Source organism: Methylobacterium indicum, from assembly GCF_017347565.1.
Classification (GTDB): domain Bacteria; phylum Pseudomonadota; class Alphaproteobacteria; order Rhizobiales; family Beijerinckiaceae; genus Methylobacterium; species Methylobacterium indicum.
Genome location: NZ_AP024145.1, coordinates 5065001 through 5179374, shown reverse-complemented (window position 1 = coordinate 5179374; position 114374 = coordinate 5065001). Strand labels below are relative to the sequence as shown.

Annotated in this window: 97 protein-coding genes, 1 tRNA gene and 1 pseudogene (2 of these 99 running past the window's edge); 53 read left to right on the top strand and 46 right to left on the bottom strand. The window is 69.8% G+C overall.

Features of this window, described 5'->3' with window-relative positions; genetic code table 11:
• Positions 1 to 256 carry the beginning of a hypothetical protein gene (locus miv_RS24040; RefSeq protein ID WP_207179333.1) on the bottom strand. Its footprint begins 530 nt before the window's first position, so 256 of the gene's 786 nt are visible here — the first part of the coding sequence; its start codon is at positions 254 to 256; its stop codon lies beyond the left edge, outside the window.
• Positions 256 to 714 carry a hypothetical protein gene (locus miv_RS24035; RefSeq protein ID WP_207179332.1) on the bottom strand — a complete coding sequence of 153 codons (459 nt, stop codon included), beginning with the start codon at positions 712 to 714 and terminating at the stop codon, positions 256 to 258. Before miv_RS24035 ends, miv_RS24040 begins: the two co-directional genes overlap by 1 nt.
• A gap of 141 nt (positions 715 to 855) precedes the next feature.
• Between miv_RS24035 and miv_RS24030 the strand changes: the two genes are divergently transcribed.
• The gene (locus miv_RS24030) at positions 856 to 1644 is read left to right on the top strand and encodes a restriction endonuclease (protein ID WP_207179331.1); all 789 of its coding nucleotides are present in this window, start codon (positions 856 to 858) and stop codon (positions 1642 to 1644) included.
• A 1175-nt stretch (positions 1645 to 2819) separates the two neighbouring features.
• On the opposite strand, the gene miv_RS33450 is transcribed toward miv_RS24030, so the two are convergent.
• Complete coding sequence (locus miv_RS33450; RefSeq protein ID WP_244748681.1) at positions 2820 to 3254, bottom strand: hypothetical protein; 435 nt, start codon at positions 3252 to 3254, stop codon at positions 2820 to 2822.
• Complete coding sequence (locus tag miv_RS24025) at positions 3230 to 3988, bottom strand: PGN_0703 family putative restriction endonuclease (protein WP_244748680.1); 759 nt, start codon at positions 3986 to 3988, stop codon at positions 3230 to 3232. The genes miv_RS33450 and miv_RS24025 overlap by 25 nt, the downstream gene beginning before the upstream one ends.
• A gap of 440 nt (positions 3989 to 4428) precedes the next feature.
• Here miv_RS24025 and miv_RS33445 point away from each other — a divergent pair.
• The 10 genes and pseudogenes from miv_RS33445 to drmC all read left to right on the top strand — a co-directional run.
• A pseudogene (locus miv_RS33445) lies at positions 4429 to 4697 on the top strand (ATP-binding protein); the annotation flags it as partial.
• A gap of 145 nt (positions 4698 to 4842) precedes the next feature.
• The gene (locus miv_RS24020; protein WP_207179329.1) at positions 4843 to 5079 is read left to right on the top strand and encodes a helix-turn-helix domain-containing protein; all 237 of its coding nucleotides are present in this window, start codon (positions 4843 to 4845) and stop codon (positions 5077 to 5079) included.
• Entirely contained in the window at positions 5076 to 6179 is a 1104-nt protein-coding gene (locus miv_RS24015; protein WP_207179328.1) for a DNA cytosine methyltransferase, read from the top strand. The genes miv_RS24020 and miv_RS24015 overlap by 4 nt, the downstream gene beginning before the upstream one ends.
• Positions 6151 to 6585, top strand: a complete 435-nt coding sequence (locus tag miv_RS24010; protein ID WP_207179326.1) for a very short patch repair endonuclease — start codon at positions 6151 to 6153, stop codon at positions 6583 to 6585. Before miv_RS24015 ends, miv_RS24010 begins: the two co-directional genes overlap by 29 nt.
• Entirely contained in the window at positions 6582 to 9677 is a 3096-nt protein-coding gene (drmD, locus tag miv_RS24005) for a DISARM system SNF2-like helicase DrmD (protein ID WP_244748679.1), read from the top strand. Before miv_RS24010 ends, drmD begins: the two co-directional genes overlap by 4 nt.
• Positions 9674 to 11656 (top strand): DUF2075 domain-containing protein, encoded by a 1983-nt coding sequence (locus miv_RS24000; protein WP_207179323.1) that lies wholly within the window; start codon positions 9674 to 9676, stop codon positions 11654 to 11656. The genes drmD and miv_RS24000 overlap by 4 nt, the downstream gene beginning before the upstream one ends.
• A complete protein-coding gene (locus miv_RS23995) occupies positions 11653 to 15948 on the top strand; it encodes an Eco57I restriction-modification methylase domain-containing protein (RefSeq protein WP_207179321.1) in 4296 nt (1431 codons plus the stop codon). The genes miv_RS24000 and miv_RS23995 overlap by 4 nt, the downstream gene beginning before the upstream one ends.
• A complete protein-coding gene (gene drmA, locus miv_RS23990) occupies positions 15945 to 19931 on the top strand; it encodes a DISARM system helicase DrmA (RefSeq protein ID WP_207179320.1) in 3987 nt (1328 codons plus the stop codon). The genes miv_RS23995 and drmA overlap by 4 nt, the downstream gene beginning before the upstream one ends.
• Positions 19928 to 21769, top strand: a complete 1842-nt coding sequence (gene drmB / locus miv_RS23985; RefSeq protein ID WP_207183691.1) for a DUF1998 domain-containing protein — start codon at positions 19928 to 19930, stop codon at positions 21767 to 21769. The genes drmA and drmB overlap by 4 nt, the downstream gene beginning before the upstream one ends.
• Positions 21766 to 22527 carry a DISARM system phospholipase D-like protein DrmC gene (gene drmC / locus miv_RS23980; protein WP_207179317.1) on the top strand — a complete coding sequence of 254 codons (762 nt, stop codon included), beginning with the start codon at positions 21766 to 21768 and terminating at the stop codon, positions 22525 to 22527. The genes drmB and drmC overlap by 4 nt, the downstream gene beginning before the upstream one ends.
• A gap of 27 nt (positions 22528 to 22554) precedes the next feature.
• Here the strand turns inward: drmC and miv_RS23975 are convergent, their stop codons facing one another.
• From miv_RS23975 to miv_RS23940, 8 genes are all read right to left on the bottom strand, one after another.
• Positions 22555 to 23361, bottom strand: coding sequence for a GIY-YIG nuclease family protein (locus tag miv_RS23975; RefSeq protein ID WP_207179316.1), 807 nt, complete (start codon positions 23359 to 23361; stop codon positions 22555 to 22557).
• Positions 23358 to 24149 (bottom strand): hypothetical protein, encoded by a 792-nt coding sequence (locus miv_RS23970; RefSeq protein WP_207179315.1) that lies wholly within the window; start codon positions 24147 to 24149, stop codon positions 23358 to 23360. Before miv_RS23970 ends, miv_RS23975 begins: the two co-directional genes overlap by 4 nt.
• An 884-nt stretch (positions 24150 to 25033) precedes the next feature.
• On the bottom strand, positions 25034 to 25735 hold the full coding sequence (locus tag miv_RS23965) for a hypothetical protein (RefSeq protein WP_207179314.1): 702 nt from the start codon (positions 25733 to 25735) through the stop codon (positions 25034 to 25036).
• Positions 25732 to 26199 carry a hypothetical protein gene (locus miv_RS23960; RefSeq protein WP_244748678.1) on the bottom strand — a complete coding sequence of 156 codons (468 nt, stop codon included), beginning with the start codon at positions 26197 to 26199 and terminating at the stop codon, positions 25732 to 25734. Before miv_RS23960 ends, miv_RS23965 begins: the two co-directional genes overlap by 4 nt.
• Positions 26200 to 26211: 12 nt before the next feature.
• Positions 26212 to 26691, bottom strand: coding sequence for a hypothetical protein (locus miv_RS23955; RefSeq protein ID WP_207179312.1), 480 nt, complete (start codon positions 26689 to 26691; stop codon positions 26212 to 26214).
• A gap of 79 nt (positions 26692 to 26770) precedes the next feature.
• On the bottom strand, positions 26771 to 27232 hold the full coding sequence (locus miv_RS23950; RefSeq protein ID WP_207179310.1) for a hypothetical protein: 462 nt from the start codon (positions 27230 to 27232) through the stop codon (positions 26771 to 26773).
• Between the two features lie 129 nt (positions 27233 to 27361).
• A complete protein-coding gene (locus miv_RS23945; protein WP_207179308.1) occupies positions 27362 to 28402 on the bottom strand; it encodes a hypothetical protein in 1041 nt (346 codons plus the stop codon).
• Complete coding sequence (locus miv_RS23940) at positions 28399 to 29649, bottom strand: MBL fold metallo-hydrolase (protein WP_207179307.1); 1251 nt, start codon at positions 29647 to 29649, stop codon at positions 28399 to 28401. Before miv_RS23940 ends, miv_RS23945 begins: the two co-directional genes overlap by 4 nt.
• A gap of 110 nt (positions 29650 to 29759) precedes the next feature.
• On the opposite strand from miv_RS23940, the gene miv_RS23935 reads away from it, so the two are divergent.
• Entirely contained in the window at positions 29760 to 30017 is a 258-nt protein-coding gene (locus tag miv_RS23935) for a helix-turn-helix domain-containing protein (protein WP_048463683.1), read from the top strand.
• A gap of 74 nt (positions 30018 to 30091) precedes the next feature.
• On the opposite strand, the gene miv_RS23930 is transcribed toward miv_RS23935, so the two are convergent.
• On the bottom strand, positions 30092 to 31876 hold the full coding sequence (locus miv_RS23930; protein WP_207179305.1) for a DUF6538 domain-containing protein: 1785 nt from the start codon (positions 31874 to 31876) through the stop codon (positions 30092 to 30094).
• A 116-nt stretch (positions 31877 to 31992) separates the two neighbouring features.
• Positions 31993 to 32066 (bottom strand) — tRNA-Gln (locus tag miv_RS23925).
• Positions 32067 to 32523: 457 nt separating this feature from the next.
• Here miv_RS23925 and miv_RS23920 point away from each other — a divergent pair.
• The 4 genes from miv_RS23920 to miv_RS23905 are packed head-to-tail and all read left to right on the top strand — an operon-like array spanning position 32524 to position 33956.
• On the top strand, positions 32524 to 33063 hold the full coding sequence (locus miv_RS23920; RefSeq protein WP_244748676.1) for a Ros/MucR family transcriptional regulator: 540 nt from the start codon (positions 32524 to 32526) through the stop codon (positions 33061 to 33063).
• A 1-nt stretch (position 33064) separates the two neighbouring features.
• Positions 33065 to 33211 (top strand): hypothetical protein, encoded by a 147-nt coding sequence (locus miv_RS23915; RefSeq protein ID WP_158004075.1) that lies wholly within the window; start codon positions 33065 to 33067, stop codon positions 33209 to 33211.
• On the top strand, positions 33208 to 33732 hold the full coding sequence (locus miv_RS23910) for a lysozyme inhibitor LprI family protein (RefSeq protein ID WP_244748674.1): 525 nt from the start codon (positions 33208 to 33210) through the stop codon (positions 33730 to 33732). Before miv_RS23915 ends, miv_RS23910 begins: the two co-directional genes overlap by 4 nt.
• Positions 33729 to 33956, top strand: coding sequence for a hypothetical protein (locus tag miv_RS23905; protein WP_048430412.1), 228 nt, complete (start codon positions 33729 to 33731; stop codon positions 33954 to 33956). Before miv_RS23910 ends, miv_RS23905 begins: the two co-directional genes overlap by 4 nt.
• Before the next feature lie 231 nt (positions 33957 to 34187).
• On the opposite strand, the gene miv_RS23900 is transcribed toward miv_RS23905, so the two are convergent.
• Complete coding sequence (locus tag miv_RS23900) at positions 34188 to 34760, bottom strand: hypothetical protein (protein WP_048461245.1); 573 nt, start codon at positions 34758 to 34760, stop codon at positions 34188 to 34190.
• Positions 34761 to 35106: 346 nt separating this feature from the next.
• On the opposite strand from miv_RS23900, the gene miv_RS23895 reads away from it, so the two are divergent.
• Both miv_RS23895 and miv_RS23890 read left to right on the top strand, forming a co-directional pair.
• Complete coding sequence (locus tag miv_RS23895; protein WP_048461246.1) at positions 35107 to 35379, top strand: hypothetical protein; 273 nt, start codon at positions 35107 to 35109, stop codon at positions 35377 to 35379.
• 16 nt (positions 35380 to 35395) lie between these two features.
• Positions 35396 to 35935 carry a hypothetical protein gene (locus miv_RS23890; protein ID WP_048461247.1) on the top strand — a complete coding sequence of 180 codons (540 nt, stop codon included), beginning with the start codon at positions 35396 to 35398 and terminating at the stop codon, positions 35933 to 35935.
• Between the two features lie 110 nt (positions 35936 to 36045).
• Here miv_RS23890 and miv_RS23885 read toward each other — a convergent pair whose 3' ends face one another.
• The 4 genes from miv_RS23885 to miv_RS23870 form a co-directional block, all read right to left on the bottom strand.
• Positions 36046 to 37461, bottom strand: coding sequence for an amidase (locus miv_RS23885; RefSeq protein ID WP_207179301.1), 1416 nt, complete (start codon positions 37459 to 37461; stop codon positions 36046 to 36048).
• A gap of 125 nt (positions 37462 to 37586) precedes the next feature.
• Positions 37587 to 38696, bottom strand: coding sequence for a glycosyltransferase family 2 protein (locus miv_RS23880; RefSeq protein ID WP_048427563.1), 1110 nt, complete (start codon positions 38694 to 38696; stop codon positions 37587 to 37589).
• Entirely contained in the window at positions 38693 to 39439 is a 747-nt protein-coding gene (locus miv_RS23875) for a lysophospholipid acyltransferase family protein (RefSeq protein ID WP_207183612.1), read from the bottom strand. The genes miv_RS23880 and miv_RS23875 overlap by 4 nt, the downstream gene beginning before the upstream one ends.
• A gap of 59 nt (positions 39440 to 39498) precedes the next feature.
• Complete coding sequence (locus tag miv_RS23870; RefSeq protein ID WP_058618795.1) at positions 39499 to 41034, bottom strand: phytoene desaturase family protein; 1536 nt, start codon at positions 41032 to 41034, stop codon at positions 39499 to 39501.
• Positions 41035 to 41220: 186 nt separating this feature from the next.
• On the opposite strand from miv_RS23870, the gene miv_RS23865 reads away from it, so the two are divergent.
• The 5 genes from miv_RS23865 (at position 41221) to miv_RS23845 (ending at position 44263) form a co-directional block, all read left to right on the top strand.
• Positions 41221 to 41529, top strand: a complete 309-nt coding sequence (locus tag miv_RS23865; protein ID WP_048427565.1) for a hypothetical protein — start codon at positions 41221 to 41223, stop codon at positions 41527 to 41529.
• Between the two features lie 234 nt (positions 41530 to 41763).
• Positions 41764 to 41889 (top strand): type B 50S ribosomal protein L36, encoded by a 126-nt coding sequence (gene ykgO, locus miv_RS23860; protein WP_012334921.1) that lies wholly within the window; start codon positions 41764 to 41766, stop codon positions 41887 to 41889.
• An 81-nt stretch (positions 41890 to 41970) separates the two neighbouring features.
• Positions 41971 to 42612, top strand: coding sequence for a tetratricopeptide repeat protein (locus tag miv_RS23855; protein ID WP_048427566.1), 642 nt, complete (start codon positions 41971 to 41973; stop codon positions 42610 to 42612).
• A 41-nt stretch (positions 42613 to 42653) separates the two neighbouring features.
• Positions 42654 to 43646: an alpha/beta fold hydrolase gene (locus tag miv_RS23850; RefSeq protein ID WP_244748672.1), complete on the top strand. Its 993-nt coding sequence runs from the start codon at positions 42654 to 42656 to the stop codon at positions 43644 to 43646.
• Between the two features lie 38 nt (positions 43647 to 43684).
• On the top strand, positions 43685 to 44263 hold the full coding sequence (locus tag miv_RS23845) for a hypothetical protein (RefSeq protein ID WP_207179299.1): 579 nt from the start codon (positions 43685 to 43687) through the stop codon (positions 44261 to 44263).
• 34 nt (positions 44264 to 44297) lie between these two features.
• On the opposite strand, the gene pyk is transcribed toward miv_RS23845, so the two are convergent.
• On the bottom strand, positions 44298 to 45734 hold the full coding sequence (pyk, locus tag miv_RS23840; protein WP_058618799.1) for a pyruvate kinase: 1437 nt from the start codon (positions 45732 to 45734) through the stop codon (positions 44298 to 44300).
• Positions 45735 to 45909: 175 nt separating this feature from the next.
• On the opposite strand from pyk, the gene miv_RS23835 reads away from it, so the two are divergent.
• The 3 genes from miv_RS23835 (at position 45910) to miv_RS23825 (ending at position 46793) form a co-directional block, all read left to right on the top strand.
• The gene (locus miv_RS23835; protein ID WP_207179297.1) at positions 45910 to 46194 is read left to right on the top strand and encodes a BrnT family toxin; all 285 of its coding nucleotides are present in this window, start codon (positions 45910 to 45912) and stop codon (positions 46192 to 46194) included.
• Entirely contained in the window at positions 46172 to 46483 is a 312-nt protein-coding gene (locus miv_RS23830) for a BrnA antitoxin family protein (protein WP_207179295.1), read from the top strand. Before miv_RS23835 ends, miv_RS23830 begins: the two co-directional genes overlap by 23 nt.
• Before the next feature lie 73 nt (positions 46484 to 46556).
• On the top strand, positions 46557 to 46793 hold the full coding sequence (locus tag miv_RS23825) for a hypothetical protein (protein WP_207179293.1): 237 nt from the start codon (positions 46557 to 46559) through the stop codon (positions 46791 to 46793).
• Positions 46794 to 47043: 250 nt separating this feature from the next.
• On the opposite strand, the gene miv_RS23820 is transcribed toward miv_RS23825, so the two are convergent.
• The 3 genes from miv_RS23820 to miv_RS23810 form a co-directional block, all read right to left on the bottom strand.
• Positions 47044 to 47502, bottom strand: coding sequence for a DUF1036 domain-containing protein (locus miv_RS23820; protein ID WP_082173743.1), 459 nt, complete (start codon positions 47500 to 47502; stop codon positions 47044 to 47046).
• Positions 47474 to 48769, bottom strand: a complete 1296-nt coding sequence (locus miv_RS23815; RefSeq protein ID WP_207179291.1) for a glycerate kinase type-2 family protein — start codon at positions 48767 to 48769, stop codon at positions 47474 to 47476. The genes miv_RS23820 and miv_RS23815 overlap by 29 nt, the downstream gene beginning before the upstream one ends.
• A 67-nt stretch (positions 48770 to 48836) precedes the next feature.
• Positions 48837 to 49805 (bottom strand): DMT family transporter, encoded by a 969-nt coding sequence (locus miv_RS23810; RefSeq protein WP_207179289.1) that lies wholly within the window; start codon positions 49803 to 49805, stop codon positions 48837 to 48839.
• 204 nt (positions 49806 to 50009) lie between these two features.
• On the opposite strand from miv_RS23810, the gene miv_RS23805 reads away from it, so the two are divergent.
• The 5 genes from miv_RS23805 to miv_RS23785 all read left to right on the top strand — a co-directional run bounded on the left by miv_RS23805 (position 50010) and on the right by miv_RS23785 (position 54549).
• The gene (locus miv_RS23805; RefSeq protein ID WP_207179288.1) at positions 50010 to 50774 is read left to right on the top strand and encodes an N-formylglutamate amidohydrolase; all 765 of its coding nucleotides are present in this window, start codon (positions 50010 to 50012) and stop codon (positions 50772 to 50774) included.
• Positions 50775 to 50829: 55 nt separating this feature from the next.
• Positions 50830 to 51135, top strand: coding sequence for a DUF1244 domain-containing protein (locus tag miv_RS23800; protein ID WP_058619527.1), 306 nt, complete (start codon positions 50830 to 50832; stop codon positions 51133 to 51135).
• A 236-nt stretch (positions 51136 to 51371) separates the two neighbouring features.
• Complete coding sequence (locus miv_RS23795) at positions 51372 to 51629, top strand: DUF2312 domain-containing protein (RefSeq protein ID WP_236012505.1); 258 nt, start codon at positions 51372 to 51374, stop codon at positions 51627 to 51629.
• A gap of 236 nt (positions 51630 to 51865) precedes the next feature.
• On the top strand, positions 51866 to 53275 hold the full coding sequence (locus miv_RS23790; protein WP_207179286.1) for a DUF3095 domain-containing protein: 1410 nt from the start codon (positions 51866 to 51868) through the stop codon (positions 53273 to 53275).
• 137 nt (positions 53276 to 53412) lie between these two features.
• Positions 53413 to 54549 carry a hypothetical protein gene (locus miv_RS23785; protein WP_207179285.1) on the top strand — a complete coding sequence of 379 codons (1137 nt, stop codon included), beginning with the start codon at positions 53413 to 53415 and terminating at the stop codon, positions 54547 to 54549.
• 37 nt (positions 54550 to 54586) lie between these two features.
• Here the strand turns inward: miv_RS23785 and miv_RS23780 are convergent, their stop codons facing one another.
• Entirely contained in the window at positions 54587 to 55642 is a 1056-nt protein-coding gene (locus tag miv_RS23780) for a YncE family protein (protein ID WP_207179283.1), read from the bottom strand.
• Between the two features lie 191 nt (positions 55643 to 55833).
• Between miv_RS23780 and miv_RS23775 the strand changes: the two genes are divergently transcribed.
• Complete coding sequence (locus tag miv_RS23775) at positions 55834 to 57120, top strand: OprO/OprP family phosphate-selective porin (RefSeq protein WP_244748670.1); 1287 nt, start codon at positions 55834 to 55836, stop codon at positions 57118 to 57120.
• A 224-nt stretch (positions 57121 to 57344) separates the two neighbouring features.
• Here the strand turns inward: miv_RS23775 and miv_RS23770 are convergent, their stop codons facing one another.
• The gene (locus miv_RS23770) at positions 57345 to 57575 is read right to left on the bottom strand and encodes a hypothetical protein (protein ID WP_207179282.1); all 231 of its coding nucleotides are present in this window, start codon (positions 57573 to 57575) and stop codon (positions 57345 to 57347) included.
• 856 nt (positions 57576 to 58431) lie between these two features.
• Entirely contained in the window at positions 58432 to 59709 is a 1278-nt protein-coding gene (locus tag miv_RS23765) for a L,D-transpeptidase family protein (RefSeq protein ID WP_207179280.1), read from the bottom strand.
• A 226-nt stretch (positions 59710 to 59935) separates the two neighbouring features.
• On the opposite strand from miv_RS23765, the gene miv_RS23760 reads away from it, so the two are divergent.
• The 3 genes from miv_RS23760 (at position 59936) to miv_RS23750 (ending at position 61199) form a co-directional block, all read left to right on the top strand.
• A complete protein-coding gene (locus miv_RS23760; protein ID WP_207179277.1) occupies positions 59936 to 60247 on the top strand; it encodes a hypothetical protein in 312 nt (103 codons plus the stop codon).
• A gap of 36 nt (positions 60248 to 60283) precedes the next feature.
• Positions 60284 to 60838: a spermidine N1-acetyltransferase gene (gene speG, locus miv_RS23755; RefSeq protein ID WP_048435413.1), complete on the top strand. Its 555-nt coding sequence runs from the start codon at positions 60284 to 60286 to the stop codon at positions 60836 to 60838.
• A gap of 121 nt (positions 60839 to 60959) precedes the next feature.
• Positions 60960 to 61199 carry a hypothetical protein gene (locus tag miv_RS23750; RefSeq protein ID WP_207183609.1) on the top strand — a complete coding sequence of 80 codons (240 nt, stop codon included), beginning with the start codon at positions 60960 to 60962 and terminating at the stop codon, positions 61197 to 61199.
• Between the two features lie 104 nt (positions 61200 to 61303).
• Here the strand turns inward: miv_RS23750 and miv_RS23745 are convergent, their stop codons facing one another.
• The 3 genes from miv_RS23745 to zwf form a co-directional block, all read right to left on the bottom strand.
• The gene (locus miv_RS23745) at positions 61304 to 64009 is read right to left on the bottom strand and encodes an MGH1-like glycoside hydrolase domain-containing protein (RefSeq protein ID WP_207179275.1); all 2706 of its coding nucleotides are present in this window, start codon (positions 64007 to 64009) and stop codon (positions 61304 to 61306) included.
• 283 nt (positions 64010 to 64292) lie between these two features.
• Positions 64293 to 66197 (bottom strand): amylo-alpha-1,6-glucosidase, encoded by a 1905-nt coding sequence (locus tag miv_RS23740; protein WP_207179270.1) that lies wholly within the window; start codon positions 66195 to 66197, stop codon positions 64293 to 64295.
• Between the two features lie 2 nt (positions 66198 to 66199).
• Positions 66200 to 67720, bottom strand: coding sequence for a glucose-6-phosphate dehydrogenase (gene zwf / locus miv_RS23735; RefSeq protein WP_207179268.1), 1521 nt, complete (start codon positions 67718 to 67720; stop codon positions 66200 to 66202).
• Between the two features lie 198 nt (positions 67721 to 67918).
• Between zwf and miv_RS23730 the strand changes: the two genes are divergently transcribed.
• The gene (locus miv_RS23730) at positions 67919 to 68836 is read left to right on the top strand and encodes a 2-dehydropantoate 2-reductase (protein ID WP_207179266.1); all 918 of its coding nucleotides are present in this window, start codon (positions 67919 to 67921) and stop codon (positions 68834 to 68836) included.
• Positions 68837 to 68906: 70 nt separating this feature from the next.
• Here the strand turns inward: miv_RS23730 and miv_RS23725 are convergent, their stop codons facing one another.
• The 3 genes from miv_RS23725 to hmgA are packed head-to-tail and all read right to left on the bottom strand — an operon-like array spanning position 68907 to position 71874.
• Positions 68907 to 69212, bottom strand: coding sequence for a Rieske (2Fe-2S) protein (locus tag miv_RS23725; RefSeq protein ID WP_053221081.1), 306 nt, complete (start codon positions 69210 to 69212; stop codon positions 68907 to 68909).
• Positions 69213 to 69256: 44 nt separating this feature from the next.
• Entirely contained in the window at positions 69257 to 70579 is a 1323-nt protein-coding gene (gene fahA / locus miv_RS23720) for a fumarylacetoacetase (RefSeq protein WP_207179264.1), read from the bottom strand.
• Positions 70579 to 71874, bottom strand: a complete 1296-nt coding sequence (gene hmgA, locus miv_RS23715; protein ID WP_244749076.1) for a homogentisate 1,2-dioxygenase — start codon at positions 71872 to 71874, stop codon at positions 70579 to 70581. Before hmgA ends, fahA begins: the two co-directional genes overlap by 1 nt.
• 233 nt (positions 71875 to 72107) lie before the next feature.
• Here hmgA and miv_RS23710 point away from each other — a divergent pair, with 233 nt between their 5' ends.
• The 3 genes from miv_RS23710 (at position 72108) to miv_RS23700 (ending at position 74922) form a co-directional block, all read left to right on the top strand.
• A complete protein-coding gene (locus miv_RS23710; RefSeq protein ID WP_207179261.1) occupies positions 72108 to 73088 on the top strand; it encodes a 2-dehydro-3-deoxygalactonokinase in 981 nt (326 codons plus the stop codon).
• Positions 73085 to 73717: a 2-dehydro-3-deoxy-6-phosphogalactonate aldolase gene (locus miv_RS23705; RefSeq protein ID WP_207179259.1), complete on the top strand. Its 633-nt coding sequence runs from the start codon at positions 73085 to 73087 to the stop codon at positions 73715 to 73717. The genes miv_RS23710 and miv_RS23705 overlap by 4 nt, the downstream gene beginning before the upstream one ends.
• Before the next feature lie 320 nt (positions 73718 to 74037).
• Positions 74038 to 74922, top strand: coding sequence for a Dps family protein (locus tag miv_RS23700; protein ID WP_048430392.1), 885 nt, complete (start codon positions 74038 to 74040; stop codon positions 74920 to 74922).
• Between the two features lie 37 nt (positions 74923 to 74959).
• On the opposite strand, the gene miv_RS23695 is transcribed toward miv_RS23700, so the two are convergent.
• Complete coding sequence (locus tag miv_RS23695; RefSeq protein ID WP_207179257.1) at positions 74960 to 77716, bottom strand: PAS domain-containing protein; 2757 nt, start codon at positions 77714 to 77716, stop codon at positions 74960 to 74962.
• A 115-nt stretch (positions 77717 to 77831) separates the two neighbouring features.
• Positions 77832 to 78005: a hypothetical protein gene (locus miv_RS23690; protein ID WP_207179252.1), complete on the bottom strand. Its 174-nt coding sequence runs from the start codon at positions 78003 to 78005 to the stop codon at positions 77832 to 77834.
• 58 nt (positions 78006 to 78063) lie between these two features.
• On the opposite strand from miv_RS23690, the gene miv_RS23685 reads away from it, so the two are divergent.
• Together miv_RS23685 and miv_RS23680 are read left to right on the top strand one after the other, a co-directional pair.
• Positions 78064 to 79002: a CgeB family protein gene (locus tag miv_RS23685; protein WP_244748669.1), complete on the top strand. Its 939-nt coding sequence runs from the start codon at positions 78064 to 78066 to the stop codon at positions 79000 to 79002.
• Between the two features lie 11 nt (positions 79003 to 79013).
• Positions 79014 to 82676: a glycosyltransferase family protein gene (locus miv_RS23680; protein WP_207179250.1), complete on the top strand. Its 3663-nt coding sequence runs from the start codon at positions 79014 to 79016 to the stop codon at positions 82674 to 82676.
• Between the two features lie 31 nt (positions 82677 to 82707).
• On the opposite strand, the gene miv_RS23675 is transcribed toward miv_RS23680, so the two are convergent.
• The gene (locus miv_RS23675; RefSeq protein ID WP_207179248.1) at positions 82708 to 84951 is read right to left on the bottom strand and encodes a TonB-dependent siderophore receptor; all 2244 of its coding nucleotides are present in this window, start codon (positions 84949 to 84951) and stop codon (positions 82708 to 82710) included.
• Positions 84952 to 85709: 758 nt separating this feature from the next.
• Between miv_RS23675 and miv_RS23670 the strand changes: the two genes are divergently transcribed.
• Positions 85710 to 88838, top strand: coding sequence for a glycosyltransferase (locus miv_RS23670; RefSeq protein WP_207179246.1), 3129 nt, complete (start codon positions 85710 to 85712; stop codon positions 88836 to 88838).
• 86 nt (positions 88839 to 88924) lie between these two features.
• Here the strand turns inward: miv_RS23670 and miv_RS33770 are convergent, their stop codons facing one another.
• The 3 genes from miv_RS33770 to miv_RS23655 all read right to left on the bottom strand — a co-directional run bounded on the left by miv_RS33770 (position 88925) and on the right by miv_RS23655 (position 93758).
• A complete protein-coding gene (locus miv_RS33770) occupies positions 88925 to 89875 on the bottom strand; it encodes a class I SAM-dependent methyltransferase (RefSeq protein WP_048429268.1) in 951 nt (316 codons plus the stop codon).
• A 173-nt stretch (positions 89876 to 90048) separates the two neighbouring features.
• Positions 90049 to 91551, bottom strand: a complete 1503-nt coding sequence (locus tag miv_RS23660) for an HlyD family type I secretion periplasmic adaptor subunit (protein WP_207179244.1) — start codon at positions 91549 to 91551, stop codon at positions 90049 to 90051.
• Complete coding sequence (locus miv_RS23655; RefSeq protein ID WP_207179242.1) at positions 91548 to 93758, bottom strand: type I secretion system permease/ATPase; 2211 nt, start codon at positions 93756 to 93758, stop codon at positions 91548 to 91550. The genes miv_RS23660 and miv_RS23655 overlap by 4 nt, the downstream gene beginning before the upstream one ends.
• Positions 93759 to 94131: 373 nt before the next feature.
• Here miv_RS23655 and miv_RS23650 point away from each other — a divergent pair, with 373 nt between their 5' ends.
• The 8 genes from miv_RS23650 to miv_RS23615 all read left to right on the top strand — a co-directional run bounded on the left by miv_RS23650 (position 94132) and on the right by miv_RS23615 (position 103764).
• Positions 94132 to 95112 carry an NAD-dependent epimerase/dehydratase family protein gene (locus miv_RS23650; protein WP_207179240.1) on the top strand — a complete coding sequence of 327 codons (981 nt, stop codon included), beginning with the start codon at positions 94132 to 94134 and terminating at the stop codon, positions 95110 to 95112.
• Positions 95113 to 95125: 13 nt separating this feature from the next.
• The gene (locus tag miv_RS23645; RefSeq protein ID WP_207179238.1) at positions 95126 to 95872 is read left to right on the top strand and encodes an SDR family oxidoreductase; all 747 of its coding nucleotides are present in this window, start codon (positions 95126 to 95128) and stop codon (positions 95870 to 95872) included.
• A gap of 9 nt (positions 95873 to 95881) precedes the next feature.
• Complete coding sequence (locus miv_RS23640) at positions 95882 to 97270, top strand: NAD(P)-binding domain-containing protein (RefSeq protein ID WP_207179237.1); 1389 nt, start codon at positions 95882 to 95884, stop codon at positions 97268 to 97270.
• Between the two features lie 126 nt (positions 97271 to 97396).
• Positions 97397 to 98995, top strand: a complete 1599-nt coding sequence (locus tag miv_RS23635) for an ABC transporter substrate-binding protein (RefSeq protein WP_207183608.1) — start codon at positions 97397 to 97399, stop codon at positions 98993 to 98995.
• Positions 98996 to 98999: 4 nt separating this feature from the next.
• Positions 99000 to 100031: an ABC transporter permease gene (locus miv_RS23630; protein ID WP_207179231.1), complete on the top strand. Its 1032-nt coding sequence runs from the start codon at positions 99000 to 99002 to the stop codon at positions 100029 to 100031.
• Between the two features lie 5 nt (positions 100032 to 100036).
• On the top strand, positions 100037 to 100912 hold the full coding sequence (locus miv_RS23625; protein WP_058620780.1) for an ABC transporter permease: 876 nt from the start codon (positions 100037 to 100039) through the stop codon (positions 100910 to 100912).
• Positions 100912 to 102570 carry a nickel ABC transporter ATP-binding protein NikE gene (gene nikE / locus miv_RS23620; RefSeq protein ID WP_207179228.1) on the top strand — a complete coding sequence of 553 codons (1659 nt, stop codon included), beginning with the start codon at positions 100912 to 100914 and terminating at the stop codon, positions 102568 to 102570. Before miv_RS23625 ends, nikE begins: the two co-directional genes overlap by 1 nt.
• A 267-nt stretch (positions 102571 to 102837) precedes the next feature.
• The gene (locus miv_RS23615; protein WP_207179226.1) at positions 102838 to 103764 is read left to right on the top strand and encodes an N-carbamoyl-D-amino-acid hydrolase; all 927 of its coding nucleotides are present in this window, start codon (positions 102838 to 102840) and stop codon (positions 103762 to 103764) included.
• Between the two features lie 17 nt (positions 103765 to 103781).
• Here the strand turns inward: miv_RS23615 and miv_RS23610 are convergent, their stop codons facing one another.
• Positions 103782 to 104435, bottom strand: coding sequence for an aspartate/glutamate racemase family protein (locus miv_RS23610; protein WP_207179224.1), 654 nt, complete (start codon positions 104433 to 104435; stop codon positions 103782 to 103784).
• Between the two features lie 59 nt (positions 104436 to 104494).
• On the opposite strand from miv_RS23610, the gene hydA reads away from it, so the two are divergent.
• Positions 104495 to 105883, top strand: coding sequence for a dihydropyrimidinase (gene hydA, locus miv_RS23605; RefSeq protein ID WP_207179222.1), 1389 nt, complete (start codon positions 104495 to 104497; stop codon positions 105881 to 105883).
• A 268-nt stretch (positions 105884 to 106151) separates the two neighbouring features.
• Complete coding sequence (locus tag miv_RS23600; RefSeq protein WP_048426014.1) at positions 106152 to 107138, top strand: sensor histidine kinase; 987 nt, start codon at positions 106152 to 106154, stop codon at positions 107136 to 107138.
• Positions 107139 to 107166: 28 nt separating this feature from the next.
• Here miv_RS23600 and miv_RS23595 read toward each other — a convergent pair whose 3' ends face one another.
• Entirely contained in the window at positions 107167 to 107565 is a 399-nt protein-coding gene (locus miv_RS23595) for an MAPEG family protein (protein WP_048426008.1), read from the bottom strand.
• A 13-nt stretch (positions 107566 to 107578) separates the two neighbouring features.
• Positions 107579 to 108652, bottom strand: coding sequence for a catalase family protein (locus miv_RS23590; protein ID WP_207179220.1), 1074 nt, complete (start codon positions 108650 to 108652; stop codon positions 107579 to 107581).
• A gap of 364 nt (positions 108653 to 109016) precedes the next feature.
• Here miv_RS23590 and miv_RS33765 point away from each other — a divergent pair, with 364 nt between their 5' ends.
• Positions 109017 to 109145 carry a hypothetical protein gene (locus miv_RS33765; protein WP_274534400.1) on the top strand — a complete coding sequence of 43 codons (129 nt, stop codon included), beginning with the start codon at positions 109017 to 109019 and terminating at the stop codon, positions 109143 to 109145.
• A 10-nt stretch (positions 109146 to 109155) separates the two neighbouring features.
• Here miv_RS33765 and miv_RS23585 read toward each other — a convergent pair whose 3' ends face one another.
• From miv_RS23585 to miv_RS23565, 5 genes are all read right to left on the bottom strand, one after another.
• The gene (locus tag miv_RS23585; protein ID WP_207179218.1) at positions 109156 to 109608 is read right to left on the bottom strand and encodes a MarR family winged helix-turn-helix transcriptional regulator; all 453 of its coding nucleotides are present in this window, start codon (positions 109606 to 109608) and stop codon (positions 109156 to 109158) included.
• An 87-nt stretch (positions 109609 to 109695) separates the two neighbouring features.
• On the bottom strand, positions 109696 to 110940 hold the full coding sequence (gene repC / locus miv_RS23580; RefSeq protein WP_244496609.1) for a plasmid replication protein RepC: 1245 nt from the start codon (positions 110938 to 110940) through the stop codon (positions 109696 to 109698).
• Between the two features lie 300 nt (positions 110941 to 111240).
• Positions 111241 to 112449 carry a plasmid partitioning protein RepA gene (gene repA, locus miv_RS23575; RefSeq protein ID WP_048426012.1) on the bottom strand — a complete coding sequence of 403 codons (1209 nt, stop codon included), beginning with the start codon at positions 112447 to 112449 and terminating at the stop codon, positions 111241 to 111243.
• 216 nt (positions 112450 to 112665) lie between these two features.
• Complete coding sequence (locus miv_RS23570) at positions 112666 to 113868, bottom strand: lytic murein transglycosylase (RefSeq protein ID WP_425312990.1); 1203 nt, start codon at positions 113866 to 113868, stop codon at positions 112666 to 112668.
• A 60-nt stretch (positions 113869 to 113928) separates the two neighbouring features.
• On the bottom strand, positions 113929 to 114374 hold the end of the coding sequence (locus miv_RS23565) for a methanol/ethanol family PQQ-dependent dehydrogenase (protein ID WP_207179214.1). It continues 1324 nt past the right edge of the window; 446 of the gene's 1770 nt are visible here — the last part of the coding sequence; the start codon falls outside the window, past its right edge; its stop codon occupies positions 113929 to 113931.

Sequence of the window (114374 nt, the reverse complement as noted above, 5' to 3'; positions counted from 1 at the left end):
TGATGTGCCCGGGCCCGCCGCGCACCCGGAAGGTGGTGGTCGACTTGCCCGCGCTATTGCGGGCCTTGACCTTGTGGCTGATCGCGAGCCGTGCGGCGATTTCGAACATGACCCAGGTCTCGTAGGTCTTACCCTTCGTTGAGGCGAGGCTCGGCGCGGCGACCGCTAGGTCGGCCGCGGCCTTGCTGATCTTAGCTTCCATCGCCGCCTTCTCGGCCGCAGTTTTCGCTAGGGTGGCGGCACTGGGCTTGGCCATTAGAGCTCATGCTCCAGCCGCTGGCGCGTCTCGCGGACGGCGTCGGCCCAAACCTCCAGGAAGGTCTTGATTGCCGTAGCGCGCGCAGGATTGAGGAGCTCATCGATCGGGCCCGGGCTGGAAACCGCTTCGGCCGTCACCTCGCCGGTGCCGGCCGGAAGGACACCGATTGAGCGAATCTTGAGCCGTTCGGCCAGACCCTGAAGGCGATCGGTAAGCGCGAGCTCGCGGGTTAGCGCGTTCTGGACGACGGCGTCGATTGCCTTGATCTGCCGCTCAGCGCGCATCCGGCGACGCTGGCGCTGCGCAGCCCGCCTGCCTGCGCGAGGGTCGAAGCCCTCGTCGCGGAATCCATCGTTCTCCTCAAGCCGCACCGTGGCCGCGCGGCCATAGTCCGCCATCGGGCTGTTCAGCAGCCCAGTCAGGAGCGGTTCAACAATAGGGTCGATCTCGGCCAAGCGCGGTCAATCTCGGGTTGCCGGGATGACCCTTGTAGCGTTCGGGTGTCGTACAGCCTAGATGTTCGGTGGACCGCAGGTGTCGGCCACACTATCCATTCAGCATCACCGTGGGCTTGCCCCGAGGAAGGCCATGACCCCGTGATCACCCAACGCGAACCGCCGACCTGGGAGGCCTTGGAAGAGGCGGTGCGCCAGATCCTCGCTGAGTGTGGGATGGACGCCGTGCGCCAGGCCGCCATCGCCCTGCCCCGGGGCGGCGAGGCCGCAGTTGACGTGCTGGCGACGGAGACGGTCAACGGGATCAAGACGGTCACGCTCTGCGAGTGCAAGAATTGGAAGAGCAATGTCCCACAGGACGTGGTCTTCAGCTTCCGGACTGTGATGGCCGAGGCGGGCGCGCATCGCGGTTACATCATCTCGAAAGTGGGCTTCCAGCCGGGCGCGCTCCTCGCCGCCCACAACACCAACATCGAACTCCTCACCTTCGCGCAGTTTCAGCAGCGGCATTTCGAGAAGTGGGTCGGCGCCCGGACGTGGTCACTCGCGCGCGCTATCGACAGCATTGAGACCTATTACGAGCCGTTCGGCATCCCGGGCATGAACCTGATCGAGGATGAGGCGGAGCGCGAGGCGTACTATCGCGTCTGGCGAAAGTACCTCTTCATCGGCGCGATCCTGCCGGCCTTTTCGCCGTACCTGCGCCAACTTGGCCAGGCAACGCCACTACCAGGGCTGCCGATTGATCTCCGGGGCGTGGTCCGAGACGAGTTCAAGGTCGAGGTGCCCGCGGACCTCGCGGCCGCGAGCGGTTACCAAGAATTCCTGGAGCTTCTCGAAGCCTATGCCCGCGAGGGCCTAGCGGCGCTGCGCGCGCTTAATCCGATCACGCGTGACAAGGTACCGGGCGCAGTCGAACGCGACGACTGAGCTTATGTGGCCAAGCGCGTCAGCGCCCTCCAGCTCTATGCCCGAATGTCCGGAATGTGGAGCAGATTCAACGTCTCCTCGTGGCGCATTGCGGCCAGCGCGCCCGTCTTCTGGTGGGCGAAAGACTTGCCGATGAAGGCCGCTTCTGGGTGGGTGTGAGCTACAGGTCGTTGGGTGCGCCCGAGGCGGCATGTCGGCAGAAGTCGTGTGGTCAGACGTGCCAAGTTTCAGACACTTGGCGGGGCGTGGATGGGCGCGATTTCGTCGATGTGCCGCCTCGGGTGTCGGTGCGCGAGTGCCACTCCCGGCTAACTCAAGCCGTCGATTGCGCGCGTTCCGCGATGCAACGATGCCAGGTATCGGCGAGGCTTGCGAGCGTGTCCGTTAGGTCGGCTGGCCACCAGGGTTCATGAACGAGGTGAAGGGACATGCCGATGCGGGTTGCGATGGATCGCTCTGGATGAAGCAGCGGCGTCAGAGCCACGGTCAGCGCAAAGGCGGGAATTCTAGTCTCTCCGTGAGTGCGCCCGTCACCCTCCGTTGCGACAGTTAGTTCCCAGTACGATCGGCGCTGCGCTCGAAGAGGCCGACGTTCGCTGGTGCCTGTTTCTTGGCAGCAGAAGGTGATCGCACCTCGACCTTGGGTGCCGACACTGAGGTCGATCGCTATTGGGTTTGGGCTCGCACCCTCCGGTGTGCGCGTGGACAGAAATGCGGCCTCGAGCGCGTGTGCGAGCGCGTGCGGCGTGACGTCGACTCGGCGGCTTGTGGTGAGAGAGCTGACGAAGGGGGTTAGATCGGGGTGGTGCGTGAACATTGTGTGGCGCCCGGTGGGTGGGACGCCGCACCAGTGCTGCGGGGCGAGGGCGTATGGGTGCCAGAGAAGCGGTGCCCGCCGTTGGTAGGCACGGAAGTGGAGAATAAAGAAGTGGTGCCTGCCGCCGACGCTGGTGCGGCGCTGTCGTTCGACAGTTTGTATTTTAGACTACGTCGGTTGGCTTGGATATAGGCTGCCTTCGCAGGATTGGCGTCTGGCTATCGAGGGTCTTCGTTTTGGTAGGCGGGCTGTGTTTGTCCTCGGCGTTGCAGGGAGCGCGTTGGGTCCGGGCCCAGCGGCCGGTTCGCCGTCGGGCCCGGATGGCATTAGGTTGATGAAGTGCTGGCCGTTGGCGCGATCAGGCGGCTTTGCTGCTGCGCGATGAAGCCGTCCGGTGCCGATGGGCGGCGTCGGTGTCGAGTATCGTCATGCTCTCGACTGGCTTCTGCGTCGCGGCCGCTGCGGCGAGGTCGAGTTCGCCGTCGACGAGCCACCAGTCGGTGTAGCGGCGGTGAAGCGCGCGGGCGTGGTCCGGGAGGCCGGCGGTCGCTAGGGCCGCGAATGCTTGCTCCAGCGTCGTGGGCACGAACGGTATTGGGCCCGTCTGCGGGTCCGTGAGTTGGTGCCGGTAGGTTGCTGCTGCCGTGTGCGCGGACTGGTTGTGGGTGGGGGCGATGAAGGCCAGGGTCACTGTGTCCGCGAGTCCGGCTGTGAGCATGGCGCTCGCGAGGCAGTGCTGGCGGTAGAATTGCTGGCAGGCGGCGCTCGTCAGTGTCGGGGCGTTGAGGTCCACGAACAGGCCTGGGGTGGCGTGCGCGATCTGTGTGTGTGCCGCGGGTGGGGTGGGGGCGCGGGCTCGTGGCCGGGCTCGCTGTACTTGACCTCGATGCAGATCAGGCCTCGTGCGCCGGTCGCGTCCCGGCCGCGCAAGACGACGTCGTAGGCGGTGCGGTCGGCGGTGAAGCGCGGGTCGCCGCGGCCCGGGCTGTGCTCGAACAGCACGTCCGTGACCTCCGTCAGCGTCCCCGGCAGGAACTCCGTGACGAAGCGGGTGGCGAATTGCAGGTCGTGGGCGAGCGGACCGAACAGGTTGAAGGCCAGCGGCTGGGAGGACAGTAGATTCGTCTTGAGGCGGTCGATGTCGTAGGCCGCGCCCGGCTCGCGGTAGGCGAGCGCGCGCGTGACGACCGGGACGATGTCTGGATGAAGGAAGTTGGCGCCGAGCGCGCCGGCCGCGGTCGAGATGCGCGAGCCGAGACGGCGGGGGCGGTGCAGCTCGCGACGGCTGACGTGGGTACCCATCGCGAGGCCGCGGTCTTCGCGCCAGAGCGCTTGGAGGAAGCGGGCTGCGGCCTTGAAGCGACGGTCGGCGGGGACGAAGACGTGGTGTCGGCGGCGAGCGGCCTCGGGGATGAGGGGCACGCGGTCGATCGGGCCGAGGCCGCTAGTGTCGAGGACGCCGCGGGCGGCCACTACGAGGGGTTCGGGGTTGGCGGCGGCGGGCGGTAGGGGGGCGCTGATGTCCATCGGGTTGGTCCTGAGTCACGGCCGCGGGGGTGCGGCTGGACCGGGGTTCCCGGAGGCGGCAGCAGGATGAACGACGAAGGGGACGGTGCGGCGTAGCCTCCTGCCAGGCGACCGGTGTGGTCGCCGGTCGAAGTGCTGGTCCGCCAGGAGACGGTCGCAGCCGTCCTCCACCTCGGCGGCGGTACGGCAAGGATGCCGGCAGTGTCCGCGTAGAGGTGGTAGGGCAGGTAGCGCACTGCCGCTGCCACCCAGCCGGCTGTGTGCGCATCGTTCCTGGTCTAGCTGATGTTTTCGCGAAGATAGCGGGTCCGAGAGCCGGGGTGCATTCGCTGCCGTGCGTCAAAGCGCCATTGCCCCTTCCGAGATGTGGCAGGAACGGGCATTCGATCCTCGCCCGAAAGTGGACCTTCGCCGGCTGAGCTAAGGTTGTGCGCCGCAATATGACCACCGCGCTGCTCGACCGTCTCACCCATCACTGTGAGATCGTCGAGTCGACAACGAGAGCTGGCGCTTCAAGAACCGCGTCCGACCCAACTCGAGTGCAGCAATGGTCGCCCTCCGGGCCCCACGGGCACCTCCCACGCATTGCCGCGTCGAACGCATGAAGGTCACGCCGCGGTGCGCGGGCCCCTCCTTGATATTGGACGCCGATCAGGGGTCAATGTTCCCCGAGCCGCTTTCCAGTCCGGTCGAGCGGAAAGGCCGGTAACGTCTGGGAATCGACAACGTCGATTGAAGGAGACGTGTCGCAGCCGATTTATCCCAAGTTTTGGGGTCGAACAGGCATCAATCGGCTTTACTCCGACTCGAATGGATGAGAATCTCCGGGCGCCGGCTGGTTCGGGGTGGATGGGATGAACGAACGGTGGCTCTCGGTCGAGGAGATCGCCGACCATCTCGGGGTCAGCCGCGACACCGTCTACGGCTGGATCGCCACGCGCGAGATGCCCGCCCATCGTGTAGGCAGACTGTGGAAGTTCCAGACATCCGAAGTGGACGATTGGGTGCGCAGAGGGCGAGCGGCGGACGAAGGGTCTGGAACGATCAAGGAAGAGCCTGGCCGGAGCAAGCCGGCGAGGATGTCCCGATGAAGCTGGTGAGCGACATCACCTGTATCGACCTGTTCTGCGGAGCGGGTGGTCTGACGCATGGTTTGCGTCGCGAGGGCATCGACGTGGTCGCCGGCTTTGACGTTGACGAGGCCTGCCGTCACCCCTATTCCGCCAACAACGACGCGAATTTCTTCAGGGAGGACGTCGCCCGCGTGACGTCCGGTCGAATCGACGGCTTGTTCGGTGATGCGCGCGTCCGGGTGCTTGCTGGATGTGCGCCTTGCCAACCCTTCTCGACCTACTCGCGGCGCTACGACACACTCACCAGTCCTCGCTGGGGCCTCCTCTATCAATTTGCGCGCCTCGTGAAGCAGTCGCGGCCGGATCTGGTAACGATGGAGAACGTCCCCCTCGTTACGCGGCACGAGGTCTTCGATGATTTCATCCGTGCGCTCGAACGCATCGGGTATCACGTCTGGTCCGACGTCGTGGATTGTTCGGAGCACGGCCTGCCGCAGAAGCGCAGGCGGATGGTCATCCTAGCTTCTCTCCATGGCCCCATCGAACTCGCCAGCCCATCCGCCAGACGTCCGAAGACCGTCCGTGATGCAATCGGCGATCTCAGGCCCATCACGCAAGGTGGCTCGTTTCGCGCCGATCCGATGCACACGGCAGCGAGCCTCTCCGAACTGAATCTGGAGCGGATTCGGGCATCCACCCCCGGCGGGACCTGGCGGGACTGGCCCGAACACCTCATCGCCGCCTGCCACCGCCGCAAGACGGGAAAGACCTATCCGAGCGTCTATGGACGCATGTCGTGGGACGAACCCTCGCCGGCACTCACCACGCAGTTCTTCGGCTTCGGCAATGGACGCTTCGGCCATCCTGAACAGGATCGTGCCCTGTCCCTTCGGGAAGGCGCTATCCTTCAGGGCTTTCCGAAGACTTACTCCTTCGTGCCCGACGACGCGCCGATCGAATTCCGCACCATGGGCCGCATGATCGGCAATGCCGTGCCCGTGACGCTCGGCCGTGTGATCGGCCGTAGCATCCTCGCGCATCTCGGCATGTCGGCTGGTGGCGCGGGCAAGAAGAAGCGAGGCGCGTCTCGTGGCGATCATCGATCCCTCGTCGCCTGAAGCCAGTCGCCGCATGGCGCGCGTGCGCCAGAAGGGCACGGGCGCCGAATTGGCCTTGCGCCGCGCCTTGCACGCGCGCGGGTTCCGCTACCGGCTCCACGTGCCGGTCCTGACCAAGCCACGCCGTGTCGCCGACATCGTCTTTCCGAGGAGCCGCACGATCGTCTTCGTCGACGGATGTTTCTGGCACGGCTGTCCGCTGCACGCCTCCTGGCCGAAGAGCAACGCGGAGTTCTGGCGAAACAAGATCGAGACCAACCGAGCGCGTGACCGTGACACGGATCGACGTCTCGAGGCCGAGGGATGGCACGTGGTGCGGGTCTGGGAACACGAGTCAGTCGACGAGGCCGTGGAACGCATCGCCGAGGTCGTCGTAGCCCGCGCGAAGGCGGAGCGGCGGAGGTGACGACCATTGCGCATCGAACGATTCCTGAGCCGGGGCAGTTGGTCGAGGTCCGGCGGCGCCAGTGGCTCGTCTCAGACATCGACGCCGCCGCCATCTCGCCCAACCTACCCAGGCGTCATTTCGTCCGGCTCGCCTCCATTGACGAGGATGCGCTCGGTGAGGACATCGAGGTTCTGTGGGAGCTCGAACCAGGCGCGCACGTCATTGAGCGCGGCGGGCTGCCGCGCATTACCGGCGTGGATCCGGACGCTACACTTCAGGCCTTCCTCGACGCCGTGCGCTGGGGCGCCGCCACCAATGCCGACCGTGGCTATCTTCAAGCGCCGTTCCGGAGCGGCGTCAGCATTGAGGACTATCAGCTCGATCCCCTGGTCCGTGCCATCGACATGGCGCGGACCAGTCTCCTGATCGCCGACGACGTCGGTCTAGGGAAGACCATCGAAGCCGGCCTCGTCCTGCAGGAGATGCTGCTCCGGCACCGAGCCCGTACCGCGCTCGTCCTCTGCCCCGCTTCCCTCCAAGAGAAGTGGCGAAGCGAGATGCAGGAGAAGTTCGGTCTCGAATTTCGCATCGTCGACACGAAGTACGTTCGCCTGCTTCGCCGCGAGCGTGGGCTGAACGCCAATCCGTGGAGTTCCTTCCCCCGTCTGATCGCCTCCATTGATTGGGCGAAACAGGGCGAAGGCCTTCGCCTGCTGCGGGACGCCTTGCCGGGCCGCATCGAACATCCGCGTAGGTTCGACCTCCTCATCGTCGACGAGGCACACAACGTCGCTCCGACGGTCGGCCGCTACGCGGTCGAGAGCCTGCGCACGCGCCTCGTGCGCCTGATCGCCCCGCATTTCCAACACAAGCTCTTCCTGACGGCGACGCCGCACGACGGCTACACGGAGTCCTTCACGGCGCTCCTCGAACTCCTGGACGATCAACGTTTCGCACGTGGTGTGATGCCCGGTGAGGCGCAGCTCGCGCGCGTCATGGTGCGGCGCCTCAAGAGCGAGATTTTGGATGCCGACGGGCGAGCCATCTACCCCAAGCGCCGTCTCGAGCCACTACCAGTCCATCATGACGAGGGGGAAGCCGGGATCCGCGAGGTGCTCGACGAGTACGTAACTTCGCGAGAAGGTGGCACCGAAGGCGCGCGTGCGGTCGATCGGTTCGTCCATCAACTACTGCGCAAGCGTCTGGCCTCATCGCCTGCGGCCTTCGCCTCGACGCTCGAACGACACGTCGCGACGATCGAGGGTCACGGTGCCGCGCGTGGCGGTCCCGATCGCATGGACGAACGCATCTTGCGACGCGCGATCGCCAGGACCGAAGAGGATTATGCGGACGACGCCACGAAGGAGGCAGCAGAGGCCGACGCACTCGAAGAGGCCGGACGCCAGGCACGCGCACCTTCGGATGGCGAGCGTCGAATGCTGAGCCGGTTGCGGGCCTGGGCCGGATCCGCAGCACGCAAGGAGGATGCTAAGGCGCGCGCCGTGATCGCGTGGCTACGTAGTAGCCTCCTGAAGGATGGGCGCTGGACCGACGAGCGCGTCATCCTCTTCACCGAATACCGCACGACCCAGGTCTGGATGCACGAGATCCTGGCGGCGCACGGCCTGGCCGGCGAGCGCCTGGCGCTGATCTATGGCGGTATGGATCCGGACGAGCGCGAGACCGTGAAGGCGGCGTTCCAGGCCGACCCCGCCCAATCGCCGGTCCGGATCCTCCTCGCGACCGATGCGGCGTCGGAGGGCATAGATCTCCAGAACCATTGCCACCGCCTGATCCACCTCGAGATCCCCTACAACCCCAACGTGATGGAACAGCGCAACGGCCGCATCGACCGTCACGGGCAGCGCGCGAGCGAAGTCGTCATCTGGCATCCGGTGGACGGGCGTGGCGGACGGGGCGAGGACATCCTCCGCGCCCTGCGCAAGCTGGACGCGATGCGTGCCGACATGGGAAGCGTGAACCCCGTGATTGCTCCGCAGTTGCCCGAACTGCTCGAAGGCCGGCGCCGGGAGCTCGATACCAGGAACGCGGAGGCGCGCATGGAGCGCGCTCGGCGCGTGTACAAAATAGAGCGCGACCTGCGTGAGCGCATCGGCCGCTTGCATGATCGCTTGTCGCAGACACGCCGGGAGCAGGGTCTGGCACCCAGCAACGTCGAACGTGCCGTCCGCACGGCGCTCCGCATCGCCGACAAGCCCGATCTCGAACCCGTCACGCTGGCAGGGTCACCAGACGGCACTGTCTTCCGAATGCCGGAACTCTCGGGATCCTGGGCCAGATGCCTAGAGGGGCTGGAGCATCCCTTCACCCGTGCGGTCCGCCCGATCACTTTCGATCACGAGGTCGCGCGCCTGCGGGACGACGTCGTCCTCGTCCATCTCAACCATCGGCTCGTGCAGATGAGTCTCCGGCTGCTGCGTGCCGAGATCTGGGAGCGCGACGACGCCAAGAAGCTGCACCGTGTGACCATCCGCGCCCTACCGGACGATCGCTTGGAAGGGCCGGCCGTCGTCGTGGCATCTCGCCTCGTCGTGACGGGTGGCAATCACCATCGTCTCCACGAAGAGCTGACCGTGGCGGGAGGTCACCTGCGCGATGGATCCTTCCGTCGCGAGGAGCGGGTAACCGAAGTACGAGATTGGCTTGACGCCTCGACCCCTGCCACCCTCGCACCGGGCACCTTCGACGCCCTGCGCACCCGCTTCGAGAAGCATCGCGGCGCTATCCTTAGCGCGGTAGAGGCGCGCTCGAAGGATCGGCTTCGGTCGCTCGGGAACACACTCGACACACGCCGGCGCGCCGAGATCGACGACGTCCGGCAGGTCCTCGACGATCTCGAACGCACCCTGAACGCGGAGCTGATCGCCCAGCGGCAGCCCGAGCAATTGTCGCTGTTCTCTGAGGACGAGCGCCTGCAGCTGCGGCGCGACCGCGTGGCGCTCGAAGCTCGATTGGCGCGGATCCCGCTCGAACGCGAGCAGGAGGCCCGTGCGATCGAGGATCGGCATGCGAACGTCGCCGAGCACACGTTCCCGGTGGCCGTGATCCTCCTGATGCCACGCTCCCTCTGCACGATGGAGGGACGTTGACGCACGGTTACGCTTCAACACTGCGGGAATTCATCACGGCCGACGAAGATGCCATCGTCGGGCGCCTCGTCGACGGGGTCGCCGCGACCGGGATCGACCGGCACCGCAACACGCAGATCGACGCGTGGCGCCGAGAGGTCCGTCTCCTGAAGGCGGCCTTGGGCGCGTCCGGATTCCGAGAGTGGTTCATCGTCCTCGAGTACGAGCTCCCACGGCGTGCTCGCCGGCCCGACTGTATCCTGCTGAGCCCGCACACCGTCTTCGTCGTCGAGTTCAAGGTCGGCGCCGATGCATTCGACGCCGCATCGTGCTGGCAGACGAGCGCCTATGCGCTCGACATCCATGATTTCCATGCCCAGTCCCACGGGCGCCGGATAGTGCCGATCCTATGCGCGACGGAGGCGCCGGATACGTCAACCTCGCGCATGTCCGATCCCATCCGCACGAACGGACGCGACCTCGCCGCGATCGTTAGGGTCGAGGACGAACGTGCGCTGTCCGTCGATGCGCTGCCGATCGATCCGATTGCATGGATGGGTTCCGCCTATCGCCCGACGCCCACCGTCGTCGAGGCCGCCGTCCGTCTCTACGAGGGTCACGGGGTACGAGAGCTCTCGCACCGTCACGCCCACAATCTCGATCGCACTGTCACGCTCATCGCGGAAGCGATCGACCAGGCCCGCACGAACGGCCTGCACCTCGTCTGTTTTGTGACGGGGATCCCCGGCGCAGGAAAGACCCTCACGGGGCTCGACGTGGTCCATGATCCGAGTGTGCGCGGGTCCGAAGGCCACACGGGTATCTTCCTCTCCGGTAACGGTCCGCTGGTGAAGATCGTACGCGAGGCCCTCGTGATAAACCGTGTCGCGAAGGGCGATCGGCGGCGAGACTGCGAGCGTGAGATCACGACGTTCATCCAGAACGTTCACCAGTTCCTGCGCTTCCACCGGGAGAACCCGGCCGAACGTCCGCACGAACACGTGGTCGTCTTCGACGAGGCCCAACGAGCCTGGGACCGCGCACAGATGAAGCGCAAGCAGGCTGTCGATGCCTCCGAAGCCGAACTGCTCCTCGGCGTGATGGAGCGTCTGCCGGATTGGGCGGTGATCGTCGCGCTGGTGGGCGGTGGCCAAGAGATCTATCTCGGTGAGGCCGGGCTCGCCGAGTGGGGCAACGCCCTCGCCTCGCGCGAACGACCCTGGCGCGTCATCGCATCGCCCGAAGTGCTGGCGGGTGGGTCCAGCGTCGCGGGTCATCGTCTTTTCGAGGGCGATCCGCCACCGAACGTATCGGTCCGTGCCGAGGCCGACGCGCATCTCGCAGTGGGCGTTCGGAGCCATCGAGCCGAACGTTGGGCCGAATGGGTGAACCGTCTACTGGATCTGGACGTCGAGGCTGCGCGCGTGGCTTTCCCACCGGGCGCCGCCTTCCCCTGCCATTTCACCCGTGATCTTGGGCAGGCGAAGGCGTGGCTGCGCGCCCAGAAGGCCCTTGATCCGGACCTACGCATCGGCCTCATCTCGACGTCGGAAGATCTGCGTCTCCGCGCCCATGGCATCGAAGCGTCGAGCGCATTCCGAATGGATTACGCCTTCGACAAGTGGTTCCTCGCTCTGGACGAGGACGTACGCGCCAGCGGGAGGCTCGAAGTCGCGGCCTCGGAGTTCGAATGCCAGGGGCTCGAACTCGACTGGGTCTGTCTGTGTTGGGGCGCCGATCTGACACCCACCCCCGCGCGGAACCTCTGGGAGCCCCGGAAATTCCGCGGATCGAAGTGGCAGCACGTGCGTGGCGACGCGGAGCGCCGCTACGTCACGAACCGGTATCGTGTCCTGCTGACGCGCGCGCGTCGCGGGATGATCATCTGGGTCCCTCCCGGCGATTCGACCGATCCCACACGCGATCCGGATCGTTTCGACCGGGTGGCATCAATGCTGTACGAGGCGGGCGTGCCTAAATTGTCCGAGGTAGTGGCATGACGAGATCGCGTCACGAATGGCTCGGCCTCGTCGAGGTCTCCGGCCCGTTCCTGGCCGAGCCGGTGCTCGACGACGTCTTCCCGCAAGGGCTGGACGCCCTCGAACAGGGAAAGCCACAGCGCCTCCGTGCGGCCTACGAGGAATGGCGCGATGCCGCCGACGTAGGCGATCCTGATCTGGAAGCTCTGCACGCTGCCTGGATCGACGAGGTCCTCGTCACGGCGCTCGAGTTGGACCCTCAGGTCGTGCGAATAGGAAGCGCGGTTCCGGCAGCCATTTCCGCCACGCTCCCCGAGCATGGCGTGACCTTCGGTCCCGACATCGCGGTCGTGGAACCAGGATCCGACGCGCTCCTACTGGCGATTCACGTCTTCGCACCCGTCGTCGACCTCGACGCCACGCGAGTGGTCGACGGCTGGGCGACCACACCGAAGGACCGCATGGTCGCACTGCTCCGCGCGATCGGCTGTCCATTGGGTCTCGTCACGAATGGCGAACACTGGCTCCTGGTCCACGTCCCGGCCGACGGGGTGACGGGGTTCGCCACTTGGTATGCGCGCCTCTGGGCACAGGAGCCGGACACGCTGCGCGCTTTCGCCAGCCTCCTGGGGATCCGCCGCTTCTTCGGGCACTCCGACGCCAAGCTCCCCAAGCTCTACGAGCGGTCACTCACGCATCAAGACAAGGTGACGGACGCCCTCGGCGACCAGGTGCGCCAGGCCGTCGAGGTGCTCGTCCAGGCACTCGACCGAGCGAACCAGGATCGCAACGGCGAACTTCTACGCGACGTCGAGCCTCGCACCCTCTACGAAGCGGGTCTCACCGTGATGATGCGGCTCGTCTTCCTGCTCGCGGCGGAAGAGCGCGGTCTGCTGCTCCTGGGGGAGGATCGCTACGATCGTTTCTATGCGCTCTCGACGTTGCGGATGCAGCTTCGCGCCGATACTGAGGAGATACTTGAGCGACGCCGTTCCGCCTGGTCGAGGCTGCTGGCCCTGTTCCGCGCCGTCTATGGCGGCATCGAACATCCGATCCTTCGCCTCCCTGCACTTGGTGGCTCGCTCTTCGATCCCGATCGCTACGTGTTCCTGGAAGGCCGCGCGACAGATACGAGTTGGCGGACCGATCCAGCGGAGCCGCTTCCGATCGACGATCGAACCGTCCTCCTCCTCTTAGAGGCCATCCAGACCTTCGAAGGTCGCACGCTCTCCTACCGCGCCCTGGACGTCGAGCAGATCGGCCACGTCTACGAAGGCCTGCTCGAACGCACCGTCGTCCGGGTCGACGACGTAACGTTGGAACTCGAAGCTTCCGCGGGCGCTCGCACGCCGCGCGTCGGGCTGGGGGAGCTGGAGTCCGCCCGGCTAGATTGCCAAGCCAAGGTAGTCGCCCTCATCAAGGAGCGCAGCGGCCGTTCCGAGCCCGCGATCCGAAACGGTATCGGCCGCGCGGTGCCGGACGGCCTGGCTGCACGTCTCCTCACGGTCTGCCGCGGCGACGTGAAACTCCGCGACAGGATACTTCCCTACGCCTCGCTCTTACGATCGGACCCCTGGGACTATCCCCTCGTCCGACACCCGGGCTCCTTTGTGGTCGCCGTGGGCTCCGACCGACGCGACAGCGGCACGCACTACACGCCGAAAAGCCTGACTGAGAAGATCGTCCGCGAGACGCTCACACCGCTCGCCTACGAAGGCCCCAGCGAGGGCAAGCCGGAAGCCGAGTGGCGCCTGAAGACGCCCGAGCAACTCTTAGATCTCAAGATTTGCGACCCGGCGATGGGATCGGGCGCGTTCCTCGTAGCCGTCTGTCGCTGGCTATCGGATCGGCTCATGGAGGCCTGGGCGATCCACGAGAGCAAAGGCGGACAGGTCGACGGCGAAGGGAATATCGTTTCGGATCACACCCGCGATCGTCTTTCGACTTCCGTCGAAGAGCGGGCTATCGTCGCCCGGCGATTGATCGCCGAGAACTGTCTCTATGGCGTGGATCAGAATCCTCTGGCTGTCGAGCTTGCGAAGCTCTCACTCTGGTTGACGACGATCGCGAAGGGAACTCCGTTCGGTTTCCTCGATCACAACCTTCGTTCTGGCAACAGTCTTTTGGGCATCACAAACCTGGATCAGTTGATACAGCTTTCCCTGGCGCCTGGACAAATTGACCAGCTTCCTCTATTCGGACGCGCCATTCGATCCGCGGTCGAGAGAGCCATCGAACTTCGAATGAACCTCAGACAGATCGCGATACGCGACATCAAGGACGTCGAAGCCATGGCTGCTTTGGATGCTCGTTCGCGAGCGGAGATCGAGTTGCCGAGCCGTATTGCGGACGCGCTCTGTGGGATCCTGTTCGCCGAGAGCAATGCCTCAAGGCGCAAAGCAAGGATCAAGGAGCTGGCGGCGTTGGCTGACGAGGCCGCTCAGGCTCAAAGATCGATCGAGATGCTCATTTCATTCTCCACTGCCGACTTGGCGATGGATGCCCGCGACGGCATCCCACGAAGGCCCTTCCATTGGCCCTTGGAATATCCCGAAGTGTTCGAGCGCGACCGCGCCGGCTTCGACGCCTTCGTCGGAAATCCTCCTTTCTTGGGTGGTCAACGCATCCGAGGAGGAATGGGGAGCGCATTCCGAAATTGGCTCGTGACGCACGTGGCTAGCGGTCGACGTGGGTCCGCCGATCTGGTCGCGTATTTCTTCATTCGAGCCGTTGCGTTGCTTAGAAGTGGCGGTGATCTTGGAATGTTGGCCGTGAATACCGTCGCCGAGGGCGATACACGGCAGGTTGGGCTCGAGGCAATCACAAAAGAAGGAGCGGTGATCTATTCGGCTTTTCCAAACGAAAGCTGGCCCGGCGAAGCGGCCGTGACCACCAGTCGTGTCCACATCCGAAAGGGCGAATGGGCCGGGCTCCGGACGCTATCGGGTCGGCAGGTCTCATCCATTTCTCCGTATCTGACCGATCGTGAGACGCTGACGCCCAAGAAGCTCGTGTCGAACCGTGATCAATCGTTTCAAGGCACCATCCCTTTCGGAATGGGCTTCATCCTCTCGGCGGAGGAAGCTCTGGCAATGATCGAAACCGATCCGCAGAATTCCGAGGTGTTGTTTCCCTTCCTCAATGGAGACGATCTCAATACGGATCCACAGCAACGACCGAGCCGATGGATAATAAATTTTTGGGATTGGCCCGAAGAAAAGGCGCGTCGGTTCGAAGAGCCCTGGCGACGTGTAGAAGAACGGGTCAAACCGGAGAGACAACGTCGCGACGAGGATGGCAAATTCGTTCTCAGGAAGCCTCTACCCGAAAGATGGTGGCAATTTGCAGAAAAGCGACCCGGCTTGTATCACGCAGTCGGTCGTGGCGATCGATTCGATCGGCATCCCGTAGGGCACGAACGTCGGGCGACGCCTCCAAATGTTATGGTCTGCAGCGAGGTGACGAAGCATCTGGCCTTCACGTTCGTTCCGAATGGTTACATCATGTCGACCAATCTGGACGTATTCCTCGGCGCGGAAGATCGCTTCGGCATCTGCCAGTCGTCGATTCACGAAGCCTGGGCCAGACAATATTCTTCCAGGCTGGAGACCCGACTCAAATATTCAATTGGCAATGCTTTTGAGACATTTCCATTTCCTGAACGAACGTCGAACCGTGTCACGACAATTGCGCTCGATCTGATCGCACATAGAAAGTATATATTTGATAATGAACAGATTGGGTTGACAAATTTGTACAATCGATTTCATGATCCCGACGATGTTTCTGCGCCGATTGAAAGACTTCGCGAGCATCATCGCGAACTAGATGCCGCCGTACTCGCCAATTTCGGCTGGGAAGACATCGAATTGGATCATGATTTCCGGGAAGCCCCCTACCTCCCGGAGAATGATCGCATGAGATATGCCATTGCTGAGCCTGCGCGAATCGAAATCCTCGAGCGGCTGGTGAATCTGAACGGTATGCGAGCGCTCGCTGAAGCCGTTGGATCGGCTGATACCGCTCAAGGCAATAGGCGACCATCAGTGGACGTGGCGACGCAACAGATCGCCCTGGATCTAAGGCTCGACCGCAGTGGTGAGATGGCAGATCGACGGTCGACCGCCGGCCAACGCATCATGACGTTTCTTCGAACCAACCATGGCTGGCGTGGCAAAGCGGAGATTCTCGAAGGGGCCGGGATTTCGGCTTCCCAGTGGAATGACGCCATCTCCGAGCTACTGGTGACTGGGGCGGCCGAACGACAGGGTGATCGCCGCGCGACGAGATACCGTTTCAAGGAGGACACATGACCGACGCGAATGGGGTTCGGAATGCCCGCTCGGCCAATGCGTGGCTCCTGACGAGCGTATCGTCATCCCGCACCATCCTCTCGGTCGATACGCTCAGTGATCTATCCGAGAGCGCCCTTTCGAATGGCGACTTCGTCATCGTACTAGACGCAGGTGGGAAGGTTTGTTCGCTGGCAAGGATCCTACGCCTCGCCCTCAAGCCAGGCGGACTACAGATTTGGACAGACAGAGTTCACATCACGAATGCAGGCCTGTCACCGACGGACTTCGGTTTGAGCGTACCCAAGGCATCAATCCAACGGCTTCCTTGGAACGACTTCCTCTCCGCACTATCCAAGGTCGGTATCTCGGCGCCGGATCAGATCCCGCTGATCAACGACGCCAACTACATCCGCACCCTCCTCGAACTGGCCGTACGTGACGACCTCTTAGGGCCGGCAGGCGGTCCCGAAGAGCTGATCAAGGATATGAGTGTCCGCGATCGCTACCTCGTGGGGAAAATCGCTCCGCGACAGCCCGTCGACGACATGGTCACATCGATCGAGCCTGCGACGGCGGCCGACGAAGCCGGCGATCTTGAGGACGAACGCCGGGCGCCGACTCACGAGCCGGGAGCAGAGTTTCCGAGCACGACGGGACGTGTCGTCCCGGAGGATGATGGGCTGGACGAGATAGACACTTCGAACAATCAATCCCTGATCCCGTCGAGCGTAGGCATGACTTTCTGCGTAGCGCCCGACGTAACTGCCCTTTCCGTCGACGTTCGGTGGGGGCGCTACGAGCGCGTGCCGGGGCGCGACCACGATTATGTCAAGCGTCGTAAGGACCGTAAGACCGGCGTTGAGGAAGAGACGAAGGTGAAGGTCTGGCGGCGCGTGCCGTCGGGCGGGCCGCTCTCCCTCCCGCTGATCGACGGCCCGATCCGGCCGCTCCATCCGGATCCCGAGCGCCCGGAAGTGATGCTGCAAGGGACGACGCGCACCAACGCTCAAGGCGAGCGGCTAGTCACACTATTCCTCGTCAACAGCCAGATCGAGCCGGACAATAACAAGGACGAGGCCTGGCTCTTCCAGCCCGAGATCGCCGTGCGCGCACCCAAGGGCCGCGGCGATGCGATCTTTCGGCGCCGGCCTGCGGCCGAACAGGTGGTCGACGACGACGAACGCGACCGGCTCTCACTCATCTACCGGGCCCGCGTGGAGTTCGCGGTAGGGCACGGCATCTCCGTCCATGCAACCGTGGACGACGAGGATCACACTAAGGCCCGCGCCATCCGCACGGAAGTAATGCCCTCCTACGAGGTCGCCGCGACGGAGACACCCGGGGAGCGGCCTCTGGATCGTGAGGCCATGCGCCGGATGGTCGCGCGCGGCTGGCTCGACATGTCCCGTCTGGCCAGCATGGCCGAAGACGAATTACGCGAGGCACTGTCGTGCCTGGTCGACGACTACGCGGCTTGGATCGCCGATCAGCGCGCGAGGCTGCCGGCCGACGTCGCCGGCTACGAGACCGCTGCGAAGGACGTGCTGGACCGGTGCGACGAGACGCTGAAGCGCCTTCGCGAGGGGATGTCCGTGCTCCTGGCCGGGCCGAAGGCGCTGGAGGCGTTCCGTTTCGCCAACAGCGCAATGGCCTCACAGCGTGTGCGCAGCATCTACGCCTTGAAGCGTCGTCGTGGTCAGCCGGCCGATCTCGCAAAAGAGGACGTGCCGCGCAATCGTTCCTGGCGGCCGTTCCAGCTCGCATTCCTGCTACTCTCGATCCCGTCCCTGACGGATCCCAGGCACCCGGACCGCACGTCGCCGACCGAAGCCTTCGCGGACCTACTCTGGTTCCCGACCGGCGGCGGTAAGACCGAAGCGTATCTCGGCGTTGCGGCTTACGCGATTGGTATGCGCCGGCTGGATCCCATGCTGGGAGACATGGACGGATCGCGCGGCCTGTCCGTGATCATGCGCTACACGCTGCGCCTACTGACGCTGCAGCAGTTCCAACGTGCCACGACGCTGCTCTGCGCGATGGAGGTCATCCGCCGTGCGGATGCGACGCGCTGGGGGGCCGAGCCCTTCTCGTTGGGTCTCTGGGTCGGCAACAAGGTGACGCCCGGCCGTACCGAGGACGCGCATGCCGCCGTGGAGGCCCTGCGCAGCAGGGACCGTAACCCGGGCGGCGTCGCCTCACCCGCGCAACTGACGAGCTGTCCCTGGTGTGGATCCGGGATCCTGCCTGGACGCGACATCCATGTCGACAAGACCGTCGGCCGGACGTCGATCTTCTGTGGTGATCCGCTGGGTCAGTGCGACTTCACGCGGGCCAAGTCTGCGTCTAACGCCCTCCCGGGCCTGCCGGTGAAGGTCGTCGACGAAGAGATCTACCATCGTCCGCCGACCATGATGATCGCGACCGTCGACAAGTTCGCGATGATGGCCTGGCGTCCGGAGGTCCGGAATCTGTTTGGCCGCGTCGATCAGGAATGCGAGCGGCACGGTCTGCTGTGGCCCGGGCACGAGTGCGGCACAGGTCATACGGCTCGGCAAGGCCATCCGCGAGCCCGCGTCCTCACGGCACGTGCGATCCGTCCACCGGATCTGGTCATCCAGGACGAATTCCATCTCATCAGCGGCCCCCTCGGCACGATGGTCGGCCTCTACGAGACCGCCGTGGACGCACTCAGCGCATGGCAGATCGGCGCGAAGACGGTGCGCCCGAAGGTGATCGCTTCGACGGCCACCGTGCGGCGCGCGGAGGATCAGGTCCGCAACGTCTTCATGCGGCGGATCTCGGTGTTCCCGCCATCCGGCCTCGACGTCGAGGACAATTTCTTCTCGGTACAGCGGTCGATCGCCGAGCGCCCCGGCCGTCGGTATCTGGGTATCTGCGCCCCGGGCAGCTCACGCCCGGCGGTACTGATCCGGACCTACACGGCGTTCCTCACAGCGTCGCAGGCGCTCTTCGATGTGTTCGGTCCGGTTGCCGATCCGTACATGACGCTGGTCGGCTACTTCAATTCGCTGCGTGAACTCGGCGGTATGAAGCGCCTGGCCGAGGACGACGTGCAGACGCGTTCCTTCCGTGTCGAGATGAGCCTCGTCGACCGTCCGGGGCTCGCGCAGCGCCGTATCGGGGACGTAGGCGAGCTCACTTCGCGCGTCTCGAGCCAGGAAATCCCGAAACGTCTCGATCAGCTCGAGATCCCCTTCGGCGGCACGTTCGACGCCGCCAAGGATCGCTGGGTCCAGGACCGGCAAAAAGGCGATCCGATCCCGGTCGACGTGGTGCTCGCAACCAACATGCTCTCGGTGGGCGTCGACGTGAATCGCCTCGGCGTGATGGTAGTGAATGGGCAGCCCAAGGGCACGGCGGAATACATCCAGGCGACGAGCCGTGTGGGCCGTGCTTTCCCGGGCCTCGTGGCGACGGTGCTGACCTGGGCGCGTCCGCGCGACCTCTCGCACTACGAGTCTTTCGAGCACTTCCACGCGACCTTCTATCAGCACGTGGAAGCGCAATCGGTGACGCCCTTCTCCCCGCGTGCGCTCGATCGGGGTCTCACGGGCACGATGCTGTCCATCATGCGCCATGCCTACCGGCCTTTCGCACCGAACGACGGCGCGGGCCAGATGAACAGCCCGACCCGAACCGAGATGTTGGAGACGGCGCACGCCATCGGCGAGCGGACCTGGGAGGTCACCGAAGACCCCGTCAAGAAGACTTTGGCGGAGGACGAGATGAAGAGCCGTGCGGACGACTGGGCCGACCAATCGGGCGTCATCGGCCGCACGCTGGTCTATCAACGGTACGGCGCCGGCCCGACGGCCTATCCCCTCCTGACGGCCCCAGGCGTGGCGGCATGGACCGATTGGACGGTGCCGATGTCGATGCGCGAGGTCGAGCCCGGGGTCCGCCTCGTGATGGAGGACAATCGCAGCACCTTCGATCCACCCTGGCGCCCGCGCGCCACGGCCGAGGAGGATCGGACGTGAGCAAGACACCCGTCGGAGAAGTCCGCCCCAGCCAGCTGCTCTGGACCTATGGTCCCGGAGCGCTCGTCGATCTCCCCAACCTCTCGGTCGTGACCATGGGCATCGACCGGTGGGAGAAGGATCGTTGTCAGCCGATCCAGGAGGCCCGCCTGCTGGCGAACGTCCGTAGCGTCATGGGCCCCCAAGTGGAGTCCTTGCGTATGCCGCCGATCGGCGCGCGCGACGTCGTCGATCCATTCTCTGCCGAGGCCTTCGTGGGCGTGCCCGTGAAGCCGTTCCCGCGGTGGCTGCGCTGCGTGAAATGCGGCCTCCTCTCGCCCTACGATGCAGGTCTGTTCTCGCTTAAGGCAGATGCTCGCCGTCCCGAGAGGACGCGTTTCGTGCACGTAGGCTGCCGGGGGTCCAACAACGATCTTCCGCCCAGGGACGCCGACGCGGTACCCGCCCGTTTCCTCATGGCCTGTCGCGCCGGCCATCTCGACGACTTCCCGTGGCACTGGTTCGTGCACTCGGGCCCGAGCGCCTGCACGGGTCATCTGCGCTTCTATGAGAGCGGCGCCTCGCTGCAGACCGAGAACCTCTGGGTCAAATGCGACAAGTGCGGCGTCTCGCGGAACATGGCGCAAGCCTTCGGCAAGGCCGGCCAGGAGAACCTTCCCGGCTGCCGCGGAAGGCATCCGCACGTCGATCGGTTTGCCGACGATTGCACGCAGGATCCGCGAGCCATCCTGTTGGGTGCGACCAATGGCTGGTTCCCCGTTACGCTCTCGGTGCTCGCTATCCCCCAGACCAGTAGCCCCGTGACGCAGCTGGTGGCGGATGGGTGGACGTTCTTCGAAGAAGTCGCATCGGAGCTCGAGGCCGGCATCGTCGCGAAGACGCTCAAGAAATCGGGGCAACTCCCCGGCGTTGATGGTGTTACCAGCCAGGAACTATGGAAAGCGATTGAGGATCATCGCAACGGGCGAGCGGAGGTCGCGCAGAGCGATCTCAAGGGTCCGGAGTGGGAAGTGCTAACGGCGGCCCATCCCCCGACCGACTATCCGCACTTCATGAGCAAGGAGGTGGCGGCACCGACCGGTTTTGCGGCTCTGACTCGCGTCCTGCTGCTGGAGCGGCTACGCGAGGTAAATGCGCTGTTGGGCTTCACACGTGTGGAATCGCCGGAAGAAGGCGGTGACGCGGGCCCCACCATCAAAGCACCCCTCGGACGCGAAGCACCGAGCTGGATCCCAGCGACCCAGGTACATGGCGAAGGGATCTTCCTACGCTTCGACACCGCTTCTCTGACGGCCTGGGCGAACCAGGACGCCGTCAAAGCGATCGACGCGCGTCTCCGTCAGGGTCATGCAGGCTGGCGCATCAAGCGAAAGCTGGATCCCGCGCAGGGCTATCCCGGAATCCGATACGTCATGCTCCATACTCTGGCGCACCTGCTGATACGCGAGCTTGCACTCGAATGCGGCTACAACGCCGCTAGCATCCGCGAGCGCATCTATGCCGACGTCGAGGACGATCGCGATCAGGCCGGTTTCTTGATCTACACGGCGGCGGCGGATTCAGACGGGACGTTGGGCGGTCTGGTCGAACTGGGTCGTCCCGAGAATCTGGGTCGCCTCCTCCGACAAGCGCTGCATCGCGCGCACGTCTGTGCGTCCGATCCTCTCTGTTCCGAGCACGACCCGAGCAAGGACCAGTCACTACACGGCGCTTCATGTCACGCCTGCTCGTTCGTGTCCGAGACCTCGTGCGAGCGCGGCAATCGCCATCTCGATCGCTCGCTCGTCGTACCGACACTCGAAAACGCACACGCAGCCTTCTTTGTGGATATCGAATGAAAGAGCTCTTGGATGCCGCTACCGCGCTCGCCGTCCTGCTACCCGCCAGGCGCATTGAGCTGATCGCGGAACGGATCGTCTCGTCCAAGGCGTATGGCAGTGATGTCGACCTCCGTTCATTGGTGGTGACCGCCCCGGCACGTGCCGTCCTCAATCACCTATTGGCCGAATGGGCGACGGCCGACGTATCGGGAGAGATGGTCGCAGGCATCCTGCGCGGCACTTGTCACGGTCACGCCAAGGCTAGGAACGAATCCTCGGTCGATCTGGTGTGGACGGGCCCGACGACGTCGTTCGTCGCGATGCGGCGGACCGAGCAGGTCTTGCTCGATCTCATTCGCCGCGCCGAGATGGATCTCTTCATAGTGAGTTTCGTGGCCTACGACGTCAAATCGGTCGTGGCAGAGCTGAACTCGGCGGTAGGTCGGGGGATCGACGTCAAGATCCTGGTAGAATCCTCATCGGCCCACGGTGGCAGCCTGAACGTCGATCCGGTGAAGACGATGCGCACCCACGTCCCTGGAGCTGTCCTGTATGCCTGGCTCGAACGGGGGCATCCGTTCCAAGATGGGCGCGTCCACGCCAAGGTCGCGGTCGCCGACGGGCGAGCGGCCTTCATCACCAGTGCCAATCTGACGGGGCACGCCCTCGAGAAGAACATGGAGGCGGGGGTTGTGATCGAAGGTGGCCGCATCCCATTGATCCTTCGTTCCCATCTTCACGCCTTGATCGACACGAAGATCCTACGCCGGGTTTGAGGGATCTCCGGAGTGCCGGAAGGGGCCTCAATTCCTGTTCAACCCGAACGCGCCGCGTGTCACCAGAACCGATTTCCAGTAATTCTCTCGATTGATGATGTAGTCGTCCAGCGCACGCGGCAGATGATATTCCAGAAGCGCGAAACGAAAATTGGCTCGGCAGTAATCCAGGTTCGCTTCTGGGACGATTAGACGCAGCTCTGCGTTGCCACCATGACCCGATTGGGCGTATTCCATCCAACGTGACCAGATGCCCTGCTCCCCATAAGCGGAACCGACGTAGCGTTTGTGCGTGAGCGTGTCGGTGATGAGATAGACGCCTTTCGCACTGATGAGAGCCTGCCGCCAATCGAGACGGTTCTTCAGGACGAGCGTCTCCAACTCATTGAAAGACAGGTCGATCGCATCGAAACCAGGGAAGGATCGCCCGCCGTACGGTTCTCTGAGGATCTCTGAGACCTGCATCTCACCATAATGGTTTTCGAACCGGACTCGGGTCGCACGATCATAATAGGGATAGTGGATCTTGAGGCGGCCGATCATGTTTTGACCGAGCGGTGATAGGCCCACGATGTACTGATCGGGCAGTCGCTCGACGACGTCGAAGACACCTCCGAACAGCCACACGCCCGGCTCCGGATGGAAATTCATCAATGAGAAGATGTACGGTCGATTGAAGTCGTCCCGGCCTGGCCGATACTCTTGCCATCCGACCCACTTCTCATGGTCCCGGGCCCACTCGTCGAGCGGTTCATGCTGGCCATTGTAGCGCCCGAAATGAAGTTTGAAGGCGTTCGGCTCGCCGATCGGAAGGACTTCCTGCAGTCGAATCATGTTCGGCGAGCCTTTACGTTTTCGATCACTCGGACATTTAGGCTGTTTCTCAGTGGGAAGAGTTTGGCCGGTAGGGCTCCACCGATCGCCAGTCGCACGTCGATGGCGGTACCCGTCTGCTCGAACCGAGCGAGCGCCGTCAGCACCGCACGATACTTCACGCATTGAAACAGCCCGCGGGCCAGATCAGCATAACCGGCATTGGACGGTTTCACCTCGACGGCATGGGATCGGCCCTTGGACGTGAACATCAGGTCCACGCTGTCGCCTGAAGGCAAAGGATACTCACTCCTTCCGGGGGCGCCAACGTTGGTCAATCCAACGACGTCAGGGTTCTTTCGAATGAATTCCTTCAACCTTGCATGTTCCGGGCCTTCACCAACTCCAAGCCCCGCGGCTCCGTCCAGGACATCTTCGAGGCCTCCCTGGGTCCGTTCGAGCTCGCATTCCTCGAGCACCTCGCCCCACCAGGGATACGCGAATATTTTGGACCAGTATTCTTTCAGGAATGGTCGCTTCTCTTCCAACGCGAGATCCACGTAACCCCTCGCAGCGAGGAAGCCATCGAATCCCTCTCCCGGAACGCGCGTGGTCGAGTTGATCACGAGAGATTGGATGTGAGGGACTTCTTCACGCCACTTCTTGCCGATCGCGAGAAGCGCCCCGCCGATGCGGCCGAGAGGGTGGTTCAGGTTACGAGGGTTCGGCATGCCGGCTTCCAGCGCCAGACGCCCATAGGATATCGGTTCGTTCGCTTCAGCCTGTCGAACGAGGATTGGCAGGATCATGCGCGCTCGTCGTTCGAACAAGCGCTCTCCACCGAGATACTTCATCGCGTGCGCCCTTCCATCTCGGCGTCCATCATTGATAATAAGCGCCTCCGCGGCGCATTCCTATGGGAAGATGAGTCCTTCACGCATTCGACGATCGAACGTTTTCAATGTGTTGCTGGCGGGTCCGGCTCGCACGTCGGCTTTATATCGGCCGTAAGTCGATGCCCTGATCACGGTCTCGTGCCGAGCCGGTCAGATAATTGCTTGGTTCAAGTGAAATCAAGTGCTAGCAAAGGAGACGCTTTCGACGTCGGCTAAGGGTCACGAGTTCGCGTCAGCTTCGCTTATCTCTGCGGGATCGTGACCCGCTTCTCTCGCAGGGGTGAGCTACAGGTCGCTGACTGCTGCCGAGGCCGCGTGTCGGCAGGACCGGCCCAGCAAGAGGCACCAAGTTTCAAACACTTGGCAGAATCGGGATCGGCGGCAAACTGGCGATAGTCTGGGTCGGGTGGTCGGTGTCGAAGTCGGTTTAGCGTGGTGCCCGGAGGCTGCAGGCCGTAGGGTCATTGTGGCAGACGTGCCGTGTCCAGGGGCACCCATCCGCCTGCCGATGGTACGCCGGCGCCCACCGGCGGGGGGCGTAAGCGGCGGGGTAGCCTGCCGCTCCAACTCGTTCGCCGCCCGCTAGAGCGCTTCACGATCGCGTTGCAATCGCGAAGCTCTCTAAGTCTTTGTTTTGCCGCATTTTCTTCGACGAACCGGCATCCACTTCGTCGGAAAATGCTCTAGGGTGATTTTCGCTGTGATGTAGTGGTCGCGAGAGCCACGAAGCAGCCGCGAACCCTGTCGGCCTTCTCAGCGAGGTTGGTGCTGCGGCTTGTTAGGCGAGCGCGCGCTCATTAGTCATTCTCTTTCGCTGCCTCCGCCTGTAGCCGACGCCAGAGTGGCACGTAGTGCGGGTCAAGCCGGGCGCGCCGCTCCGCCATGAACCGGCTGAACGAGGACGTCACCGACAGGACCGCGTCGCCGATTGCCAGCCGCAGTCGCCGCTGACCGCTTTCCTCCATGTCGTCCGTCGTGCGCAGCAGACTCCGCACGGAGTAGAGGTCGACCGTGCCGCCCACGATGAGTGCACTGGCGTTCATGGCATGGTCGGGACCCTCGTTGTGGCACCACAGCCAAAGCAGGTGCTCTGCGCTTGCCAGCCGTGCCTGGACGCCGAACCACGGGCAGGTGATCGCCTCAGCCAGCAGCTGTGTCTCGACTGAACAGGTGCTGGGCCTCATCGTCAGGACGATAGGATGCTCGCACTTCCGCGGGTCCATGTGTGCCGCGAATCGTGCCTGGGTTGCTCGTGCTAGGGCGGCGATGCGATCGCGTTCGTCTGCGTCGCCGCCCACAACGATCTCGATCTCGCGCACGAAGCGGGCCTGCTCGTGTAGCGCTAGGGCGATGCGGCCGATCACGGCGTAGGCGAGGCCAGCCGCGTCGAGGCGTCCGACGATGTCGCGGAAGATCGCCGGCAGCATGCCGGGCGTCGGGTTGTTGAGGTCGTTGCCGTCGAACAGTAGTGCCTCGATCTCGGCCGAGCTGCCGGTCATGTGAACTGCCCTCCGGCCCGAGTCCGGTAGTGTGCGTCTGAGCGCACCGTGTGTCGCTCGCCGGCGAGGCCGAAAAGCCGGAGGATGTTGGTGACCGTCTCCGGCCGTTGCAGGTGCCGGTCGGCGTAGAGGGTGAACAGCCCCGGTTCGCGCATGTAGACCACCCGCCCGCGCGGAAACGCCTCGTACTCGTGGCCCGCGATGGCCGGCGGCAGGCCGCGGCGGCGCAGCGCCGTGGCTCCGAGCTTGCGCCATGCTTCCCAGACCTCGTGGTGCCCGCGCGGGTGGGTAAGGCAGTCGCCGTAGATCTCCGCTTCGGTCATGGTCGTGCGATCGGTGACCAGCACGGTGCGTCCGCCGTCCGGCACGCCCCAGAAGATGCCAACGCTCGGCTCGAGCAGCTCACCGGGAGGGGCATCCGGACCGGGAACGTCTGCGTCCGTGTCCGCGGAAGTCGTTCTCATGGTGCTGCCCCGTCAGAACACGAACTTCCAGTCGATCCGCCGTAAGGGCGCGCCCGGTTCAGCCAGGGTGGCTGAGCACATCACCACGATGTCCTGCCGCACCGCCTTCGCGCCGGCGCGCACCGGGTTCGGCTTGACCATGAAGCACAGGCCGGTGGCCTTCCACATCCGCTGGCTGTCTGGTTTGTCGTAGGTCATCTGCGTCACGTTCGTCAGGCGCAGAGCGTAACCGTAGGCGTTCTCCATGTCGGGCGCCTGGGCGGTGAACAGCGCTAGCACGGTCTTCGGGATGCCCCGGCCATCACCGTAGCCCGTGACGAAGCTGATCTCGCCTCGGCCGTCATCGACGAAGCGGAAGTCGTCGTTGCAGGGGGCGAACCGGCCGTCGAGCTTGAGTTCGAGGCAGGCGCCGGACTTGGTCTCGTCGACTGGCGGGTTCGCCTGGGCCGGGTTGGCGGCCAGCAGGACGAGCGGCAGCATCGCGCGCATCATGAGGGGGATCCGTCGGAGGTGGAGAGGTGCGGGGAAGGGAACCGGGCGCGCAGAGGTGCCCGGCCGCAGCAGGACGAAATCAGCGGCGGGTCATCGCGCCGTCGAAGGCGCAGGACGTCCCGTGGAAGTCGCCGCAGTTCTTCTCCTCTATCCGCACGCGTTTACGGTCCGAGCTGAGGCGCAGCGTCAGAGTGCAGATCTTCTCCGAGTCACTATCCTTGCGGGTCAACAGCAGCACCCCGGCGCCACCGGACTTGGCGAGACCGCGCAGCTCTCCGGTGCATCCATTTGGGATCGCCGTTTCGGCAACGACGAAGTGGGTGCCGCTGCCGTCTCCAAGGTCGAACACCTGCAGATTGAGCCGGCCTTCACCGCGACCCTGGTAGCGTCCCTCGAATGGCGATTCGGCGTGAACGGGCGCGGCGATCAGGATGAGGGTGAGCAGCGCGCCGAGACGCAGGGCGATCGCGGTAGTGTGTGTCTGCTGGCGAAGCCTCGACGCGCTCCGGCTCGGGGCGAGGAATAGAAGCGGGCTGGACATGACGAAGGGGTCTCGCGGAGGCTCCGGCAGAGCCGAGGATATGTATTCCCGTTGACCCCCCTTGGATTTTACCGCCGGACGCAGATTCCTGCCGCGGCCGGCGGTCGCACCCTACCTGGGCGGGTGCCGTTAGGCCGCGTCGGTGGGGCGGAAGGCAGCCGTCGTGCGCCCGCTGGGCCGGCCGACCGCATAGACCTGTAGCCCGTGCTGGCCGCGCAGTTCGTCGATCACCGCCTTCAGTGCGCCGTCACGCTGGTCGGCATCGAAGCCGAACACCACGAGACGCGGCTCGGTGTCGACCCGGAGCCGGCGCGCGCCGCGGGCGACCTCGTCCACGAGTGGATCGAGGGTCGGCACGGCAGCGAGGCCGCGGGCGGCATGCACCGCCCGGCGCAGGGCATTGAGGCGGACGAGGTCGCGGCACAGGGCCGGGTAGCTCTCTGCCAGCCGGTCCGCCTGCTCAGTCAGTGTCGCGCGGTAGCGGGCGACCTGTGTGACGATCGCCGGGGTGGTCTTCGAACGAAGGCTCGGGTTCGCAGCGAGCTTGGCCTCGTGGAACACCAGCCACGCTTCGTCAGCCGCGCCCCGCTCCTCCAGGCTCGCGGCATCGAGCCGGTCCTGGCGGGTCTGAGCCGGAGTTGGAGTTGCCGAGGCTTCATTGTCCGGCGCCAGGAGCATGGCGTCTGCTTCCGCTCCCTCCCGCTCGGAGGACGCAGCCTCCAGCGGTGCGCCGGTGAGCGCGATCTCGACATCGACGACGTTCGGGCTAGCCTTCGCGAGCGCGTGCACGCCCGCCTTCTCCAGGCCGGAGAGTGCGGCAGCGGCCCGCTTCATCTCGGCCAGCGTGCCGGGCCCCTCGTAGCGCGTCCACACCGCCGTGCCTGGGTCGAGCGCGAAGCCCCCGTCCTGGCCGAGCCGGGTCAGCGCTTGACGCTGGCGCACGAGGTACTTCACGTGCGTCTCAGCCGAGACGCCCGCGCCCGCCGGGGTGATCCGGAACAGCGACGCGCCGCGATAGTAGACGTTGAGCGAGCGGTCGCGCACTGCCAGCAGCAGGTCCGAGTCGGCGAGGACGTCGGCCCACCAGCCGCCATGCGGCGCGGTCGCGAGGGCTTCGAGCGCCGCGAGGAAGGGCTCGCCCAGAGCCCGATAGAGTGCTGTCTCGCTCATGCCGTCGTGTCCCACCACTGTCCGTCCTCCTTGATGTCGACGCTGGCGCCGAACAGCGCTGGGAAGCGCTGCGGCTCGAAAGTGTGGATCGGCACGAGCCGCCGGGGCGCGATCGCCGCCACCAGACGCTTGAGGTCCGGGATGCTGGCATGGCCCGAGGTGTGGGCGTGGGTCAGCGGGATGTCGCGGGCAGCGAGGTCGGCGGCGAGCGCCTGTCCGCGGGGCTGTCGGAGGTAGCCGTCCCACTGTGACCAGATCGCCTCGGCGCCCGCGAGGCAGACGGCCCGGTCGAGGTCTGGCAGCAGGGAGTGCCGGAACAGCAGGGCCGCCTGGGGCGCGAGCGCCGCGAGGTGCTCCGCGTAGATGCGCTGGTGGCTGTGCCGCGCGAGTAGGTCGAAGCGGCCGGTGCGCTTGATGCGCACGCGCTGGTGGTGCGGGGCGAAGACCGCCACGCCCGGCCAGTCGGATTGCGGGATGCTGGGGTGGCCGGTCGCGGCCAGGATCTCGGCGGCGTAGAGGTCGAGGATCAGCGTACGGTCGGTGCGCTTGCAGGCGCGGTAGAGTGAGACGACGCGGTCGATGTTTTGGGCGGAGGCCGCGACGAGGGCCAAGCCCGTCATCTCGCGGAACCGCGCAACGAAGCGATCCTCTATCTCGCTCTCGGTCGGGAAAAGCCGCTCGGCGTTGAGGCGGCCGAGGCTCGATCCTTCCATGAGGAGGGCGTCGATGGCGCGCGGCGGGCTGCGGATCAGACGCTCGAAGAGGGCGCCCTTGCGTCCGTGCGCGCGGAGGTCGCCGGAATAGAGCAGCCGCTGCCCGCCGGCTTCGACGAGGAGCGCGTAGGCGTCGAAGGCGGAGTGGTCGACGAGGATCGGGGTGACGGTGAACGGGCCGAAGGTGAGGGACTGGCCGTGGCCGAAGGTCACCGTGTTGGGCGGCACCCAGGTATCGGGCACGAAGGCGGCTGCGGCCTGGAGGATGCGGAGTGTCGCCGCGCCGAGTGCTACCGGCAGGTTCGGTCCGGTGAGGTGGCTCAGCCCGACATGGTCGCGGTGGCCGTGGCTGAGAATGAGCGCGAGGAGATCGCCGCTGCCGTCGAGTCCTTCAACCGGTGGGTGACAGGTCGCGTCGTTTGCCGCGGCGTCGAGGGGCAGGCCGAGATCGAGGAGGAGCCGGGCACCATCGTGGGCGAGTTCGACGCAGGTGCCGCCGATCTCACGCGTGCCGCGGTGAATGCGCACCCGCATCGTGACCCTGCTTGCCCCGCGCGGTCATCCTCGCCGCGGAACAACCGTAGCCGTTCCCTGTGGCTATAGCCAGTGGTTTGATAGCCCTCGCTGGCCGCTGGTCCTCGTCTATGAAGGGACGAGCTTTGGTCGCGTGGAACCTGCGCCGCGTACGCGTGGCACAAGGGCTTAGCCAGGAGCGACTGGCTGCCGATGCGGGCGTGGACCGCGCGTATCTTGGCGGCTTGGAGCGGCAGGTCGAGAACCCGACGGTCGACCTGCTCGACAAGATTGCCGAGGCACTCTCTGTACCCTTGAGCGAGTTGTTCGTCACCCCCGCTGATGATGAGGCGCCGCCTAAACCGCTGCGGGGTGGGCGCAGAGGCTAACGTAGAGCTAGGTGATTTCTTTGCGCGGGCAGGAGTCTTGAAGATATGGCCGCGCCGAGATGTCAGGATGTCCCTTACGCAGACTTTGTTGTGTGGAGCTGCGTAAGGTCGACCTCGATAACGATCAACTCTATTGCAGCTTGCAGTTGGTATATCGATGAGCGCTTAGTGTATCGGGCCGTCTCGCCCGGAGTCGTATGACCAGTGACGTGGTCGATTACGGCCGCGGCCACACCGGCTTGGTGCATCAGCGTCGTCGCGGTGTGGCGGAAAGAGTGGAAGTTCAGGCCAGGGCGGTAGAGGCCGACATCCCTACGGTAGCGCGTGAACCACTTCGTGAATGCGTGACCCAGGCGGTCATCGGCGCCGCCGGGGCGGAATGCGGGAAACACGCGGGCCTGCCGATTGCGACGCATGCGCTCGACATGCTGCAGGAAGCCGAGCCGGATCAGCTCCGAGTGTATGGGCACCCGTCGGATCGCAGTGGCATTCTTGAGCTTGCGCGGTGGCCGATCGTTGATGTCGAAGTACCAGGTTCCGGTGTCTTGCCGAATGTCTTCGACTTGCAGCTGACAGATCTCCTCCTGGCGCATGCCGGAAAGTACGGCAATCAGCGGGAGCCAGAAGCGCTCGTCGCGCAGGATAAGCGTACCGGGTGTGCTTCGCTGCGTCTCCGAACGGCTGCCGGTCCAGACCGGCGTTACGAAGAGGCGTGCGAGATCTGCCTGTTCCCACATGTCGCGCTGCTCGCTCGGTTTGCGAGTGGCGGCGAAGCGGTGGCCGGAGAAGATGTTTTCGCCCGCTTCTCCTTCGGCGACCGCTGCCGTCCAGAGGGTGGACAGGGCTGAGAAGTGGCGTTTGATGGTTTTTTGCGTGATGACGCCGGCACGAGACGCCTCCGGTAGAGCCGTGTAGGCTGCCAGGATTGCCTCGACACTCAGACCGCGATAGCGCGGGTGCTTGCCGTAGTCGCTCGGCAGGCGTTCGATCCGCTCACGGAAGCGTCCGGCATCCTTGCGGGTGTAGGCGCCGAGAGGCTTGTCGCCGCACACGTCGACGAACAGGCGATAGGTGGCACCGGCCTGCGCCGCGGTCTGGTTGTCCCAGCGCTTCGTCTGAACCTGCTGATCGCGGAACGCTTTTCCGCGGTCCTCGAACGCACCTGCGCGCGCCGGAGCAGGGTCATTCTGCTCGGGAGGCGGTGGTGTCGCCGGGGTAGCCGGTGCCGCTGGAGCGGTCGGGGATGTCGCAGGCGTCGGCCAGTGTTTCGGGTGCGGTTCGGTGAGCGTCACCTTCAGGAGCCTGTCGCGCGGCTCGTAGTTGAAGTCGCCCTCGTAACGTGCCTTCAGGGCCTCAGAGATGTCGATGCCGGCGCGCAGCATCGCCTGTTTGGCCTGCGCGGCTTCCGCCGGAGCCAGGTCCTTGATGGTAATGCCCTGCCGCTTCAGCATCATTTCGGCGATGAAGGCTGCCTCGTCGAGGCGGTTGCCTGCGAGCGCAGCGCGGCCTTTGGCGGCCATCGTCGCATATTGGATGACCCGGGCCTCGCGCACGCCCTCGGGCAGGGGACCGTGGGTAAACCGGCCGGCGTTCTCGTCCCTCAGGATGAGGTCGTAGAAGTCGCGGACGAGGTGGGCGATCTGATCGTCGGTCAGCATCGGCGTGGCGCGCAGGGTCGAGAACAGCTCTTCCGCCGCCACGTATAACCGACAGGCCTGGAACTTGGCAGTACGGATGTCGCCTGTGCCGAGGCTGCACACGAGCTCGTTGCGGCCCAGGCATCGCCGCAGGTCGGCCGGAACACGGCGTCGGAAGTGGAAGATGCGTCCGCGCTGGACGATGTTGGCGACCGAACCCAAACCGCGCTCCCGCCGTCGCGCGGACGGCCTGTGTAGCAGCGGTGTGTAGCAACATGCTCAGACCGCAGGGCGGTTCAGCGAGTTCGTAAATGCCCGGAGTAGCTTAGGTCACCGAGTGGCTGGGGGACGTGGATTCGAACCACGACTAACGGAGTCAGAGTCCGCTGTTCTACCGTTAAACTATCCCCCAACGAGGCGGTGGCTGCATCAGGTCCAGAGGAGCGTTCCGTCTGGCCGGGCTGGCCGGTCACCGCCTGCGGTGCGGTGCTGATAGGCCGGTTCGCCGGACCGGTCAAGCGCTTCTTGGGCGTCGTGCGCGTGGTCCCGCAGGGGCGCCCGTTCGAGATGGATCGGGGCGGGGGCTAGAAGGTCTCGGCCGGTCCGCGGACGATCGAGGGGCCGTTCCGGTCGGGGGGCGAAGGGTGATGGCGCGGTCGCGGGCGTGCAACCCGCAGAGCGCTCACGGACGCGAGAGCGAGCCGACCGACCATGCCCGGTCGTGGACAGGTCCGAGGAACCCGGAGGACGGGACGGATACACAGTTTTTTCTTAAAACCTGCAGAGTTTCACTTGATGAGGGCGCGTTTCGCCCGATATGCCGGGACGACTCGGATGACGCCGGGTCTCTCAGAACGGGATGGAAGCTCGTGTCGGACGTCAACCTGGAGCAGCAGACTGAATTCGTCGGCCTCGCGGCCGACATCGTCTCGTCCTATGTGGCGAACAACAATCTTCAGGTCGCGGAACTGCCGGCTCTGATCGCCTCGGTGCACGCGTCGTTGGCCGCGCTCGGCCGGCCGGTCGAGGCGCCGGTCGAGGAGACGCGGGCGACACCGGCGCAGATCCGCAAGTCGGTCACCGCGGACCACCTCATCAGCTTCATCGACGGCAAGTCCTACCGCTCGCTCAAGCGCCACCTCACCTCGCAGGGCCTGACCCCCGCCGAGTACCGCCAGAAGTTCGGCTTGCCGCACGACTATCCGATGGTCGCGGCGAGCTACGCCGCCCAGCGCTCGGCTCTGGCCAAGAGCCTCGGCCTCGGACAGCGGCGGCGCGACGCCGCGGCGGCGGCCCGCGGGGAGGCCGCACAGGAGGCGACCCAGGCCGAGGCACCGGCCGAGTCACCGGCCGACGAGGCGGCGCCGGAAAAGCCCGCCCGCCGCCGGTCGCGCAAGGCGGCCGAGTAGGATGGAGCTCGCCAATCCCTGGCGTCCGCCGCACGGGCGGCGCCTGCCGTCGCGGGAGCGGATGCTGCTTCTCCTCACCGGGGCCGCCATCGCGGCGGTCGGCGTGGTCCTGTCGGGCGGCGAGATGCTGGGACATTGGCTCGGATGACCGGCCGCTCGCACGGTGGTGCGACCATGGCCGCCCTCGTCCTGATCGGAGGAGCGCTGATCGGGGGAGCGTCGGTGACGGGCCTCGGGGCGGCCGCCGCGCGGGAGGCGGGGGCGGCCCCCGCCTCCGCGGCGGCGGTCATCCGGGCCTGCACCGGAAAGGCGCTGCCCGAGTACCGCAAGGGGGCCTGCCTCGACGATGCCGCCAAGGCGCTGCGGGAACGGCTCGCCGCGGCGGTCGAGCGCAAGCTCGCCGCCATCGCGGCCGTCGCCACCCGCTCGCCGAGTCCCGGGAGCCTGGCCGGCCGGGAGGATGCGGAGACCTGGCGCAAGGCGTTCCAGGCCGCGCAGGGCGCCTGGGAGGATTATTTCCGGCGCCACTGCGACGGCCTCTACGACTTCGACTACCATGGCGGCTCCGCGGCGGGGCAGCTCGCCTCGGAATGCAAGATCCGGCTGCTCGCGGCCCGGATCGACGAGGTCGGCGGCGAGGCCGCGAGCCGCCAGGGAGGCCGTCGATGACCGCGCCGCTGACCTTCGAGGACGACGTCGAGGCGCGGCTGGGCGCCCTCGAGCTCATCGTGGCCGCGCTGCTGCGGGAACGGATGACCCGGGATCCGGACGCCCGGGAGACGGTGCTGGAGGAGGTGCGGCGCGAGGCGAGGGTGCCGACCCCGCCGACGCCCAAGACCGAGGCGGCCCTCGCCAAGGCGCTCGCCCTCGCGGAGATCATCCTGGCGCCCTGACGGGCCCAACCTGGCGCCCTGACGGGCGCAACTCGGCGCCCTGCGAGACGCGACTCGACGCCCCGACGGACGCGAAGCGGAGCCTGCAGGACGCGCGTCGACATACGCCCGAAGCGCTCCCGGGCCGGACGCGAGAAGGGCCGGTCCCGTCGGACCGGCCCTTCTCGCGTGAGTATCGAGGAGGCGTGACCGAGCGAGACCGCCCGGCCGCTCCCGATGGCCGTACCGGCCTCAGTATCCGTAGCCGTAGGAGACGCAGGTCCCGTAGACGTCGTCGTAATAGGCGTAGGGACCGCAGCCGGCATAGGAGACGCCGTAGCCGCCGCCATACCCGCCATAATAGCCGACATTCGAGAGGCCGTAGCCGAGCCCGAGGCCGAGGCCGACCCCGGCGAGCCCGTAGCCGAGACCACGCCCGTAGCCGCCGCGATAGCCGTAGCCGCGATACCCGCCGTAACCGCCGCGGTAGCCGCCGAACCCGACGCCCCGGTAGCCGCCACGATATCCGCCGAGGCCGCCGCGGTAACCGCCGCCGAACCCGACGCCGCGATAGCCGCCGCCGAGGCCTGCCCCCCGGAAGCCGCCACCCAGCGCACCGCCGCGGAAGCCGGCACCGCCGAGACCGCCGCGGAAGCCGCCGCCTCCCAAACCGCCGCCCCGGAAGCCGCCACCCCCGAAACCACCGCCATGGAAGCCGCCCCCGCCGAAGCCGCCACCCCGGAAGCCGCCGCGGGCATCGGCCCCGGCGGTGGACAGGGCGAGGGCGCCGGCGGCGAGGGCGGACGCGAGAACGAGATGCCTCATGGCACCACCTCCTGATCGTGAAGAAAGGGTTTCCTTCAGGGGCGGACAACGCCGACCCGCTGGAGAGGTTCGGAGCCGTGCCGTCGCGCCTCGCCGGCTCGCGGGTTCGTGACCGAGGGGCGAGGCCACCGCGGACGGGCTGCGCCCGCTGGGACCGTCTTCCGACCGGATCGCACCGCAAAAGACGGACGATTTCGCGACTCGCCCGGCAGAATATACATTTCCAAAAATCGCCGTATGAAAACAAAATTTCTGCTTTTATAAAAAATCGACTGCGACCGACGATTCGCAGTCATCGAAATCATATCTCTATTTTATATTGGGGATCACCATGTCCGCTTGTGCCATGCTCACCTATAACAACGTCACGCCGGCCGCTTGGGCGTGCGGAGTCCAGTTCGCGGCCGATCACGGGGTGCAGATCACCTCGAACCAGGGCAGCGCCACGGTCTCGGGCTTCACGCTGGCGTGGAACTACACTCCGTCGGCGCAGACCGTCGCGCTGCAATGCACGGACAGCCCGTGGTGGGCGCCGTGCTCGACCATCAACAGCTTCATCGATAATACCGTGCACAAGTGTCTGGACCAGAACAACGTCGTCATGGCGGCGACGGTCTGAGCCGGGGCGTACGGCGGTGAGCGCCGTCCCCGAACGAGGACGGCCCGACGCCGCGGCGGCACACGAGGAGGCGCTCGGCGCCTTCTCCCGTCGGCTCGCCGAGGCACTGGACCTGCCCGGCCTCCCCCGCGCGGCGGCCGAGCGCGCGGCCGTCGATCCCCTGTACCTGCACGGGCTGGTCGCCCGGCGGGACGCGCCCGAGGCCGTGGCCCGGCTGATCGCGGAGCCATGCGGGACGAGCCTGCCGAAATGGGCGCCGCGCCCGACGCCGGTGCTGATCGCCGGGGCCGCCTACGCCCTGGCGCGCTGGGCCGCCGCCGGTTTCGGGCAGGTGAGCCCGGAGACGGCCGAGCGCCGACGCCGGGCATGCCTTGCCTGCCCGGAGTTGCGCGCGCCCGGCGGGCGGGCGATTCACCGCCTCGTCGGCGCGACCGGCGGCGTCTGCCGCCTGTGCAGTTGCGCCGTCGAGCGAAAGGCGATGCTCCCGACCGAGAGCTGCCCGGCGCCGGCGCCGGACGACCCTGCCCTCAGCCGCTGGGGGGAGCCGCGCGGCTGAGCGCGGCCCCCCGCCGCCGCCCGGCGCGACACGGCCTGGATCGGTGGTGCCGCCTCGTCGCCACCGGACCCAGGACCGCTTCGGCGCATGATGCTCAGCTCCCGCGATGCTCAGCCCCGATGGGTGACGCGCGGCGCGTCGAGCACCGGCCAGGGCCGCGCCGCCTCGTAGGCGCGGGACGCCGCGAGCACCCGGGCGTCGGCCCCCATCGGCCCGACGATCTGGAGGCCGACCGGCAGCCCCCCGTCCGTCAGCCCGCAGGGCACGCTCGCCGCCGGCTGGCCGGTGAGGTTGAACGGGTAGGAGAACGGCGTCCAGTTCAGCCAGTCGCCGCCGAAGCGGCCGTCCGGCGGCGTCAGGTTGCCGGCCGTGAAGGTGGGGGTGGCGAGCGACGGAGTGAGGAGCAGGTCGTAGGTGCGGTGGAACCGCGCCATCGCGGTGAACAGCGCGCCGCGGGCGTTGAGGGCGGCGACGAAATCCGGCGCCGCGATCTGCCGCCCGCGCTCGGCCGCCGCCCTCAGGGCCGGCTCGACGAGGTCCCGCCTGTCCTCCGGGATCCCCCGCAGCACGCACCAGGCACCGACGAGCCAGATGCCGTTGAGGGTCTCGACCGGATCGGCGAAGCCCGGATCGGCCTCCTCCACGGTGGCGCCGAGATCCGCGAAGGCCTTGGCCGCCGCCTCGGTCAACCGCGCCACCTCGGGGTCGACGCCTTCGGCGTAGCCGAGCCGCGGACTCCAGGCGATCCGCAGGCCCCGCACCCCGTCCTCGAGGCCGTCGAGGTAATCCGGCGGCTCGGCGAGCGCGGCCGCCATGTCGCGGGAATCGGGACGACTGATCGCCTGCATCATCAGGGCGGAATCGCGCACGCCCCGGGTCATCGGCCCGAGATGCGCCACCGGCCCGAAAGGCGAGGGCGGGAAGGCCGGCACCCGGCCGAAGCTGGGCTTCAGCCCGTAGATGCCGCAGAAGGCGGCCGGAATGCGGATCGAGCCGGCCCCGTCGGTCCCGATATGCATCAGCCCGAGATTGAGCGCCGCCGCCGCGGCGGCCCCGGCCGAGGAACCGCCGGTGGTCTTCCGCGTGTCCCACGGGTTGCGGGTCGGACCGGTCTGGGTCGAGTCACCCAGGCCCTTCCAGCCGAATTCCGGCATCGTGGTCTTGGCGAGGGGAATCGCGCCGGCCTCGATCAGGCGGTCGACGATCGGGGCGTTCTCGGTCGCCGGGGCGTCCGAGGTGGTGAGCGAGCCGCGCCGCATCGGGTGGCCGGCCCAGGCGATGTTGTCCTTGACCGTGAAGGTGAGGCCGTCGAGGGGGCCGCGGGGCTCTCCCTTCGCCCAGCGCGCCTCGGAGGCGGCCGCCGCCGCCATCGCGCCGTCGCGGTCGACGAGCACGAAGGCGTCGAGGTCCGGGCCGTGGCGGTCGATGCGCGCGAGGGCGTCGGCCGCCACCTCGCGGGGCGACAGGGTCCGGTCGCGGTAGGCGTGGAGCGTGGCGGTGCCGTCGAGGTCGCGGATCTCGGTCATCGAATCTCCCTTCGGTCGCATCATGCGAAATCCGACGGATCGCCGCGCGATGCGGATTTCGGCTTCGCTCGATCGCCGCGCGGGCTCGTGATCCGATGTCCGAAAAAAATCGTCCGGAAATCGGATCACGCCGCCGGGTAGGTGCGTCCCTTCCAGGTCGCGACCCCCGCTCGGCGCGGGCGCAGGAGCGCGTTCCATTGCAAGGCCAGCGCCAAGGCCACGGTGAGGGGATGGAGCGCGATCGTCCAGGGGTCCTCGCGGGTGGCGAGCGTGATCGCCGCGCGGGTGGCGAGCGACAGGGCGAGCGCCGCCGCGGCGAGCGGCAGGCCGTCGGCGCCGAGAAGCGCCGCGATCACCAGGAGCAGCGGCAGGACGTGGCCGCCGCCGAGCAGCAGGGTCCAGACCGGGAGCGCCCGGGGCGTCGCCATGCCCTCGTGGGCGTTCTTCGAGAAGCCGGCCCAAGCCTGGGAGAAATCGGTGTACATCCGGCAGGTGGCGAGGTCGGTCGCCGCCACGAGGTCGGTCCTCAGGCCGGCGCGGCGAAACACCCGGGGCAGGCGCACGCCGTCGTGCAGGCTCGCCCGGATGGCGCCATGGCCGCCGACCCGGCGATAGGCCTCGGCCTCCACCATGACGATCTGCCCGCAGGCCGCCCCGAGGCCGGGATCCATGAGGCGTCGCATCAGCGGGATCGGCAGATAGCCGAGGAGCACGAAGTTGATCATCGGCACGGTCAGGCGCTCGCCCCACGAGCCGGTGACCTGCCGCGGCACGCCGCTCACCAGGGCGGCCTTCGCCGTCGCGCCCGCCAGCGCCGCGGCGCCCCCGGGGGCGAGGCGCACATCCGCGTCGATGAACAGGAGATGGCGCCCGGTCGCGGCCTGCCCAAGGACGTGGCAGGCGTGGTTCTTGCCGGTCCAGCCCGCCGGCAGGGGCGGCACCGCGATCAGGCGCAGGCGCGGATCCCGCGCGGCGATCTCGGCGACGATCGCCGCCGTCGCGTCGGTCGAGTGGTCGTCGGCGACGATGACCTCGATCGGGACGCCGGTGCCGGCGAGCGCCGCCTCCAGGGTCGGGCGGATGTTGGCGGCCTCGTTGCGGGCCGGGATCAGGATCGACACGAGGCCGTCCGGCGCCGGCGCCCCGGGAGGCCGGCGCAGGGCCAGGAGGTTGGCGAGCGCCAGGACGGCCGGCAGCAGCGCCAGGGCCAAGGCGAGGCAGGCCAGGATCGTCACGGCGCCCGGCCCTCGCGATGGCCGGCGACGAAGCGGCGCCCGGTCAGCATCGCCGTCAGCCGGTGCCAGGCGTCGTAGACGCCGCCGACGCCGCGCTGTCCGTCGACGAGCGGGGTGAAGCGGGCGGGATCGCGGCTGCGCACGTCGGCGCCGAGGCGGTCGAGGGTCGCGGTCAGGTCGGCCTCCAGGCGGGCGAGGCGCTCCGGGCGGGGCAGGGCGAGGAGGTCGCGGGCGGGGATCCCCGGCCCGAAGGCGGCGCAGGCCTCCGCCCCGCGCTCCTCCCAGAAGGCGTAGTCGAGGGCGAGCGGCACGACCAGGGCGTCGGGCGCCAGCTCGGCCAGCCGCGCGACACCGGGGCGCAACCCCAGGGGCCGTTCGCGCACGTCGCAGAAGCGCCCCTGTGCGGTGATCCACATCACCCGCCCCGGCCGCGCCAGGATGGTGCGCGAGGCGGCCATGAAGGCGGCGGCCCCCCGGGGCGAGTCGAGATCGACCCCGAAGGCGCCCATGCGGGAAAAGATCCGGTAGCGGGCGAGCATCGCGGCGTCGAACGGCGCGTAACTCTCGGCGGCGGGAAAGAAGCGCTGCGCGAGCAGGATGATGATCGCGGCATCCCACCAGGCCGGGTGGTTGCAGTAGATCACCACCGGCCCGGCGGCGGGGAGCGCCGGGGGCGCACCCCAGCCGGCGATCCGCACGGCGTTGAGGTGGCGCCGCACGTAGCGGGCGAAGTACACGCCCATGAAGCGCCAGACGGCGGGGGAGCGGGCCGCGACCGGATCGGGCGGCAAGCCCCGCCCGCTCACGAGGCCGCCTTCAGGTCCTCGGCGGTGCCGCGCGCATCCTGGTCGAGGGCGTCCGCGGCGATCCAGCCCGACATCATCACCATCGGCATGCCCGGTCCCGGATGGGCGGCACCACCCGCGAGGTAGAGGCCGCGCACCTCCCGCGAGCGGTTGCCGGGCTTGAACGCCCCCATGATCCGGCCGTGGGAGGCCAGCCCATAGATCGCGCCGTTCAGCACCTTGTAGCGGGAATGGATGTCCGCCGGGGTCAGGTGGCGCTCGACCACGATGCGGTCCTCGATGTCCGGCATGCCGGCGGTGCGCTTCAGCTTGTCGAGGATTTTTTGCCGGTAGGCCGGCAGCATCTGCGACCAGTCGTGGTGCGGGCGGAGATACGGCGTGTGGACCAGCACGTAGAGCGCCTCGCCGCCCTCGGGCGCGACCGAGGGGTCGGTGACGCTGGGTGCGGCGAGATAGGCGGTCGGGTCCGGCGCCGGCTCGCCCTTGCGGTAGATCGCGTCGAACTCTTCCTCGGGGTCGCGCGAGAACACGAAGTCGTGGTGAGCGAGGTGGTCGTAGCGCTTGTTGAGGCCGAGATACAGCACCACGCCCGAGCAGGCCGGCTCGAAGCTGCGCTTCTCGTAAGTGCGCCCGACCTCGCCGCCGACGAGCTCGCGGTAGGTGCGCACCGCGTCCATGTTGGAGATGACCTTGTCGTACGGCACCACGCCGCCGCCGACCCGCACGCCCTTCACCGCGCCGTTCTCGATCGCCACGCCCTCGACGTCGCTGTTGGGCTTCAGGGTCGCGCCGAGGTCGCCGGCGAGCTTCATCAGCCCCTCGGCGACCGCCCGGGTCCCGCCCATCGGGTACCAGACGCCGTCGGCGGTCTGCATGTGGGCGATGGCGCAGAGCACCGCCGGCGCGCCGTAGGGCGAGGAGCCGACATATTGCACGAAGTGGTCGAGCATCTGGGCGAGGCGCGCATCCCGCACCTTGCCCCGGATGGTGCCGGCGACCGAGGCGTGCATGCGCAGCGAGAGCACGTCGCGCAGGGTGCCGGGATTGAGGTTGGCGCGGATGTCGATCGTGTCGAACAGGTCCTGCACCGGCTTCCAGAAGAAGAACTTTTCCGAGACGCCGTGCAGGTGCTCGGAGAGCGCGAGGAAGCGCTCGTAGCCCTCGCCGGCCTTCTGGCCCGGGGCGAAGCGGTCCATCTCCGCCGCCATCGCCTTGACGTTCTCCATCAGGTCGATGCGGCTGCCGTCGTCGAAGAAGCAGCGCCATTGCGGATCGAGCCGGCGCAGGTCCATGTAGTCGTGCACCGAGCGGCCGGATTCGGCGAAGATGCGCTCGAGCACCCGGGGCACCGTGAGGATGGTCGGCCCCATGTCGAAGCGGAAGCCGCCCTCGTGCAGGACCGCGGCCTTGCCGCCGATCCAGGCGTTCTTGTCGTAGAGGGTAACGTCGTGGCCGCGCGACGCGGCCACGCAGGCCGCCGCCAGACCGCCCAAACCGCCGCCGACCACCGCGACCGAGGACCCCGCCATCATGCCTCTCCCGAGCGGGCGAGAGCGCCCGTTCCGGACAAGCTAGGCTCGGGGAGAGGCGGGTCAACGCGCGGGCCACGGCGCAAGTTGCCGCGCCGGAGGCATGCCGTTCGGTCAGGGACCCCGGGACGACCGGGCGGGTTGACCCGCAAGAGAGCGGCCCCACGGCCGCACCGGAGACCCGCCGCCATGAAGACCGTTCTTCATAAGACGCCCCTCGTCCTCGCCGGCCTCCTCGGCCTCACCCTCGCCGGCCCGGCTTTCGCGCAACAGGCCCTCGACATCACGGTGAGCCCGCGCGCCGCGCCGGCCGACCCGCTCTCGACCGGAAGCGTCCGGCCGCTGCGCCCGAACCCGAACGTCACGCCGAGCAACCCGATGGGGGTCGTCGGATTCGACGGTCCGCCCGGCGGCACCACCAGCGTGATCGGCGACGACGAGCCGCTGGCCCCCGGCTCGCCCGCCGCGACCCCGGACGCGCCCTTCGCCCGGCCGTGACGCGGACGACTCGGAAACCCGTGGCGAGGTCAACCGGCCCGCGACGTTTTCGCTGGGGATCCGGTTGACTCGTCACCGCGCCGCCGGGTAAGTCACGCGCCTCCGCACGGGCGGTGCTCCGCATCGCCCGGCGTCGGCGTTCGCCCAGGGTGGTTCCCATCCCGGACGGGCGCCGCGAGCCCGCTTTTCCATCCGCGCCCGGGCGTTCCGGCGCACCGACGTGAGACCAGACCGATGAAGATCCGCAACTCGCTGAAGTCGCTCCGCGGCCGGCACCGTGACAACCAGCTCGTGCGCCGCAAGGGCCGGGTCTACGTCATCAACAAGACCCAGAAGCGCTACAAGGCCCGCCAGGGCTGAGGGCGTGCATGGCCTGCGGCGGGGGACACCGCGGCAAGCCATCGCGTTGACGGGACCCCACGAGCGCCGGACAGTACCGGCATGCGCCGTCCCTCTCTTCCGATCCGCATGAAAGCCGGCCTCCTCGGGGTGCCGGCTTTCGTCGTTCTGGCGATCCTGCCCGCCGCGGCCCCGGCGCTCGCGGCCCCGGACGGGGCCCGCAGGGACGCGGCCAAGGAGGCCTCCAAGGAGGCGCCGCGCCCGCCCGTCACCCTCGACGACCTCTACGCCCGGCTGAAGGCCGCCAAGGACGACGGCGAGGCCCGCGGCGTCGCCCAGCTGATCGAGCGCCGCCTCGACCGTTCGGGCAGCGACACCGTCGACCTCCTGGCGAGCCGCGCCGCGGAGGCGATGCAGGCCAAGGACTACCCGCTGGCCGTCGAGCTCCTCGACCGGGTGACCGTGCTGGAGCCGGGCTGGGCCGAGGGCTGGAGCCGGCGCGCCACCGCCTTCTTCCTGCTCGAGGATCAGGCGAGCGCCCTCGCCGACCTGCACCGGACCCTCAGCCTCGAACCGCGCCACTTCGAGGCCTGGGCGGCGCTCGCCCACATCTACATGTCGAACGACGACAAGACCCGGGCGCTCGCCGCCTTCCGCCGCGCCGAGGCGATCTATCCCCGCATGGGCAAGGTCCACGACGCGATCGAGCGCCTCGCCCCCGACGTCGACGGTCGCGACCTGTGACCGACCGGCCGTCGCGCCGGTCCCGAGGACGGATCTTCCGCGTGCTGACCCTGATCGCCGGCCTCGCCGCCGGAACCGTGCTGACGCTCGTCGCCGCCGGCCTCCTGGCGACCTGGATCATCACCCTCGTGGTCGAGGTGCGCTATCCTCCGGCGGGCCGCCGGGTGGCGGTGGAGGGCGGGCATCTCGCGGTGCTGGAGGCCGGCCCGGGCGAGGGCGCACCCAGCCGAGGCACCGTCGTGCTCCTGCACGGGGCCTCGGCCAACGCCATGGACCCGATGCTGGCGATCGGCCGTCGTCTCGCCGGCGACGGCTTCCGGGTGCTCTCCTTCGACCGGCCCGGCTTCGGCTACAGCGACCGCATCGCCCCGGACGCCGCCTCGCCGGCGGTGCAGGCCCGGCTGATCGCCGAGGCGCTGGCGGCGATGAAGGTCGGCCCGGCCCTGGTCGTCGGCCATTCCTGGTCCGGCGCGCTCGCCACCGCGCTCGCCCTCGACTTTCCCGAGCGCGTCGCCGGCCTGGCCCTGCTCGCCCCGGTGAGCCATCCCTGGCCGGGCGGCTCGGTCGGGGGCTACGCCGCCTGGTACCGCTCGCTTCCCGGGCGGATGCTGCTCACGCTCGCCACCTACACGGTCGCGGCCCCCCTCGGGTACACCTATCTCGATCGCTTCGCCGAGGCGGTCTTCCGCCCGCAGGGCCTGCCCGCGGGCTACCTCGACGGGGCGCGGGTGCCGCTGGTGCTGCGCCCCGCGACCTTCGCGGCGAACCTGCGCGACCTCGACGGGCTCTACGGCTTCCTGCAACGGCAGAGCCCGCGCTACCCCGAGATCACCGCCCCGACCGTGATCGTCGCGGGCGACATCGACCCGGTGGTGAAGACCGACATCCACGCGAGAGCGCTCGCCCGCGAGGTGCCCGGCGCCCGGCTCGTGGTGCTGCCGGGCGTCGGCCACATGCTGCAGTACATCGCCGCCGATACGGTGGTGGCGGAGGTCGAGGCACTGGCGGCGCGGGAGCGGGTGGGGGCGGAGTAGAAGATCGCTCGCGATTGGCGAACCGGGAGCGGTCCGCCATGATCGGCCGCATGGACGATGCCATCACCACCGTTTTCGCGCCGTTGATCGGCTTGCCATGCTGGGGCGTCGAGCGCGGGCAAGGCAGCATCCTGTCCTTCGAGTTCGGATCACCCCGCCTCTTCGTTCGCGAGCCGTATGTCTCGACCGCGTCCTCCGCCAAGTTGCGAAGATCCGCTGCGCAGCGGGTCGTCAAGCCGGTCGGAGAGTGGAACCTCTTCGTCTTCTGCTGCCACTGGCGCATCGTGACGTCCGGGGAGATCCCGGCCGATGACGATAGTACATCCGCAGGGATTGAAGCTGCCGCGCAGGCGATGGATGGGCAGAGGCTGACGGCATTCGCGCTCGATGCCGCCTCTCGGCAGGCCGCCTTCTCGTTCGACCTCGGCGCGCGCCTGACGACATGGCCGTACGAGGCGAATGACGACGAGCAGTGGTCCCTCTACATGCCGGGCGAGCGCGTTCTGACGTATCGCGCCGACGGCCTCGCCAGCCTCGGTGCCACCGACGTGAGGCTGGAGCAGGAGATCTGGCAGGCCGTCGCACGGGACGTCATGATCTCAAAAGAGCAAAGATGAAGGCGGCTCGCCGGACGGCCAAGCCGCACCGACCTCATGCCTTCGCCGCGTGCTCCGGCGTCACGGTCGCGATGCGCAACAGGTTCGTCGCCCCCGGCGTGCCGAAGGGCAGGCCCGCCACCACGATCACCCGGTCGCCGACATCCGCGAACCGCTCGCGTACCGCGAACTTGCAGGCGCGGAACGACATGTCGTCGATGTCGCTGGCGTCGTTGGTGACGATCGGGTGGGTGCCCCAGGCGAGCGCGAGGCGCCGCGCCGTCTCACGCTTCGGGGTCAAGGCGATCACCGTGGCGTCGGGCCGGGCGCGGGCGAGCCGGAGCGCCGTCGAGCCGGAGGCGGTCCAGGCCATCACGGCCTTGAGCCCGAGCGTGTCGGCGATCTGGTGGGCCGCCGCCGCGATGGCATCGGAGGCGGTCGATTCCGGCTGGTTGCGCTGGGCCGCGATGATCGACCAGTAGATCCCGTCCTGCTCGACCTGCTCGGCGATGCGGTTCATGGTCGAGACCGCCTCGACCGGGAAGGCCCCCGACGCGCTCTCGGCCGAGAGCATCACGGCATCGGCCCCCTCGTAGACCGCCGTCGCCACGTCCGAGACCTCGGCCCGGGTCGGCACCGGGGCGGAGATCATCGATTCGAGCATTTGCGTCGCCACCACCACCGGCTTGCCGAGGCGGCGCGCGCCGCGGGTGATGCGCTTCTGCACGCCCGGGACCTGCTCCAGCGGCATCTCGACCCCGAGGTCGCCGCGGGCGACCATCAGCCCGTCCGCCACCGCCATGATCGCGTCGAGGGCCGCCACGGCTTGCGGCTTCTCGATCTTGGCCATCACCAGGGCGCGCCCCTGCGCCACCGCCTTGACCTCGACCACGTCCTCCGGCCGCTGCACGAACGACACCGCGATCCAGTCGGCGCCCGCCGCGAGGCCAGCCTCGAGGTCGAGGCGGTCCTTCTCGGTCATCGCCGCGACGGGAATCGTGGTGTCGGGGAGCGACACACCCTTGCGGTTCGAGATCTTTCCGCCGGTCACCACCCGGGTCACCGCCCGGCCGGGCGCGACCTCGGTGACGACGAGGCGCAGCTTGCCGTCGTCGACGATCACCGCGTGGCCGGGCTCCAGCGCCGAAAGAATTTCCGGATGGGGCAGGTGGACCCGGGTCGCGTCGCCAGGCGTCGGATCGTCGTCGAGGACGAAGCTCTGGCCGTTCTCGATCATCGCCGCGTCGGCGGCGAAGCGGCCGACCCGGAGCTTCGGACCCTGGAGATCGACCAGCACGGCGATCGGCCGCTTCAGCTTCTGCTCGATGCCCCGGATCGTCGCCACCCGCTCGCTCAGCCGCTCGCGGGGCAGGTGGCTCATGTTGATGCGAAACACGTCGGCGCCGGCGGCGAACAGCGCCTCGATCACCGCCGGATCCTCGGAGGCCGGGCCGAGGGTCGCGACGATCTTGGTGCGGCGGGCGCGCTTCATGGGGGTGTCGTCCGGGGATGAGCGATGGGGGAGGATGGACCGTACGGAAAGCCGGTTGGCGGGCCGGGGTCAATTGGCGTTTTGGGGCCGAGTGCAGGTCTCGAGTGACGGGCTAGGATGGCCCGAGTACCCTTGTGGTCTCTGGTCCGACGCGATTTTCGTAGATACAAAAACCATGACGATCGTGTTCGACGAGCCGAAGCGTCAGGCGCACCTCGCGAAGCGTGGCTATGACGTCGCCGCTTTCGAGCGCTGTTTCGACCGTGAGAGCGCGATGGAGGCCCCGACGCGGCCGAGTGAAACAGGAAGGCCCCGCTTCAACCTCATCGGTCACTGGAACGACGAGATCGTCGTCCTGGCCGTCGTGTCACCTCTCGGCAGCGCGGCTTTGTCCCTCGTGAGCCTGCGCGCTGCGAGCCCGAAGGAAAGGAACGCTTATGCCCGCCACCTCGAAGGCTGACGCGAATCCGCCCACTTACACGCAAGAGGACTGGGATGCCGTCGATTCTCCCGAAATGACGGATGAGGAACTGGCTCAGTTGCGCCCCGCCCGGGACGCCCTTCCTCCCGAGGTCTACGCGGCCCTCCCGAGCCGCGGCGGCCGGCCGCGCGCCGAGCGGCCCAAGCAGCTCGTGAGCCTGCGGCTCGACCCGGACGTGGTCGAGACCTTCAAGGCGACGGGACCGGGCTGGCAGACCCGGATGAACGCGGTGCTGGCGGAGGCGGCGCGGAAATTGCGCGAGGCCTGACCCGTCGCGGGCTTCGCGGGCGGCGATCGGACCCGCTCGCTGCTGAGAGTGTCTTGCATGGCCGGGATGCCCGATGAGCCTGATCGACAAGGAGCGCACGAAGCTGACGGCGACGTATTTGAACACGGCAGCGGGCGGACTGTTCACGGCCGGCGTCATAGCGCCCGTCGTGGCGGCAACGTTCGGCGTCTCGGGAGCGGCGGGCGGCCCCTCCGCGTTGACACTGGCCGGCGGCGTCGCGATCTTTCTTGGATGCAGCGTCGGCCTTCACCTTCTGGCCCGCACCGTTCTGAAGGGGCTCAAGCCGTGACCGACATCCAGATCGTCGCCTTCATCGTCACGCCGCTGATGGCGCTCGCGGTCGGCTGGGGGGTCGCCTATTGGGCCCGGCACGCGAGTTGATGGTCTTCGTGCCCTACAACACCTACGTGGTGCTTCCGACCGTCGTCCTGGCCATGGGCTATGGTACGATGCGCCTCAACGAGCGCGAGACGCGGTCCGGCCCCGTCGAGCGATAAGACGCGAGATCGAACACCTCGCCCGAGCCCATCCGCCGCTCCTCACGGCCCCGACCGCCCCGGATCGGTCAGCTGGATCGTCCAGCTCTTCTGCTCGCCCGTATCGACCTCGAAGAAGCCGTTGCGGTCGTAGCCGCGGGCCAGGCAATCCTCGACGCCCCGGATGGTGAACTCGCGGTCGCGGGTGCACATCAGGGAACGGCCGCTCCACTCGCCGCCACGGTCGTAGTCGACCGCGAAGACGTAGTAGAAGCGGGCGGCGAGCGCCCCCTTGAGCAGGGTCTCGCAGCCCTTGGCCGAGAGGTTCCACCAGCCCTCCGTCACCCAGCCGCCGGAATCCCGGTAGCCGAGCGCGATGCCGATGCGGCTGCCGGTCATGTTGCACATCCGCAGGTCCGCCCGCGCCGGCCCGGCCCCGAGCAGGGCGAGGAGCGGGAGCGAGAGCAGGGCGGCGCGGCGGGGGGAGAGGAAGTCAGCCAACCAGGATGATGCGGAGGTCATTGACGTTGGTGCGGGTGGGCCCGGGCCGGACGAGGTCGCCGATCCGGTCGAAGAACGGGGTCGAGTCGTTCTCTCCCAAGCTCGCCCCCGCGTCGAGCCCCGCCGCTGCCGCACGGGCGAGCGTCGTGGGGTCGATCATCGCGCCGGCCGGGTCGGTGGCCTCGCCGCGGCCGCCATCGGTGCCGTCGGTATCGGCCGAGAGCGCCGAGATGCCGGGGGCGCCGTCGAGGGCGAGCGCCAGCGCCAGCGCGTATTCCTGGTTCGGCCCGCCCTGGCCCTCGCCGCGGATCGTCACGGTCAGTTCGCCGCCGGAGATCAAGGCCACCTTGCGTCCGGCGGCCTTCATCTCGCGGGCGAGCGCCGCGTGGGCGGCCGCCACCTCGCGGGCCTCGCCCTCGAGATCGGCCCCGAGCAGAACCGGCTCGTAGCCGGCTTCGTGCGCCGCCGCGGCGGCGGCCTCGATCGCCTCGACCGGCCGGGCGATGATGCGAAACTCGCTGCGGGCGAAGGCCGGGTCGCCGGGCTTCGGGCTCTCGTTAGCGGGGTCGTTCAGCAGCGCCTCGGCGGAAGCCGGCAGGGGGATGCCGCGGCGGACGCAGATCGCCCTGGCATCGGCGAGCGTCGTCGGGTCCGGCACCGTCGGGCCCGAGGCGATCACCGCGGGATCGTCCCGGGGCACGTCGGAGATCGCCAGCGTCAGGATCCGGCCGGCATTGCGGGCGGCCCCCGCCAGGCGCCCGCCCTTGATGCGCGAGAGGTGCTTGCGCACGCAGTTGATCTCGTCGATCGCCGCGCCCGACCGCAGCAGCGCCCGGGTGATGCCCTGCTTCTCGGAGAGCGTCAGGGCGCCGGCCGGGGCGATCCAGTTGGCCGAGCCGCCGCCGGAGAGGAGCACCAGCACGAGGTCGTCCGGGCCGGCGGAGGCCGCGAGATCCAGCGCACGCTGCGTCGCCGCGATGCCGGCCTGGTCCGGCACCGGGTGGCCGGCTTCCACCACCTCGATCACCCCGGCGGGCTCGCCGTAGCCGTGGCGGGCTACCGCCAAGCCTTCGATGCGGGACGGATCGACGCCCTGCTCGCGGTAGTGCCGCTCGGCGAGGGCCGCCATGCTCGCCCCGGCCTTGCCGGCCCCGAGGATCACCAGCCGCCCGGCCGGCACGGGGGGCAGGTGCGGCACCAGGCAGCCGCGCGGGTGGGCGGCCGTGACGCCCGCATCGAGCAGGCGCAGCAGCAGGGCACGGGTCTCCGAGGGAAAGGCATCGGTCACGGGGCGGCTCCTCTGAAGGTCGTGGTCATGCGTCGGGCCGGCTTCGGGCCGGCCTCGTTCTCATCGGTCAGACTGGGGCCGTGCGGGCGCGCCGGGGGCGCGCGACCGCGATGCCGGCCAGGATCAGGCCGCCGCCGAGCCCCTGCAGGGGTCCGAGCGCCTCGCCCAGCACGAGCCAGGCCAGGAGGGCGGCGGCGATCGCCTCGAGGAAGATCACCAGGGAGGAAAAGCCCGCCGGCAGGCGCCCGAGCGCCACCGAGAGCAGCCCCTGGCCGCCGGCATGGCTGATCAGCGCGAGCGCCAGCAGGCCGGCGGCGGCCCCCGGGGACGTCGGCAGGAACGGCCGGGTCTCGAGGAGCGCGACGGCGCCGAGGAGCACCGGGGCGGTGACGCAGGAGGCCAGGAAGGTGACGCGGGCGGCGCCCAGGCCCCGGGCCCGGGCGCGCTCGACCGCCAGGAAATACAGGGCGAAGAAGAGCGCCGTGATCACCCCGTCCCGGTCGCCGGCGAGGCGGGCGGGATCGACCTGGACCGACTGCCCGACCAGGGCGGCCCCGCCGACGAGGCAGAGGGTAAGACCGGCGAGCGTGCGGCCGGCGGGCCGGCGGCGCAGGCCGATCCAGGCGAACAGAACCACGAAGACCGGCGCCGTGGTGGCGAAGAAGGTGGCGTTGGCCACCGTCGTGCCGAGGATCGCGAGGTGCCAGAACAGGAGGTCGCCCGAGAAGGCGAGGCCGGCGACGAGGGCCGAGGGGGTGAAGCCGCGGCGCAGATGCGGCGCCCGGGCCTCCTCCCAGCGCATCCAGGCCCAGAGCACCGGGAGCGCCAGGGCGACGCGCCAGAACGCGCTGGCGAAGGGCCCGACCTCCGGGCTGACGACCCGCACCAGGACCGGGGACAGCCCCATCGCCACCGCGCCGGCGACGAGGGCGGCGAGCGCCGGGCCGAGATCGGTCGAGGGAGCGGCCGCCGCGCCGGCGGCCGAAGGACCGGCCGCGAGGTCGGGCAGGGAGGTGCGGGACAGCGGCGGGGACATCGGCGGGCCTTCGCGCGGGGCGCTCCCGGTTTCGGGGGTCTGTCGGTCGTGTCCGTCACTATGGCATGTCGCGCCCGGCGTCACCGTATCGCACCGATGGAGGCCGCCCCGCCATTTGGGTATGGAGGGGGGCCGGATCCCGCCGCGCTCCTCGGAAGACCCGGCACGTCCCGCACGTCCTCCCCCAAAAGACCGATCGCCCGGATGACCGTCGCCCCTTCCCCCCGCCACCCGCCCCATCCCGTCGAGACGGTTCCCGGCGATCCCGGCTGCGGCCTGCTGCTCCTGTGCGACCACGCCTCGAACGCAGTGCCGCCGGACCTCGACAACCTCGGCGTCGCCGCCCCCCATTTCGAGCGGCACATCGCCTACGACATCGGGGCGGCGGCGGTGACCCGCGCCCTCGCCCGGCGGCTCGGGGCGCCGGCGCTCCTCACCACCTTCTCGCGCCTGATCATCGATCCCAATCGCGGCCGCACCGACCCGACCCTGGTGATGCGCCTCTCGGACGGGGCGATCGTGCCGGGCAACGCCCGGATCGGGCCCGACGGCGTCGCCGAGCGGCTGGCCCGGTTCTACGACCCCTACGACCACGCCATCGACGCCGCGGTCGCGGCCGCGATGCGGGCCGGGGCGCCGCCCGCCATCGTGACGGTGCACAGCTTCACCCCGGCCTGGCGCGGGGTGGCGCGGCCCTGGCAGGTCGGCATCCTGTGGGACCGGGACGACCGCCTCGCCGGACCGCTGATCGCGGGCCTGCGCGCCGACCCGGCCGGGTTCACGGTCGGCGACAACCAGCCCTATGGCGGCGGCCTGCCGGGCGACACGATCGACCGCCACGCCATGGCGCGGGGCCTGCCCAACGCCCTGATCGAGATCCGCCAGGACCTGATCGGCGACGCGGCCGGGGCGGAGGAGTGGGCCGCGCGCTTTTCCGCCCTGCTGGGGCCGTTGGTCGCCCGCGCTTGACCGGGCGGGAGACCGCCCCGACTTCACCGTTTGCGATCTGAGCGAGGATTTTCCGATGGACGGCATCGACGACACCACCCGCACCGAACTCGAGGCCGCGGTCTTCCGCCGCCTGGTGTCGCACCTGCAGGGTCGCACCGACGTGCAGAACATCGACCTGATGAATCTGGCGGGCTTCTGCCGCAACTGCCTGTCGAACTGGCTCAAGGACGCGGCCGATGCCCGCGGCCTGGCTCTCACCAAGGACCAGAGCCGCGAGCACGTCTACGGCATGCCCTACGACGAGTGGAAGGCGCGCCACCAGAACGAGGCCACCCCCGAGCAGACGGCGGCCTTCGCGGCGCGGGCGGAGAAGCATTGAGGGATCCCGCCCGCGCGCGGCGGGCGGAGAAGCGTCGAGGGGTTCCGCCCGGACAGGGGGGAGGCCAGCGGTCCGGGCCGCGCAAGAACTCGGTAAGGTTGCGCATCTATCAAGATCCGGGAAGGCGTGCCGCGAAGGCCGCCATCCGTCAGTGGGTTGGGGTGCCTGATGGCCGCGTCCGCCCGCGGCGGCACCGGGCCCATCGGCAAGGAGATTCGTGAATGAACGCGCACAGCATGCCGGATGCCGACGTCGCCTCGTCGGGCGTCGCCGCCGAGGAGCTCAAGCAGTTCATCGAGCGCATCGAGCGCCTGGAAGAAGAGAAGGCCGGCCTCCAGGGCGACATCAAGGACGTGATGCTGGAGCTCAAGGGCCGCGGCTTCGACGTGAAGGCGGTCCGCACCATCCTGCGCCTGCGCAAGAAGGACCATTCGGAGCGCCAGGAGGAGGAGGCCATCCTCGAGCTCTACATGCAGGCCCTCGGCATGGCGTAGGGCGCCGGCCTGGAGCATCGGCGTCGGGGCCGCGGGCTCGCGCCGCTCCGGTTCGCCGGACGACAGCGTCCGTCTCGCCCGCCCGATACGATTCAGGCGCGGATCGTCTCCTCGTCCCGCCAGCAGGGAGGGGAGACGATCCGCGCTTTTCCCGTCTCGGGAACTCACCGCCGCATCACCCCACCGACACGCCCGCACGGGGGAACCGACGCCGCGGGCCCGGACGTTTGGGACGGATGGAGACCGCGATACCCACGACGCCCCGCGCCGCGCCCCAAAGTGCGCCCCAGGTTGCGCCCCAGATTGCGCCCTTTGCCGCGCCCCTCGCCGCCGAGGGCTTCCGCTATGCCGACCTCGCCCCGGCGACGGACTTCCTGAGCGTCCTCGATGAGGCGCAGTACCGCCCGGTGCCGGACGGATGGTGGGTGGCGGTCACCGACGTGGTCGATTCCACCGGTGCCATCGCGGCGGGGCGCTACCGGGCGGTGAACTTCACCGGGGCGGCGGTGATCGCGGCCCTGCGCAACGCCCTGGAGCGGCGCGAACTGCCCTTCGTGTTCGGGGGCGACGGCGCGAGCGTGCTGGTCGCGCCCGACGAGGAGGAGGCGGCCCGGGCGGCGCTCGCCGCCACGGTGTCCTGGGCCCGCGACGCGATGGGGCTGTCCCTGCGCGCCGCCCTGGTGCCGGTCTCCGAGATCCGCGCCGCCGGCCACGCGGTCGCGGTGGCGCGCTACGCGCCCTCGCCGGACGTCGCCTACGCGATGTTCATGGGCGGGGGCCTCGCCTATGCCGAGCGCGCCCTGAAGCGCGGGCTCCACGCCGTCGCGCCGGCACCGGCCGGCACCCAGCCCGACCTCACCGGCCTGACCTGCCGGTTCGAGCCGACCCGGGCCCGGCACGGCCTGATCCTGTCCGTCCTCGTGGTCGCCGCCGAGGGCGCCGACCGGGCGGCGGCCCGTGCGGCGATCGCCGACGTGGTGCGGCTCGCCGGTGAGGCGCCGGCCCGCGGCCATCCGCTGCCGCCGGGCGGGCCGCGCCTGCGCTGGCCGCCGCCGGGCCTCGCCCACGAGGTGCGGGCGCGGGGACCGCTCAAGGGATCGCTGGCGCTGCGCCGCCTGCACGTCCTGGGCGCGACGCTCGTCGGCCACCTGATCTTCCGCCTGGGCCTCAGGGTCGGCGGCTTCTCGGCGCCGCGCTACATCGGCGAACTGGTCGCCAACACCGATTTCCGGAAATACGACGACGGCCTGCGCATGACCCTCGATTGCAGCCCCGCGCTCGCGGCGCGGATCGAGGCGCGGCTGGAGGAGGCGGAGGCGGCGGGCCTCGTGCGGTTCGGCCTGCACCGCCAGGGCGCGGCGCTCACCACCTGCATCACCCCGGTGGCGGCGTTGCGCGACCACGTCCACTTCGTCGACGGCGAGGACGGGGGCTACGCCCGGGCCGCCCAGATGCTCAAGGCGAAGTCCGCCGCGAGGATCGTGGAAGGTCTCCCGCCCGAAGTCCTGCCACCCGAAGTCCTGCCACCCGAAGTCCTCCCGTCCAAAGAGGCATTGAAAGCCGGGGAGGCAGCGAGCAACCTGGCCGACGGCGCACCGACCGAGGCCGAATCGGCCAAGGTCACGGCTCGCGGGGCAGCGGTTTGAGGCGTGAGCGTGACTGCGTTCCGCGCGGGCAGGCGATCGGTCGCATCCCACCCTTGCGTCATGAGAAGGGACTTGGTGAGGAGACTCACCGTATATCCCGCCTTTCCGATTCGAACTGGAACAGAGCCCCTTTGGAAATGAACGACGCGGTGTGGACGGCTGAGGCGACCGAGAAGGCGGTCGCGCTGTGGATCGAGGGACGTGACCCGGCGGAGATCGCCGGCGTGATCGGCACGTCGGTGACCGACGTGATCGGCCGGGTGGCGCAGGCCGCCCTGGCGCGCCAGCAGGCCAAGGCGGAGGCCCGGAACGAGGCGGCCGCCCTAGCCAAGCCTGAGGTTGCCAAGCCTGAGGTTGCCAGGCCGGAAGCCCCGGCACAGGCCGTCGCCTCCGTGCGGGCGGAGCCGACGCCGTCGGTCAAGACGGCGGCCAAGGTCGAGCCGGTGAACGCCCCGGCCGCCGCGGCCGAGCCCGCCAAGGCTCCGGCCCCCCGGATCCTGCCGTCGCGGATCCTGCCTTCCACCCTCCAGCCGGCCGCGGCCGCGCCGGCCCGGGTGCTGATGTCCAGGGCCGAACCCGCGAAGGCGGAACCCGCGAAGACCGCGCCGGTCGCCGCCGTGAAGCCGGCTCCCGCCAAGGTGCTGGCGTCCAAGCCTGCCGTCGCCAAGCCGGCCGCCACCAAGCCGGCCGAGGCCGCACCGGCGGCCAAACCGGCGCCGGTCGCGCCGCAGCCTGCCCGCGCCGAGGCGCCGGTGATGGGCGCGCGCGCCCTCGAGGAGGCCACCCGGGCGTTCCTCGCCGCCAACAAGGCCCCGGCACCGGCCCGCAAGGCACCGCCCGTCGCGAAGGCCGCGAGCCCCGTCGCGGCGAAGCCGCCGGTCGCCCCCAAGCCGGCGGTCGCCGCCTCGCCCGTCGCCGGGCCGGCCACGGCGCAGCCCGAGGCGCCGCGGGTGCAGGCCCCGCTGCCGCGCGCCGTCGAGGCGCCGGAGCCGGTCGCGGCCCCCGTGCTGATCGAGCCGCCGTCCGAGGGCAGCGTCGTCGCCCTGCCGATGTCCCGCCGGGTGCCGGCGGCCGCGGCCGATGGCGGCGAGGGCGTTCTGTTCCTGAAGGCCGGCCTCCTCGATTGCACCTTCCCGCTCTGGGCCGACGGCGACGGCACCGCGATCGAGACCAAGCGGGTCTGCGGCTGCCGGGTGCTCACCGGCAAGCGCTGGTGCCGCACCCACTACGCGACGGTGTTCGAGCCGCCGAAGCGCCCGATGCGGGCGGCCTGATCCGGCACCGGGCCCCCCCGCGGGGCCCGGATATCGATCATCCGGGCAGCACCACCATCACGTCGGGCTCGCGCCCGGTGGCGAGGTGTCCCTGGACGCGGCGCCCCTCGAGATCGACGACCGCGATCCGGTCGTCCTCCAGGGCCGCGAAGGCGAGGGGGCTCGACGGGTGGCGGGCCAGCGCCACCGGCGCACCGCCCAGCGGCACGACCGCCATCTCCTTGAGCGCGGGATCGAGCAGCGACAGGCTCTTCTCGGCGTAGTTCGCCAGGATCAGGTCGCCCTCCGGCCCGCAATCGACCCGCACCACGTCGCCGCGGGTCGGCACGCTGCGGGTCACCGTCATCGCCTCGGCGGCGAGCGCGGTGAGCGTACCGCTGCGGCGGTTGGCGACGTAGAGCGTCGCCTCGTCGGGAGAGAGCGCGTTGCCCTCCGGCCACAGGCCGGTCGCGGCGAGTCGCGGGCCTTCCGCCGGCGCGAAGGGCCGGACCCGGCTCACGGTGTTCGACAGGATGTTGGCGACGTAGGCCGTCTCGCCGTCCCGCGACAGGGAGAAGAGGTGGCCCTTGATGCCCCCGGTCGGGACCGCCCGATCCGGGCGCTCGGCACGCTCCGGCGCATCGATGCCGAGGAGCACGTCGCGGTCCTCGCTCAGCACGAGCAGACGGTCCTTCGCGTCGAGGCGGATGCCGTGCAGGCGCCGGAACGGCGCGCAGTCGATGGTGCGGGACAGGCTCTGGGCCGCGAGGTCGACGACGTAGACCGCATCGCCCCCCGGTCCCGGCGTGGTCGAGGACTTGGCGCCGTAGAGCGCCACGTAGGCGTGCATCCCGGCCCGGTCGACGACGAATTCGTGCGGGTACTCCCCCGGCAGCGCGACGCGTCCGGTGCGCCGGCCGCTGGCGAGCGCGTAGAAGCTCAGGGCGCGGTCGCCCTTCTCCATCACCACGAGGGTATCGGAGCGGCCGGCCGCGCCCTGGGCGGGGGTATTCTGGGCGGGCGCGCCCTGCGCGCGGGCGGGGCCGGTCAGCGGGCCGAAGGCGAGGGCGGCGAGACCCGACAGGCAGAGACGGCGGTCGATGGCGGGGGGCATGGTGGTTCCTCGATCGTCCCCGACACAACCCCGCCGTGACGCGGCGGTTCGCGCCGCCCGTGCGCGGTGACGGCCCCGGACGTGGCGGGTGCGCCACACCGGCCGGTGAACGCGGCCGCGCCTGCCGAAGGTCGCAGCACCGTCATGGAATAACGGCCAGCCTCCGGCATATCTGCCGCGAGGATCCGGCCATGTCTCACACCACCCGCCCGCGGTCGCGCTCGCCCTGGCCGCTCGCCGCTCTCCTGCTCGCCTGCGCGAGCCTGCCCGCCCTGGCGATCGACGGCCCGCCCGGCCCGTTCGGCGAGACGCTGACCATCGACGAGAAGGGCATCACCCTGAAGTTTCCCGACGACGCCGCGACCTTGCGGATCGGCGGGCGGCTCCAGCTCGATTTCGGCACCGGGCGGGTGCAGCAGCGCGGCTTCGGCACGGTGTTCGACACGCCCATCGCCGTGCGCCGCTCCTGGATCGAGAGCACCTTGACCCTGGGCAAGGAGCTGGAGCTCGCCTTCCAGTACGATTTCGCCGAGCCGAACCGGCCGATCAACGACGCGGTCGTCGCCTACAAGGGCTTCAAGGACGTCATCGTGGCGATCGGCAACATGAAGGAGCCGTTCAGCCTCAACCAGCTGATCTCCGACAACAACACCTTGTTCACCGAGCGCTCGCTGGCCGACGCCTTCGCGCCCGCGCGCAATTTCGGCTTTGCCGTCGGCACCCACGGCGAGCGCTGGACCGCGGTCACGAGCGTGTTCGGCGGCAACATCAACAACGCCGCCATCGGCGATCAGGGCATCGCCTCGACCACCCGCGTCACCTATGCGCCGTGGCTCAGCCAGGACGGGTACGAGGTCCTCCATTTCGGGCTCGCCGGCAGCTACCGCTCGCTGCCGAACGACGGCAGCGCGCTCACCCTGTCGAGCCGCTCCGAGGCTTTTCTGTTCGCGCGGCAATTCGTGAATACCGGCGGCATCCGCGATGCGGCGAGCATCGGCCGCGTCGGGCTCGAGGCTGCCTGGCAATCCGGCCCGTTCCGGATCCAGGCCGAGTACATCCTGACCGAGATCGGCCGCTTCGGCGGCGCGCCGTCCCTGAGCTTCCAGGGCGGCTACATCCAGGCTGGCCTGCTCCTCAACGGCAAGGGGCGGCGCTACGCGATCGCCCCGAACTACGCCACCGAATACGCGGTGTTCGGCGGCGTGCAGGTCGAGGAGGCGCAGCGCGTCAGCCGCGGCGGCACCGGGGTGTTCGAGCTGGGCCTGCGCTACAGCGCCATCGACCTCGAGGACCGGGCGATCCGCGGCGGCATCGAGCAGGACTTCACCGCCGGCGTGAACTGGTACCCGGACCGCAACATCCGCTTCGTGTTCGACTACGTCCGCTCCCACACCTCGCCCTCACCGGCGAGCCTGAACTTCAACCGCCGGACGATCGACGCGGACGCGTTCATCGGACGGGCGCAGCTGTATTGGTGAGATTTTTGCCACCTATTCGCGGAGCGGTGGCGGATGGCGGCCGCCTCGACCCCCGATCATCCGCACACTCGCGAAGTGCGGCTTCATGCCAAGCACTCGTCTTGGCCCCACCAGAGAACGTCACGATCGCGCTGCAATTGCGAAGCTCTCTAGGTCTTTGATTGTACCGCATCTTATTTCGACGAACCGGCATCCACTTCGTCAAAAAAATACTCTGGAGCCTTTCATCCATCGCTCCGAGCGGCTTGCCGCTCCACGAACCGTCGCATCTTCTTGCGCGCCTGTCGATCGGCTTTGGTCACGCTGTCGAGGATCGGCAGATGGCGATCCGCGCTCGAGGCCGCTGCGTAGGGCGCGGCGAGCGGCCGGAACGTCAGATCCGTGAAGTCGGCCAGAAGACGCGAGCGCGCGACCACGTCACCCGCATCGAAAGCGGCGGGCAGGTCGTCGGCCATGCAGCGCAGAAGACGCCCCCCCGCGCAAGGAGCAAATCGCCAGTTCCATCGAAGGCGGTCCAGCCGACGCCCGCAAGCGGAACACGCCGGTTACCCCGCACCAACTCGACGCACCGCTCCCATCGCCATGGTTGGCGAGCCTCATCCGCCTTCCAGGAGGCAAGGAGCCCGAATCCGAATGGCCCATCGCAAGTCATGGCTTGCGTCGGAGAGGGCGAGCCCGTGCCCTCGATCATGCGCCACGCATGTGGATCCCGGCTGCTTGCATGTGCGATCCGCTCATCGGTCGCCGGACCGGGCGGGAGGAGGGAGAAGCCCTTGGGCATGCTGAAGCCGGGGCCGGGCGAGGCAGGCCAAGCGCCATGATAGAGGGCGAAGGTCCGCTCCGACAGGAACGTGCCGCCGCCGCCCCACGTATCGCCCTTGGGCCAGAGCGCGAGTGCAGTGAAGTACGGCGGACGCGAGAGCACCGTCCACGTCGAGAAGGGCGGCCGGAACGAGCCCATGAAGGTCAGCAGGTGCGCGCCATCGGGCGCCAGGGATGAGCGGTCGGGATAGACACTCCCCTTGAACCACTGCCCGATCTCGAATGTGTCGTGCGCGCGATCCCAGCGGATCAGGCAGGTCTGCCTGGACGGTCCCCGCCGATAGATGACTGCGACGCGCGAAGCCGCAGCGAGGAGACAGTTGAGCGAGCAGTGCCTGTGAGATGCCGCTTGGTCCATCGCCCTCTCGTACTGTCCGTGACCCCTCACCGGGGATTTCGTCACCGGGGATCATGGCAACGCAGCCCCCTCCTGCCCGATCGACAGGAATCACCGGTTCGGGCCGGCGGTCCGGAAAGCGCGCGGACGCCTTACGGCACCGCCGCGAACTTCGCCGCCAGGAAAAACGGCCTCGCCGGCTGGGGCGAGGCGGCGAGGGTGAGGCGGGAGGGCTCCTCCGCCAGGCGCAGGCGCGAGAACGGCGAGGGCTCGGTCTCGATCATCGGCAAGGGCACGAAGGCGACCGGCACGAAGGCCGCCGCGACCTGGATCGGATGGATCGGGGCGGGCGGGCGGCGGCGGGCCGGCACCACCACCACCTCGCGCCCGGCGAGGGCCAGGGCCTCGGGCCGGCTGACGTCGCCGAGGCCGGCCGGCACGATGAAGGCCGCGAACGGGCTCGCCGCCGGGCTCGGGTCGGCCGCGTAGGCGGTGGCGCCCGTCACGGTGGCGGTCGTCGCGGCCGCGTTCGTCATCGGGGCCGTCGCCCCGGTGACCGAGGCGCCGAAGGCCGAGGCGCGCTTGATCAGTGCGGTGAAGCTCGGGTGCTGGCCGCCATCGGCGTAGGTGGTGCGCACCGCCTCGATCCCGCCCTCGACCAGGGCCTGGATGCGGGCCTCTTCCTCGCCGCGCCGCGCCACCGCCTGGGCCTCGAGGGCCGGGTCGGGGTAGGGGGCAAAGACGTAGCGGCCGGCCTCGACGGTCACCAGCGGCTCGCGGCCCGTCGCCTCGAACCGGTCCGAGCCCTCCTTGAGCTGGCGCCAGAAGGCGATGTACCGGTCGGTGCGGTGGCGCGCCATGGCCCGCGCCGTCATGCGGAACGGGAAGGCCTGGAACTGGAACGCCGCCTGCCCGCCGGCCAGCGCGTCGCGCACCAGGGCGTAGATCTCGCCGACCTGCCGGTCGGTCATGGCGAAGCAGCCGGCCGACGAGCAGGTGCCGTGCACCATCAGGGCCGAGCCGGTGCCCCCATGCGCCCGGTCGTAGGCGTTGGGGTAGCCGATGTCGAAGGAGAGGTAGTAGGCCGAGTTCGGGTTCAGCTGGCGGGCCGCGACGGTGTAGAATCCCTCGGGCGACTGGCGGTCGCCGGTGCGGGTCTTGGGGCCGAGCTGGCCCGACCAGCGGCAGATCGGAAAGGTCTTGAGGTGGACGTAGCGGCCGTCCGCCGCCCGCTTCCACACCTCGATCTCGGATTCCTGCTTGTAGGCCCGCAGCAGCACCGGCGCCGACGGCGCCATGGCGCGCGCCGCCATCAGGCCGAGCGTGGCCGGGGGCACGGGGGCAAGGTGCTTGGGGGCCGCCTCGGCGGGTCGGCCGGCCGTCCCCAGGAGGGCCGCCAGGCACAGGATCGTCCGTCCTCGCACGCCCATCCCCCGGAATCCTCCTCGCCCGGCCCCGTGCCTGCCACGGCAATGTGGCGGTTTTCGCGCGCCAGCACCGCCGCGTCCCGACCGCCCGCGGCCTGGCGGACCGGGCATCCGTGGCATTCGCAGGATTTCGTTAAGCGCCCGTTCGCGGCCGGACGGGCAGCATCCGGTGTTCGATCCTGACGCGGGGCGCCCGTCCCGGCAGGACCGCGAGAGGCAGGAGGCCGCCATGCCCGGGGGCGAACCGCGCCGGCTGCGGCTGGTGGACGACAGGCAGGGAGGGGACGGGGAGCGGCCGCTGCCGGGAGAGGCCGGGCGGCAGCGTCTCACCGCCCTGCGCGGCCAGTTGCGCAACCACCTCGCCGCCCTGCGGCAGGACCCGATCGACGCGGGGCCGCGCGCGAGCCCCGAGGAGGCGGAGACGGCGGCGATGCTCTGCCGGCTCGCGGCCGAGGTGACGCAGCTCGCCGAGGGCTGGGATCGCCTCGCGGCGGCGGTCTCCGCCCTGTCGGCGGGTGACGAGGTGCCGCCGGAGGAGTAGGGTCGGGGCCTTCCCGCCGGCAGATTCCGACCGACCATGGCCCCGACCATCAAGCTGCGACCGCTGGAACGCGAGGACCTTCTCTTCGTGCACCAGCTCAACAACAACGACAGCATCATGCGCTACTGGTTCGAGGAGGCCTACGAGTCCTTCGCCGAGCTGGCGCAGCTCTACGAGCGCAACATCCACAACCAGACCGAGCGGCGCTTCATCATCGCGACGCCGGAGAACGAGCGCGCCGGGCTGGTCGAGCTCGTCGAGATCAACCACCTGCACCGGTCCTGCGAGTTCCAGATCGCGATCCATCCGTCGTTCCAGGGCCGCGGCTACGCCTTGCGGGCGACGCAGATCGCCATGGATTACGCCTTCAAGGTGCTCAACATCCACAAGCTCTACCTGCACGTCGACAAGGACAACCGGCGCGCCATCGGCATCTACGAGGCCTGCGGCTTCGAGACCGAGGGCACCCTGCGCGACGAGTTCTTCGTGAACGGCAAGTACCGCGACGCGGTGCGGATGTGCATGTTCCAGCCGGCCTATCTCGCCCGGCGCGGCGGCGGCGACGTCAACGAGCCGGTGCTGAAGACCTGACACCCGGTTGGACCCGATCCCCCCATGCGTGGCGCGGGGGCGGAATGCGGCACCGGGCCCCTGGCGCGGAGCGGCCCGCCTCCCTTATTGAGGGGCCCGACCCGGAGCCCCCAGAACCTTGCTGCGCGAGACCTACCACATCGAGATCGTCGGCCCCGAGGACGCGCCGGTGCAGCGCGCCTCGGTCCGCACCGCCGGCCTCGAGGCCGCCCGCGAGCGGGCGTTGCGCCTCTTCCGCCGCGCCCGGGTGCCCCAGCGCTCCGGCCCCGCCGCCGAGGCGGTGCGCATCGTCGACGGCGCCGGCACCGAGGTGTTTCGCTGGAGCGTGTGGGACGAGGGCACGGGGCGGGGCAGGGGATAGAGCAGCGCCCGATCACGCCGCAATCGCACGCCGCGCTAGATCCTTGATTTTATACCATTTTCCGACGAGCCGGCATCCGCCTCGTCGGAAAATGCTCGTGGGCCTCATCCCTCCGGCGCCGCCGGCACCGGCCCGCCCGCCACCTCGCGGCGCGGCTGGAGCAGCAGCGCGATCAGCCCCGTCCATCCGGTCTGGTGCGCCGCCCCCAGGCCCGCCCCGGTGTCGCCGTGGAAGTATTCGTGGAACGGGACGTGATCGCGAAAATGCGGGTCGTCCTGGAAGAGCGGGTTGTCGCCCAGGACCGGGCGGCGGCCGTCGGGGCCGCGCAGCACCAGGCGGGTGAGGCGGGCCGACAGCTCGTCGGCGATCTCCGGCAGGGCGAGGTACCGGCCCGAGCCCGCCGGGCACTCGATCGTGAAGTCGGGGCCGTGGAAGCGGCCGAACTCGGTGAGCGCCTCGACCAGCAGGAAGTTGATCGGCAGCCAGATCGGCCCGCGCCAGTTCGAGTTGCCGCCGAAGACGGCGGTGGTCGATTCCGCCGGCTCGTAATCGACCGCGAAGGTCTCTCCGTCCCAGGGGAATCGGAACGGCGCCGCCGCATGCGCCTTCGAGACCGAGCGCACGCCGTGGGGCGAGAGGAACTCGGTCTCGTCGAGCATCCGGCGCAGGAGCGCCTTCATGCGGTGGCGGCGCAGCAGCGAGAGCAGCACCCGGTTGCCGCGGCCCGGCTCCTCCCAGCGCGAGACCTGGGCGGCGAGGTCGGGGCGGTGGGTGAGCAGCCAGCGGGCGCGCCGGGCGAAGGCCGGGAAGCGCTCCGAAAAGTCCTCGTCCAGCACCTCGACGGCGCAGAGCGGGATCAGCCCGACGAGGGATCGCACCCTGAGCGGCACCTGGCGGCCGCCGGGCAGGCTCAAGACGTCGTAGTAGAACTCGTCGGTCTCGTCCCACAGGCCGGTCCCGTTGCCGCCGACATGAGTCATCGCCTCGGCGATGGTCAGGAAGTGCTCGAAGAACTTGGTGGCGATGTCCTCGTAGACCGGATCCTCGACAGCGAGTTCGAGAGCGATCCGCATCAGGTTGAGGCTGTACATCGCCATCCAGGCGGTACCGTCGGCCTGGTCGAGGGTGCCGCCGGTGGGGAGCCTGGCCGAGCGGTCGAAGATGCCGATATTGTCGAGCCCGAGGAAGCCGCCCTGGAAGACGTTGCGGTCGCCGGCATCCTTGCGGTTCACCCACCAGGTGAAGTTCAGCATCAGCTTGTGGAAGACCCGTTCCAGGAAGGCGCGGTCGGGCTTGCCCGTCATCGCCTGGTCCATGCGGTAGACCCGGAGCGCCGCCCAGGCATGGACCGGCGGGTTCACGTCGCCGAAGGCCCATTCATAGGCCGGCAACTGCCCGTTCGGATGCATGTACCATTCGCGGGTGAGCAGGATCAGCTGGCCCTTGGCGAAGGCCGGGTCGATCAGCGCGAAGGTCACGCAGTGGAAGGCGAGGTCCCAGGCCGCGTACCAGGGATATTCCCACTTGTCCGGCATCGAGACGATGTCGGCGTTGTTCAGATGCGTCCAGTCGCTGTCGCGGCCGTGGCGGCGGGATTCCGGCGGGGCCGGCTGGGCGGGATCGCCGGCAAGCCAGCGCCGGACGTCGAAATGGTAGAACTGCTTCGACCATAGCATGCCGGCGAGCGCCTGGCGCTGGACGAGGCGGGCATCCGGGTCGGCGATGTCGCGCTGGAGCGCGGCGTAGAAGGCGTCGGCCTCGGCCAGCCGCTGCGCCATCACGGCGTCGAAGGCGGCGGGGTCGCGCAAATCCGGGCCCGCCTCGGGGCTCAGGCGGAATCGTAGCGTGACGGTGCCGCCGGCCGGGACCGTCAGCCGCGTCCAGGCGGCGCATTTGGTGCCCTCGGCGAGGGGGTTCACCGCCTCGTGCCGGCCCTCGACGATCCGGTCGTTGATCGCGTCCTTCGGGTGGGCCGGGCCGGGCGTGCCGAAGAGCCGCCGCGTGTTGGTCTCGTTCTCGCAGAACAGGAACTCGGCCGGCTGGAGGCTCGCGAAGCGCAGGGCCGGGGCACGCCCGCGGGTCGCCGCGACGGCGCCGGTCTCGGTCAGGCGCAGCAGCGGGCGGGGCTGCTCGGCCTCCCAGGATTCGCGCCCCCACGACCAGGTGTTGCGGGCGACGACCTGCGGCAGGACGTGGAGGTCGGCGGCTTGCCGCCCGCGATTGACGAGGGTCACCCGCATCAGGATGTCGTCGGGGGCGGCCTTGGCATATTCCACGGTCACGTCGTGGTAGCGCCCGCCTTCGAACACGCCGGTATCAGCAATCTCGTATTCGGGGAGGTTCTTACCCTTGCGCCGGGCATTCTCGGCGACGAGGTCGGCATAGGGGTAGGGGGCGTGCGGATACTTGTAGAGCATCCGCATGTACGAATGCGTCGGGGTCCCGTCGAGGTACCACCACAGTTCCTTGACGTCCTCGCCGTGGTTGCCCTCGTCGTTGGTGAGCCCGAACATCCGCTCCTTCAGGATCGGGTCGCGGCCGTTCCACAGGGCGAGCGACAGGCACCAGAGCTGGCGGTCGTCGCTGAAGCCCGCGATGCCGTCCTCGCCCCAGCGATAGGCGCGGGAGCGGGCGTGGTCGTGGGGCAGGTAGTCCCAGGCGGTGCCGCCTTCGCTGTAATCCTCCCGCACCGTGCCCCATTGCCGCTCGCTCAGGTACGGCCCCCAGCGATGCCAGCCCTCCGTCTCGACGGCGGCGAGGCGGCGGCCCTCCGCGGTGTCGGTGAGGCAGGCCGTGGAAGAGGCGGGCATGGTGGGGTCTCCAGTCACAGCGATCTAAAAATTTCGGAGAATTTTTCTGTGATGCAATCCCGCCCCTTTCCCGGACGACTGAAGCGTCAGCGGAAGGAGATCCGGGATCCAGCAGAGAATATGCCGCGAAGCGGCTCTGCATGCTGCAGCGTTGCTGACAGGCGGACGCTTCACGACTTTTCGTGCTGGATCCCGGATCTCCTTCCACTTCGTTTCAGTCGTCCGGGAAAGGGGAGGGTGGTATGGGCCATTGGCGATCTTCCGGCCGCCCGACATCGAACGCCTACACCGGATCGAGGTCGAGCATCCGCCGCACGCGGATCAGCTCGCCGAGGGACCAGGCCTGGAACGGGCAGCCGCCGGGGCGGTGGGGGGCATCGCCATCGGCGACCTCCGAGACGTGGCCGAGGCCGGCCTCCCGGAGATGGGCCTCGAGCGGCGGCAGGAAGCGCGCCTTCGCTTCGGTCCTGGCCTCGGCCGAGCCGCCGCGGACGGAAAGCCAGGCCTCGACGAAGGGGCCGATCAGCCAGGGCCAGACCGTGCCCTGGTGATAGGCGCCGTCGCGCTCGGCCGGACCGCCGGCATAGGTGCCGCGATATTCCGGGTCGGCGGGATCGAGGGAGCGCAGGCCGAGCGGCGTGAGGAGCCGCGCCTCGACAGCCTCGACCACCGCCCGGGCCGCCTCGCCGGTGAAGAGCGGGAAGGGCAGGCCGCCCACCGCCAGGATCTGGTTCGGCCGGATCTTGCCATCCATCGCGCCCGGAACGTGGTCGGCATCGATCACGTCGTGGAGGGCGCCGGACGGGGCGACGAAGCGATGGACGCTCGCCGAGGCGCGCCGCTCCAGGTCGCGCCAGCGCGGCGACCAGCGGGCGATACCGATCCTGAGCGCGTTGATCCACAGGGCCTGGACCTCGACCGGCTTGCCGATGCGCGGCGTGATCACCCGGTCGCCGACCTTGGCGTCCATCCAGGTCAGCTGCACCCCCGGCACGCCGGCACGCAGGAGCCCGTCCGCATCGGCCGCGATGCCGTAGCGGGTGCCGGCGGCGTAGCCGTCGAGGATCGCCGTGCAGGCCCGCTCCAGCCCGGCGGCCTCGGCTTCCGGCACCGCCAGGCCGGCGGATTCGTGGGCCGCGAGGGTGTCGTGCACCGCCACCACGTACCAGAGCGAGGCGTCGACGGCATTGTATTCCGGCGCCTCGCCCCGGTCGGGGAAGCGGTTCGGCATCATGCCCTCGCTCACCGCCCCGGCCCAGGCGAGCAGGATCGCCCGGGCCTCGGCGAGGGCACCGGTGGCGACGAGGAGGCCGCGGAGCGCGATGAAGGTGTCGCGGCCCCAATCGGTGAACCACGGGAAGCCCGCCACCAGCGTGCGTCCGCCGGGCCGGTCGACCAGATAGGCGGAGGCCGCGAGCGCCAGGGGCGGGAGCGCGGCGCGGCGCGCCTCCTCGTCCGCGATCAGCCGCTCGGCATGAGCCGCCGCCCGCACGGCGAGCCCGTCGCCGGCGCGCAGGATCATGACCCCTGCGCCGGCAGCGAGATCGAAGGTGAAGGGGCCCGGGCTGGCCAGGTCCTCGGTATCGTCGAGGCCGCGGTCACGCTCCGCCGCGTACAGGAAGTTGCGGTACCAGTCCGGCGCGTGGGCGTAGGCGCCGTTGGTCAGCGCCGCGACCGCCGGCAGGTCGGGATAGGGCCGCCAAGCCACGTTGCCGCCCCGCACGGTTGCCGCGAAGGCGAAGGCCGGGTTCTCGTGGTGCAGCGCGTGATAGTCGCGGCCCGACAGGAGCGGGCGGACGGTGAGCGTGCAGGGGCCGTCGCCGGTCAGGCGCTGCCAGCGCAGCAGCGTCTCGCCGGAATCGGGGACGACCAGCACCTCGTGACGGAGGGTGGTGCCGTCCGGAAGCCGGAAGGTCCAGGTCGGCCAGGGCCGGGGCGCGAAGTCCGCGACGTGGCGCCAGCCGTCGGGGTGGATCACGTCGGGCGCGTAGCCCTGCGTCGAGAGCGGGACGGAGCCGGCCACGGTCGCGACCTCCGCCTCGAACCCGTTGACCAGCACCATGCGGCCGGTCGGCGGGGTCGTCGCGGTGAGAAGGAGCGCGTGGTAGCGCCGGGTGCGCGGGCCCGTGACCGGGCCGGAGGCGAAGCCCCCGAGCCCGTCGGCCTCGAGCCATTCGCGCGGGTCCATGGTCAGTCGCCGTCGAGGGGCAGCCAGCGCCGGCCGTCGCGGGCCAGAAGCTCGTCCGCCGCCTTCGGCCCGGCGCTGCCGGCCTCGTAGGGCTCCGGCTCGCCGCCCGCCCCCCAGGCCTTCACCAGCGGATCGACCGCGGCCCAGGACGCCTCGATGTTGTCGGCGCGCTGGAACAGGGTCGCGTCGCCGCAGAGGCAATCGTAGATCAGGGTCTCGTAGCCGACATTCGGCTCCTGGGGGAAGAAATCGCCCTCGCGGAAGGTGGAGCGCACGGCGCCGAGCCGCATCGACGGGCCCGGCACCTTGGCGTTGAACTCGGTGGTCATCCCCTGGACCGGATCGACCATGATCCGCAGGATGTTCGGCGCGATCTGGTCCACGGGCGTGTCGCGAAACAGCCGATAGGGCGCCGGCTTGAAGTGGACCGCGATCTCGGTGCGCCGCCCGGTCATCCGCTTGCCGGTGCGCAGGTAGAACGGCACCCCGCCCCAGCGCCAGTTGTCGATGGTGAGCTTCAGGGCCGCGTAGGTCTCGGTGCGGCTGTCTTTCGCCACGTGCGGCTCGTCGCGGTAGCCCGGCACGGCGCGGCCCTGCTCGGTGCCGGCCCGGTACTGGCCGCGCACCGCGTCGCCGGGCTGGACCGGCTGCACCGCCTGGACGAGCTTCGCCTTCTCGGTGCGCACGGCTTCCGCGTCGAAGGAGACCGGCGGCTCCATGGCGGTCATGCAGAGAAGCTGGAACAGGTGGTTGGGCACCATGTCGCGGAGCGCCCCGGTCGGCTCGTAGAAGGCGCCGCGCTCCTCGACGCCGATGGTCTCGGCGGCGGTGATCTGGACGTGGTCGACGAAGTCGCGGCGCCAGATCGGCTCGAACATCCCGTTGGCGAAGCGGATCGCCATGATGCTCTGCACCGTCTCCTTTCCGAGGAAGTGATCGATCCGGTAGAGCTGGGATTCGTCGGCGACCGCGAGCAGCCGCTTGTTCAGCTCCTGGGCCGAGGCGAGGTCGCTGCCGAACGGCTTCTCGATCACCACCCGGCGAAAGGCGGCGTCGGACTGCTTCAGGAGACCGGCCTGTCCCAGGTGCTCGACGATCGGCGCGAAGAACCGCGCCGCCACCGCGAGGTAGAACACCGCGTTGCCGGGGATCTTCTCGGCGATCGTCCTGTAGGTCTCGGGCGCCAGGAAGTCACCCTCGAGGTAGTGCAGCCGGTCGCGCACGAAGCCCCAGGCCGTGGGATCGATGTGCTTGGCGTGGAACTCCGCCGTGTCGTCCTTGGTGAAGGATTCCATCGTGTCGGAGAGGTTTTTCCGCCAGCTCTCGTCCGAGCCGTCGGAGTGGTCGACACCCCAGATCGTGGTGTTTTCGTCGAGGAGGTGGCTGCCGGCGAGGTTGTAGAGCGCCGGCATCAGGAGGCGCTTGGTCAGGTCGCCGCCGGCCCCGAAGATCACGAGGGTCGCGGGCGGGGCCGGCTTGCTGCCGGAGGCGGCGTGCCCCTCCACCGGGACGTGCGACGTCATGGGGCTCTCCTGATCGTTGGGTGCGACGCAGCGAAGCGAGAGCCCGGAAGCTAGATCCCGCCCTGCGGCGGACAAGGGATGGACCGGGGCCTCCGCGCGCGGGGGATGCAGGCCTCACCCGCATCCCCGCCGCCTTTCCGGGGCGCCGGGGGCGGCCTAAGGTTAGCCCTTGGAACCGGGATCGGGAGCGAGCGGGACATGGCGGACGGCACCAGGCAGGCGGGCGGCGTCGCGGTGATCGGGAGCGGCGGGATCGGCGGCTACCTGGCGGGGGCGCTGGAGCGGGTCGGGCGCGAAGTGACGCTCTGCGTGCGCACGCCCTTCGACCGCCTCGTCGTCACCGACGCGTCGGGCGAGCGCGAGGTGCGGGTGCGCGTCGTCGCCGATCCCGCCGCGGTCGGCCCCGCCGAGTGGGTGCTGGTGACCACCAAGGCGCAGGACACCGCGGGCGCCGAGCCGTGGTTCCGCAGCCTCGTCGGGCCCGGCACCCGGGTGGTGGTGATCCAGAACGGCGTCGGCCAGGCGGAGCGGGCGCGGCCCCACCTGCCGGCGGGCGTGCCGGTGCTGCCGGCGATCATCTACTGCTCGGTCGAGCGTACGGCGCCCGGCCGCATCACCCATCACGGCAGCACCAAGATGACCGTGCCGGCCGGCCCCGACGGCACCGCCTTCGCGGAGCTGTTTTCCGGCACCCCGTTCGAGATCACCCAGGAGGCGGATTTCGTCACGGTCGCCTGGCGCAAGCTTCTCAGCAATGCGGTGGTCAACCCGGTCACGGCGCTGACGCTACGCCGCATCGTGGTCTTCAACGATCCGGCGATCCGGGATCTCGCCCGCGGGCTGATGGACGAGGTGATCCGCGTCGCCAATGCCGAGGGCGCCCGGCTGACCGACGAGGACGCCACCCGCATCCTCGACGGCTACCTGCGCATGCCCGGCGACGGCGGCAGCTCGATGCTCTACGACCGCCTCGCCGGCCGGCCCCTGGAGCACGCCCACCTCACCGGCGCCGTCGTGGCGGCGGCGGAGAAGCACGGGATCGCCGTGCCGCTCAACCGGGCGATCCTGGCGCTCGCCGGGGCAGCGAGCGGGCAGGGGCTGGCGGGGGACCGGTAGGCCCGGGCTCGCGTCCCGGCGAAGCGGGCGCGGCGCGTCCGGGGTGGCGGGCGAGAGGTCGCGTGTCCGGTCAGGAGCGTTCCGGCGCGACCTCGACCCAGACCTCCGTCCCCTCGACCCGGACCGGATAGGTCGCGAGGTCGCGGCAGACCGGGCCGCCCTGCGCCCGGCCGGTGGCGATCTCGAACAGGCCGTAATGGGCCGGGCACTCGATATAGCCCTCCACCACCTCGCCGTCGGCGAGGGAGACGCCCGCATGGGTGCAGAGCGCCTGCGTGGCGTGGACCGCGCCGTCGAGGCGGTAGAGCGCGAGGGCGACGCCCCCGGCCGCGCGGGCGAGCACCGGACGATCCGCGAAGTCGGAGAGATCCGCCACGCGGTGCCATATCGGGCCGGGTCCCGTGGTCATCGCTCCCGCGGTCATGGGGCGGGCAGCACCACCGCCCGGCAGGGGCCGAAGCCGATCGGCGCGAAGCCGTCGCGCCGGCCGTGGGCCGTCAGGATCACCTCGTCGCCGTCCTCCAGGAAGCGGCGCTCCTCGCCGTTCGCGAGGCGGAGCGGCGCCTTGCCGCCCTCGGTGGTCTCGAGCAGGCTGCCGCAGGCCTCCGGCTCCGGGCCCGACAGGGTGCCGGTGCCGAGAAGGTCGCCCGGGCGCAGGTTGCAGCCGCCGCTGGTATGGTGGGCCACCATCTGCGCCACGGTCCAGTACATGTGGCGCGCGTTGGAGCGCGCGATCCGGTGGGGCGGCCGTCCGGCCTCGCGGGAGGCGGCGGTCGAGAGCAGGATCTCGAGGTCGAGGTCGAGCGCGCCGCCGGCCTGGTCGGCGGGGTCGAGGAGATGGGGCAGGGGGGTCGGATCGCCGTCCGGCCGCGGGGCCTGGGGGATGCGGAACGGCGCCAGCGCCTCGGGCGTCACGATCCAGGGCGAGATCGTCGTGGCGAAGCTTTTCGCCAGGAACGGCCCGAGGGGCTGGTACTCCCAGCCCTGGATGTCGCGCGCCGACCAGTCGTTGAGCAGGCAGAAGCCCGCGACCTGATCGGCGGCTTCCGCCACCGGCACCGGCGTGCCGAGCGCGTTGCCGGGCCCGATCCACACTCCGAGCTCCAGCTCGTAGTCGAGCCGGCGCGAGGGGCCGAAGACCGGCGCGTCGAGATGCGGGGGTTTCGCCTGCCCGCGCGGCCGGCGCACGGGCACCCCGGAGGGGCGGATCGACGAGGCGCGGCCGTGATAGCCGACCGGCAGGTGCTTGTAGTTCGGCAGCAGGGGCTGGTCGGGCCGGAACTGGCGGCCGGTGTTCATGGCGTGGTGGATGCCGACGAAGAAGTCGGTGTAGTCGCCGATCCGCGCCGGCAGGTGCAGGGTGCAGGCGCCGGCCTCGTGCAGCAGCGCCGGCACCCGGTCGCGGTCCGGGCTCTCCGCCCGCAGGAGCGCGAAGAGCCGGTGGCGCAGGGCCCGGCGCGGGCCGGCGCCGAGGGCGAGCATCCCGGCGAGGTCGCCGGATTCCGCCGCCGCGACCGCCCGGGCGGCCTCGCCGGTGAGAAGGCCCGCCGCCCGCGCCGCCGCGAGATCGAGGATCTGGTCGCCGATCGCGACGCCGGGCCGCTTGGCCCCGTCGGCGGGAGAGAACACGCCGAGCGGCAGGTTCTGGATCGGGAAGTCCGGATGCCCGTCGGCCCCCGGCACGCCGCAGCGGACCGCCGGGTCGTGGGTGTGGTCGAGATCCGTCGGGTGAGAGGTCGGCATCAGCGCGGCTCCGGCCGGGTCGGGTCGAAATGCTTGTCCAGCTTGCGGCCGTAGGCGCCGTACTCCGCCTGGAGCGCCGGGGTCTCGGCGGCGAAACGGCTGACCTTCTGGGGAAAGCGGGTCTCGAACATGAAGGCCAGCGTGCCCTCGAGCTTGTGGGGCTTCAGCTCGGTGGTCGAGGCCTTCTCGAAGGCGTCGACGTCAGGCCCGTGCGGCAGGAGCGTGTTGTGCAGCGAGGCGCCGCCCGGCCGGAAGCCGCCGCCGGTCTTGGCGTCGTAGACCCCGTAGACCAGCCCCATGAACTCGCTCATCACGTTGAGGTGGTACCACGGCGGCCGGAAGGTGTTTTCCGCCACCAGCCAGCGGTCTGAGAAGATCACGAAGTCGATGTTGGCGGTGCCGGGCGTCTCGGAGGGCGAGGTCAGCACCGTGAAGATCGACGGATCGGCGTGATCGAACAGGATCGGGCCGACCGGCGCGAACTTGCGCAGGTCGTACTTGTAGGGCGCGTAGTTGCCGTGCCAGGCCACGACGTCGAGGGGCGAATGCGCGATCTCGGCGGCCCAGAGCCGCCCGCCCCACTTCACCAGCATCGTGCCGGGGGCGTCGCGGTCCTCGTAGGCCGCCACCGGGGTCAGGAAGTCGCGCTGGTTGGCCAGGCAGTTGGCGCCGATCGGGCCGCGCTCCGGCAGCGTGAAGGCGCCGCCGTAATTCTCGCAGAGATAGCCCCGGGCCGGCCCGTCGCGCAGCTCCACGGCGATCTTCACGCCGCGGGGGATCACCGCGATCTCGCCGGGGCCGACCTCGATCACCCCGAACTCGGTGCGGAAGCGCAAGCCGCCCTCCTGGGGCACCACCAGCATCTCGCCGTCGGCATTGTAGAAGTACTCGTCCCGCATCGACCGGGTGGCGACGTAGAGGTGCGCGCCCATGCCGGCCTGCGCCCCCGCATCGCCCGCGAGCGTCATGGTGCGGATCCCCTCGACGAAGGACAGCGGCTCGGCCGGGATCGGGACGGGATCCCAGCGCAGGGGCGCCGGCGGCAGGTCGACGGTCTCGCCCGGGGCGGTGAGCCAGAGGCGGGCCTCCACCGGCCGGAAGGCGCCCCAATGGGTGACCGTCGGGCGGATGCGGTAGAGCCAGGAGCGCTCGTTGGCGGTGCGCGGCGCGGTGAAGGGCGAGCCGGAGAGCTGCTCGGCGTAGAGGCCGTAGGGGCATTTTTGGGGCGAGTTGCGGCCGACCGGCAGGGCGCCCGGCAGGGCCTCGGTCTCGAAGCCGTTGCCGAAGCCCGACATGTAGCCCGGGCTGAGGCCCGAGCCGGTGGCGGCGGGACGAGCCCCGGACGGCACCGGTCCGGTCTCCCGTAAGGCTCCTTGCACGCTCGCCTGGACGGTCATGGCGCCGGCCCCTTCCTGCCCTGTCGAATTGGTTTCAGTTGCAACCTTTCCGCCTGGATAGGATCGGCCGGAACCGGCGTCAAGCGGCCGCCCGGTTGCACGCGCGCCGCCCGTGAGGCACAGCGTTGCGCATGATCGCGGTGGATTGGGGAACGAGCAGCGCCCGCGCCTACCGGCTCGCGCCGGACGGGGCCGTGCTGGCGCGGCGCGAGGGCGCGGGCGGCATCCTGCGGGTGCCCGAGGGCGGCTTTCCGGCGGCGCTGACCGCGATGGTCGGCGACTGGCTCGCCGACGGCGAGACCCGGGTGCTGCTCGCCGGCATGGTCGGCAGCCGCCAGGGCTGGCAGGAGGCGCCGTATCTCGCCTGTCCGGCGGGCCTCGACGCGCTCGCCGGCGCCGTCGTGCCGGTGCCGTTTCCGGGCGCCACGGTGCGGCTGGTGCCGGGCCTGAGCGCCGAGGACGCGGCGGGCACGCCCGAGGTGATGCGCGGCGAGGAGGTCCAGGTCGTCGGCACGCTCGCGAGGCCGGACGAGGACGCGCTGATCTGCCTGCCGGGCAGCCACGCCAAGTGGGTGCGGGTCGCGGGCGGACGCATCGCGGGCTTTACCACCCACATGACCGGCGAGGCCTTCGCGGCGCTCAAGGAGCACACCATCCTCGGCCGGATGATGACCGGGACCGCGGAGGCGGGACCGGCCTTCGCGGCCGGCGTCGCCCGCTCGGCGGAGGGCGGCGGGCTGCTGCATCACCTGTTCGGCACCCGCACCCTCGGGCTGTTCGGCCGGCTCGCGCCGGAGGATGCGGCGAGCTACCTGTCGGGCCTGCTGATCGGGCACGAGGTCGCGGCCGCCCTCACGGGCGGCGCGGCCCTCACGGGCGGCGCGGCCCTCACGGGCGGCGCGGCCCTCACGGGCGGCGCGGCCCTCACGGGCGGCGGCGCCAGGGTGGAACCCGCGCTCGTGCGCCCAGTGGTACGTCTCGTGGGCTCCGGTCCGCTGATGGCACTCTACGGCCGGGCGATCGCCCTCAAGGGCGGCGAGGCGGTGCCCGGCGATCCCGACGCCGCCGCCCGCGGCCTGGCGCTGATCGGGGAGAGGATCCAGTGGGCATGACGCGCGACGACGAAACTCGGGACGTGACGGGCTGGCTGGCGCGCTGCCCGCTGGTGGCGATCCTGCGCGGCGTGCGGCCGGACGAGGTCGAGGCGATCGGCGAGGCGCTGGTGGACGCCGGCGTGACCATCCTCGAAGTGCCGCTCAACTCGCCCGAGCCGATCGAGAGCGTGCGCCGCCTGGCGGCGCGCCTCGGCGACCGGGCCCTCGTCGGCGCCGGGACGATCCGGCGCGAGGCCGAGGTGGCGGCGGTGGCCGAGGCGGGCGGCCGCCTGCTGGTGACGCCTCACGCCGATCCAGCCCTGGTGCGCGCCGCCAAGGCCCGCGGCATGGTGGCGATGCCGGGCTTCCTGACTCCGGCCGAGGCGTTCGGCCTGCTCGATGCCGGCGCCGACGCCCTCAAGCTGTTTCCGGCCGAGGCCGGCGGGCCGCCGATGCTGAAGGCCCTGCGGGCGGTGCTGCCGGCGGGCACGCCGCTCTTGCCCGTCGGCGGCGTCGATGCGGCCAGCCTCCCGGCCTGGCGCGCCGCCGGTGCCAGCGGCTACGGCTGCGGCTCCTCGCTCTACAAGCCCGGCGACACGCCCGACGCGGTCGCCGCCAAGGCCCGGACGCTGATCGCGGCGCTCTGAGACCCGCCGAGACGCCCCGCGGGGTTTTTCGCGGGGCGGGGGAGCCGGCCCGGACGGGCGGCAGACAGAAGCCCTCCGCGGACCCCGACCCATGATTCGCATAAGGTATCTTATGGAACCGGGATGGAGGTAGCGGGCGCGCGTTCGTTGGGCCGCCTGCCATCCATAGCCGCATCCGCGCGCCGCGTCGCGACGTCGGCGCCCATGCGCCCGGAGACTAAATTCCCTGTCATTCAGGAACGGCGAACCGCCGGATTCCTTGAGGTGGCGGGCGCCGGACCGGTCGGTCGGGCGTGACGCCGCAACCTCGGATCGTTCTGATGACTCACTCGCTCCGCGCGCTCGCCGCGCTGTTCCTCGCCGGCTCCGCCGCCCTGTCGCCGGCGCTCGCCGCGACCGGGACCGCTCCCGCCGGCATGGCGGGCGCGCCCACGGCGACCGCGATCCTGGCCCGCATCCAGCTCGCGCAGGCCACCGGACAACCGACAGCGCCGCCGGCCGACCCGCAGGGCGCGGCGGCCCGCAGCGATGCGGTGCGCCGCGCCTCGCCCACGCCGGTCGCGAGCCGGCAGCCGACCGGCGCCTTTCCGACGAACGAGATCAGCCGCCAGCCGTCGATCGACCTCGGCGCCGGCGAGGATGCGCTGCGCAAGGACATCGGTGCCCTGCAGCAGACGCTGACCGAGCTGCAGCAGCTCCAGCTCCAGACCAAGCAGGCGCACTGGAACGTCTCCGGTACCCTGTACTACCCGCTGCACCTTCTCCTGCAGGAGCATTACGAGGGTCTGTCCAAATACGCCGACACCATCGCCGAGCGGCTGCTCGCCGTCGGCGCCTCGGCGGACGGGCGGGCCAACACCATCGTGCGGACCTCGGGCGTGCCGGAGATCCCGGGCGGCTTCCTCGACGATGCCCAGATTCTCGCCTGGTTCACCCAGGCCTACAAGCGCGTCGGCGAGGAGGTGAATCGGGGCATCAAGGTGACAGAGGACATCGACCCCACCACCTCGAACCTGCTGCAGGAGGTCGAACACGGCATCGCCAAGTACCAGTGGCAGATGCGCGCCCACCTGCAGCGCACCGGCACCGACCCGAATGCCGGCCGCGACCTCAACGACGGCAAGCCGGTCGAGCTGCCCGGCACCGAACCCGGCCAGGCGGCGCCGGACCGAGGGACGCCCGGTCAAGCCGCGCCGAAGCCCTGATAGCGGCCCCGGGCGGCGATGGCCCGCGCCGCCCGGGTCAGGCCGTCCGGCGCGGTCGGCCCGGCCGGGTGACCCGGCGCAGGATGTGGCCGAGCTGCTCGGCGGAGTACGGCTTGTGCAGGAGCTCGAAGCCGTGCGCGTCGTCCTGGGCGAGCACGTGGCTGTAGCCGGAGGCGAGCACCACCGGCAGGCTCGGCATCCGGCGGCGCAGCTCGTGGGCGAGCGCGAGCCCGCCCATGCCGGGCATCACCACGTCGGAGAACACCACGTCGAATCCCGCCCCGTCGGGACCGAGCCGCTCGAGCGCCTCCTCGGCGTTGGTGGCCCAGGTGGTGCGGTAGCCGAGATCCTGGAGGATCTGCGTGCAGAAGCGGCCGACCTCGATGTTGTCCTCGACGACGAGCACGCTCTCGCCGGCGCCGATCGGCGACACCGAGGCGGCGGCGGCGGACCGGTCGTCGGCCTCCAGGGCGGCCGGCGCCTCCGGGAGGTAGAGCGTGAAGGTGGCGCCGCGGCCGGGGCTGCTCGTCACGTCGACGTCGCCGCCCGACTGCTTGGCGAAGCCGAACACCTGGGACAGGCCCAGGCCCGTGCCGCGACCGACCTCCTTGGTGGTGAAGAACGGCTCGAAGATGCGGCCGATCAGGTCCGGCGGCACGCCCGGTCCGGTATCGGCGAGCGAGATCGCCGCGAAGGCGTTCTGCGAGCCGGCATGGCCCCGGATCGGCGGCATGGCGGCGCCGCAGGTCAGCGTCAGGGTGAGCGTGCCCTCGCCGTCCATGGCGTCGCGGGCGTTGACCGCCATGTTGATGAGCGCGGTCTCGAACTGGCTCAGGTCGGCGCGCACGAAGCACGGGTGGTCGGGCACCGCGACCGCCACCCGCACCCGGGCGCCGGTGACCGTGTCGATCATGTCGGCGACGCCCCGCACCTTCTCGCCGACGTCGAACACCGCCGGCGACAGGGCCTGGCGGCGGGCGAAGGCGAGGAGCTGGCCCGTGAGCTTGGCGGCCCGGTCCACCGTGTCGGACACCGCGTCGAGGTAGCGGCGTTTCCGCGCCTCCGGCAGCTCGGGACGGCGCAGGAAGTCGACGGAGGAGCGGATGATGGTCAAGAGGTTGTTGAAGTCGTGGGCGACGCCCCCGGTCAGTTGCCCCACCGCCTCCATCTTCTGCGACTGGCGCAGGGCCTCCTCGACCTCGGCCAGGGCGGCGGCCTGGGCCCGGACCGCGGTCACGTCGCGCACCGTCGCGTAGATGCGGCCGTTGCGGGGCACGGCGTTCCAGGACAGCCACCGGTAGGAGCCGTCCCAGTGCCGATAGCGGTTCTCGAAGTTGGGCTGCGGCTCGCCGCGGGCGAGCCCCGCCGCCGCCGTCGTCGTGGCCGCCACGTCGTCCGGATGGACGAAATCGAGGAAGGGGCGGCCGAGGAGCTCGCCCTCGCCCCAGCCCAGAAGCGTCGTCCAGGCCGGGTTGAGGCTGGCGAGACGGCCGTCCAGGGTGGCGACGCAGAACAGGTCGGTCGAGGCCTGCCAGATCTGGTCGCGCTCGGCGGTGCGCTCGGCGACCTGCGCCTCGAGGGAGGCGTTGAGCACCCGCAGCGCCTCCTCCATGCGCTTGCGGTCCGAGATGTCGCTGAAGAACACCGCGACCTTGGCCTGCGCCGGCTCGCCGATCCGCAGCGCCCGCACGTCGAACCAGCGCCCGAACACGTCGGCCTGGTTCTCGAAATGGATCGGCTCGCCGGTCAGCGCCACGCGGCCGTAGGTGTCGAACCAGTGCCGCTCGAGGTCGGGGGCGAACTCGCTCACCCACAGGCCCGCGACGTCGGCCCCGGTCTGGCGGGCGAAGGCCGGGTTGGCCTCGGCGATCCGGTAGTCGATCGCCCGGTCCGCCTCGTCGAACTTCATCTCGAGGATGCAGAAACCGACATCGAGGCTGTCGAGCAGGGTGCGGTAGCGGTCCTCGCTGTCGCGGAGCGCGGCCTGCGAGCGGACCTGCTCGGTGACGTCGTAACCGCCGACGAAGATGCCGGTGACGGCGCCCTCCCCGTCCCGCAGCGGCTGGTACAGGAGGTCGATCGCCCGGTCGGCCTCCTCGCCGCCGAGCCGGATCGGCAGGGCGCGGGCGGCGAAGGGCCGCCCGGTGCGGTAGACCGTATCGAGAAGCTCGTAGAAGCCTTGCCCGGCGAGTTCGGGAAACACCTCCCGCACGGTGCGCCCGATGAAATCGCGCGCGCCGGCGATCGCCACGTAGGCGTCGTTGACGTATTCGAAGACGTGGCAGGGCCCGCGCAGCACGGCGACGAAGCCCGGCATCTGCTGGAAGACCAGGTCCCGCCGCGCATGCGCGGCCCGCAGGTCTCCGTCCGCCTCGAGGCCGGCCGCGGGGATGGGCGCGGCGCCCCGCGTCCCGTCATCGGCTGCCGGCCTGTCGCCGACGAGGTGGAGGACCGTGCCGGCCGCCCCCGGCACCGGGCTGTGGGTGATGCGCCGGCAGCGCCCGGCCGGGGCGCCGCCCGGACCGGCACGGCCCGGATAGGGCAGCGTCAGGGCGTCGGCCTGCCCGCGCGCGAGCGCGCGGGCCCGCGAGGCCTCGATCGGCGCGACGAGATCGGCCTCGTCCGGAAAGACCTCGTCCAGGCGCAGGCCCACGAGGTCGGCGCGCCCGCCCGCCCCGTCGCGATAGGCGCGGTTCGCCGCGAGGATGCGGCCCTCGGGATCGAGGACCAGGCAGGGCTCGGGCGAGGCGTCGAAGAGGAGGCGGTAGTCCAGGCCAGGCGTCGCGTCGCTCATGCGGAGAGGCCGCGCAGGAAGGGGCGCGGGGCCGGCTCAGGGGCGGTCGGCCGGCGCGGGGACGCGGCGGGGTGACGTGACGAAAGCGGGAGGGCAGCCATGATGGGTCAAGCTATCACGCGCGAGGCGGCGTGTCGCCGATGCCGGAGCGGCCGAAGACCGACGGATCGCGGCCCGAGACGCCCCCGGTCGCCCGGCGGGAGCGCTCGCGCGGTCCCACTCCCCGGTCGCGCGGACGACGCGGCAACGGCCGAGCCTTGATCTCGGCGGCTTTTGCGTGTTTCGCCATCACCCGCCCCTCCTCCCGGCCGGTCCGCATGCGCCCCACAGCTTCCGCGAAGGTCCTGGTGACGAGCCTGAGCCCGGACGCGGTCAACCACAACGCGGCGATCCGCGCCTACCTGCGCGAGGGCTTCGCCGAGGTGCGCGGCGCGGACGCGGTGCGGGCAAGCCCCCTCGAACTCGCCGAGGAGGCGATCGCGGAGTTTCGCCCGAGCCTCGTCGTGGCGCTCGGCAGCGTCGCCGTGGAGGCCGCGTCCCTGCGGTCCCTGGCGCGGAGCGCGAGGCGGGCGGGCGCCCGCCTCGCCTTCTGGCTGCACGACGACCCCTACGAGTTCGACTACGCGCCGCGGGCCGAGGCCCTGGCCGACCACATCTTCACCAACGACCGCTGGGCCCTGCCCCATTACCGGCACCCTTCGGTCTCTCACCTGCCGCTCGCGGCCTGCCGCCGGACGCATCTGCGGCCGGTGCGGCCGATGGCCGAGCGCAGCCTCGACCTGTTCTTCTGCGGCGCCGCCTTTCCCAACCGGATCGCGCTCCTCGAGCGCGCCCAGGCGAGCCTCGCGGGGCACAGGGTCGAGGTCCGCGGGGCGGGCTGGCCGGCCTCCCTGGCATTTGCCGAGAACACCCGCCTGAGCGCGGCCGCGATGGCCGACCGGACGAGCGCGGCCCGCCTCGTCCTCGCGGTCGGCCGCGACCTCGACATCGCCAACCGGCGCTACCGGCTGCCGGCTTCGACCCCCGGGCCGCGGGTGTTCGAGGCGGCGCTCGCCGGAACCCCGCAGCTCTGCTTCGCCGCCGGCCTCGAGATCCTGGACTACTTCGAGGAGGGCCGCGAGATCCTGCTCTTCGACGACGTCCACGAGATCGCGGAGGCGATCGCCCGCTCCCATCGCGAGCCCGCCGTCGTCCTGGCGATGGCCGAGCGCGCCCGCGCCCGGGTGCTCGATGCCCACACCTACCGCCACCGGGCCGAGACCATCCTGGCGGCGATGGCCGCGTGACGGACAGACCCATGCCCTCCTCCCGGTCCTCCCTCGCGCCCCTCTCGGTGCTCCTCCTCGACACCGAGCCGCGCACGAGCAACGCCTACATCGCGCTCGCGGTCGCCGACGCCCTGGCGCGCCACCCCGCCGTCGCCCGGGTGGTCCGGGCGACCCATGCCGACGCGGTGGCCCGGGCGCAGGGCGAGCGGTTCGACCTCGTCCTCGCCCTCGGCGGCGCGAGCCGCCACCACGCCCTGCTGCGCCGCCTCTCGGCGCTCGCCGGCACCAGCGCGCTGTGGACGACCGAGGATCCCTATCTCAGCGCCGCCAATGCCCGCCTCGCCGGCTGCTTCGACCTCGTCTTCACCAACGACCGCGGCTCGCTCTCCCGCTACGGGGCGAAGGCCCGCCACCTGCCGCTGGCGGCCACGACCCTGTTCCAGGACCTGCCCGTCCGACGGGACGACGCGGACTACCGCTACGACCTCCTGTTCGTCGGCACGGCCTGGCCGAACCGGGTGGCGACGCTCAACCGGATCCTCGCCGCCCTGCCGCGCGACCTGAAGGCGAAGATCGCGCTCCCGGCGAACGCCTATCTGCCGCCCCCGGTGCTGGTGCGCGACGACCTCGTCGTCGACTGGCGCTGCGGCAACGCGGATTTCGCCCGGCTCGCCAATGCCAGCCGGGTGGTGCTGACCCTGCCGCGGGTCTTCACCGCCGGCGCCGACGAGGCGGCCTCGGGCACGACGCCGCCGCCGCGGCTGTTCGAGGTGGCGCTCGCCGGCGGCGCGCAGCTCGTCGTCGGCGCCGACCCCGAGACCGTCGACTATTACGAGCCGGACCGCGAGATCCGGGCCTGCGCCGAGGACGACGCCGTCCGGGCCCTCGCCGCCCTGCTGGCCGACCCGGAGGGCCGGATCGCCATGGCGGAGCGCGCCCGCGCCCGCACCCTGGCGGCGCACCTCTACGACCACCGGGTCGACGTGATCCTGCGGGCGGTGCGGGAGCGCGGGGCCGCGGCGGCGCCAACGGCGAATGCGACTGGGTCCCGCCCAAGCGCGAGAAAACCCCGCCTCCTGTTCGTCGCCCACAACCGGGTCGGGCGGCGCCAGGGCGGCGGCGTCGAGTTCTATCAGGAGCAGCTCGCGGACGCGCTCGATGGAGCGCCCGCCGGGTTCGAGGTCCTGTTCCTCTATCCCTCCTTCGAGGAGGAGGCCTGGGTCCTGCGCCTCGACGAGGGCGAGACCTCGGAGACGCTGCCGATCCCGCCGGCGGAGCGACTGCTCGCCAGCCCGGAGATCGAGGCGCTCTTCGAGCGGATCCTGGTCGAGCGGCGCATCGACCTCGTCCACGTCCATCACCTCCTCGGCCTGCCGCTGAGCCTGCCGGCGATCGCCCGGGCCCACGGCGTGCCGGTGGCGATGCAGCTGCACGACTTCTTCCTGATCTGCAGCCGCTACACCCTGATGAACCAGCACGGCGTCTTCTGCGACGTCGTGCATCGCGGCGAGCGCCAGTGCGACGGCTGCCTGTCCACCGCCGAGGGACTGCCCGCCGGCGCCAAGGCGCGGCGCGACGGGTTCGTGGCGCGGATGCTGGCGAGCGTCGATGCCGTCGTCACCAGCACGCCGGCCACCGCGGAATACGTCCGGGCGTTCTATCCCGAGGCGACGGCCCGGGTCGCGGTGATCGAGATGGTCGATGCCGGGCCGGCGCGCCCGGCCCCGATCGAGCCCGTACCGTCCCTCTCGGGCGGGCCCGGAGCCCGCTCCCCCTTGCGGGTCGCGGTGCTCGGCAACGTGGTCGACCACAAGGGCGCCCGGACGCTGCTCGAGCTCGTGCGCATCACCGAGGGCGAGGCCATCGCGTTCGAGGTGCTCGGCTACGTCGAGAGCTACCTCGTCGCCGCCTTCGAGGCGCTGGCCGGGGACCGGCTTCATCTGCGCGGCGGCTACACCCGCGACGAGGTGCCGGCGCTCCTTGCCGGCTGCGACGTGTCGCTTCACCTCTCGCTCTGGCCCGAGACCTACATGATCTCGCTCACCGAGGCGTGGCGGGCGGGGCTGATCCCGATCGTCACCGATCTCGGCGCCCCGGGCGAGCGGGTCACGGAGGGCATCGACGGGCTCAAGGTGCCGCCGGGCGATGCGGGCGCGGTGCGCCAGGCCCTGCGGCGGCTCGCGCACGACCCGGACCTCGTCGCGACCCTGCGCGCCGCGATCCGCGAAAAGACCTTCCCGAGCGTGGCCGGGCACGCCGCCGCCATGGCGGACCTGTACCGCACGCTGATCGCGGCCCGGCCCGCGCCCCATCCCGGGCCCGACGCGCCGGCCGCTCCCTTCACCCTCTCGGCCCTCGACCTCGGCTTCCGTCTCAACAACCCGGACTGGACCGACCCGACGATCGTCTGGGACGGAGCGGACGAGACGAGCGCGGTCGCCGATGCCCTGCCGCCCGCCGCGGCGCTCCTGCCCGAGCGGGCGCTGGCGCCGGACGATCCGGGCCTGTCCTGGGAGATCGCCGACCTCGTCGCGGACGGCCAAAGGCTGCCCGGCCGGATCGGCCCCTGCGCGGTGGGCGACAGCCTGTCCCTGCGCGGCTGGCTCTGGCGCCCCGACGCGGGACGACCGCTCCAGACCTGGTTGCGGCTGCGCGCCGGCTCCGCCACACGCTTCGTCGCGACCCAGCCCGAGCGCCGCCCGGAGCTGGCGGGGCGGTTCGGCACCGGCCGGGCCGAGCAGGCCGGCTTCGCGGCCCGGATCCGCACCGCGGACCTGTCGGCGGGTCTCCACGTCGTCGACCTCGTCCAGGTCTTTTCCGACCATCTCGCGGTCGCCCGCGAGGTCGCGCGCTTCACCGCCGCGGGCTTTCCCGCACCGGGCCCGGTCACGCCGTGGCGGCCGGGCCTGCCGGATGCCGCCCTGCGCCGGAGCGCCGCGCGGGCGACGGTGACCGGCCATGGGCTCCCGCTCGTCGCGGGCGTCCCGGTGGCACGCCAGGGCGGCCTCACCCGCATCGCGGTCGCGCTGCCCGCCGATGCTGGGGCGGGGCAGCCGGCCCTGGTGCTCGAAGGACCGCAGGGTGCGGCCTGGACCCGGGCGGTGCGGAGCGAGGAAGACGGGACGACGCGGGTCGGCACCGAGGCGCAGGCCCGGGATCTCGCACCCGGCTCCTACCGCCTCTCGGTCGCGGTCGAGGACGATCTCGGAGCGGAGCCGCGCGGGGCGGAGCTGTTCGAGACCGGCGCCACGCTCTTCGTCGCGCCTTCCACCCGCACCTGCCTCGTCACCGCCGAGATGCCGCAGGCCTTGCGCCGGACCTGGATTCCGAAGCTGCGCACCCGGCCGAACCTCGACGCCGTGGTGCCCGGCGAGACGTCGGACCTGCTCGGCCCGACCGTGGCGGCGGCGGGCTGGTGCTTCGTGCCGGGGCGCGGCCGGCCGCTCGCCTGGATCGCCCGCTGGGGCGCGCGGGGGCAGCGCCGATACATGATCGCGGAGTGCGTCGCCCGGCAGGACGTGGCGGCGCACCTGAAGGAGGCCGACGCCCTGACGGCCGGATTCGACATGGAGCTGCCGCGCGATGCGATCCGGGATGGGACGCTACGGGTGTTCCAGGTCTACGAGCGCGGGACGGTGGCCCTGCCGGGCTTTCCCGGGTACGTCGCCGGGACGATGCCGGATCCGGCGTGACGGGCGGGAAGCCGCCTCCCCGCCCCTCGCCTCACCACTTGTAGCTCAGGCTCGCGGTGATGCGGCGCTGCTCGCCGTAGAAGCAGGCATTGACCGACTGGCACGACGAGACGAAGCGCTTGTCGGTGAGGTTCGCCGCGTTGATGGCGAAGCGCCAGTTGTCGCGGCTGTAGTGGATCACCGCGTCGATCAGCGCCCGCTCCGGCACCGTCAGGGTGTTGTTCACGTCGGCGAAGGAGCGGCCGACATAGCGCACGCCCGCCCCGAAGCCGAACCCGGCCCAGTCGCCGGTCGGGATGGTGTAGTCGGCAAAGACCGAGGCCAGGGTCTCGGGCGTGTTGGTCGGCGTCCGGCCGATGGCGCCGACGTCGCCCTTGGTGATCTCGAGGTTGTAGCTCGTGAACGACGCGACGACGTTGAAGTCCTTGGTGATGTTGGCCACCAGCTGCGCCTCGAAGCCGCGCGAGCGGGTCTCGCCGAGCTGAAGCTGGTTGATCGCGCTGTTCGGGTCGGCGGTGAGCGTGTTGGCGAGCGCGAGGTCGAAGGCGGCCACCGTCAGGAAGGCGTTCGCGCCCGGGATCTCGTACTTGACGCCGACCTCGTACTGGTCGCCGGTGGTGGGCTTGAACGGCTGGCTGAAGGCGTTGGTGCCGACCTGCGGGTTGAAGAAGGTCGCGTAGCTGACGTAGGGCGCCAGGCCGAAATCGAAGTTGTAGATCAGGCCGTAGCGCTGCGTGAAGGCGTTGGCCGATTGCCGCGTCTGGGTGCTGGCGAGCCGGTTGTTGACCTCGTTCGAGGTGAAGTCGCCGCGGCCGGAGACCACCAGGGTCAGCTCGGGCGTGAGCTTGATCTGGTCCTGGTAGTACAGGCCGAGCTGCTGAAACACGTCGTAATTGACGAGATAGGGCGCGACCGGGACGCTCGCGGCGCCGTAATTCGGCGTGATGATGTTGAAGTTCGGAACCGGCACCCCGGCGAAGCCGCCGGTGGCCTGGTTGTCGTTGAGCTGGAAGTTCTTGTAGTCGAGGCCCATCAGGAAAGTGTGCTTGAACAAGCCGTCGTCGAACCGGGCGACCGCCTGGTTGTCGACGTTGAACAGGCGCGCCCGCGAGGCGGCGCGGAAGCGGTAGCGGGCGATCTGGGTCTGGTTCGCGTCGGCATAGCCGATGCCGCCGAGGAACGCGTCGTCGAGCGAATCGCTAAAGGCGTAGCGCAGGTTCTGCCGGAAGGTCCAGGTATCGTCGAAGACGTGCTCGAACTCGTAGCCGATATTGGCCTGAGTCCGGCGATAGGTATTGTTGAACGGATCCGAGACGTTGTAGTTCTGCGGGATGCGCAGGCCGAGCACCGTCGGCCGCACCGTGCCGTAATACGGCAGGAACGCGTTGAGGCGGCCGGTATCGTCGTACTGGACGCTCGACAGCAGCGTGAAGGTGGTGGCGCCGTCCGGCTTGTAGGTGAAGGTCGGGGCGATGTAGCCGCGATTCTCGTCGAGGCCGTCGACCTGGGTACCGCCCTGCCGGCCGATGCCGGTCAGGCGGTAGAACCAGTGACCGTCCTTGTCGGCCGGCCCGCCGAGGTCGAAGGCGAGGTACTTCTGGCCGAACGAGCCGCCGCCGACCTCGATGGTGCGCAGGGGATCGACGGGCGGCTTCTTGCTGATCAGGTTGATCAGGCCGCCGGGGCCGCCCTGGCCGAACAGCACCGCGGCGGGACCGCGCAGCACGTCGATGCGCTCCAGCCCGAACGGGTCGACCTTGTAGGCGGCAAAGCCGTAGTTGAAGAGCTGCAGGCCGTCCCGGTACAGGCCGGTGTCGTTCGCCGTGAAGCCGCGGATCAGGAAGAAGTCGACCCGCGGGTCGGGCCCGAACACGTTGCCGTAGACGCCGGCCGAGTAGGCGACCGCGTCGCCGACCTGCTGCGGCTTGAGGGCGTCGATCTGCTCACGCCCGATCACGGTGACCGATTGCGGCGTCTCGATCAGCGGGGTGTCGGTCTTGGTCGAGGTCAGGGTACGGGTGGCCACGAAGCCGTCGATCGGCCCGCGCGGATCCTCCTTGGGTCGGGCCGCGACCACGGTGGCGCCGGGCCGGGCGCCGTTGCCCGCGACGTCGATCGCCTCGAGCTGGATCGCGCCGCCGGCCGCCGTCCCCTGCCGGGGCGGTGTCGCCTCCTGGGCCGTCGCCGCCGCTGTCATCAACCCGAGCAGAGAAACGCCGCCGGCGAGGGCGCCGGCAATGCGGCGACGGGCGGGAACGCAGGGACGAGAACGCATGTCGGGACCTTTGGGCCGTGGGCGGCATGCCCCCCGGGAGGAGCCTCCCGGGGGTCGAAGCCACTCTTTAGAATGATAATAAGCTATTGCTCTTACTTGCTTTTTTAGCACGAACGCCCGACCCGTGGAGTCGGCAACCCGAGCCTTGCGGCAGATGTAAGAGCCTGTGGCAGATCCGCAACGCGCCTGCCGCGGCCGGCGCTGGCGGCGTTCCTTCGTCAAACGATCGTCGCATCGATACGACAGGCCACGCTTGGCTGGCGCGAGAACCGGGACCGGAATCCACGGCGATCCAGGTGGAACGCGGAACCGGACGAAGTTGAGTGCGACATCCGCCCACGGTCGCGAGGGCACGGAGCATGTCATGACGTAATGTGCCGTGCGATAGCCGCAATTTTGCGCTTGGGCAGTGACGGAGGCCGGAATGTCACGGAACTTGATGAACGCGCAGCACGATCCGTGGTAGAGGCGTCGGCGCTAGCGTTTCCTGCGGGACTGACTCCGCTACACGCATGCGATGGCACGGCCCGCGAACGACGCGCCACCTCGCACCGTGCCGGCCGACGGTGTGGCGCGGGGGATGCATCGCTCGTGCGGGTCGGACCGATCGGAAGAAGGTGGTAGTTTCGGCAATGATTAAAAGAACTCTCCGAAAGTTACGGCGCGCCGAAGGCGCCGAGACGCACTTTGATGCCGACTTCTACACTAGCACATACCGCGATGTTGCCCTCACCAAGCAAGATCCATTTCAACATTATATGACGAGCGGATGGCGCGAAGGCCGCGACCCGTCGGCACATTTTTCTACTTTATACTATAAAGATAAATATTTATCGTTTGATAATTTCGAGGTTAACCCGCTTGATCACTACGGGTCGCTCCCTGAGGCGCAACGTAGAATCATCTCGACTGGGGAAATGAACGATTTCGTTGAAATTCAGCGGCGGGTCATTCACGACTATTTTGACGCCGAGTTCTATACGCGAACCTATACGCTCGACCCCGGCACGGATCCGCTGCACCACTACCTGACCGAGGGCTGGCGGCACGGCTACGAGCCCAACACATACTTCGTCACGCACGATCACCTCAATCGCAATCAGCATCTCGGCGCCGGCCGGATCCCGCCCTTCTACCACTACGTCTCGACCCATCGCCTGCTGGGCGGCACCCCCCCCCTCGTGAGGCTGGCGCGGACGACGGACGCCGCCCTCGCCGCGGTGATGGCGGCGATCGCCGACGACTTCGACGCGAGCTACTACCTGTCGAGCTACGATGACGTCCGCGAGGCGGGGCTCGACCCGCTGCGCCACTATGCCGAGCACGGATGGAAGGAGGGACGCAACCCGTCGGAAAGCTTTTGGAACGACTACTACCGGAGCACCCACGGCACCGAGGTCCCACCAACGGTCAATCCTCTCTATCACTACGTGATCAAGGGGCGTGCGCTCGGATTGAGCCCCAATCCGTCGGCCCGCAAGACTGGGGACGACGTCCCGTCCGACGCGACGGAGGCCGTCACGCTCGCTGCGACGATGGCGGCGATCGCGGCCGACTTCGACGAGATCTATTACCTGTCGAGCTACACCGATGTCCGCGAGGCGGGCCTTGATCCGCTCCGCCATTACGCCGAGCACGGATGGAAGGAGGGGCGCAACCCATCCGAGATCTTCTGGGCCGAGCACTACCGGAAGCAATACGCGTCCACGGTTCCCACGACGGTCAACCCGCTCTACCACTACGTCACCGAGGGCCGTGCCCTCGGCCTCAAACCGAACCCGTTCGGCCCCGCGCTCTGGCCGGCCCCGACGGCACCATCCGCGGCCGAGTGGGCGGCGGCGAGCCCGGCCACGGACATGACCTCGGCGGAGGTCGTCGTGGTGATCCCGGTCTACAAGGGTTACGAGGAGACGTTGCGGGCGGTACACGCCGTGCTCGCCAATCGGCAGTCGAGCCGCTTCGCCCTCCTGGTGGTCAACGATTGCGGACCGCTGGCAGAGCTGAACGATGCCCTGGCGGCGCTCGCCGCCAAGGGGCTCTTCGTCTACCTCGAGAACGAGACGAATCTCGGCTTCGTCGCGTCGGTCAACAAGGCTCTGGCCTTCTGCACAGGGAAGGACGTGATCCTTCTCAACTCGGATGCGATCCCCTACGGCGACTGGCTCGACCGGATGCTGTGGCACGCCCAGGCCAATCCGGACGCCGCGACCATCACCCCGCTGTCGAACAACGCGACGATCTGCAGCTACCCGCTGTTCAACTACAACAACCGCATCCACCTCGAGCTCACCCTACCGGAACTGGATGCCTGCGCACGCGACGCCAACCGCCATCTTTCGTCCGATGTTCCGACCGGTGTCGGCTTCTGCTTCTACATGCGGCGCAGCATCATCGACCGGATCGGCGTCTTCGATGCCGAAACCTTCGGCCGCGGCTACGGCGAGGAGAACGACTTCTGCCTGCGAGCCCGGAAGGCGGGTTATCGCAATCTCCTGGCCCACGACATCTTCGTCTATCATTCGGGCGGTGCGTCGTTCGACAATACGTTCACAAAAAATATGGAGCAGATCGAGCAGCGCCTGCTCGGCAAGCATCCGGATTATACATCGCAGATCCTGACCTACGTAGAAGCCGATCCGGCCCGGGAAGCCCGCATCCGGCTCGATCTGTTCCGTCTCGCGCGCAGCCTCGGGCCGAAAACGGTGGTGTTCGTCACCCACAACCGGATCGGCGGCATCGTCACCCATATCCGCGACCTGTCAGACCGCCTGACGCAAGAGGGCTACGAGGTCGTGATCCTGAAGGCGGCGACGGAACGCAGCATCCGGATCGAGACGCTGCCGGACTCCACGCGGGCGATCCCGACCTCGTCGGTCGAGACGCTGCAGATCGACAGGCAGGGCCACCTCGTCACCGCGTTTCTGGAATGGCTGCGGCCCGCCCTCGTGCACATCCATTCGTTCGTTGGCCTCGACTGGGCGTCGACGGAGCAGATGATGACGATCATCCAGGCGGGCGGTCCCTACGCGTTCACGCTCCACGATTACGCGGCGGTCTGCCATCGCAACGACCTCGTGACGCCGCTCGCCCGGTATTGCGGCCTGCCGGACGCGGAAGCCTGCCGCCGCTGCATCGCCATCGATCACGGCAGCAGGGGGGTGCCCGATCCCGCCATCCGGCGGGAGGCCTATGCCCGGCTCCTCGCCGGCGCCGCGGTCGTGCTGTCCCCCTCGCACGACATCGCCCGGCGCCTGGCGCCCTACCTTCCCGGCAGCCGGATCACGATCCGGCCGCACGAGGAGCAGCTGCCTTCGGTCGCCTGGCCCTCCGCCCGCACGGTGCCTGTCGGGCCCGACGCCCCGCTGCGCATCGCCAGCCTCGGAGGCGTCGGACCCCACAAGGGCTCGAACGTCCTGCACGACCTCGCCGTCGATGCCCGACTGCGCGACCTGCCGATCACATACCGGGTGGTCGGGTACAGCAACATGCCCGAGCGCCTCGCCGCCCTGGGCGTGATCGAGACCGGCCGCTACCGGACCGACGAGGAGGCGATCGGCCTGCTGCACGACCTGGAGATCGACCTGGTGCTGATCGGCTCGATCTGGCCGGAGACCTATTGCTACACCCTGTCGCTCGCCCAGGCGGCGGGTGTCCCCCCTGTCGCGTTCGATCTGGGAGCTCAGGCGGAGCGCTTGCGCGCCCGCGACGAGGGCGCGCTCGTCGATCCGGGGCTGGCTCTCGACGCGAGCGCCTTGAACGACCTGCTGCTCGGCCTGTCGCTCCCCGATCTGTACGCTCGGCGGGCTCCCTACGAACACGTCACGTACAGCAACCTGCTGGCGACGTATTACGGCCTGGGCGAGGATCGCGCGGGGATGCCGGCATAGAGCCGGCTGGGGCGCAAGGCGGGGGCGTCTTCCGTCCCCGCCGGAGATGAACGATGCCCCCCGCCCCTGCCGACGCTGGACCGCCGTCAGGAGGCGCGGAACGTGTCGCGGATCGCCTTGGCGTTGCGGCGGATCATCGGGCCGAGCCAGGCGCCGGACGCGATGTAGGTGCCGGGGCTCGCCGGCGCGAGGGCGGCGGCGAGGGCCTGGGCGAGGTCGGTCCGGGCCGGTCCCCGTCTGGCGGCGGGGTCGCGCCGGTAGACCGCGGTGGTGTCCTCGCGCCAGTAATCGGGATGCGGAGTCAGGCCGGCGCGGGCGGCGGCGCGGTCGAGGGTCTCGCGCACGAAGCCGTGGACATGGGCGAAGTGGAAGCGCTCGTGCGGCGGTTTGCCGGTCGCCGCCATGTTGGGCACCGCGGCGTAGAGGACGCCGCCGGGCGCCAGCCGGCCGGCCAAGCGCTCCAGGGTGTCGACCGGGTCGCGCAGATGCTCGAGCACGTGGTGGACGGTGACGACGTCGAAGGCCTCGTCGGGCGCCAGGGCGTCGAGCCGGTCCAGCACCCGGGCGCCGTGCTCCTCGCGCGCGAAGGCGGCGTAGGACAGGCCGGGCTCGACCCCCGTGACGGTCGCCCCCCGCGCCCGCGCGGCAGCCAGGAACTCGCCCGAGCCCGAGCCGAAATCGAGCACCCGGGCACCGGGCCGCAGGGCGGGGGCGAGCAGATCGGCCCGGAACGCCGCCTCGCGCCGGGACCGGTTGAGGTGGTGGCGCGGCGGGCGCTTGCCGAGGGCGAACTGGTAGGCGGCGCGGTAGGCCGAGGCGTAATAGGCGCCGAGTTCGTCCTGCGTCGGCATCGGGTCGGTGCGGATCAGGCCGCATTCGGTACAGGCGACGGAGCGCAGCCGTTTCAGCCGCCGGTCGGTCTCCGCCACGACCAGCGTGCCGGTGCAGCCGCACAGATTGCAGGCCACGGCCTCGCCCCGATACGGGTAGCCGGTGAACGGCAGAGCGTGCCGGACGAGGTGGAGCGGATCGGACATCGACGGCCTTTGACAGATCGCAGCCGGCGGTCGCCCGCTTTGCGCATGACGAAGATCGCTCCGGCTTTCCTGACGTAAGACGCGCGAGCGCCCGGTTTTCATCCCTCCGTGAGGGATGTTTCGGGCACAGGAAGGGCGGCGAGACGGCGCCCCGGCGCCGTCCGCTGATTCCCTCAGCGCTCGTGCCCGGCCGTCGCGGTGGTCTCCCGCACCGGCGAGAGCAGGTAGTCGATCACCCGGCGCCGCCCGGTGCGGATCTCGACCGTCGCGGTCATGCCCGGCGTGAGCGCCACCGCCTTGCCGTCGGCCATGATCGTGGTCTGCGACAGGGCCACCGTCACCGGGAAGATCAGGTTCTGGGTCTTCTGCGTGCCGGTCACCGGGTTGAGGCCCTGGCCGCGCGCCACCGACAGGGCGTCGCTGCCGCCCCCCGCCTCGCGGTCGTCGACCGCGTCGCGCGACACTCGCACGACACGACCCTCGATCGAGCCGTAGCGGGTGAACGGGAAAGCGTCGATCTTCACCACCGCCTCCTGGCCGGGCAGGATGAAGCCGATATCCTTGTTCTGGACCTGGGCCTCGACCTCGATCGGCCCGTCGGTCGGCACCACCACCATCAGGGGCTGGCCCGCCGTCACCACCTGGCCGAGCGTCGTCACGGCGAGCTGCTGCACCGTGCCGGCGATCGGCGCCTTGAGCTGGGTCCGCTCGCGCTTGAGCGTGGCCTTCACCACGTCCTGCACCAGGGCGTCGCGCTTCTGCGCCGCCTCCGTCAGCGCCTGGTACTGGCGCGCCACCGTCTCGCTGGTGAGCTGGGTGATGCGCCGCTGCAGCGAGGTGGCGGCGGCCTTGGCCTCGGTCAGCTGCCCGCGGTCGTAGGCGAGATCGGCCGAGACCTGCTCGACCTGTTGCACCGCGTCGATCACCGCCGCGCGCGTCCCGGCGGCCTTGGCCACCAGAGTCTCGCGCATGTCGGCGCGCTCCTTCAGCACCGCCTGGAGCCGCTGGCGGGCGGCGATGCTGGCGGTGAAGCGCTCCTGCGTCGCGACCTTCTCGGCGAGCTGGGCCTCGAACGCGTCCCGGGTGCTGACGTACTGGCCGATCTCGGCCAGCATCGCGCCCTCCTCGCGGGCCCGCACCGCCGGCGGCACCGCGGCCGGGAACTCGACCTTGGCGGTGGGCTGGTTCGTCTCCACCGCCGTGATCGTGGCGCGCCGCCGGGCGATCTGGGCCTCCAACGCCGCGAGGTCGCCCTGGCGCGAGGACAGGTCGGCCTCGGCCTCGGTCGGCTCCAGGGTCAGGAGCACGTCGCCGGCCTGGACCCGGCTACCGTTCTCGACCGCGATGGTCTGGACCTTGCCGGTGTCGAAGGGCTGCACGACCTTCGAGCGCCCGGAGGGCTGGATGCGGGCGGTCGCCACCGCGTGGATGTCGATCTGGGCAAAGATGCTCCAGACGAGCGCCGCCCCGAACATCAGGCACATCACCCAGGTGAAGACTACCGCGTAGGGCGAGGGCGGGGTGTCGAGGATTTCCAGATGCGCCGGCAGGAATTCCTGGTCGGAGCGGTCGTCGGCGAGCCGGCGCACCCGCTCGGTGAGGCCGCGCGGGCTGAAGCGGGCCGGCGCCGGGGCGCGGCGCGGCGCCGGCAGGGAGGGTTGCGGGTTGGCGCTCACGCGGCCTCTCCCTGGCTCGTGCCGTGGTCGGATTGCAGGCGCCAGAGGCGGCCGTAGAGCGAGGCCGGCCGCTCGATCAGTTCGCGATGGGTGCCGTCCTCGACGATGCGCCCCTCCTGCACCGCGATGATGCGGTCGCAGATCCGCACCGCGGCCAGCCGATGGGCGATGATGATCACGGTGCGGCCGCGCACGATGTGCTTCATGTTGTCCTGGATGATCCGCTCGCTCTCGTAGTCGAGGGCCGAGGTCGCCTCGTCGAGGATCAGGATGCGCGGGTTGGTGGCGAGCGCCCGGGCGATCGCCAGCCGCTGGCGCTGGCCGCCCGAGAGGTTGGCGCCGCGCTCCTCGATCGGCGTGTCGTAGCCGAGCGGCAGCCGGTTGATGAACTCGTCGGCGCCGGCGAGACGGGCCACCTGCATCACCTGCGCCCGCGACAGGCCGGGATTGGCGAGCGCGATGTTCTCGAACACCGTCTTGTTGAAGAGCAGGTTCTCCTGGAGCACGACGCCGATCTGGCGCCGCAGCCAGGCCGGATCGACCTGGGCGATGTCGACGCCGTCGACCAGCACCTGGCCCTTCTCGGGCACGTAGAGGCGCTGCAGGAGCTTGGTGAAGGTCGATTTCCCGGAGCCCGAGGGGCCGACGATGCCGATGACCTGGCCGGCCGGGATGTCGAGGCTGACATCTTTCAGGACCTCCGGCGTGCCGGGCTGGTAGCGGAACGACACGCCCCGCACCGTGACCTGGCCCTTGGCCGGCGGCAGGTGGGCCTGGGCCAGCGCCCGGGTCTCCGGCGGGCAGTTGAGCACGTCGGCGAGGCGCTCCAGCGACACCTTGACCTGCTGGAAATCCTGCCAGAGCTGGGACAGGCGCAGGATCGGCGCAGTGACCTGGCCCATGATCATGTTGAAGGCGATCAGGCTGCCGACGGTCAACTCGCCGTTCATCACCGCATAGGCGCCGAAGAACAGCACGAGCGCGGTCGTGACCTTGGAGATGTACTGGATCGCGTTCTGGCCGATGCTGGCGACGAGGCCGGCGACGAACGAGGTCTTGACGTATCCGGCGAGCCGCTCCTCCCACTGGCTCTTGAGAGTCGGCTCGACGGCGAGCGCCTTGACGGTGTGGATGCCGACCACCGACTCGATCAGGAACTGGCTCGACAGGGCCGAGCGGTTGAAGCGCTCCAGTGTCTTGTCGCGCAGGATCGGCCGCAGCAGCACCGCCACCAGGATGTAGCAGGGGATCGACAGGGTGACGATCAGCGCCAGCAGCGGCGAGTAGAAGTAGAGGATGGCGAGGAACAGGAGCGTGAACGGGACGTCGATCGCCGAGGTCAGCGCCTGTCCGGTGAGGAAGTTGCGCACCGTCTCGAGCTCGCGCACCCGCGCCACGGTCTGGCCGGCGGGCCTGGTCTCGAAATAACCGAGGGGCAGGCGCATCAGGTGGTCGAACAGCCGCGCGCCGAGCTCGACGTCGATCCGGCTCGCGGTGTGGGTGAGGATGTAGCCGCGCAAGTATTGCAGCACGACGTGGAACAGGCCGAGCACCACGAGGCCGACGGCGACCAGCGTCAGGGTCGAGTAGCCGCGATGGACCAGCACCTTGTCGATGGTGATCTGGAAGAAGATCGGGGTGATGAGGGCGCAGAGCTGGATGAACAGCGAGGCGACCAGCACCGTGACGAGCGGCTTGCGGTAGCGCCAGATCGACGGGACGAACCAGGTCAGGCCGAACGAGTGGAGCGCCGTCTGGAGGTTGGCCCGGCGGGCGACGAGCACGATGGTGCCGGTCCAGCGGGGCAGGAACGCCTCGGGCTCGACATGGTCGGCGGTGCGGGCGACCGGATCGATGATCCGGAGCTTGCCGTCCTCGAAACGCCGTCCGAGAACGACGAAGTGGCCGTCATCGACCTCGAGGATCGCCGGGAGCGGAATGCCGTCGAGGCGGGCCGGCTTCTGGTCCTGCAGCAATCGGCCCTTGAGGCCGAGGCGGCGCGCCCCACGGACGATGTCGACGCCGCTCATCGGCGCCTGGCCGAGGCCGAGATCGTGGCGGACCTGCGCCGGCTCGCAGGGGATCTGGTGGAACGAGGCGACGAGGGCGAGCGCGCCGAGGCCGGAATCGGGTCGGGCCGTCGGCAGGTCCGCGGATCCGGGACCGGGGCGGCCGGGGCCGGCCTGTGCGGCCGCGTCTTGCACCATGTCGTCGTCTCCCAACTTCACGGCACGGCAATGCCGGGCCGGTCTCGCGCCGCGCTCCACTTCGCGACCCGTAGCTTACACGAGTTTTGGCCCGTGCGTGATCTGCCTCGATCCAACTCAAGGCCGCAAGATCTTCGAACGACACCCCGCCGGCGACTGCCTCGTACAGCTGCGTCGAGAATGCGTCGAGTGGGCCATGTGCGGGCTTCGCGTGATGGTTTCATGACGGTGAGAGGGCGATGCTGGGGCATCGCGGCCATGGGCATTCGACAGGCCCACTTCCTGCATGGCATCCCGGAAACGGATCGGGCAGGTGGGATGTCGGTATGGCCACGTCGCGACGCCTCGCAGGCGGTATGAGCCCTTTCGCTGCATGAGCACCGTCATCCTGGGCGGCGCCGGCTTCGTCGGGCTGAACCTCGCCCGCCACCTCCTCGCGGGCGGCGGCAGCGTGCGGATCCTCGACCGGTCCCCGCCCCCGCCGCCGCTCCTCCGGGCGCTGGCCGCGCCGACCGGTCGCCTCGATGTCGCACCCGGCGACGTGACCGACCCGGCTGCCCTCTCGTCCGCGATCCGCCCGGGTACCGACGCGGTGGTGATCGCCGCGGCCGTGACGGCGGATGCGGCCCGGGAGGCGGCCGACCCGGCTCCGATCCTGGCCGTCAACCTGTCGGCGATGGTGCCGATCCTCGAGGCCTGCCGCCGGGCCGGGGTGCGCCGGGTGGTGAACCTGTCCTCGGCGGCGGCCTACGGCACTGTCGGGGCCGAGTGCCTGTCCGAGGATCTGCCGGCACGGCCCGAGAGCCTCTATGCCGTCACCAAGTTCGCCTCGGAAGCCGTGCTGGCGCGGCTCTGCGGGCATTGGGGGCTCGACGGGGTGAGCGTGCGCCTGAGCGCGGTGTTCGGCCCGTTCGAGCGCGACACCGGCTTGCGCGATACCCTCAGCCCTCAGGCGCAGATCTGGGCGGCGGTGCGGGCCGGCATCCCGGCCCTGCTGCCGCGGCCGGGCTTGCGCGACTGGCTCTACGCCCCGGATGCCGCCGCCGCGGTAGCGCGGATCATCGACGCGCCACGCCTGCGAGCGCGGCTCTACAACGTGTCGAGCCCCGTCTCGTGGCCGGTGCTGGCCTGGGGCGAGCGGCTGGGACGGTCGAGGCTGGCGCGTCCCGGCTTCGTCTGCCGTCTCGCCGCGCCCGGGGAGGCCCCGACGATCGCGCTTCACGGCGGGACCGACCGGCCGCCCCTCGCGACCGACCGGCTGCGCGACGAGCTCGGCTGGGAGGCGGCGCATGGATGCGACGCCTCCGCCGACGCGTTCCTGGCCTGGCAGGAAACGCAGGACAATGTCCGATGAGGCGGGAGTGGCCATGAGGCTCGACGGCAAGGTCGCGGTGGTGACCGGGGGCGGCTCCGGCATCGGTGCCGCGACGGCGCGGCTCCTTTCGGAGTTCGGAGCCCGGGTGGCGGTGATCGACCGGGACGGTGCGGCGGCAGAGGCCGTGGCGGCGGAGATCGGCGGCCTCGCCCGCACCTCCGACGTCGGCGATCCCGCGGCGGTCGCGGCCGATGCGGGTGCGGTCGTGGCGGCCTTCGGCGGCATCGACGTCCTGGTGACGGCGGCAGGTTTTTCCGTCGGCGGTACCGTCGAGACCACCGCGCCGGCGGATTGGGACGCGGTGTTCCGCGCCCATGTCGGCGGCACCTGGCTCTGGGCCGGCGCGGCGGTGCCCCTGATGCGGGCGCGGGGCGGCGGCGCCATCGTCACGGTCGCCTCGCAGCTGGCGCTCGCCGGCGGGCGCGGCAACAGCGCCTACATCGCCGCCAAGGGCGCGGTGCTCAGCCTCACCCGCACCATGGCGCTCGACTTCGCCGGCGACGGCATCCGGGTCAACGCGGTGGTGCCGGGCGCGATCGAGACGCCGCTCCTCGCCCGGAGCTTCAAGCGTGCTCCCGATCCGGCCGCCGCGCGCGCGGCCTCGGAGGGGCGCCACGCGATGAAGCGCCTCGGACAGCCCGAGGAGGTCGCCCGCGCCATCCTGTACCTCGCCAGCGAGGCCGCTTCCTTCACCACCGGCGCCGCCCTGCCGGTGGAGGGCGGCTGGCTCTCCGCCTGAAGGCCTTCCATGTCCCTCGACGCCCTCCTCGTCCGCATCCACGACGAGATCGCCCGCACCGCCCATCCCCGCGCGCCCTGGCTCGTGCCGCGGACCGGCCCGGACGGCAGGCCGGCCCACGACGTGATCGTGGTCGGGGCCGGGCAATCGGGCCTCGCCATCGCCTTCGGGCTGATGCGGGCGCAGGTCACCAACATCCTGGTGCTCGACCGGGCGCCGAGAGGCCTGGAAGGCCCCTGGCTCACCTATGCCCGCATGCGCACCCTGCGCAGCCCGAAGGACTTCACCGGGCCCGATCTCGGCCTGCCGGCGCTGACCTACCAGTCCTGGCACGAGGCCCGGTACGGCCAAGCGAGCTGGCAGGCGCTCGACCTCATCCTCCGGGAGGATTGGGCCGCCTACCTGGCCTTCGTGCGGACTGCGACCGGCGTGCCGGTGGAGAACGGCGTCACCGTCACCGGCATCGCGCCGGCCGATAACCTCCTGGCGGTGACGGATTCGGACGGCACCGTGCGGTACGCCCGCAAGGTCGTGCTCGCCACCGGCCAGGAGGGCGCCGGGCGCTGGGCGATGCCCGAGGCGCTGGCGGACCTGCCGCCAGGCCGCGTCGCCCGCACCGACGACGCGATCGACTTCGCGGACCTGGAGGGGAAGCGCGTCGCGGTGATCGGCGCCGGCGCCTCGGCCTTCGACAACGCCGCCACCGCGCTCGAAGCCGGCGCCGCCGCGGTCACCCTGCTGTGCCGGCGGGCCGAGGCGCAGGTGGTGCAGCCCTATCGCTGGCTCACCTTCGCGGGTTTCCTGCGCCATCTCGGCGACCTCGACGATGCCTGGCGCTGGCGCTTCATGAGCGCCGTGATGGGCCTGCGCGAAGGGTTTCCGCAGGCGACCTGGGACCGCTGCGCCCGGCACCCGCATTTCCACTTTCTCCCCGGCGCCCCGATCCGCGCGGCGCGGATGGACGGCAGCGCGGTGGTCCTCGACACGCCGCAGGGCATGGTCACCGCCGATCTCGTGATCGCCGCCACCGGCATCGCCGTCGATTACGCCGCGCGGCCCGAATTGTTAGCGTTTGCCCACAACATCGCCACCTGGGGCGACCGCTACGCGCCGCTGCCCGAGGAACGCGACGAGCGGCTCGCCGCCTACCCGTATCTCGGCGACGATTACGCCTTCACCGAGCGCGAGCCCGGTCTGACGCCGTGGATCCGCGACATCCACCTGTTCGGCATCGCCTCCACGGTGAGCCACGGCCCGTCCGGCTCGTCGATCAACGCCATGACGACCGCGGTGCCGCGCCTCGTCTCCGGCCTCACCCGCGGGCTGTTCACCGCCGACCTCGACCGGCTCTGGGCCGAGTTCCGCGCCTACGACGTGCCCCAGGCGGTGCTGCGCTGAAAGGTCATGTGTTAGCTCTTGCCCCCGCGCGATCCCTGGTCTGGAATGGCACCCGCTGGAACGGCCCTTGCAAGAAGGCCGACCGATCAGGGATGCAGGGAAGGAACCGGCGTGACGAAGACCAGCATGCGGACGGGCGGCCTCGTGGCGGCCTTGCTCACGGCCCTCGTCGTGGCAGCGCCGGCCCAGGCCCAGAGCCGGGCCGAGACCCTGCGCTACGTCACGGGGGCTGCGGTCAACACCCTCGACCCGACCATGCCGGGCACGACCCGCGAGGCCTTCGCGATCAGCCTGTCGACGTATGATCGCCTCGTCACCTTCGGCCGCAAGAAGCTCGGCGACAACTGGGTGTTCGACCTCGACACGGTGCGCGGCGAGCTGGCCGAGCGCTACGAGGTCAGCCCCGACGGGCTCACCCTCACCTTCTATCTCCGCAAGGACGCGAAGTTCCAGGACGGTACGCCCGTCACGGCCGAGGACGTGAAGTGGTCCCTCGACCGCGCCGTCTCGGCGAAGTCGCTCGCCGGGCCGCAGCTCCTCACCGGCTCGCTGACGAGCCCCGACCAGTTCACGGTGATCGATCCCCACACCTTCAAGGTCACGCTGCCGAAGCCCGACCGGCTGGCGCTGCCGAACCTCGCCACCGTCTACGCCATCGTCATCAATTCGAAGGTCGCGAAGGCGCACGCGACGCCGGAAGACCCCTGGGCGCAAGGCTGGCTCAAGGACCATGCGGTCGGCAGCGGCGCCTACAGCGTCGACGTGTTCAAGCCCGGCGAGCAGGTCGTGCTGAAGCGCAACGCCGACTGGACCGGCGCCGCGCCGGACAAGCCCGCCGGCTTCAAGCGCATCATCGCCCAGACCATTCCCGATCCGGCGACGCGGGCCAACCTCGTCGAGAAGGGCGATGCCGACATCGTCATCGACCTCCAGGCCAACGACGCGCTGGCGCTGAAGGAGCGCGGCAAGCTGAAGGTGATCGCCACGCCGCAATTCAACGCGGTGACGCTGATCTCCTTCAACACCAAGATGCCGCCCTTCGACAAGGTCGAGGTGCGCCAGGCGCTCGCCTACGCGCTGCCCTACGAGTCGATGTTCAAGGCCGCCCTGTTCGGCCGCGGCAAGCCGCTCTTCGGGGCGACCTGGGGCGAGGGCGATCCCGCCCCCGTCTTCCCCGTCGCCCAGCCGGTGACCCTCGATCTGCCGAAGGCCAAGGCGCTCCTTGCCAAGGCCGGGCTGCCGGACGGGTTCTCGACCACCTTCAGCTTCAATGTCGGCCAGGCCGCCACCGCCGAGCCGATGGCCGCGCTGATCCGCGAATCGCTCGAAAAGATCGGCGTCAAGGTCGAGATCCAGAAGCTGCCCGACGCGCAGATGTCGACGCAGGTGAGCGAGAAGAAGCTGCCATTCTTCACCGAGGGCATCGTCGCCTGGCTGCCCTCGCCGGATTACTTCTACCGCAACTTCTACACCGGCAACCAGCGCTGGAACTACAGCTCGATCGACGATCCCGAGATCAACGAGCTCGCCGCCAAGGCCCGGTTCGAGCGCGATCCGGCGAAGTACGACGACGAGGCCCGGGCCCTGAACAAGCGCCACCTCGCCCTGATGCCGCAGATCCCGATCTGGCAGCCGAACCAGGACGCCGTGATGGCCCAATCCGTCGAGGGCTACACCTACCAGTTCCACCGCCAGGTCGATTACCGCGACCTGTCGCGGAAGTAGCCGGATGGCCTCCGCCTCCGGCATCGCCCGGCGCACCGGGCGGCGCTTCCTGTCCTCGCTGCCGGCTTTGCTGGGCGTCCTGGTCTTCACCTTCCTGCTGATGCGGGTGCTGCCCGGCGACCCGGCGGTGTTCTTCGCCTCCGGGCCCAATGCCGGCAAGGCCGAGATCGAGGAGATCCGCCGCCAGATGGGCCTCGACAAGCCGGTGCCCGAGCAGCTGGTGCGCTATCTCGGCGACGTGGCGCGGGGCCAGCTCGGCCGCTCGATGACGACCGGCCAGCCGGTGCTGACGGATCTCCGCCAGCGCCTGCCGGCCTCCCTCGAACTGACCCTGACGGCCTTGGTCATCGCGCTCCTGCTGGCGATCCCGCTCGGGATCGCGGCGGCGCTCCGGCCCGGCTCGGCGGTGGATCACGCCGTGCGCTTCCTCTGCGCGCTCGGGGTCTGCGTGCCGACCTTCGTGTCGGGGCTGCTGCTGATCTACGTGTTCTACTACCTGCTCGGCGTTGCGCCCGATCCGACCGGCCGCGTCGACGTGTTCGCGGCGAGCCCGCCGGACATCACCGGATTCCTGCTGATCGACTTCCCGCTCGTCGGCGACTGGGAGGGTTTTCGCGCCGCAGCCGGGCAACTGGTGCTGCCGGCCCTTACCATGGCGTTGTTCGTGCTGGCGCCGCTCGCCCGCATCACCCGGGCGGCGATGCTGAGCGTGCTCGGCAGCGACTTCATCCGCACCGCCCGGTCGCTCGGCCTGCCGCGGCGGCGGGTGATCGTGACCTATGCCCTGCGCAACGCGATCCTGCCGGTGCTGACCATCGCGGGCATCGTGTTCTCCACCATGCTCGGCGCCAACGTGCTGGTGGAGAAGGTGTTTTCCTGGCCCGGCGTCGCCTCCTACGCGCTCGATGCGCTGCTCGCCTCCGACTACGCCCCGGTCCAGGGCTTCGTGCTGCTGATGGCGAGCCTGTTCGTCGTCGTGAACCTCACGGTCGACGTGCTCTACGGCCTCGCCGACCCGCGCGTCTCGATCGAGTAGTCGTGATGAACGCCGTCTCCCCCGCCCTCGCCCCCCCGCCCAGCACCCTGCGGCACGCCGCTTATGTCCTGCGCGAGAACCCGCTCACCGCCGTTGCGGCAGCGGGCGCGACCCTGCTCTGCCTCGTCGCCGTCTTCAGCCCCTGGCTCACCCCCTACGATCCCGTCGCCTCCGACGTCTCGGTGGCGCTCCAGCCGCCGAGCGCCGCGCACTGGGCCGGCACCGACCAGCTCGGCCGCGACGTCTTGAGCCGCATCGTCGCGGCGACGCGGCTCGACCTCGCCATCGCGCTCTCGGCGGTCGGCCTGTCCTTCGCCCTCGGCGCGGTGATCGGCGGCGTCAGCGGCTATGCCGGCGGACGGCTCGACCGGGTGGTCGGGCGCCTCGTCGACGTGCTGATGGCCTTCCCGCTCTTCGTCCTGGCGATGGCGCTCGTCGCGGCGCTCGGCAACCGGGTCGAGAACATCGTCATCGCCACCGCGATCATCAACCTGCCGTTCTACATCCGCTTCGCCCGGGCCGAGGTGAACGTGCGGCGCGATGCCGGCTACGTCGAGGCGGCCCGGGCCGGGGGCGAGGGCCACCTCGCGGTGGTGCTGCGCTTCCTCCTGCCCAACGTGCTGCCCGCCATGGCGGTGCAGATCTCGCTCAATCTCGGCTGGGCGATCCTCAACGCCGCCGGCCTCTCCTTCATCGGCCTCGGGGTGCGCCCGCCGACGCCGGAATGGGGGATCCTGGTCGCGGAAGGGGCGCGCTTCATCACCACCGGCAAGTGGTGGCTCGTCGCCTTCCCGGGCCTCGCCCTGATGCTGGCGGTGCTCTGCTTCAACCTGCTCGGCGACGGCCTGCGGGACATCCTCGATCCCCGGATGCGGACCTGATGCAGCCCTCCCTTCTCTCGATCGAGGACCTGAAGGTCACCTTCGCGACGCGGCGCGGCCCGGTCGAGGCCCTGCGCGGCGTCTCGCTGGCGGTCGCAGCCGGCGAGAGCCTCGGCCTCGTCGGCGAATCGGGTTCCGGCAAGTCCGTCACCGCCTTCGCGGCGGCGCGCCTGCTCGACCGGGCTGGGCGCATCACCGGCGGGAGCGTGCGCTTCCGCGGCCAGGACGTGACCCGGCTCTCGGCGGCGGACCTGCGGGCGGCGCACGGCCAGGCGATCGGGATGATCTTCCAGAACCCGCGGGCCGCGCTGAACCCGATCCGCACCATCGGCCGCCAGCTCGCCGACGTGCTGGCGGCGGGCGGGCTGTCGAAACGCCAAGCCCGCGAGCGGGCGCTGGAGAGCCTGGAGGCGGTCCGCATCCGCGACGCTGCGCGCCGCCTCGACGCCTATCCGCACGAGCTCTCCGGCGGCATGTGCCAGCGGGTGATGATCGCGCTCGCCCTCGCCTGCCGCCCGGCGCTCCTGATCGCCGACGAGCCGACCACCGGCCTCGACGTCACGACCCAGAAGACCGTGATGGACCTCGTCGCCCGGCTCACCGCCGAGCGCGGCATGGCGATGATCCTCATCACCCACGATCTCGGCCTCGCCGCCCAGTATTGCGGCCGCATCGCCGTGATGGAGCAGGGCCGCCTCGTCGAGGAGGGCGAGCCGGGGGCGCTGTTCGCGAAGCCGCGCCACCCCTACACCAGGCGCCTCGTCGCCGCCTCGCCGACCCCGACCTCGACGCTCTCCGACCTCGTGCCGGAGAGCCCCCGCCCGCCGGCTCGGACGCGGCCGGCGCCGGCCCCCGGCACCCCGCCGCTCCTCGCGGTGGAAGGACTCGGAAAGATGTTCGGCGGCGCCATGGCGGTGGAGGACGTGTCCTTCTCCCTTGGTGAGGGCGAGAGCCTCGGCCTCGTCGGCGAATCCGGGTCGGGCAAGAGCACCACGTCGCGGATGATCTGCCGGCTCCTCGATGCCAGCGCCGGACAGATCCTGTTCGACGGCGAATCGATCGGCACGATTCCGGCCCGCGACTTCCACCGCTCGGCGCATCGGCGCGCGATCCAGATCGTCTTTCAGGACCCGACCGACAGCCTCAACCCGCGCTTCTCCGCCTTCGACTGCATCGCCCATCCGGTGAAGCGCCTGACGCCCCTGCGGGGCGAGGCGTTGCGACTGCGGGTGATCGAGAGCGCCGAGCGGGCGGGCCTGCCCGCCGCCCTCCTCGACCGTTTCCCGCACCAGCTCTCCGGCGGCCAGAAGGCCCGCATCGGCATCGCCCGGGCCATCGCCGTGAAGCCCCGGCTCCTCGTCCTCGACGAGCCGACGGCGGCCCTCGACGTCTCGGTCCAGGCCGGGGTGCTGCGCCTCCTCGACGATTTGCGCCGCGAGGACGGCCTCGCCGTCCTGTTCGTGAGCCACGACCTCAACGTGGTGCGGATGATGTGCGAGCGCACCCTGGTGCTCCAGGGCGGGCGGGTGGTCGAGGAAGGCGTCAGCCGCGACCTCTTCCGGGCGCCGCGCACCGCCTACACACGGGAATTGCTGGCGGCGATTCCGCATTTCCGGCCAGGGCAGCCGCGGGGGCTCGCGGCGGAGCCGGCGGCGTGAGGCTTCCACTCTCGGTCGTGTGCGTCCCTCCTCTCCCCGCGGGCGGGGAGAGGGCTGTGTTCCCGTTCAGGGAACGCAGCGAGGCGGCAGCCGGGGGTGAGGGGGTCTCGACGAGTGAAACTCCTCCGGCACCACCCCCTCACCCTCGCTCCGGCTTCGCCTGCGTTCGCTTCACCCCCGACAAGGGGGGTGAAGCCCTCTCCCCGCCCGCGGGGAGAGGAGATAGGCGGGCCTTCTTCAACCTGTTCTGATCCCTGAGGAATCCCCATGCGCGTGATCCGCACCGCCGCCGCCCAGCTCGGGCCGATCCAGAAAGCCGAGGACCGCGGCAGCGTCGTCGCCCGGATGATCGCGCTGATGGACGAGGCGAAACGCCAGGACGCCGACCTGATCGTCTATCCGGAGCTGGCGCTGACCACCTTCTTCCCGCGCTGGTACCATGCGGACCGCGCCGAGGCCGACCACTGGTTCGAGCGCGAGATGCCGGGCCCGGCCACCACCCCGCTCTTCGACCGGGCGCGCCAGCACGGCATGGCGATGTCGTTCGGCTATGCCGAGCTGACGCCGGAGGGCCGGCACTTCAACACGGCGATCCTGGTCGACCGCGACGGCACCATCGTCGGCCGATACCGCAAGGTCCACCTGCCCGGCCACGTCGAGTTCGATCCCGAGCGCTCGCACCAGCACCTCGAGAAGCGCTATTTCGAGCCGGGTGATCTCGGTTTTCCGGTCTGGCGGATGCTCGGCGGCATCCTCGGCATGTGCATCTGCAACGACCGGCGCTGGCCCGAGACCTACCGGGTGATGGGATTGCAGGGCGTCGAGATGGTGGTGCTCGGCTTCAACACCCCGTCGGTCAACGGCCAGCGCGGCAGCGAGGGCCTGGAGGACAGGCTGTTCCACCACCGCCTGTCGGTCCAGGCCGGCGCCTACCAGAACGCCACCTGGGTGGTGGCGGTGGCCAAGGCCGGGGACGAGGACGGCCACCCGCTGATGGGCGGCACCCTGATCTGCGATCCGAACGGGAAGATCGTGGCCGAGCTTCCCGGCGAGGCCGACGGGGTGATCGTCGCCGCCTGCGACCTCGACGAGACCCGGTTCGGCAAGGAGACGATCTTCGACTTCGCCCGCCACCGCCGGCCCGAGCATTACGGCCGCATCACCGCCCAGACCGGCGCGGTGCTGCCGGAGTGAATGCCGGCGACGCGATGTCAGGCCACCGCCACGATGCCGATCGCCATGGCCACCGCGGCCTGGGTCGGGTCGATGACCGGGATGCCGAGTTCCTGCTCCAGGCCGCGGCGATGCACCGCCATGCCGGCGCAGCCCATGACGATGGCGCCCGCCCCGTCCCGGTCGCGCAGGTCGCGGCCGACGGCGATCATCCGGGCGAGCGTGTCGGGGCCGCTCGCGGTCTCGGCCACCGTCATCTCCAGCGCCCGCTCGCCGGCCAGGCGGTCGCTCACCCCCATCTGGCGCAGGGCCCGCAGGTGGCGCGGGATCGAGCGGCTCGCCACCGCGATCACGCCGAACCGGTCGGCCCGGGCGAGCGCGGTGAGCACCCCGCATTCGGCGATGCCGAGCACCGGCCGGTCGGTCGCCTCGCGGCAGACATGCAGGCCGGGATCGGAGTAGCAGGCGATGACATACGCATCCGCCGCCTCGCGCCGCACGAGGTCGCGCAGGGGCAGCGCCACCTGCTCGACATCGGCCTGCGACTGGATGCCGAACGGCCCCTCGGCGAGCGTCCGGCACGCGATGGCGATGCCGGGCCGCGCGAGGGGCGCCAGCGCGCCATCGAGGCCGCGGGTGACGGCCTCGTTCGAGTTCGGGTTGATGACGAGGATGCGCCGGTCGGCACTCATGGTGGCTCCCTGATGTGTCAGACCTTCAGCCTAGCAAGTTTCGGACGAGGAACATCCGTATGAGTGAGCCCGCCTTCGACACCGTGATCCGCGGCGGCACCGTCGCCACCGCGAGCGACGTCTTCTCGGCCGATCTCGGACTCCGCGACGGCCGGATCGCGGCGATCGGCCTCGACCTCGCCCCGGGACGCCAGGAGATCGACGCAAGTGGCAAGCTGGTCCTGCCGGGCGGGATCGACAGCCACGCCCATATCGAGCAGCTCTCGGCCTCCGGACTCATGAACGCCGATACCTGGGAGAGCGCCACCCGCTCGGCGGCGCTCGGCGGCACCACCAGCGTCATCGCCTTCGCGGCCCAGCATGTCGGGATGGATCTGGCGCAGGTCGTCGAGGACTACACCGCGCTGGCGCAACGCGGCGCGGTGATCGACTACGCCTTCCACCTGATCGTGGCCGACGCGACCGAGAAGGCCCTGAGCCAGGACGTGCCGGCTCTGGCGAAGGGCGGCCACCTCTCGCTCAAGGCGTTCATGACCTATGACCGCCTGCGCCTCGCCGACGAGGCCCTGCTCGACCTGATGGCGGCGGCCAAGGCGGTGGGTGCCCTGGTCTGCGTCCACGCCGAGAATCACGGCCTCATCGCCTTCGCCAGCCGGCAATTGCTGAAGGAGGGCAAGACGGCGCCGAAATACCACGCCGCCAGCCATCCGCGCCTGTCGGAATCGGAGGCGTTCGAGCGGGTGGTGCGGTTCTCGCAATACCTCGACCAGCCGGTGATGATCTTCCACGTCTCGACCGAGGAAGGCGCGGCGATCCTGCGCCGGGCCCGCGGCGAGGGGGCGAAGGTCTATGCCGAGACCTGCCCGCAATACCTCTTCCTCACCGAATCCGACCTCGACCGGCCGGGGCTGGAGGGGGCGAAATGGATGTGCTCGCCGCCGCTGCGCGAGGCCCGCGACCAGGAGGCCCTGTGGCGCGCCCTCGATCTCGGCGACCTCCAGACCGTCTCCTCGGACCACGCCCCCTACCGCTACGACGAGACCGGCAAGCTCAAGGCGGGTCCGGGGGCGACCTTCAAGGAGATCGCCAACGGCATGCCGGGCCTCCAGATGCGCCTGCCGCTCCTGTTCGACGCCATGGTGTCGGGCGGGCGGCTCGGGCTGAAAAAATTCGTCGAGATCACCGCGACGGCGCCGGCCCGGATCTACGGCCTGAACGTCAAGGGCTCGGTGGCGGTGGGGATGGATGCCGATCTCTGCCTGTGGAATCCAGAGAAGCGCGTCACCCTCTCGGACGCCATGGTCGAGGACCGCACCGGCTTCACGCCCTATGCCGGCCGGATCGTCACCGGCTGGCCCGAGACGGTTCTGTGCCGCGGCCGGGTGATCGTCGCAGAGGGCGCGGTGACCGCGGAAGCCGGCAGCGGCGCGCCGATCCGGCGGGACTGACGATCTCTCCGGCGATCGGGCTCGCCCTCGGGGAGGTGCACGGCACCGCCCTGGGGGCTCGGCAACGAAGACACGGTAAGCGGAGATCGGCCGCCGGTCCGCCTTTTCCGTAGGGTTCGGTGATGCGCGCGGAGCGAATCGCCCTAGTTTGGCTCTCGATCGAGGAGCCACCCCGCTGTCAACGGCCAAGTCGACGACCACCCCGTCATCCACCGCTCCGGCCCCGCGCCGCGACTGGTTCTGGAACGCGCTCCAGGCCACCGAGCGGCTGCGCGCGCGGGCCTGGCTCGGCGAGTTCGTGGCTTTCGGCGCCACCGCGGCCGCGCTCGGCCTGCGGCTCGCGGTCGACGACGTGCTGCCCCCGGGCTTTCCCTACCTGACCTTCTTCCCGGCGGTCATCCTCACCACGTTCTTCTGCGGCCTGCGCCCCGGCATCACCTGCGCCGCCTTGAGCGGGCTGTCGGCCTGGTACTTTTTCCTACCGCCGAGCGAGGGGTTCATCCTCACGGCGCAATCGGGGCTGGCGCTCGCCTTCTACGTCTTCATCGTCGCCGTCGACATCGTGCTGATCCACATCATGCACACGGCGAGCGTCCGGCTGCGCCGCGAGCGCGCCGTGACCGCCGGGCTCTACGAGCAGCAGCGCACCATGTTCCAGGAGCTGCAGCACCGGGTGGCGAACAACATGCAGTTCGTCGCCGCGCTCCTCACCCTGCAGAAGCGCCGGGTCGGCAACGACCCGCAGGCGGCGATCGCCGCCCTCGACGAGGCGCGGATCCGCCTCGAGACGATCTCCCGCATCCACCGCCGGCTCTACGACCCGAGCCGGATCAGTCTGCCGGTCGGCCAGTACCTGCAGGAGCTCTGCGCCGACCTCCTCGACGCCACCGGCGCCCGCAACATCGTCTGCCTGGTCGACGTGCCGCCGGTGCGCTTCGACCTGACCCGACTCACCACCCTGTCGCTCCTGGTGGTCGAGGTGGTGACCAACGCCCTGAAGCACGCCTTCCCGGACGGCGCCCGCGGTACGATCACGATCCGGATCGAGGCGACGGGGCCGGACCGGATGGCGCTCACGATCGCGGATGACGGCCGGGGGATCCCGGCCGGGTTCGACCCGGAGGCGAGCCCAAGCCTGGGCTTGCGCATCGCGCAGGGGCTCGCCGCCCAGCTCGACGGGACCCTCGCCTATGCGGGCGGCCCCGGCACCGTGGTGCGGCTGGATTTCGCCGCGGTGGGCCCGACGGCGGAATAAGCGGTTCCGGACGCCGGGCCGCCGTTCGTCAGGACAGGCGCAGCAGGAGCGCCAGGGCGGAGACGATCAGCACCGCGAAGGTCGCCAGGATGCCACCGCCGCGGCAGGCATATTGGCGCGGCGAGTTCGCCGGCGCCGTCATGCCGAACGGATGCAGCACCCGGCCGACCAGCAGCACCAGGAGCAGGCCGTGAACCAGGGTCCGGCTGCCGCCATGGGCCTCGAACAGCCCCACGACGATCAGGATCAGCGGCACGTACTCGGCGAAGTTGGCCTGGGAGCGGGCGCGGTGCAGCAGCACGGCATCGCCGCCGTCGCCGTGCAGCACGTTGGCGGAGAGCCGCCGGGCCATCACCCAGATCGACAGCCCGGCAAAGAGCAGTGCCAGGACCGAGGCGTAGGCGGCGGTCAGGGACGGGAACACCATCGGGTCGATCTCCTCAAGCGCGGGTCGGCGCGTGGATGGGGCAGCCGTTATGCTCCGCCCGGAATCCGGCCGAGCGCGGATAGACGGCGCGGCGCGCCCGCATCACCGAGCCGAGCGGCCGATGCGCCGCCAGACCGTGCCACGGGCTGAAGGCGAGGCCGTCGTCGAGGCGGCGGATCTTGTCGTCGCTCCAGCTCTCCTGCGGCGCGACCGTGATCCGCGCGACCGGCACGTAGGGACTCTCCTCCTCCGACCAGGGCGTCGAGGCATCCTCGACCGGCATCGTCTCCCGGTTGGTCAGCAGCTGGGCGCGCAGCTCCCATACGCCCTCGTGAGCACGGAAGAACTCCGACACCGCCTCGCGCAGGCCGTTCGGCTTGCCGTTGACGTTAAGCGACGCGCCCGTGAGGGCGGTGAGCGCCGGGGCGACCGGAGCGACCGCGACCTTGGCGACGTAATCGCCCCAGCGCAGGGCCGCCTGGCTGTAGAAGGTCTCGCCGAGGATGTGCGTCTCGGGATGGCCGCCGAGGCTGATCAGCGTCGCGCTCTTGCCCCCGACCGCCTCGATGGCCCCTTCGAGCCCGCGCAGGGCGGCGGAAAACACCTTCTTGAACACCTGCGGCGTGTCGGTGGTGGCGGCCAGGAGCTTCAGGCTCTTCAGGAAGGCCCTGGCATCGGGCGCGGTGAAGGCCGGGGCGTTTGCCAGGACGAAATCCTGGGTCTCCCCCTCGGCCTCGGGCAGCCGCTCGCCCGACACGCCGATCACCTTCACGGCGAGGCCCCGCGGGGTCGAGACGCTGTCGTCCAGGATGTCGCCCGGATTGGTCGAGAGCCGCAGCACGACGTCGTAGGAGCCGGGCGCGGCGAACAGGCCTTGCGCCAGCGTCGGAGGCAGATCGGGCAGTACGGTCAGCCGGCCGGTCAGGAGCCCGTGGCTCTTGGCGTGGACCCCGCGCACCGCGTGCCCGTAATCCTTCAGCGTGGTCTCCTGGATCTTCCGGAAGACCCGGATCATCTCCGCCTGCACCTCGTCTTCGTCGGGCTGAACGACCTCCAGAGAGGAATCGAAGCGAATCGGAGACGGCATCGTGACGGGTCCTGCTGAATGTCGAGGACGCCGGACGCGTCGCTACGTCAGCGGAAACGATTCCCTCTCGTTCGTGTTCCGGCCGCCGGCACGCTGCAGGCGGCATTCCCGAGCCTCCGGACTGCGACCGCCGCCGAAGAAGTGTCTTTCCGTAGCCCGCTCGTAAGTCCGTAGCCCGCTCGTAAGTGACATCGCGAGGATAAAGGTTCTCCTTCAATGTCCATAACGAGCAAGATTCTTCTCCTTCACCCGGACACTTTGGAACCCGCGTTCATTGACGATCGCACCGGGTCCGGCTTGAATGCACGTCTCCGGGCTCGGACATCCGTCGCGTCGTCCGGTGCCGCGACGAGGAGCCACTGCCATGCCTGCCGCCGTGAAGGCCCGTACCCTGATCGACCGCAGCCGCATCCTCGCCTGGAACGCCCTGACGGTCGTCGTCTTCGTGGCCCTCACCGCCTACGTGGCGCGGGTGGACGCGTTCCTGCGGTAGCCCGCCTCGATCACTCTTCCCGTTCCCGCACCAGGCCGAGCGACTCCTCCAGCGTCCCGAGGAGCCGGTCGAAATCCCGCCGTTGCGCGTCGCTGAGCCCGGACAGGAGCCTGGCTTCGCGAGCGAGCAGGATCGGCACCAGCTCGGCGTAGGTCTGGCGTCCCTGCGGCGTCAGCTCCAGCATCATCTCGCGCCGGTCGTCGCCGCTCTCCTTCCGGGCGAGCAGGCCGAGCTCGATCAGGTGTCCGACGGCCCGGCTGATCCGCGACTTGTGCGTGCGGGTGCAGCGCACGACGTAGGCCGCGCTGCGCGGTTCCGCATGTTGCCCGAGCGTCGCCAGCACTCGCCATTCCGGGATGTCGATCCCGAACCGCGCGTAGTCGGCGGCCAGGGCATTGCTGAACTCGCTGGCGAGCCGGTTGAGCCGGAACGGCGAGAAGGCGAGCAGGTTCAGGCGGTCCATCGGGTTCGCGTTCGCCTCCACGGCGCTGAGAGGGCCTGCACCCTACATGAAGTTGCAAACGCAACACATTATGCGGTTCTCGGCCTCTCACCCCCACGATCGGTTCGATTCGGCGCGCGAATCCAGACCTTTCGCCGCCTCGGACAGCCGACCCGTGAATGGTGCGGCAGCGGGTCCAAAGGTCTCCTGGCGGGCCCGCCACAGAGCCATCACCATCGGCCAGGGTGAGAACCGCCCCACTCGCGCCTTGTCGGTCAGGTCGCGGAGGTAGGCGCCCGGCGCCGCGATGGCGGGACCACGTTGGAGGATCGCTGCCACGACGGTGGCCGCTGCCTCTTCCCCCATGACCGTCACGGCCTCTGTCCAGACCGCCGGACTGATACCGAGGCTCGCCCGCGCCAGCAACGCCGCGCCAAGAAAGTCGCGCCAATGTCCGATCCCATGCCGAGCATACGCTCCGAGATCCGGGCAGGCCTCGAGGACGAGCCTCAACGGCAGCACCCGCGTCGGTGGCACCAGGGTGTCGGGTCCGGTCTCCCCGGGATCCGTCTCCTGTCCCCGCAAACCCCGTTCAAGATTCTGGAAAGACTCAGGTTTTGAACTCTGATGGTGGCAGCCGATCTGGGACTCACTGGCGCCCGTTTTTCCGAATTCCAGCGATTCCGCCAGGCACTTATCCACCTCCGCCCGCAAATCCCGCAATCCGCCGGCGATCTCGGCCAGGAGCAGGTTGCCGGCCGAGCGCGGCGGCATCGCGCCGGCTCCCGCCAGATGGGCCTCGAACGCGTCCCACGCACCGTCCAGCCCCTCCGCACGGGCGAAGGCGACGATCTTGCCGATGTCCCGGCGCAGCAGCGAGATCTCTTCGCGCAGGAGCGCCCGCGCCTTGGCGGCAGCCCGGACTTCGCCGGCCAGCGCCTCGAACTCGGCGGCGCGGGCCACCAGGGGCGAGAGGTCGAAGCCGAAGGCCTGCTCGATCCGGCCGCCCTCGCCGCGCCTCGCGTAGCGCTTGCCGTTGGGGCTGTCGCGGCGGATCACCAGGCCCGCCTCGACGAGCTGCGTCAGCGCCCGACGCAGCGTCGTCGGCGACGGCCCGTGGGCGCGCACCGAGAGTTCCCGGTTGGAGGGAAACACCACGAGGTCGGTACCGGGAGTCAGGGCGGTCTCGGGATGGAAGCTGAGCAGCGCCGACAGGACCGCGAGCGCCCGGTCCCCGACGCCGAGACGCGCCTTGGCCTCGGTCAGGTTGCGGAAAGTGCGCCATTTGTGGCTGGCGGCCTCGTCCGGGCACGCTTTCGCCGCCGCCTGCGCCGCCATCATGGCGAGCGACAACGGCCGCCGCCCGAAGGGCGTCGTCGGTTGGGTCTGGGACATGGCTGTGCCTGTCGTCAGGCAACAGAAAAGGGTTCGCCGAATCGGCGCCACGCTTGACAGAATGTGCCGGATTTGATTCTCTCAGGCTGCCAGGCACTAAGAGAAGGGCTTCCGGGGCGTCGCTTCGGGGGCCTTTTTCTTTTGCCGGATCGATCCTTTCTGGGTTCGCGTGAGTGAAACCGCCCGGGGCGGGGTTAAACCGGGCCGGGTGGCCCGGATTTCACCGGAACGAGATCTTGGTGGACAAGGGAGCCCGGCTCACGCCGCCCTCCCCCAGGCCCTGGTGATCTCGCCGGCAATCTCGGCATTGACCGCATCCAGCGCCTCGACCGCCCGGTCGTAGGCCTGGCGGGTCGCGCCCTCCCGGCCGGCCTCGTAGAGGGTCCGGCCCGATGCGCCGGCCTGCGCGATCGCGCAGGCGAGCGGCACCGCATGGGTCATCACCTGCTCGCCGAAGAGCGCGCGCAAGAGTCCGACGATCTGGGTCTGCGGCCCGTCATTCGGCTCGTAGCGGGTGACGAGGTAGCGCAGGAAGTCGTGGCGCAGGTCGCCCCCGGCCTCGCGCACGGCGCCGAGCAGGTCGGCGGTCATCCGCAGCGAGCCGGACATGCCGGCGAGGTCGAGCATCTGCGGCTGCACCGTCACCAGGATGCCGGTCGCCGCGCAGAGCGCCCCGAGGGTCAGGACCCCGAGCTGCGGCGCGCAATCGACCACCACGACGTCGTAGCGCGCGGAGACCCCCGCCAGGGCCTCGGCGACGCGGCCGACCGCGCCCTCCGGCATCGCCGCCGAGAGCGGGCCCCCATGCTCGCAGGCCATCAGCTCGAGATGGCCGGGCACGAGGTCGATTCCCGGAAAATGGGTCGGGCGCACGATCTCGCCGAGCGGGCGCTCGGCCCCGTCGCGCCGCACCGCGCCGTACAGGGTCTGGCTCACGCCGACATCGAGCTCCGGGCGGCATCCGAAGAGACCCGAGAGCGCCGCCTGCGGATCGAGATCGACGGCGAGCACCCGGTAGCCCTGCAGCGCCAGGTACTGCGCCAGATGCGCCGCCACCGTGGTCTTGCCCGAGCGGCCCTTGACGTTGGTCACCGCCAGGACCTGCAGGTGCTCCCCGGCCCGCCGGTGGCGCAGGTAGCCCGGCCGCGTCCGAGCGAGATGCCGCCGCACGTCGTTGATCTGCGCCAGGGTGAACAGGCGCCGGCCCGCCGGGCCCTTCTCGGGCTCGAGTTCCTCGTCCGACAGGATCAGCTGGCGCAGATAGGCGTCGGTGATGCCGATGAGGCGCGCCGCCTCGCCGGTCGCGAAGCGGCGCAGCTCGCGCCGCGCCGCCGGGGGGCCGAGGCGCTCGCGCACCTCGTCGATCTGGCGCGACAGCGCGTCGGCATGGGCCGCGATCACGGCGTCGAACGACGCGGCGGAGGAGGACCTCCGCCCGGCGATTCGACTTTCGGCAGCCTTCGACATCTACGCTTTCCAGCCTCATCCGAGCTTGTGAGCGTAGTTTGGCCGGCTCGGCGGACGGAGAGTCAAGCGTTAAGCCCCGGGCTCTCCGATTCAGGAGTCGACAACCTTTTCTCCACAGGAGTCAGGCGCTTCGCGTCGATCGCGCTGGGACCGACGCACCGAATCGTGCGTTGGAGCCGAATCGGTTCGCCGCGATCGGGCGAGAGAGGCCGCCGGTCAGGGTCCGGCGCGCAGCCGGTCGAGGAGGCCGGAATCGGCGTAGCCGTCGGGCACGATCCCGGCCTCGCCCTGCCAGGCCCGGATCGCCGCCCGGCTGCGCGGACCGATGCGCCCATCGATCCCGCCGACCGGGTGGCCCTTGGCCTCCAGCAGCGCCTGGATCTCCCGCCGCTCGTCCCGGGCGAGCGGCCGGTCGTCCCGGGGCCAGGGCCGCACGAAGCCCGGCTCGCCCCGCAGCCGGTCGGAGAGATGCGCCACCGCCAGCGCGTACGAGAAGGCGGCATTGTAGCCGAGCAGCGCCGAAAAATTCGGGCGCAGCAGGAAGGCCGGGCCCTTCGCGCCGGCCGGCAGGACGAGGCGCGCGGTATCGCCATCGGCCCCGATCGGCCGGCCCGCCGGCACGACTCCGAGGGCGCGCCACTCGGCGAGCGTCCGCCCCGTCGTCTCGTCGGCGAGGCGATAGTCGAAGCCCGCCGGCAGCAGCACCTCGCCGCCCCAGCCCTCCCCGGGCCGCCAGCCCAAGGTCCGCAGGTACTGCCCCGTCGAGGCGAGCGCATCCGGCGCCGAGGTCCAGATGTCGGCCCGCCCGTCCCCGTCGCCATCGACCGCGTGGCGCAGATAGGTCGTCGGCATGAACTGGGTGTGGCCCATCGCGCCGGCCCAGGAGCCGGTCAGGCGGTCCGGCGTGGTACGGTTCAGGTCGAGGATCCGCAGGGCCGCCACCAGCTCCTCGGTCCAGGTGCCGACCCGCGGCCCCCCGGCGCAGGCCAGGGTGGCGAGCGAGCGGACGACCGGCCGCACCTTGCGGGGATCGTCGAGCACGCTGCCGTAGCCCGATTCGATGCCCCAGATCGCCACCAGCACGTGCCGGTCGACGCCGGTCGACGCCTCGATCGCCGGCAGGCGCGCCTCCGAGACGAGCTTCGCCCGGCCGTCGGTCACCGCCTCCTCGCTCACCGCGGCGTCGAGATAGGCCCAGACCGGCTTCTCGAACTCCGCCTGGCGTCCCGTCGCCGCGACGACGTCCGGATCGGCGGTGAGCCCGGAGAGCTGCGCCTCCGCCAGGGTCGGCGTCACTCCCTGCTCCCGCGCCTTGGCGACGAGGCCGGCCAGGCACTCGGCCATCGCGGGCGGCGCCTCGGGTGCCGGCTGCGCCAGGGCGGCCGTGCCAGCGAGCAAGCACAGGAGCGCGAACGGCATCCGCATCGAACAACCTCGTGGTCGGTGGTCGCCACAGATAGGGAGCGGAACCGACCGCCGTCAGGGTTCGGGCAGGGCGAAGACCGTCAGCTGCCCGCCCGCGGCGGTATATTGCGTCAGGGCGGCGTAGCCGCCGACCGCGCCCGAGCCCTCGGCCGGGTCGGTGAGCCCGGCGGCAAGCCCGATTCCGGCCCAGCCGCCGATGCCGGACAGCACTGCCACGTATTGCCGGCCGCCATGCATATACGTGGTGACGTTGCCGACGATGCCAGATGGCGTCTTGAAGCGGTAGAGTTCGCGGCCGGTCTCGGCGTCGACCGCCTTCAGGTAGCCTTCGAGGGTGCCGTAGAACACCACCCCGCCGGCGGTGGCGAGCGCCCCCGACCAGACCGAGAACGGCTCGGGGATCGACCACTTGATGCGGCCCAAAAGATTGTCCCAGGCGATGAAGGCGCCGGTGCGGTCGGTGCCCGGCGGCGGATGCAGCGTCAGCGTCGCCCCGACAT

Excerpts from the sequence above, each read along its gene's own strand:
- miv_RS24025 (WP_244748680.1), bottom strand. The coding sequence starts at position 3,988 with ATGGACATCAGCGCCCCCCTACCGCCCGCCGCCGCCAACCCCGAACCC.
- miv_RS24020 (WP_207179329.1), top strand. The coding sequence starts at position 4,843 with ATGAACGAACGGTGGCTCTCGGTCGAGGAGATCGCCGACCATCTCGGG.
- miv_RS24015 (WP_207179328.1), top strand. The coding sequence starts at position 5,076 with ATGAAGCTGGTGAGCGACATCACCTGTATCGACCTGTTCTGCGGAGCG.
- miv_RS23995 (WP_207179321.1), top strand. The coding sequence starts at position 11,653 with ATGACGAGATCGCGTCACGAATGGCTCGGCCTCGTCGAGGTCTCCGGC.
- drmA (WP_207179320.1), top strand. The coding sequence starts at position 15,945 with ATGACCGACGCGAATGGGGTTCGGAATGCCCGCTCGGCCAATGCGTGG.
- drmC (WP_207179317.1), top strand. The coding sequence starts at position 21,766 with ATGAAAGAGCTCTTGGATGCCGCTACCGCGCTCGCCGTCCTGCTACCC.
- miv_RS23975 (WP_207179316.1), bottom strand. The coding sequence starts at position 23,361 with ATGATTCGACTGCAGGAAGTCCTTCCGATCGGCGAGCCGAACGCCTTC.
- miv_RS23970 (WP_207179315.1), bottom strand. The coding sequence starts at position 24,149 with ATGATCCTGCCAATCCTCGTTCGACAGGCTGAAGCGAACGAACCGATA.
- miv_RS23965 (WP_207179314.1), bottom strand. The coding sequence starts at position 25,735 with ATGACCGGCAGCTCGGCCGAGATCGAGGCACTACTGTTCGACGGCAAC.
- miv_RS23960 (WP_244748678.1), bottom strand. The coding sequence starts at position 26,199 with ATGAGAACGACTTCCGCGGACACGGACGCAGACGTTCCCGGTCCGGAT.
- miv_RS23955 (WP_207179312.1), bottom strand. The coding sequence starts at position 26,691 with ATGATGCGCGCGATGCTGCCGCTCGTCCTGCTGGCCGCCAACCCGGCC.
- miv_RS23950 (WP_207179310.1), bottom strand. The coding sequence starts at position 27,232 with ATGTCCAGCCCGCTTCTATTCCTCGCCCCGAGCCGGAGCGCGTCGAGG.
- miv_RS23945 (WP_207179308.1), bottom strand. The coding sequence starts at position 28,402 with ATGAGCGAGACAGCACTCTATCGGGCTCTGGGCGAGCCCTTCCTCGCG.
- miv_RS23940 (WP_207179307.1), bottom strand. The coding sequence starts at position 29,649 with ATGCGGGTGCGCATTCACCGCGGCACGCGTGAGATCGGCGGCACCTGC.
- miv_RS23935 (WP_048463683.1), top strand. The coding sequence starts at position 29,760 with ATGAAGGGACGAGCTTTGGTCGCGTGGAACCTGCGCCGCGTACGCGTG.
- miv_RS23915 (WP_158004075.1), top strand. The coding sequence starts at position 33,065 with ATGGAGCTCGCCAATCCCTGGCGTCCGCCGCACGGGCGGCGCCTGCCG.
- miv_RS23910 (WP_244748674.1), top strand. The coding sequence starts at position 33,208 with ATGACCGGCCGCTCGCACGGTGGTGCGACCATGGCCGCCCTCGTCCTG.
- miv_RS23905 (WP_048430412.1), top strand. The coding sequence starts at position 33,729 with ATGACCGCGCCGCTGACCTTCGAGGACGACGTCGAGGCGCGGCTGGGC.
- miv_RS23900 (WP_048461245.1), bottom strand. The coding sequence starts at position 34,760 with ATGAGGCATCTCGTTCTCGCGTCCGCCCTCGCCGCCGGCGCCCTCGCC.
- miv_RS23895 (WP_048461246.1), top strand. The coding sequence starts at position 35,107 with ATGCTCACCTATAACAACGTCACGCCGGCCGCTTGGGCGTGCGGAGTC.
- miv_RS23885 (WP_207179301.1), bottom strand. The coding sequence starts at position 37,461 with ATGACCGAGATCCGCGACCTCGACGGCACCGCCACGCTCCACGCCTAC.
- miv_RS23875 (WP_207183612.1), bottom strand. The coding sequence starts at position 39,439 with ATGGGCGTGTACTTCGCCCGCTACGTGCGGCGCCACCTCAACGCCGTG.
- miv_RS23870 (WP_058618795.1), bottom strand. The coding sequence starts at position 41,034 with ATGATGGCGGGGTCCTCGGTCGCGGTGGTCGGCGGCGGTTTGGGCGGT.
- miv_RS23865 (WP_048427565.1), top strand. The coding sequence starts at position 41,221 with ATGAAGACCGTTCTTCATAAGACGCCCCTCGTCCTCGCCGGCCTCCTC.
- ykgO (WP_012334921.1), top strand. The coding sequence starts at position 41,764 with ATGAAGATCCGCAACTCGCTGAAGTCGCTCCGCGGCCGGCACCGTGAC.
- miv_RS23855 (WP_048427566.1), top strand. The coding sequence starts at position 41,971 with ATGCGCCGTCCCTCTCTTCCGATCCGCATGAAAGCCGGCCTCCTCGGG.
- miv_RS23845 (WP_207179299.1), top strand. The coding sequence starts at position 43,685 with ATGATCGGCCGCATGGACGATGCCATCACCACCGTTTTCGCGCCGTTG.
- pyk (WP_058618799.1), bottom strand. The coding sequence starts at position 45,734 with ATGAAGCGCGCCCGCCGCACCAAGATCGTCGCGACCCTCGGCCCGGCC.
- miv_RS23835 (WP_207179297.1), top strand. The coding sequence starts at position 45,910 with ATGACGATCGTGTTCGACGAGCCGAAGCGTCAGGCGCACCTCGCGAAG.
- miv_RS23830 (WP_207179295.1), top strand. The coding sequence starts at position 46,172 with ATGCCCGCCACCTCGAAGGCTGACGCGAATCCGCCCACTTACACGCAA.
- miv_RS23825 (WP_207179293.1), top strand. The coding sequence starts at position 46,557 with ATGAGCCTGATCGACAAGGAGCGCACGAAGCTGACGGCGACGTATTTG.
- miv_RS23820 (WP_082173743.1), bottom strand. The coding sequence starts at position 47,502 with ATGACCTCCGCATCATCCTGGTTGGCTGACTTCCTCTCCCCCCGCCGC.
- miv_RS23810 (WP_207179289.1), bottom strand. The coding sequence starts at position 49,805 with ATGTCCCCGCCGCTGTCCCGCACCTCCCTGCCCGACCTCGCGGCCGGT.
- miv_RS23805 (WP_207179288.1), top strand. The coding sequence starts at position 50,010 with ATGACCGTCGCCCCTTCCCCCCGCCACCCGCCCCATCCCGTCGAGACG.
- miv_RS23800 (WP_058619527.1), top strand. The coding sequence starts at position 50,830 with ATGGACGGCATCGACGACACCACCCGCACCGAACTCGAGGCCGCGGTC.
- miv_RS23795 (WP_236012505.1), top strand. The coding sequence starts at position 51,372 with ATGCCGGATGCCGACGTCGCCTCGTCGGGCGTCGCCGCCGAGGAGCTC.
- miv_RS23790 (WP_207179286.1), top strand. The coding sequence starts at position 51,866 with ATGGAGACCGCGATACCCACGACGCCCCGCGCCGCGCCCCAAAGTGCG.
- miv_RS23785 (WP_207179285.1), top strand. The coding sequence starts at position 53,413 with ATGAACGACGCGGTGTGGACGGCTGAGGCGACCGAGAAGGCGGTCGCG.
- miv_RS23780 (WP_207179283.1), bottom strand. The coding sequence starts at position 55,642 with ATGCCCCCCGCCATCGACCGCCGTCTCTGCCTGTCGGGTCTCGCCGCC.
- miv_RS23775 (WP_244748670.1), top strand. The coding sequence starts at position 55,834 with ATGTCTCACACCACCCGCCCGCGGTCGCGCTCGCCCTGGCCGCTCGCC.
- miv_RS23770 (WP_207179282.1), bottom strand. The coding sequence starts at position 57,575 with ATGGCCGACGACCTGCCCGCCGCTTTCGATGCGGGTGACGTGGTCGCG.
- miv_RS23765 (WP_207179280.1), bottom strand. The coding sequence starts at position 59,709 with ATGGGCGTGCGAGGACGGACGATCCTGTGCCTGGCGGCCCTCCTGGGG.
- miv_RS23760 (WP_207179277.1), top strand. The coding sequence starts at position 59,936 with ATGCCCGGGGGCGAACCGCGCCGGCTGCGGCTGGTGGACGACAGGCAG.
- speG (WP_048435413.1), top strand. The coding sequence starts at position 60,284 with ATGGCCCCGACCATCAAGCTGCGACCGCTGGAACGCGAGGACCTTCTC.
- miv_RS23745 (WP_207179275.1), bottom strand. The coding sequence starts at position 64,009 with ATGCCCGCCTCTTCCACGGCCTGCCTCACCGACACCGCGGAGGGCCGC.
- miv_RS23740 (WP_207179270.1), bottom strand. The coding sequence starts at position 66,197 with ATGGACCCGCGCGAATGGCTCGAGGCCGACGGGCTCGGGGGCTTCGCC.
- zwf (WP_207179268.1), bottom strand. The coding sequence starts at position 67,720 with ATGACGTCGCACGTCCCGGTGGAGGGGCACGCCGCCTCCGGCAGCAAG.
- miv_RS23730 (WP_207179266.1), top strand. The coding sequence starts at position 67,919 with ATGGCGGACGGCACCAGGCAGGCGGGCGGCGTCGCGGTGATCGGGAGC.
- fahA (WP_207179264.1), bottom strand. The coding sequence starts at position 70,579 with ATGCCGACCTCTCACCCGACGGATCTCGACCACACCCACGACCCGGCG.
- hmgA (WP_244749076.1), bottom strand. The coding sequence starts at position 71,874 with ATGTCGGGCTTCGGCAACGGCTTCGAGACCGAGGCCCTGCCGGGCGCC.
- miv_RS23710 (WP_207179261.1), top strand. The coding sequence starts at position 72,108 with ATGATCGCGGTGGATTGGGGAACGAGCAGCGCCCGCGCCTACCGGCTC.
- miv_RS23705 (WP_207179259.1), top strand. The coding sequence starts at position 73,085 with ATGACGCGCGACGACGAAACTCGGGACGTGACGGGCTGGCTGGCGCGC.
- miv_RS23700 (WP_048430392.1), top strand. The coding sequence starts at position 74,038 with ATGACTCACTCGCTCCGCGCGCTCGCCGCGCTGTTCCTCGCCGGCTCC.
- miv_RS23695 (WP_207179257.1), bottom strand. The coding sequence starts at position 77,716 with ATGAGCGACGCGACGCCTGGCCTGGACTACCGCCTCCTCTTCGACGCC.
- miv_RS23690 (WP_207179252.1), bottom strand. The coding sequence starts at position 78,005 with ATGGCGAAACACGCAAAAGCCGCCGAGATCAAGGCTCGGCCGTTGCCG.
- miv_RS23680 (WP_207179250.1), top strand. The coding sequence starts at position 79,014 with ATGCCCTCCTCCCGGTCCTCCCTCGCGCCCCTCTCGGTGCTCCTCCTC.
- miv_RS23675 (WP_207179248.1), bottom strand. The coding sequence starts at position 84,951 with ATGCGTTCTCGTCCCTGCGTTCCCGCCCGTCGCCGCATTGCCGGCGCC.
- miv_RS23670 (WP_207179246.1), top strand. The coding sequence starts at position 85,710 with ATGACGAGCGGATGGCGCGAAGGCCGCGACCCGTCGGCACATTTTTCT.
- miv_RS33770 (WP_048429268.1), bottom strand. The coding sequence starts at position 89,875 with ATGTCCGATCCGCTCCACCTCGTCCGGCACGCTCTGCCGTTCACCGGC.
- miv_RS23655 (WP_207179242.1), bottom strand. The coding sequence starts at position 93,758 with ATGGTGCAAGACGCGGCCGCACAGGCCGGCCCCGGCCGCCCCGGTCCC.
- miv_RS23650 (WP_207179240.1), top strand. The coding sequence starts at position 94,132 with ATGAGCACCGTCATCCTGGGCGGCGCCGGCTTCGTCGGGCTGAACCTC.
- miv_RS23645 (WP_207179238.1), top strand. The coding sequence starts at position 95,126 with ATGAGGCTCGACGGCAAGGTCGCGGTGGTGACCGGGGGCGGCTCCGGC.
- miv_RS23640 (WP_207179237.1), top strand. The coding sequence starts at position 95,882 with ATGTCCCTCGACGCCCTCCTCGTCCGCATCCACGACGAGATCGCCCGC.
- miv_RS23635 (WP_207183608.1), top strand. The coding sequence starts at position 97,397 with ATGCGGACGGGCGGCCTCGTGGCGGCCTTGCTCACGGCCCTCGTCGTG.
- miv_RS23630 (WP_207179231.1), top strand. The coding sequence starts at position 99,000 with ATGGCCTCCGCCTCCGGCATCGCCCGGCGCACCGGGCGGCGCTTCCTG.
- miv_RS23625 (WP_058620780.1), top strand. The coding sequence starts at position 100,037 with ATGAACGCCGTCTCCCCCGCCCTCGCCCCCCCGCCCAGCACCCTGCGG.
- nikE (WP_207179228.1), top strand. The coding sequence starts at position 100,912 with ATGCAGCCCTCCCTTCTCTCGATCGAGGACCTGAAGGTCACCTTCGCG.
- miv_RS23615 (WP_207179226.1), top strand. The coding sequence starts at position 102,838 with ATGCGCGTGATCCGCACCGCCGCCGCCCAGCTCGGGCCGATCCAGAAA.
- miv_RS23610 (WP_207179224.1), bottom strand. The coding sequence starts at position 104,435 with ATGAGTGCCGACCGGCGCATCCTCGTCATCAACCCGAACTCGAACGAG.
- hydA (WP_207179222.1), top strand. The coding sequence starts at position 104,495 with ATGAGTGAGCCCGCCTTCGACACCGTGATCCGCGGCGGCACCGTCGCC.
- miv_RS23595 (WP_048426008.1), bottom strand. The coding sequence starts at position 107,565 with ATGGTGTTCCCGTCCCTGACCGCCGCCTACGCCTCGGTCCTGGCACTG.
- miv_RS23590 (WP_207179220.1), bottom strand. The coding sequence starts at position 108,652 with ATGCCGTCTCCGATTCGCTTCGATTCCTCTCTGGAGGTCGTTCAGCCC.
- miv_RS33765 (WP_274534400.1), top strand. The coding sequence starts at position 109,017 with ATGCCTGCCGCCGTGAAGGCCCGTACCCTGATCGACCGCAGCCGCATC.
- miv_RS23585 (WP_207179218.1), bottom strand. The coding sequence starts at position 109,608 with ATGGACCGCCTGAACCTGCTCGCCTTCTCGCCGTTCCGGCTCAACCGG.
- repA (WP_048426012.1), bottom strand. The coding sequence starts at position 112,449 with ATGTCGAAGGCTGCCGAAAGTCGAATCGCCGGGCGGAGGTCCTCCTCC.
- miv_RS23570 (WP_425312990.1), bottom strand. The coding sequence starts at position 113,868 with ATGCCGTTCGCGCTCCTGTGCTTGCTCGCTGGCACGGCCGCCCTGGCG.